The sequence below is a fragment of the Streptomyces sirii genome (assembly GCF_045690365.1).
Lineage (GTDB): Bacteria > Actinomycetota > Actinomycetes > Streptomycetales > Streptomycetaceae > Streptomyces > Streptomyces sirii.
In genome coordinates this window covers 3,244,694-3,360,036 of record NZ_CP147982.1, presented here as the reverse complement: position 1 = coordinate 3,360,036, position 115,343 = coordinate 3,244,694, and the positions used below count along the sequence as shown (strand labels likewise).

Sequence of the window (115,343 nt, the reverse complement as noted above, 5' to 3'; positions counted from 1 at the left end):
TGTGCTGGTCTTCAGCCACCACACCAGCAAGACCATGAACAACACCCGCCCCGACCCGGCCCGCCCGCACGAGAAGCGGTACGGCGGCGCGGAGCTGGTCGAGCTGCTGGCCGCCCATCCCTCGGTCGTCGGCTGGATCAACGGCCACAGCCACAAGAACGACATCACCGCGCACGGCACCTTCTGGGAGGTCTCCACCGCCTCGCACATCGACTTCCCGCAGCTGGCCCGGGTCATCGAGCTGGTGGACAACCACGACGGGACGCTGTCGCTGATCACCACGCTGGTGGAGTCGGCCGCCCCGCACCGCACGGACTTCACCGACCTCTCGCAGACCGGGCTGGCCGCCCTCTACCGCGAGCTGTCCTTCAACGCGCCCGAGGCCCGTACGGACCTGGTGGGCACGGCCCGGGACCGCAACGTCGAGCTGCTGCTCAAGCGGCGCTGACGGACGGGAACGGAGCCGGGAGCGGGAGCCGGCCTAGCGCGGCAGCGCCACCACATACGCGCTCGGCTCCCGTTCCGGCGCCGCCATCAGGGCGGTGCGGACCACCGCGGCCTGTTCCGCGGGGGCCTCGCGCAGGGTGCGCGGCAGGCAGCGGACGACGGTGATGCCCAGCCGCTCCAGATGCTCGCGCTTGTGGTCGAAGGCCGAGTGCAGCGGGTCCTCCTCGGGGCGCGGCGCACGGGTGTCGATCTCCAGGGCCACCCCGTGCTCCGGCCAGTAGGCGTCCACGCCGCCCAGGTGCGGTCCGCCCGGCAGCCGCAGATCGACGTTCCACAGCGGCTCGGGCAGGCCGTGCTCGCGCACCATGCCGTACAGCCGCTGCTCGGCCAGCGCCCGGCCCTCGGCGAGCAGGGCGTCGACCGCGTCCACCACGTGCGGCCTGGTCAGCAGCCGCGCCCGGCTCAGCTCCCGTACCACCGCGCTCGCCTCGCTGTGGCCGCCGCGCACCGCCTCGGTCAGCAGCCGGCGCACCGCCGCGGCGTCGTTGAGCCCGGCGACCGCGTCGGCCAGCGCGCGGGGCACCGGCGCCGTCGGCACGCCGGTGACCTGCTGCGGTACCGGCAGGTCCACGGCCCGTACGACCTGCGCGAAACCGGTCGAGCGCAGCCGCCGGGTGCGGGCGACCAGCACCTCGATGCGGTCCAGCACCAGCAGTGGGGGAGCCTCGGAGAAGCCGTGCAGGGCGAGCGCCGCCAGACCGGTGATCATCGCCTCGGGGGCGTCGCCGGACGCGGAGGGCTGACGGGGCACGGACGGCCCCCGGTGGGTGGCGTACAGCAGCACCGCCTGCAGCCGCTCCTCGCTGGTGGGCGGCCCCGGGTGGAGCAGGTAGACGCCCGGCAGGACCTGCTGCCAGCAGCCGCCGGGACGGCAGCGCTCGGTCAGCTCCGCCGCCGGGACGCCGTGCTCACGCAGCTGACGAGTGGTCAGCACCCGGCTGCGGAGCCCGGAGAGGTGCTGGAGGGGGAGGGGGGAGAGCGGGGTGTCGTGGTTCATGACCGCTCGATTCCCGCACCCGCTCCGCCCTCTAACCGCTGTTACACGCCCGTACCTCAAACCGGACAATCCTGGGCTAAAGTACGGGCGTTCGACTGCCGAAAAGGGCTGGTGGCAGCCAGGGTTACGGCCTGTGCCCGGCCGCCTCGTCACAAGCCTGTGCGCGCAGCGCCCGGGCGAGGTCGTCCCGCTCCTCCAGCACCAGCCGGCGCAGCGCGGGCGCCGCCTGGGCGTGCGCGTCCAGCCAGCCGTCCGCGGCGTCCAGGGTGGCGGGCTCGACCAGCCACGCCGGGAACAGCCCGCGCACCACGTCCATCGCGATCTCGATGGACCGCTCCCGCCACACCCGCTCGATCGCCGCGAAGTAGTGCGGGGCGTACGGCGTCAGCAACTCCCGCTGGCCGGGCTGTGCGAAGCCGGCGATGGTCGCCTCCACCAGGGCGTTGGACAGCGCGTCGGACTCCACCACGTCCGCCCACGCCTGCGCCTTGACCTCGGCCGAGGGGCGGGCCGCCAGGCAGCGCACCTGGTGGCGCTTGCCGGAGGCGGTGTCGTCCCGGGCCAGCTCCGCGGCGATCACGTCCTCGTCCGCGACGCCGTGCGCGGCCAGCGGCTCCAGGAACGACCAGCGCAGCTCCTGGTCCACCTCCAGGCCGTCGATCTTCGCGGTGCCGTCCAGCAGGCCCTTGAGCAGCTGGAGGTCGGCGGGGGTGGTGGCGACCGCGGCGAAGTGCCGGGCCCAGGTCAGCTGGTGGTCGCTGCCCGGGTCGGCCAGCCGCAGCTCGTGCAGCGCGCCCTCGGCCAGCTCGCGGGCGGCCGCCTCGCGGCGGTCCGGCGCGCAGTAGTGCTCCAGTGCCGTCTGGGCCTGCCCGTGCAGCGACTGCAGTACGCCGATGTCGGTCTCCTGGCCGGCGAACCGCCGCACCAGGCCGAGGTAGTCGCGGGCCGGCATCAGCCCGTCGCGGGTCAGGCCCCACAGCGCCGCCCAGCACAGCGCCCGCGCCATCGGGTCGGTCAGATCGCCGAGCCGGGCCCGCAGCGTGGCCAGCGACCCCTCGTCGAACCGGACCTTGCAGTACGTCAGGTCCTCGTCGTTGACCAGGATCAGCTCGGGCCGCTCGGAGCCGGCCAGCTCCGGCACGGCCGTGCGCGGCCCGTCGACGTCCACCTCGGCGCGGGCGTAGCGCACCAGAGCCGAGTCCGCGTCCTGGCGGCGGTAGAGGCCCACCGCGACCCGGTGCGGCCGCAGCTCCGGGTGCCGGGGCGCCGCCTCCTGCAGGATGCTCAGCTCGGTGATCCGGTCATGTGCGTCATAAGTGACCTGAGGGGTCAGTGAGTTGACGCCCGCGGTCTCCAGCCAGGACCGCGACCAGGCCGCCATGTCCCGGCCCGACGTCTCCTCCAGCACCGCCAGCAGATCCGTCAGCCGGGTGTTGCCGTACGCGTGGCGCTTGAAGTAGCGCCGGGCGCCCTCCAGGAACGCGTCCTGGCCCACGTACGCCACCAGCTGCTTGAGCACCGCGGCGCCCTTGGCGTAGGTGATGCCGTCGAAGTTGAGCTTGGCGTCCTCCAGGTCGCGGATGTCGGCGGTGACCGGGTGGGTGGAGGGTAGCTGGTCGGCGCGGTAGGCCCAGGACTTGCGGCGGTTGGCGAAGGTGATCCAGCCGTTGGCGAAGCGGGTCGCCTCCACCTGCGCGAACGCGCCCATGAAGTCCGCGTAGGACTCCTTGAGCCACAGGTCGTCCCACCACTGCATGGTGACCAGGTCGCCGAACCACATGTGCGCCATCTCGTGCAGGATGACGTTGGCCCGGCGCTCGTAGGACGCCTCGGTCACCTTCCCGCGGAAGACGAACTCCTCGCGGAAGGTGACACAGCCCGGGTTCTCCATCGCGCCGAGGTTGTACTCCGGGACGAACGCGGTGTCGTACTTCCCGAAGGGGTAGGGGAAGTCGAAGTGCTCGTGGAAGAAGTCCAGGCCCTGCTTGGTGACGGTGAAGACGTCGTCCGCGTCGAAGTGCTTGGCCAGCCCCTTGCGGCACAGCGCGCCCAGCGGGACGACCAGCTCGCTCCCGTCCTCGAAGGTGCGGCGGTAGCTGTCGGTGACGTAGTGGTACGGGCCGGCGACGACGGCCGTGATGTACGTGGAGATCGGCTGGGTCCGCGCGAACCGGTGCGTCCCGGCCTCGGCGTCGCCCTCCTGGGCGCCGTTGCTGAGCACCACCCACCCCTCGGGGGCGGTCACCTCGAAGGTGAACGGGGCCTTCAGGTCGGGCTGTTCGAAGTTGGCGAACACCCGGCGGGCGTCGGCCGGCTCGTACTGGGTGTAGAGGTAGACCTCGCCGTCCTCGGGGTCGACGAAGCGGTGCAGCCCCTCGCCGGTGCGGCTGTAGGCGCACTGCGCGTCGACGACGAGGGTGTTCTCGGCGGCCAGGTCGTCCAGCGCGATCCGGGTGCCGTCGAAGACCTTCGCGGGGTCCAGCTCGCGGCCGTTGAGGGTGACGGAGGTGACCGACGGCGCCAGCAGATCCGCGAAGGTCGACGCGCCCGGCTCGACGCAGCGGAAGCGGATGGCCGTACGGGACCGGAATGTGGCCGCGGCCTGCCCCTGCCCGACCGCTGAGCGGACGTCGAGCGCCACGTCGTAGGCGTCGACGCTCAGCAGTCGACCCCGCTCACGTGCCTCGTCCCGGGACAGATTCTCACCTGGCACGACGTGACTCCCTCGTCCTCGTCTCGAATATCGAACACGGGGAATCATGGCACGCCCGCCGACGGTTGAACCTGCCACCGGACAGCACGACCGAGAACCGACGCAGCACGGCTTGCCTGAGGAGACGAGACCCTTGTCCGAAACCGCGAAGACCCCGGCAGACTTCTGGTTCGACCCCTTGTGCCCCTGGGCCTGGCTGACCTCCCGCTGGATGCTGGAGGTGGAGAAGGTCCGCCCGGTCGAGGTGCGCTGGCATGTGATGAGCCTGGCCGTTCTCAACGAGGACAAACTCGACACACTTCCGGAGGAGTACCGCGAGAACATGCGCCCGGGCGGCAAGGCCTGGGGTCCGGTCCGGGTGGTCGTCGCCGCCCAGCAGCTGCACGGCGACGAGGCCGTCGGCCGGCTCTACACCGCGCTCGGCACCCGCTTCCACAACGAGGGCCTCGGGGTGAACCCCGAGAGCATCGCCGCCGCCCTCGAAGACGCCGGCCTGCCCGCCGACCTGATCGAGTACGCCGGCAAGGACACCTACGACACGCAGCTGCGCGCCTCCCACAAGGAGGGCATCGACCTGGTCGGCCAGGAGGTCGGCACCCCGGTCATCGCCGTCCCGGGCTCCGACGGTGAGCCGATCGCCTTCTTCGGCCCGGTCGTCACCCCCGCCCCCAAGGGCGAGCAGGCCGCCAAGCTGTGGGACGGCACGCTGATGGTGGCGTCGACACCCGGCTTCTACGAGATCAAGCGGACGCGGGCCCAGCCGCCGGTCTTCGACTGAGGCGACCGGCCCGCGCGCCGTGAGCGCATGGGCGAGGCCCCGCGAGTCAGGTCCTCGTGGGGCCTCGCCGTTACTCCGCCCGCCCGGCGAAAGGTGAGAAGACGATCACGAGGCGGGACGCATCCTCGGCGCGCTACGGCGCCAGCAGCAGGTTGTTGGCGCGCTCCTTGGCGGCCGTGTAGCGCTTGGCCACGTCCTGCCAGTTGACGACCTGCCACATGGCCTCGATGAAGTCCACCTTCTGGTTCTTGTACTGCAGGTAGAACGCGTGCTCCCAGGCGTCGAAGACCAGGATCGGCACCGAGCCCTGACCGACGTTGCCCTGGTGGTCGTAGATCTGCTCGACGATCAGCCGGCCGGTCACCGGCTCGTAGGCCAGTACACCCCAGCCGGAGCCCTGGGTGGTGGCCGAGGCCTTGGTCAGCTGGGCCTTGAACTTCGCGAACGAGCCGAAGGACTCGGCGAGCGCGTCGGCCAGCTCGCCCACGCCGTCCTTCTCCAGCGGCTCACCGCCGCCGTCGTCGGTCATGTTGTGCCAGTAGATGCTGTGCAGGATGTGGCCGGAGAGGTGGAACGCCAGGTTCTTCTCCAGGCCGTTGATGTTGCCCCACTGGTCCTTGTCGCGGGCCTCGGCGAGCTGTTCGAGGGTGTCGTTGGCGCCCTTCACATACGCCGCGTGGTGCTTGTCGTGGTGCAGCTCGATGATCTCGGGGCTGATGACCGGCGCCAGCGCCGCGTAGTCGTAGGGGAGTTCCGGAAGTGTGTAGGTCGCCATGCCGATCCCGCCTCCAAGCTGCGTACATGCAGTAGTAGCAGTGCAGTAGTTGCAATCAATGTGCAAGAGCACGCTATCAGCAGGAATGATCTCCGGCCGGTCGCGGGGAGATTCCTGGTCCCAAAGACGTAAGGCGGGGCGGGACCTCGGAAGGAGGTCCCGCCCCGCCTGCGGGGTACTGCGAGTGCGGGCTAGCGGCCGGCCGTCTCGGTGCCCTTGCTCAGGGCCTGCTGCCGCAGCAGTCCGATCACCGCCAGCACCGCCCCGAAGCCGCCGGTGAACAGCAGCTGGATGCGCTGGTTCTCATCGCGCAGCATCAGCAGCAGCACCGCGACGATGCCCGCCAGCGCCACCCACGTCAGCACCGGGAAGGCCCACATCTTCACCACGAGCTTCTCCGGCGCCTCGCGCTCCAACTGCCGCCGCATCCGCAGCTGGGCGACCGCGATGAAGCCCCACACCACCAGGACCGCCGCGCCGACCATGTTCAGCAGCCACTGGAAGACCGTGGTCGGCCACCAGAAGCTGAAGAGCACCGCGAGGAAGCCGAAGGCGGAGCACAGCAGCACGGTGCGGCGCGGGACGCCGCCGCTGACCTTGCCCAGGAAGGCCGGGCCCTGGCCGCGGGAGATCAGCGAGTACGCCATCCGCGAGGAGCCGTAGATGTTGGCGTTCACCGCGGAGAGCAGGGCGATCAGGATGACGACGTTCATGACCTGGCCGGCCGCGGGGATCTTGAGGTAGTCCAGGACCGCCACGTACGGGCCGCTCTTGGCGATCGAGGGGGCGCTCCAGGGGATGACCGTGACGATGATCGCCATCGAGCCGACGTAGAACAGGGCGATCCGCCACATCGCGGTGCGCACCGCGCTTGCGACACCGCGCACCGGGTCCTTGGACTCGGCGGCCGCGATGGTGACCGTCTCCAGGCCGCCGTAGGCGAACACCGACGCCAGCAGACCCACCATCAGGCCGTCGACGCCCTTGGGCAGGAAGCCGCCGTCACCGGTGAGGTGCGTGGCGCCCGGCGCCTGGGTGCCGGGGAGCACACCGCATATGGCGAGCACGCCCAGGATGAGGAAGGCGGCGATCGCGGCGACCTTCAGGGCGGCGAACCAGAACTCGAACTCGCCGAAGTTGGAGACCGCGGCCAGGTTCGTACCGGTGAAGATCACCATGAACAGCAGAACCCACATCCAGGGCTCGGTGCTCGGGAACCACTGGTGCATCACATCCGCGGCGCCCAGCGCCTCGGCGGCCACCGCCACACACAGCAGCGCGGTGAACATCCAGCCCACCGCGAATCCGGCCCAGGAGCCGATGGAGCGCTCGGCGTGCACGGAGAAGGAGCCGGAGGCCGGATTGGCCGCGGCCATCTCGCCGAGCATCCGCATGACCAGCATGACCAGGGCGCCGGAGACCGCATAGGCCAGCACGATCGAGGGGCCGGCCGCCGCGATGCCCTCGCGGGAGCCGACGAACAGGCCCGCGCCGATCACGCCGCCCAGGGCGATCATCGACAGATGGCGCTGCTTGAGGCCGTTGGACAGCGCGGAGCCACTATCGGGGCCGGCGCCCTCCAGCGCGCTGGACTGCGCGGGGGTGGCGGACGAGGGTGTCCGATTCATGTCGTACCTGTCCCAGTAGGTGAGAGCGGAGCAAGGCGAACCGCGGTCTCCCGAAGCCGCGACCGGTGCGACGGTGCCGCCGGGGCAACGGGTCGCGCAAGGCTGCCGACGGCGCAACTCCGGGATCCTCGGCAAAGCGGGCTCAGTCTGAGTGCCGGTGTCCGCTCAGGGCAACAGTCGTGCAGCGAATGTTCGGTATTCAGACGCGATCGTCACCGTGCGTGCCTGACAGGTTGTCGATTGCCACGCCCTGTGACGTCCGTCTCGGCGCGGCGCGGCCCGCCCCGGAGCGATTCAGCGCCGCGTGCGACGGCCCCTCAGCTCCCGTACGCCCGCCACCAGCAGCACCGCGGCGGTCGCTCCGGCCGACCACAGCAGCTGCGGACGGGCCGTGGCGTCGGTCAGCATCAGCACGATCACACCTGCTATCGCCAGCAGCGCCGCCCACGTCAGATACGGGAACGCCCACATCCGCAGGGTCAGCTTCTCGGGCGCCTCGCGTTCGATACGCGGACGCAGCCGCAGCTGGGAGACGGCGATCAGACCCCAGACGAACAGCAGCACCGCGCCGACCGCGTTGAGCATGTAGAGGAAGACCGAGTCCGGCCACTTCAGATTCAGCAGCACGGAGACGAACCCGAAGGCCACCGAGGCCAGCACGGCCCGGCGCGGCACGCCTCCCCCACTCTCGGCTTCGCTCGAGCGGGGGGACCCCCGTCCCGACACCTTCAGCAGCGCTCGCGGCGCCTCACCCCGCTCGGCCAGCGAGAACACCATCCGCGACGAGCCGTAGAGATTGGCGTTCAGCGCCGAGAGCAGCGCCACGAACACCACGATGTTCATGATCTGGCCGGCGCCCGGCACCCCGACGCTCTCCAGCACCGCGACGTACGGGCTCTGGCCGGGCCGCACCGACGACCACGGCAGCAGGGCGACGATGACCAGCATCGAGCCGACGTAGAAGAACAGGATCCGCCACACCGCGCTGCGCACCGCCCGGCCCACCGCCCGCGCCGGATCGTCCGACTCGGCCGCGGCGATGGTGACGACCTCCAGCCCGCCGAAGGCGAACACCACCGCCAGCACCCCGGAGACCACCCCGGCCCAGCCGTGGGGCAGGAACCCGCCGTGCCCGGTGAGGTTCGCCGTCCCGACCGGATCGCCCGAATAATGCGGCCCGGCCGGCAGCACCCCGAAGACCGCCAGCAGCCCCAGCACCAGGAACAGCACGATCGCGGTGACCTTGAGCGTCGCGAACCAGAACTCGAACTCGCCGAAGTTCTTCACCGCCGCCAGGTTGGCCACCGTGAAGACCACCATGAAGACCAGCACCCAGCCCCACTGCGGCACCGCCGGCACCCAGCCGTTGGCGATCTGCGCCGCGCCGGTGGCCTCCACGGCCAGCACCACCACCAGCAGGAACCAGTACAGCCAGCCGACGCTGAAACCGGCCCAGCGGCCCAGCGCCCGCTCCGCGTGCACGGAGAACGCGCCGGAGGCCGGCATCGCCGCCGACATCTCGCCGAGCATCCGCATGATCAGCATCGCCAGCGCACCCGCGATCAGGTACGACAGCACGATCCCCGGCCCGGCCACCGCGATCCCCGCGCCGGAGCCCACGAACAGGCCCGCGCCGATCACTCCGCCCAGGCCCAGCATCGTCAGATGGCGCTGCTTGAGCCCCGTGGACAGCGGCTCCCTCTCGCCGGCGCCCTCGACGAGCGGGGGCTGCCCGGCGGTGGTCGGTGTGTCGTGCATCGGCTCGTCACTCTCACAGGAGGAGGGGCGGGGGGGGCCGCCGGAGGTTTGGGGGAACTCCACAGGTCACCGCGGGGCGGGCCCCAGTCTCCCCGCACCTCGCGCGCTACCACAAAACCGGCGTCCTTCGGCGGCCGGCTTCGTGATGAGCATCACGTGACCTGCAAAGACGTCACGCGCCCCGGCAGGGCCGGGCATTGTGGCGGTTGTTCGGAACTCTCCAAGCGGGCCGGTACGGCTTTGTCACCGCCACACGATGATCGCCACCGGCCGCCTGGACTAACGTCATCGCGTCCCGTCCCGTCCCCTCACACCCTGCGGAGCCCCGATGAGCACTGCCGCCCTCGTTCGCCCCGGCACGGTCCTCGCCGACCTGCTGCCGGCCGCCACCGCCTCCCGCGCCCGCGTCCGCGACGTCGCGCTGGTGGTCGGCGGTGCCGCGCTCACCGGCGTCGCGGCGCAGATCGCCGTCCCGGTCCCCGGCTCCCCGGTCCCGGTCACCGGCCAGACCTTCGCCGCCCTCCTGGTCGGCGCCTCGCTCGGCGCGGGCCGCGGTCTGCTCTCGCTCGCGCTCTACGCCCTGGCGGGCATCGCGGGTCTGCCGTGGTTCGCCGGCGGTGCCTCCGGCGCCGGCGGCGCCACCTTCGGCTACATCGTCGGCATGCTGCTGGCCGCCGGCCTCGTGGGCGCGCTGGCCCGCCGCGGCGGCGACCGCGGCGTGCTGCGCACCGCCGCCACCATGGCCGCCGGCACCGCCGTGATCTACGCCGTGGGCGTCCCCTACCTCGCGCTGAGCACCGGAATGTCCCTCGGCCAGGCCGCCGCGGCCGGCCTGGTGCCGTTCCTGATCGGCGACGCCCTCAAGGCGGCGCTGGCGATGGGCGCGCTGCCGGCCGCCTGGAAGCTGGCGGGCCGCCGCGGCTGAGCGCCGCACACCGCACCGACGGGCCGGGCCCCGCACTCACCGAACGGTGACTGCGGGGCCCGGCCCGTCCGCGTCCGCCTACTTCCCGGCAGGCGTCCGCGTCCGCCTGCGCTCCAGCACCAGCCCGATCACCAGCACCGCCGCCGCCGCGACCACCGACAGCACCATCTGCTCCCGGCCGTCCGGGTCGTAGAACATGTAGCCGACGACGAAGACGATCAGCGCGATCGTGGCGTACGTCAGCCACGGGTACAGCCACATCCGCACCGTCAGCCGCTCCGGTGCCTCCCGCTCGATGATCCGGCGCATCCGCAGCTGCGAGAAGCAGATGACCAGCCACACGAAGAGCGCCACCGCGCCCGAGGAGTTCAGCAGGAACTGGAAGACCGTGTCCTTGGACGTGTAGCTGAAGATCGTCGCGATGAAGCCGAAGGCGACCGACGCCCAGATCGCGACCGCCGGCACCCCGCCCTTGTTGACCTTCTTGAACGACTTCGGCGCGTCACCGCGCTCACCGAGCGAGTACGCCATCCGGGAGGCCGTGTAGAGCCCGGAGTTCAGACAGGACAGCACCGCGGTGAGCACCACGATGTCCATCACCGTGCCCGCGTACGGAATGTCCAGCGACTTCAGCACCGCCACGTACGGGCTCTTGAGCACCGCCGGGTCGTTCCACGGCAGCAGCGTCACGATCACCGTGATCGAGCCGATGTAGAAGAGCGCGATCCGCCAGATGACGCTGTTGACGGCCTTGCGGACGGCCAGCACCGGGTTCGGCGACTCGCTGGCCGCCAGCGTGACGATCTCGCTGCCCATGAAGGAGAAGACCACCAGCAGCATGCCGGAGAGGATCGCGCCGGGACCGTTCGGCAGGAAGCCGCCGTGCCCGGTCAGATTCGACATGCCCACGGCGTGGTCGCCCGGCGGCAGCCCGAATATCGCCAGCGCGCCGACCACGATGAAGACGACGATCGCGACGACCTTGATCCCGGCGAACCAGAACTCGAACTCGCCGAACGAGCCCACCGAGATCAGATTGGTGCCGGTCAGCACGACCATCACGATCAGCGCCCAGGCCCATTGCGGGACGGCCGGGACCCAGCCGGTGAGGATCGCGGCGGCGGCGGTCGCCTCGACGGCCAGCACCACCGACCAGAAGAACCAGTACAGCCAGCCGATCGTGAAGCCGGCCCAGCGGCCCAGCGCCCGGTCCGCGTAGGCGGAGAACGACCCGGATGTGGGGGAGGCCGCGGCCATCTCGCCCAGCATCCGCATCACCAGCACGACCAGCAGCCCGGTCAGCGCGTACGACAGCAGGATGCCCGGGCCGGCGGCGGCGATGCCCGCGCCGGAGCCCACGAACAGCCCGGCGCCGATGACCCCGCCGATCGCGATCATCGACAGATGGCGGTTCTTGAGGCCTGCCTGCAGCCCGTCCTGCGACCCCCCGGCCGGTCCGCTGCCGGGTTCGCCGGCGGTGGGGACCTGTGTGGTGGTGGGGGTACGAGGGTGCGCGCCCATGTGCACCGTCCTTGTGTGGTTCACGGATTGGAACCACTGCATTAGATCTTCGCTAACCGTGGATTGGAAGGCCTGGCGCTGGATCGTTGCATGAAACACTGGAAGGTTGCGCGCAATGCATACGTACACAAGGTCCACTTGCGATTCCATCAGCGCCGCCGCATAAAGACCCGGCGACGCCTACCCGTCGAGTCCCGTGTCACACTCATGCCATGCGCGTGTATCTCGGCTCCGACCATGCAGGTTTTGACCTCAAGAACCACCTCGTGGAGTGGCTCAAGGCCCACGGCCACGAGCCCGTCGACTGCGGTCCCCACATCTACGACGCCCAGGACGACTACCCGCCGTTCTGCCTCCGCGCCGCGGAGAAGACCGCCGCCGACCCGGACAGCCTCGGCATCGTGATCGGCGGCTCCGGCAACGGCGAGCAGATCGCCGCCAACAAGGTCAAGGGCGTACGGGCCGCACTGGCCTGGAGCGAGGAGACCGCCAAGCTCGGCCGCGAGCACAACAACGCCAACGTCATCTCCGTCGGCGGCCGGATGCACACCGAGGAAGAGGCGACGAAGTTCGTCGAGGCCTTCCTGAGCACCCCCTACTCGGGCGAGGAGCGGCACACCCGCCGCATCGACATGCTCTCGGCCTACGAGACCACCGGTGAACTCCCCGCCATCCCGGCTCACCACCCGCAGGGCTGACCACCGCACACCGCCGTCGCCCGCCCACCCCGAGTGCCGGGGCGGGCGGGCACGCCCACTGGAGACCACGCATGCCCGAGGGCCACACCATCCACCGCCTGGCTGCGGACTACGCCGAGCGCTTCGTGGGGCGGACGGTCCGGGCGACCAGCCCGCAGGGCAGGTTCGCAGGTGGCGCGGCCCTCGTCGACAACCAGGTGCTGGAGCGCACCGAAGCCCACGGCAAGCACCTCTTCCTCGGCTTCGGCCCTCCCCCAAGGACCTCCGACAAGCTCCAGTCCAGGGGGGATCCCCATCGCTGGATCCACGTCCACCTCGGCCTGTTCGGCAAGCTCGGCTTCGGCGGCGCCCCCGCCCCGCCTCCCACCGACACCGTGCGCCTGCGCCTGGCGAACGCCACCGCACACGCGGACCTGCGCGGCCCCACGACCTGCGCGCTGATCACCGACGCCGAGAAGCAGGCGATACACGACCGGCTCGGCCCCGACCCGCTGCGCCCCGACGACGACGGCACCCGTGCCTGGCAGCGGATCTCCCGCAGCCGTACGACCGTCGCGGCGCTGCTGCTCGACCAGAAGATCATCGCGGGGGTCGGCAACGTCTACCGCGCCGAGGTCCTCTTCCGGCACGGTGTCGACCCCTACCTCCCGGGCCGCGACCTCAGCCGTACCGCATGGGACGCGATCTGGGCCGACCTGGTGTTCCTGATGGCCGAGGGCGTCCGCCACAACCGGATCGACACCGTGCGCCCCGAGCACCTGCCCGAGGCCATGGGCCGCCCGCCACGGGTCGACGACCACGGCGGCGAGGTCTACGTCTACCGCCGCGCGAACCAGCACTGCCACATCTGCGGCGCCGAGATCCGCACCGCCGACCTCGCCGCCCGCAACCTCTTCTGGTGCCCGGGGTGCCAGGCGGGTCGGGGTGGGGGCTGACGCCGCGGAACGCTCCAGGTCAATACGCCTAGAACCCGTACGGCAACCAGGGCGCCACATCCGACCCGAACGCCACCGAGGCCGCAGCCAGCGCACCCGGCCGCAGCTCGCGCACCCGCCCCGCCGCGGCCAGCGACGAGAGCGTGAACCCGCCCAGATAGGCGGAGCCCAGCTCCCGCACGGACAGCGCCAGATCGGCCGCGTCCGCCGTCCGCGCACAACTCGCGCCCTTCTCGTCGCCGGACAGCCGCCACCGCCCCTCGTTCCACGGGCAGAACGGGTCCGCGACCTCCAGCACCACGTCCACCGGCGTCCGGTACGTCCGCGCCGCCAGCGCCGCGCCCAGCTCCACCGGCCGGACGAACAGCGACTCGCGCAGCCCGATCCCGCAGCGCCGCTGGTCGGGCACCAGATGCAGCAGCGCGTCGTCCACCGGCCGGGTCGCCACCGACACCGACGACGACAGGTCGATCCCGAACAGATGGCGCCACAGCGCCGCGTACACCACCGGCTCCAGCGCCTCGACGTGCCGCACGAGCACCGTCCCGCACGGCCCCGCGTCGTCCCACTGCGGCTTGAGGGCATAGCGCGTATAGCCCCGCACCTCGCCGTCCACCTCGGCCAGCACGCACTGCAACTCCCCGGCCCCCGGCTGCTTGCCGGGCACGTCGAGCACGGTGACCTTCTCCCAGCCCGGCGGGCGGGTCAGCATTCCGGGGCGGGCCGGCACCAGCTCGGCGTAGACCCGCTCGCAGTCGGCCAGCGCGGTCACCGGGTCCACCAGCCGCAGCCGTACGCCGTCCACCCCGGGCAGCTCGGGCGCCGGCAGCCGTACCGTGTCGACCGTCAGCCGCATGTCCTGGGCCGACGCGCCGTAGCCGAAGCGCCCGTAGATCGCCGGCTCCGAGGCGGTCAGCACCGCCAGCGGCTCACCGCGCTCGCGGACGTCCGCCAGCTGCCGGCGCATCATCGAGCGCAGCACCCCGCGCCGGCGGTGCGTCGGCTGCACACTGACCATCGTGACCCCGGCCGCCGGCACCTCGGCCCCGCCCGGCACCGTGAGCCCGAACGAGATCGCCCCGGCCGTGCCGACGCACCGCCGCCCGTCCCAGACGCCGAGCGAGCGCTCGACCTCGGTCAGTTCGCGCCGCAGGGCGAGTTCCTCCGGGGACGGCCGCTCACCGAACGCCGCGCTCAGCGCGTCGGACCAGACGTCCCACTCGGCGTTCCGCAGTACCCGCAGATCCGTCGTCATGCACCATCACTAGCAGGACGCTCTCCGGTCGCGCGACCGCATTTCGAACGCTGTTTCCCCGCAATTGGCCGGGGGGACGTGCGGCGAATCGACGCGCCGCCGAACGGGTGGATAAGGTCCCAGAGCGATGACAAGCGGCCCGGGAACGGAAACCCTGACGGCCCGGGTGCACAAAGGCCTGCACCGGGCCCGCGTCGGCGTACGCAAAGCCGGGGTCGACTACTTCCGCGGTGAGGGCTCCGACCGGTTCGCTCTGGTCGCCCTGCTGATCGCCATCCCCGCCATCGCCACGGGCACGCTCTGGCACCCCGAATGGATCGCCCCGACCGCCCTGGTCCTGCCGGTGATCGCCGGCGGTCTGCTGCTGCGGCCGGCCAACCTCCTCGTCCTGTACGGCGCCTCCGCGGCCGCCCTGGTCGTCGAGTCCGCGCTGTTCGGTCCGTATGACGACGGACCGGACCGGATCACCCCGGGCACGGTGCTGGTCGTGGCCGCGGTCGGGTTCTTCGGACTGCTGATCGCGCAGTTCCGCAGCCGGGTCGGGGTGCCCTGGCGGCGCGGCGGCACCATGCTCTTCGACCTGCGCGAACGCATCCGGGTACAGAGCAAGCTCCCCCGGCTGCCCAAGGGCTGGCACCACGAAATGGCGCTGCGCCCGGCCGGCGGCCAGTCCTTCTCCGGGGACTTCGTCGTCGCCTCCCGCACCCACGGCGGCAGCATCCTCGAAGTGGTGCTCACCGATGTCTCCGGCAAGGGCATGGACGCCGCCTCCCGCGCGCTGCTGCTGTCCGGCGCCTTCGGCGGCCTGCTGGGCTCCCTCCCGCCGCACGGCTTCCTGCCCGCCGCCAACGGCTACCTGCTGGGCTCCCTCCCGCCGCACGGCTTCCTGCCCGCCGCCAACGGCTACCTGCTGCGCCAGGACTGGGACGAGGGCTTCGCGACCTCCATCCACCTCGTCCTCGACCTGGAATCCGGCGACTACGAACTCCTCTCCGCGGGCCATCTGCCGGCCCTCCAGCTCAGCGCGGGCAGCGGCCGCTGGGAGGAGAAGCCCGGCGAGGGGCCGCTGCTCGGCGTCTACGACGGCGCCCAGTTCGACCCGATCAAGGGGACGCTGCGGCCCGGCGACGTGCTGATGCTGTTCACCGACGGCCTGGTGGAGGCCGCCGACCGCGATATCGCCGAGGGCATCGACCGCCTGACCGGCGAGGCCGACCGCTACGTGGCCAGCGGCTTCGCGGGCGCCGCCTGGCATCTGATCGAGGCCGTCGCCAAGGACGTCAACGACGACCGGGCGCTGCTGCTGATCTGCCGGGACGCGTAGCCGAACGGCGCCTGCGGTCGGAGGGGCGGGCGAACCGGCCCGGGACCGAGCGGTCCATCCGGCCGACGGCGGAGGGACGGGACCGGTCGGGGGTGGGGTTTTCCCCCGTCTTTTTGTGCGGTCGTCCTCATGGTCGCGGCGGGGTCCGGATCCGTACGTTGAAGGAGCAGAGACCGGCTGTGACGGAAGGCCGGGCCGGACGAGACGGGGGGCGCGGGACATGGCGCTGCGCGGCGGGCGACAAGTGGCACGGGGTGCCGAGGCGGCGGGCGGGCACGCCGTCGAACTGCGGGGGGTGCGCCGTCAGTACGGCCGGGGATCCGGCGCCGTCCAGGCCCTGCGCGGCATCGATCTGTCGCTGCCGGACGGGTCCTTCACCGCCGTCATGGGGCCCTCGGGCTCCGGCAAGTCGACCCTCCTGCAGTGCGCGGCGGGCCTGGATCGCCCCACCGCCGGCTCCGTACGACTCGCGGGCACAGAGATCAGCCGTATGAGTGAGAACCGCCTCACGGCCTTGCGCCGCAGCCGCCTGGGCTTCGTCTTCCAGTCGTTCAATCTGCTGCCGGCCCTGACCGTCGAGCAGAACGTCCTGCTGCCCATGCGACTGGCCGGCCGGCGCCCGGACCGCAAGCGGGCGGCGGAGGTGCTGGCCGGCGTCGGGCTCGGCGAACATGCGCGCCGCCGCCCCGGCCAGCTCTCCGGAGGTCAGCAGCAGCGGGTCGCGATAGCCCGCGCCCTGGTCACGAACCCCGAGGTGATCTTCGCCGACGAGCCGACCGGCGCCCTGGACACCGGCACCGCCGCCGAGGTGCTCGCCCTGCTGCGGCACGCTGTCGACGCGCTCGGCACGACGGTGGTGATGGTCACCCACGACCCGGTCGCCGCGTCCTGGGCCGACGACGTCCTGATCCTCGCCTCGGGCACCCTCGCCGACCGGCTGCGGGGCGCCGCCCCCGAGGACATAGCCGCCCGCATGGCCGGCCTGACGGCCCGCGGCCGGCAACCGCAGCCCCGCCGGGGTGAGGTGCCGGCTCCGGCCCTGCCGCCGATCCCGGCCGTCCCGCCGGGCTCGGCGGCGGCCATGGCGGAAGCCCTCAGGCGCTGACGCCTTCCCGGGCCCGGGCCGTGTCCGCCGGGTCCTTGCGGAACGCCCAGGCCATCGTCGGCTCCATCGCGAAGCGGAAGACCTTGCGGACGGGGGGTGTGCACAGTGCCGTGATGATGGCTCCCGCGATCAGCGTGACCGCGATCTCGCCGGGCGGCGTGTGCAGCCAGGCGTAGTCGTCGAACCAGCCCCAGAAGCGCGAGCCCTTCGCCAGGAAGCCGTGCAGCAGATAGCCGTACAGCGTCCCGGCGCCCAGCACCGTGAACCACGTCCGGCGCGTCGGCACCCAGGAGAAGAAGCAGGCCGTGAGCACGATCGAGCAGCCGAAGAGAGCGGGTGTCATCACCGCGCCGATCCACCAGGTGGTGCCCAGCTCCTGCGCGCTGTCGCGGTGGTAGAGCCACGCGGAGGACATCCTGGGCGCCGCCCAGTAGGCCATCACCAGCGCCGCGGCGAAGATCGGCACGGACGCGATCCGCACCGCCCGCCGCTGCACCAGCTCGAAGTGCTCCGCCCGCAGCGACAGCCCCAGGACGAAGAAGGGGAGGAACTGCAGCACCCGCTGGAGGTCCAGATCATCACCGATGTCCGGCGACACGGACGCGAGTACGGCGATGGCCACCGCCAGCGGGATCGGCCAGCGCACGATCTTCCACAGCGGAGTGGTCAGCCGCCAGATGAACAGCGCCACCAGGAACCACGTCAAGAACCACGGATCGAGCAGGCTGATGGGGTGCCCGGGATCGTCGTCCGCCCAGCGCTTGAAGAAGGCGTAGGCGGTCTCGAAGAGGATGTAGGGCACGGCCACGCCGGTGACCAGGCGCTGCAGCCGGTCCTTGCGCATGTCGAAGCTGCGCGAGAAGTAGCCGGAGATGATGATGAAGGCCGGCATGTGGAAGGTGTAGACGGTCATGTAGAGCGCCTCGGCGGCCCGGCTGCCGTCGGTCAGCGGTTCCCACGCATGGCCCATCGCCACCAGCACGATGGCCAGGTACTTGGCGTTGTCGAAGAACGCGGTGCGGCCACCGCTCTTCGGCACGGACGTCGCTGTGTCCTCCGGCACACCGGGTTCCGGTGACGAGGGCTCCGTACGGTCCGTTCCCGACGCCTCGCGGGCAGCGGGCAGTTCGCGTCGAGGTGTCGGGGCAGCGGGAAACATTTGAGGCACGATAGCGGCGCTCGGCGAATGCGTAAAACCGCATCCGAGCCATTCCTTAATTGCACTGGGTGCCACGGCGGATAGCGCATGGATAAATCCAGCAATCTAAGGGGCGGAGTCTCCGATTTTTCGACCGATTTGCCGCACTTCATACTCCCAAAAGGGGTGATATCCCCTGCGAACGACGCAGAAGGAATGTCCACTTCTATGCTGCTATGTTCCCGTGGTGTCGGTCACTCACTCTCGCGCTCCATGCGACCGTGACGGACGCCACGAATAAGTGAATTAGCCGGTCCGGGCGCGAAGAAAACGATCAGAATGATGTGGGTGAATTACCGTCGGGGTCTCGTGCGGGCGAATTCCGGGAGTCCTCGACCGAGCCGCGTCCGGCGCCCGTCGGCCACGCCGCCGCCATCCATCGGACGCCCCCTCGCCGCCGCGCGGCCACCGATGGCAGGAACCGGGCAAAGCGTTGGCCGATGATTCGTCACCGGCCTGCAGTGGGCATGGAGTTGGTGGCACGATGGGTGCCGGGGGGTGTGCGCGGCATGCTCCCGGGCGGGTGAGGCGTTCCGACCAAGGGTGTGATCAGTTGTGGCTCTTTCGCTGTCAGTTGTGCTGCTGTTGGGGATCATCCTGATCGTGCTGATCAGAGGAAAGTCCATCAAGGCGGGTCCGGCGATCGTCGCCGTGCTCTTCGGCTTCTTCCTCGCCTCCACCGGCATGGCGCCGTCCATCAACCGGTTCTTCAACTCCCTGGCGGACACCATCAACCACATCACGTTCTAGCCCGGGCCACGTTCCCAGGTCCGGACCGATCCGGGCGCCCGCCGGCCCCTGAGCCGGCCGCCGCACGAGGCCCGGCCTGCGCATCGCGGCCAGTGCCGAGCCGTACGGGGCTATGCGTCGCCGGTCCGCGTCACCACTTCGCGTACGGCCTCCTCGGTGCGTCCGACGAGCGCCGAGCCGTCGTCCGCCGTGATGATCGGCCGCTGGATCAGCCGGGGATGCGCCGCCAGAGCCGCGATCCACCGCTCCCGCGCGGCGTCGCTGCGCTCCCAGTCCTTGAGCCCCAGCTCCTTCGCCTCGGCCTCCTGGGTCCGGGTGATGTCCCAGGGCTCCAGGCCCAGCCGCGCCAGCACCTCGCGCAGTTCGCCCGCGTCCGGCGGGTCCTCCAGGTACTTGCGCACGGTGTACTGAGCGCCCTCGTCGTCCAGGATCTGCGCGGCGGAACGGCACTTGGAACACGCGGGATTGAGCCAGATCTCCATGCCCGCCACTCTATTGATCCGCGCGCCGTGAGCGAAGGGGGGCGCACGCGGGCGGGGAAGCGGGACGGGGAGGCGCGGGCCGGGAAGTCCGCCGCGTGACACGGAAGACGAGCGCGGGGCCCCGAGCCCGGAGAGAGCCGAACGGGAAGAGCCGGTCTGCCGGAAAGCGGAAAACCCCGAACCGTCCGGCCCGGGGTCTTCCCATCAAGAGCGGGCGACGGGAATCGAACCCGCGTAGCTAGTTTGGAAGACTAGGGCTCTACCATTGAGCTACGCCCGCATGCGCCACCGGTCACAAGACCTCGGCACGCAGTGCATCCTAGCGGGTCGCGGCGGTGCGCCGCACACCCCTCCCCACGTGCCCCGCCCGCACGTACGCCGCCCCCACCGGTCACGGCGATAACTGGCAGCCGTTCTGTCCGCGGCCATGTACCCTACGTGTCGCACCGACGGGGTGTGGCGCAGCTTGGTAGCGCGTCCGCTTTGGGAGCGGAAGGTCGTCGGTTCGAATCCGGCCACCCCGACCAGCAGGTCAGCCCGGCAGCAGCAGCCGGGCACGGCCCCTCGGCCCACCGGGGCACCCGCGAGATCGGCGGGGCGTGCAAGATCACGTTGTGGGCGTCATCCTCCTAGCGGTTACTATGCAAGCTGCGTGCCCGTGTGTCTGTGTACCGGGCGTGATCGGCCGGGCCCGGGCAGCCGGTATCCGGTAGATCTCAAGCAGAACCCCAGAAGTCAGCCCCAAGGAGACCGAACCGTGAAGAGCGCCGTGGAGACCCTGAACCCGACTCGGGTTCGGCTCACTGTCGAGGTGCCCTTCGAGGAGCTCAAGCCCAGCCTCGACGCGGCGTACAAGAAGATCAACCAGCAGGTCACGGTGAAGGGCTTCCGCCAGGGCAAGATCCCGGCCCGCGTCATCGACCAGCGGTTCGGTCGTGGCGCCGTGCTGGAAGAGGCCGTCAACGACGCGCTCCCGAAGTTCTACACCGAGGCGGTCAACGAGGGTGAGCTGAACGTCCTCGGCCAGCCCGAGGTCGACATCACCGAGCTGAAGGACGGCGAGCTGCTGGCCTTCACCGCCGAGGTCGACATCCGCCCCGCCCTGGAGATCCCGGACTACTCCGGCATCGAGGTCGAGGTCGACGCCGTCGAGGTGTCGGACGAGGACGTCGACAAGTCCGTCGAGCAGCTGCGCGAGCGCTTCGCCTCGACCTCCCCGGTCGAGCGTGCCGCCCAGGACGGCGACGTGCTGACGGTCAACCTCGAGGCCAAGGTCGACGGCGAGGTCCTGGAGGACGGCGTCGCCGAGGGCGTCACGTACACCGTCGGCTCCGGTGAGCTGCTCGACGGCATCGACGACGCGGTCACGGGCGTGGAGGCCGGCGGCAGCGCCACCTTCACCTCCGAGCTCAAGGGCGGCTCCGCCCAGGGCAAGGAGGCCGAGGTCAAGGTCGAGGTCACCGAGGTCAAGTCCCGCGAACTGCCCGAGCTGGACGACGACTTCGCGCAGCTGGCCAGCGAGTTCGACACCCTTGAGGAGCTCAAGGCGGACAGCCGCAAGCGCCTCGAGCAGATGAAGAAGTACGACCAGGCCACCCAGGCCCAGGAGAAGGTGCTCGACGAGCTCCTGAAGCTGGTCGAGGTCCCGATGCCCGAGAAGCTTCTCGAGGACGAGATCAACACCCGCAAGCACAACCTGGTCAACCACCAGCTCGCCCAGATGGGCCTCGACCTCGCGAAGTACCTGGAGATCCAGGGCAAGACCGAGGAAGAGTTCGACGCCGAGACCAAGCAGCAGGCGGAGAAGGGCATCAAGACCCAGTTCATCCTCGACGAGCTGGTCAACAAGGAGAAGCTGAACGTCAGCCAGGAGGAGCTCACCGAGCACCTCATGCGCCGCGCGCAGTCCTCCGGCATGTCCCCCGACCAGTTCGCCCAGGCCGTCGTCGAGGGCGGCCAGGTGCCGATGCTCGTCGGCGAGGTCGCCCGCGGCAAGGCCCTCGCGGTCGTCGTCGAGGCCGCCACGGTCAAGGACACCAACGGCGAGGTCATCGACCTTGAGGACGAGGACGAGGCCGAGGTCGCCGAGACCGTCGTCGCCGAGGCCGAGGGCGCCGACGAGAAGTCCGAGGCCTGAGCCCCGGCCGCCTCGCGGCTTGGTTGAACGGCTGAAATGTACGGGCCCGAACACGCACGTCCGCGTGTTCGGGCCCGTACGTCATACCGGCCGGTCAGCCTGCGCTCACAGCGAACAGTTATCGATGCGGGATGGCGTTGTCCGACCTGCGCGTTAGGGTCCGTAGATACGAGGGCAGGGGAGTCTCCGAAACAGCGCCGGGGGCATACACGGCGCCGATCCCCGCGCCCCAGAAGACGACGCTGTGACGGCTCCGGCCGTCCGACAACGAGCAGGTGGACACGTGACGATCCCGATGCCTTCCGCCGCCGCTGAGCCGACCTTCGGTGGCCTCGGCGACCAGGTCTACAACCGGCTGCTCGGCGAGCGGATCATCTTCCTCGGCCAGCCGGTCGACGACGACATCGCCAACAAGATCACCGCGCAGCTGCTTCTCCTCGCCGCGGACCCGGAAAAGGACATCTTCCTCTACATCAACTCCCCGGGCGGCTCGATCTCGGCCGGCTTGGCGATCTACGACACCATGCAGTACATCAAGAACGACGTGGTGACGATCGCGATGGGCCTCGCCGCCTCCATGGGGCAGTTCCTGCTGAGCGCCGGCACCCCGGGCAAGCGCTTCGCGCTGCCGAACGCCGAGATCCTCATCCACCAGCCCTCCGCCGGTCTGGCCGGCTCCGCGTCGGACATCAAGATCCACGCCGAGCGGCTGCTGCACACCAAGAAGCGGATGGCGGAGCTGACGGCCTTCCACACCGGCCAGACCGTCGAGCGGATCACCCAGGACTCGGACCGCGACCGCTGGTTCTCCGCCGACGAGGCCAAGGAGTACGGCCTGATCGACGATGTGATGACCTCCGCCGCCGGGGTTCCGGGCGGGGGCGGCACCGGGGCCTGAGCCCCGAAGCACTCGCCCCAGCCACCCCAGCCCACTTGATCGCCACCAGGATGGTGAACACCACGATGAACAACTTCCCCGGCAGCGGCCTCCACCAGCGCCCGGAGGCCGAGTTCTCCGGCCCGCGCGCGGAGTCCCGCTATATCGTCCCGCGCTTCGTCGAGCGCACGTCGCAGGGCGTGCGCGAGTACGACCCGTACGCCAAGCTGTTCGAGGAGCGCGTGATCTTCCTCGGCGTGCAGATCGACGACGCCTCGGCCAACGACGTCATGGCGCAGCTGCTGTGCCTGGAGTCGATGGACCCCGACCGCGACATCTCGATCTACATCAACAGCCCCGGCGGCTCCTTCACGGCGCTCACGGCCATCTACGACACGATGCAGTTCGTGAAGCCGGACATCCAGACGGTCTGCATGGGCCAGGCGGCCTCCGCCGCGGCCGTGCTGCTCGCGGCCGGCACCCCCGGCAAGCGGATGGCGCTGCCGAACGCCCGGGTGCTGATCCACCAGCCCTACAGCGAGACCGGCCGCGGTCAGGTCTCCGACCTGGAGATCGCCGCCAACGAGATCCTGCGGATGCGCTCGCAGCTGGAGGACCTGCTCGCCAAGCACTCCTCCACGCCGATCGAGAAGATCCGTGATGACATCGAGCGTGACAAGATTCTGACCGCCGAGGAGTCCCTGGCGTACGGTCTGGTCGACCAGATCGTCTCGACGCGCAAGTCGTCGGTCTCGATCGGTTAGGGATCTGCTCGCGATCTTCGCGAAGTGAGCCGGAGTGTTGCCCCCTTGGACCGGTACGGGATCGAGTGAACCGAGTCGGTCCAAGGGGGGCCCGTACGGGGGGCCCGGCAAGGTACCGTCGATAGGCAAGCACCCGGGTCCGTGGAGCAATGCGGATCCCAGGCGAAGGGGAAGCACCTCGTGGCACGCATCGGTGACGGCGGCGACCTGCTCAAGTGCTCATTCTGTGGAAAGAGCCAGAAGCAGGTGAAGAAGCTCATCGCGGGACCTGGTGTGTACATCTGCGACGAGTGCATCGACCTCTGCAACGAAATCATCGAGGAGGAGCTCGCCGAGACCTCCGAGGTGCGGTGGGAGGAGCTCCCCAAGCCCCGGGAGATCTACGAGTTCCTGAACGGCTACGTCGTCGGTCAGGACCCCGCGAAGAAGGCGCTCTCGGTCGCCGTCTACAACCACTACAAGCGGGTGCAGGCGGGCGAGAACGGCCCCGGCCGCGGCGACGAGGGCATCGAGCTCGCCAAGTCCAACATCCTGCTGCTCGGCCCGACCGGCTCCGGCAAGACCCTGCTCGCGCAGACCCTCGCCCGGATGCTGAACGTCCCCTTCGCGTTCGCCGACGCCACGGCCCTGACGGAGGCCGGCTACGTCGGTGAGGACGTCGAGAACATCCTCCTCAAGCTGATCCAGGCCGCGGACTTCGACATCAAGAAGGCCGAGACCGGCATCATCTACATCGACGAGATCGACAAGGTCGCCCGCAAGAGCGAAAACCCGTCGATCACGCGCGACGTCTCCGGCGAGGGCGTCCAGCAGGCGCTGCTGAAGATCCTGGAGGGCACCACCGCCTCCGTGCCGCCCCAGGGCGGCCGTAAGCACCCCCACCAGGAATTCATCCAGATCGACACCACGAACGTCCTCTTCATCGTCGGCGGCGCCTTCGCCGGCCTGGAGAAGATCATCGAGTCCCGGTCCGGAGCCAAGGGCATCGGCTTCGGCGCCACGATCCGGTCCAAGCGGGAGATCGAGTCCAAGGACCAGCTCCAGGACGTCATGCCGGAGGACCTGGTGAAGTTCGGGATGATCCCGGAGTTCATCGGCCGCCTCCCCGTCCTGACCTCGGTGCACAACCTCGACCGCGAGGCCCTGCTCCAGATCCTCGTCGAGCCGCGCAACGCGCTCGTCAAGCAGTACAAGCGCCTCTTCGAACTCGACGGTGTCGAGCTCGACTTCGACCGCCCGGCGCTGGAGGCGATCGCCGACCAGGCGATCCTCCGCGGCACCGGCGCCCGCGGCCTGCGCGCCATCATGGAGGAGGTCCTCCAGGCGGTGATGTACGAGATCCCGTCCCGCAAGGACGTCGCCCGCGTCGTCATCACCGAGGACGTCGTTCACTCGAACGTGAACCCGACCCTGGTCCCGCGCACCCGCGGCGACTCGGGCGAGCCCCAGGAGAAGAGCGCGTAGCGCACGACACGCACGAAGAGAGCCGCCCGGCAGCATCAGCTGCCGGGCGGCTCTCTTGTCGTGGTGCCGACCTGCGGTTCAGCTCTTGGTGCCCAGTTCGCAGGCCTTGTCAGCGTGATCGGGCTTGACGCCTATGTTGGTCAGGGCGGCTGCGCAGTACACGACCTGGATACGGCGCGACATCCAGTCGCCGGTGCCCACAGTGCTGCACGCGCCCTTTGCCTTAGGCCCCACCCTGTACCCGGCCTCGGTCAGGAACGATGTGCACTGTTTGGTTGTGGCCTGAGCCGGTGCGGTCGGGGTTTTGGCCAAAGATCCGCCAGAAGGGCCGGTTCGCCTCCATGGGTGCACGGAGCGCACAAGAGCCGCCCCGCAGCTTCTCCCGCTGCCGGGCGGCTCTGTCGTCGGGGGCCGTTGGCCGCCGTTTGTGTCGCCGCCCCCACAACGGCGCACGAGGCGGGGCGGCTACTTCTCCTTACGGACCTCGTTGCGGATCTTGGCGGTCTTCTCCGACAGTTCCTCGGCGTTGGGCGCGGTGGCAGAGCCGCCCGTGGGCGACGGCGTCGGAACCATCGTGACCGTGCCGAGCGCGCTGTTGTCGCCCCAGATGCACAGGGAGATGTTCATCGACACGTTCACGCCGGACTGCGTCGCCGTGAGCTTCTGCTCCTTGCACTTCAGGACGGCGCCGTCGAAGTCGTCCGGGGAGTACGCGGTCGGCCCCGAGACCGTCTCGATCTTGACGTCCTTGTTCCCCATGCTCTTCTTCTGGCTCGCCTCCACCTTGGCGAACGCCTGGTCCACCGCCGATTCCGGGTCGGCGACCTTGCCGTAGACGCCGCTCACGGTGAGCTGCAGCTTGCTGGCGTTGGAGTACCGCCCGGAGACGCCCTTGCTCTCCGTGATCCCCATGGCCTTGGCTTCCTTGTCGTTCGAGAAGTCCTCGGCCGCTCCGGCGGGGGAGCCCGGCGCCCTGCTGAACTCGTTGTTCAGCAGCTTCTCCGGCATCGAGATCGTGTAAGGCTTCACATCCCCGCCCGAGCCGAAGACGAAGTACGCGCCCACGCCGATCGCGGCGACGACCGCGACCGCGCCGACGATCAGGCCGATCTTCTTGCCGTTGCCGCCGCCGGACTCCTCGGGGCCCTGGGGGATCACGCCGTAAGGGGTCTGCTGGCCGCCGTACGGGGCCTGCTGGCCGTAGCCGGGGGCGGGCTGCTGGGGGTAGCCGTAGCCCTGCTGCGGGGGCACCTGGCCGCCTTGCTGGGGGTAGCCGTAGCCCTGCTGCCCAGGCACCTGGCCGCCCTGCTGCGGGTAGCCGTATCCGGGCTGCGGGGCCGGCGGCTGCTGCGGCTGGCCGTACGGGCCGGGCTGCGGGGGCTGCTGCCCGTACGGACCGGGAGGCGGCTGGTTGTAGCTCATGGAGCGTTCCCCTCGTGACAACTGAAGCCAGTTGAGTTCTGCGTGTGAAGTCCTGCGATGTTTATGCGCTGCCGACATCCTGTACGACGCCGCTGACAAGCGTTGCCCCGGGGGCGAAACCGATTCGAAGCTGCTACATCCGCGCCCGTACACTGTCGGTCGTGACCGAGAACACTCAGCAGAGCAACCACAGCGCCCCCGAACTGCCGACTCAGTACACGCCGGCCGATGTAGAGGGGCCGCTGTACGAGCGCTGGGTAGAGCGGGGTTACTTCGAGGCGGACGAGAAGAGCGACAAGCCCCCGTACACCATCGTCATTCCGCCGCCGAACGTCACCGGCAGCCTCCACCTGGGGCACGCCTTCGAGCACACGCTCATCGACGCCCTCACGCGCCGCAAGCGGATGCAGGGGTACGAGACGCTCTGGCAGCCGGGCATGGACCACGCCGGTATCGCTACCCAGAACGTCGTCGAGCGGGAACTCGCCAAGGAGGGCGTGTCGCGGCACGACCTGGGGCGCGAGGCGTTCGTCGAGCGCGTCTGGCAGTGGAAGGGCGAGTCCGGTGGCCAGATCTCGGGCCAGATGCGGCGCCTGGGCGACGGCGTCGCCTGGTCGCGCGAGCGGTTCACGATGGACGAGGGTCTGTCCAAGGCCGTCCAGACGATCTTCAAGCGCCTCTATGAGGACGAGCTGATCTACCGCGCCGAGCGGATCATCAACTGGTGCCCGCGCTGTCTGACCGCCATCTCGGACATCGAGGTGGAGTACCAGGACGACGACGGCGAGCTGGTGTCGATCCGTTACGGCGAGGGCGACGCCTCGATCGTCGTCGCCACCACGCGGGCCGAGACGATGCTGGGCGACACCGCCGTCGCCGTCCACCCGGAGGACGAGCGGTACGCCCATCTCGTCGGTACCGAGATCGAGTTGCCGCTGACCGGCCGCCGGATCCCGGTCGTCGCCGACGAGCACGTCGACCCGGAGTTCGGCACGGGCGCGGTGAAGGTCACACCGGCGCACGACCCCAACGACTTCGAGATCGGCCAGCGGCACGGCCTGCCGAGCCTGGCCGTCATGGACGAGCACGCGGTCATCACCGCGCACGGCCCGTTCCAGGGCCTGGACCGCCTGGAGGCCCGCAGCACCATCGTCGGCGCTCTGCGCGCCGAGGGCCGGATCGTCACCGAGAAGCGTCCCTACACGCACTCCGTCGGGCACTGCTCGCGCTGCAAGACCACCATCGAGCCGCGGCTGTCGATGCAGTGGTGGGTCAAGGTCGGCCCGCTGGCCAAGGCCGCGGGCGACGCGGTGCGGGACGGCAAGGTCGCGATCCACCCCAAGGAGATGGAGTCGCGCTACTTCGGCTGGGTGGACAACCTCCACGACTGGTGCATCTCGCGTCAGCTGTGGTGGGGCCACCGGATCCCGGTCTGGTACGGGCCAAAGGGCGAGGTCGTCTGCGTCGGACCGGACGAGGAGCCGCCGAGCGGCGAGGGGTGGCACCAGGACACCGACGTCCTGGACACCTGGTTCTCGTCGGGCCTGTGGCCGTTCTCCACGCTGGGCTGGCCCGAGCAGACCCCGAGCGTCGAGAAGTTCTACCCGAACTCCGTGCTGGTCACCGGCTACGACATCCTGTTCTTCTGGGTCGCGCGGATGATGATGTTCGGGCTGTACGCGATGGACGGCACCCCGCCCTTCCACACCATCGCGCTGCACGGCATGGTCCGCGACCAGTTCGGCAAGAAGATGTCCAAGTCCTTCGGGAACGCGGTCAACCCCCTGGACTGGATGGACAAGTACGGGTCGGACGCCGTCCGGTTCACGCTCGCCCGCGGGGCCAACCCCGGTGTCGACGTGCCGATCGGCGAGGACTGGGTCCAGGGCTCCCGCAACTTCGCCAACAAGATCTGGAACGCCACGCGGTTCGCGCTGATGAACGGCGCGACGATCGAGGGCGAACTGCCGCCCGCCGAGCAGCTGTCGGCGACCGACCGGTGGATCCTGTCCCGGCTGAACGAGGTCATCGCCGAGGTCGACGCCTACTACGAGGACTACCAGTTCGCGAAGCTGTCGGACGCCCTCTTCCACTTCGCGTGGGACGAGGTCTTCGACTGGTACGTCGAGCTGTCCAAGACCACGTTCATGGCGGGCGGACCGGCCGCCGACGCCTCGCGCCGGGTCCTGGGCGAGGTCCTGGACGTCACGCTGCGCCTGCTGCACCCGATCGTCCCGTTCGTCACCGAGACCCTGTGGACGACGCTGACCGGCCGGGAGTCGGTCGTCATCGCCGAGTGGCCGGCGGACTCCGGCTTCCGGGACGCGGCGGCCGAGCGGGAGATCGGGCTGGTCCAGCAGGTCGTGACCGAGGTCCGGCGGTTCCGCTCCGACCAGGGCCTGCAGCCGGGCCAGAAGGTCCCCGCGCAGCTGGACCTGTCCGGTACGGAGCTGTCGGCGCACGAGGCCGCGATGCGCTCGCTGCTGCGGCTGCAGCCGGCCGGTGCGGACTTCAGCGCCACCGCCTCGCTGCCGGTCGCGGGCGCGACGGTCGCGCTGGACCTGTCCGGTGCGATCGACGTCGAGGCCGAGCGCAAGCGGCTGACGAAGGACCTGGCCGCCGCCGAGAAGGAGAAGGCGCAGGCCACCGGCAAGCTCGGTAACGAGGCGTTCCTCGCCAAGGCGCCGGAGAAGGTCGTGGACAAGATCCGCGGCCGGCTTCAGGCCGCGGAGGCGGACATCGTCCGCATCACCGCCCAGCTGGCGGCTCTGCCGAAGGCGTAGCGCCGGTCCCCAGGCTCGTCGCAGGCCCCTCGTCCCCATGGGCGGGGGGCCTGCGCCGTCCCCGCCCCCGGCGCCCGCGTTCGCGCACCGGCCACAGGAGTACATACGCCGTCGAGACGGCCACGAACGCCAGCCGGATCAGCCCGCGGGCGGAGTCGTCGGGCACGGCGAAGACGCTGCCGTAGAGGGTGAGCAGACCCAGCCAGCTCCACCAGGGGACCAGGCGGCGCTGGCCGATGACGTCCCAGAGCAGGGTGCCGAGCAGCACGGACGCGGTGTAGTACGTGTAGACGCTGGGGTCGAGGACGATGCGGGCGTTGGCGCCCAGCAGGACCACCGCCGCCCAGCGGCCGCGCCAGACCGCTGTCGCGCCCAGCGTCAGGCCCAGGGCGGCCTGGGCGGGGCGGTCCCAGCCGGGGGTCTCGGGGTCGCCGACCCCCAGCCAGCGCAGGGCGGACGCCGGATGGTTGGGGATGGCGAACTTCGCCGCGGCGAACGACTGCGGATCGCCGACGAAGAACGGCAGCCAGGCCAGCGCGACCAGCCCGGCGCACCACAGGCCGGCCCGCAGCCACTGGCGCCTGGGCAGGGCGAGCAGGAGCGGGAGGAAGGCCAGCGCGGTGGGCTTGGAGTCCATCGCCAGGGCCAGGAAGGCGCCGGTGAGGGCGGGGCTGCCGCGGGTGACGGCGCGTACCGCGAGGGCGGTGAAGAACAGCGCGAGGACGTCGTCGAGGTGCCCGAAGCGGACCGCGACCTCGATCCACATGGGGATGAAGGCCAGCCCGGCTATCAGTACGCGCTGCTGCAGCCGCTGGTGGTTGGTGCCGGTACCCAGGAAGTGGTGGGCGGCGCTGCGGCCCGCCAGCACCACGATCGCCAGGCCGAGCAGCGACATCAGGGCCGCGGCGAGGAACTGGCCGGTGGCCTCGGGGAAGGGGTTGAACAGGCCGGCGGTCAGGAAGCTGAGCGGGCCCATCTGGAGCTCGGGGTGGTGCGCGTAGAGGTTGAGCCCGCCGGTGCCGTCGCCCGCGGTGCCCTGGTAGATCAGTTCACCGCCGGTGCGCAGGTAGTGCCAGGAGAATCCGCCGTGCGGCTCGACGACGGCGAACCAGAGCACCGTCCAGGCGCCGAGCAGCACCAGATGCATCCGCTGACTGATTGCCGGCACTCGAATCTCAGCTCCCGCTTTCCCGCCCACTGCCTGCTGCTTGCCACCGGGGAGCGCGCCGAGCGGTGATCACCGGTGGCCGCGGCCCGCCGTCGAAGAGGGGGAAACGCAGCGGAAAGTTGTCCCGTCGGCTGATCCGGAACGGGTGCGGGCGGCTCTCATGGGGCTCTCATGGCCCTCTCATGAAGCCGGGGCACGGTGACCGAGCGGCCCGGGGCCGGGCCGCACCGCACGTCCAGCACGAGGAGCCGCGCCCCATGAACAAGCCACTGCGACGGGTCTCGGTGTTCTGCCTCGCCCTGATCCTCGCGCTGATGGGCTGGGCCACCTGGATACAGGGCGCGAAGGCCGTCGACTACAAGGAGGACCCGCACAATCCGCGGGTGGCGATCGGCAAGTACGCGGCGCCGCTGGGCAACATCCTCGTCGGCGGGGAACCGGTCACCGGCTCCGCCGCCACCTCCTCCACGCTGAAGTACAAGCGGACCTACAAGGACGGCTCGCTGTACGCCCCGGTCACCGGCTTCACCTCGCAGATCTTCGGCAGCAACCAGCTGGAGAGCCTCTACGGCGACCTCCTCGACGGCTCCGACAGCCGGCTGCAGAGCCCCACCGACGCGCTGACGCGCACACGGGCCAAGGGCGGCGACGTGGCCACCACCATCGACGCCGAGGTGCAGAAGGCCGGCTACCGGGCGCTGGGCGACAAGAAGGGCGCCGCCGTCGCCCTGGACCCGGCCACGGGGCGGATCCTGGGCATGGTCAGCACCCCGTCCTACGACCCGGGGAAGTTCGCCGGGTCCTCCGCCGCCGACCAGAAGGCCTGGCAGCGCATGTCCGCCGACACCGACGACCCCGAGGTCAACCGGGCGCTGCGACAGGCGCTGCCGCCCGGCTCCACCTTCAAGCTGGTGGTCGCCGCGGCCGCGCTGGAAAGCGGCCTGTACGACTCGGTGGACGTGCCCACCGACAGCCCCGACCCGTACACGCTCCCGCACACCCGCACCACGCTGAAGAACGAGAGCGCCTCGGCGCCCTGCAAGAACGCCACCATCCGCACCGCGCTGCAGTACTCCTGCAACACCGTCTTCGCGAAGATGGCCGTCGACCTGGGCAAGGACAAGGTGAAGGCGCAGGCCGAGAAGTTCGGCTTCGACGACGGCAAGGTGGACACCCCGGTGCGGGCCGGCAAGAGCAGCTACCCCTCGGACATGGACGAGGCGCAGACCGCGCTGTCCGGTATCGGCCAGTTCGACGACCAGGCGACCCCGCTGCAGATGGCGATGGTCGTCTCGGCCCTCGCCAACGGCGGCGAGCTGAGGACCCCGCAGCTGGTCGACGAGCTGACCGACGGCGGCGGCAACACCATCCAGCGCAACGGTCCGAAGACGTACGGCACGGCCACCTCGGCGCGGACGGCCGCACAACTGCGGTCGGCGATGCAGACGGTCGTGGACGAGGGCACCGGGTCGAACGCGAAGATCGGCGGACTGACCGTCGGCGGCAAGACCGGTACCGCCCAGCACGGCGTCGACAACAGCGGTACGCCCTACGCCTGGTTCGTCTCGTACGCCGAGGACGCGCGCGGGCACCAGGTCGCGGTCGCCGTGATGGTCGAGGACGGTCACGCCGCCCGCAACGAGGTCTCCGGCAACGGGCTGGCGGCCCCGATCGCCCGGGCGATGATGAAGGCGGCGCTGGCGTAGCGGGGCGCACGGGGGCGGCATTCGGGGCCCGGATGCGGCGCGGGGGCGCTCGCCCGGCAGCGCAGCGCACCACTGTCAGCGGTGCCTCGTAGACTTGTCGTCGTGAGCGAGCGCCCCCAGAACGACGACCCCGACCCGACCGACCCCTTCGACGAGCTGGTCGAAGCGGAGACGGACCGTGACCCCGACCTCGCGGTGATCGAGGCCGGCAGCCGGACCCTGCGCGCCCAGGCAGGACCGCCGCAGGGGGACCCGATTCCCGCCCGGCCGGCCGACCCCGAGGTCGACCGCGCGCTGCGCGCCGTGGAGGACGAGCTGGCCGGCCGCTGGGGCGAGACCAAGCTCGACCCGTCGGTGCAGCGCATCGTGGCGCTGCTGGACGTCCTCGGCTCCCCGCAGCGGGCCTACCCGTCCATCCACATCACGGGCACGAACGGCAAGACCAGCACCGCCCGCATGATCGAGGCCCTGCTGTCCGCCTTCGACCTGCGCACCGGCCGCTATACGAGCCCGCACGTCCAGTCCGTCACCGAGCGGATCAGCCTGGACGGCGCCCCGATCTCCGCCGAGCGCTTCATCGAGACCTACCGGGACATCGCCCCGTATGTGGAGATGGTCGACGCCCAGCAGGAGTACCGCCTGTCGTTCTTCGAGGTGCTGACGGCGATGGCGTTCGCCGCCTTCGCGGACACCCCGGTGGACGTGGCGGTCGTCGAGGTCGGCATGGGCGGCACCTGGGACGCGACGAACGTCATCGACGGCGACGTCGCCGTGGTCACCCCGATCGCGCTGGACCACACCGACCGGCTGGGCGAGACGCACGAGGCGATCGCCGGCGAGAAGTCCGGGATCATCAAGAAGGACGCCACGGTCGTGCTGGCCCAGCAGCCGGTGGACGCGGCGTCGGTGATGCTCAAGCGCGCGGTCGAGGTGGATGCCACGGTCGCCCGTGAGGGCATGGAGTTCGGGGTCATCTCCCGTGAGGTGGCGGTCGGCGGCCAGATGCTGACGCTGCGCGGCCTGGGCGGCGAGTACCCCGAGGTCTTCCTCCCGCTCTACGGCGCCCATCAGGCGCACAACGCCGCGGTGGCGCTCGCCGCGGTCGAGGCGTTCTTCGGCGTCGGCTCGGACCACGCCCGCACGCTCGACATCGACACCATCCGCTCCGCGTTCGCCGCGGTCTCCTCGCCCGGCCGGATGGAGGTCGTCCGCCGCAGCCCCACGGTGGTGCTGGACGCGGCACACAATCCGGCGGGCGGGCGGGCCGCGGCCGAGGCGGTCACCGAGGCGTTCGGGTTCAGCCGGCTGGTGGGCGTCGTCGGCACCAGCGACGGCAAGGACGTACGGGGCCTGCTGGAGGCGTTCGAGCCGATCTTCGCCGAGATCGTGGTGACGCGTAATTCCAGCCATCGTGCGATGGATCCGGATGAGCTGGCGGCGATCGCGGTCGAGGTCTTCGGCGCCGAGCGGGTCCAGGTCGAGCCGCGGCTCGACGACGCCCTGGAGGTGGCGATCACGCTCGCGGAGGAAGAGGGCGAGTTCTCCGGAGCGGGCGTGCTGGTGACCGGTTCGGTGATCACGGTCGGCGAGGCCCGACTGCTGCTGGGAAGGAGCTGACCATGCGCACGCTGTGTGCCGGCACCCTGATAGGAGAGTTCTTCGTGATCGGCTTCGCCGGCCTGGTCGCGATGCAGCTGACCGATCTGTCGACGGCCACGATCTGGACGGTCAGCGGGGTCGCGATGGGCTTGAGCATCCTGCTGTGCGGGATGCTGAGCCGCCCCGGCGGCGTCCAGCTCGGCTGGGTGCTGCAGATCGCCCTGATCGCCAGCGGCTTCGTCGTGCCGACGATGTTCTTCCTCGGCGCGGTCTTCGCGGCCCTGTGGTGGGCGTCGGTCCACTTCGGCCGCAAGATCGACGAGGCGAAGGCCCGTTGGGCCGCCCAGGCCGAGGCCTCGGGCGACTCGGCGGGGGAGCCGGTGGGCGGGGCGGTCTGACCAGGCCGGGCGGGTGCCCGTAGGGCCTCGTCGGGGGCCGGGGGCTGGGCCGCGAAGCGCCATGTCACCCATGTAGCCTCAGTGCACCCGCTGACCGTCGTTCACATCCAGGGAGTCCTTTCGTGAGCCAGCGCACCCTCGTCCTCCTCAAGCCCGACGCCGTCAAGCGCGGTCTGATCGGCGAGATCATCGGCCGGATCGAGAAGAAGGCCGGCTGGACGATCAGCGCGCTGGAGCTGCGCAGCCTGGACCGCGAGCTGCTGGAGCAGCACTACGCCGAGCACGTCGGCAAGCCGTTCTACGAGCCCCTCGTCGCGTTCATGTCCTCGGGACCGGTCGTCTCGCTGGTCGTCGAGGGCGAGCGGGTGATCGAAGGTGTACGGGCGCTGGCCGGTCCGACTGACCCGATTGCCGCGCCGAGTGGGTCCATTCGTGGGGACTTCGGAACGATCACCCGAGAGAATCTGATCCATGCGTCGGATTCCGAAGAGTCCGCCGAGCGCGAGATCAAGATTTTCTTCCCCGGGATTTCCTGACGCTTCATCAGCTGTAAACCCCCCGTGACCAGGGGCGACCGACAAAATCATCGGTCGCCCTTTGGTGTATGAAACTCGATCGGGGGAACGCATCACCCCGACACGACGTCACCATTAAGGGGGGCGGGTGCGTGTACGGCTGACAATGGCGGAACAGCCTCCCGACGTGTTCGAGTGGGCGCACTACGAACTACGATGGAGGCTTCCGCGCCTCACAGCGCATCACCTCCTGCCGACCTCCAGTAAGCATTCGCTCCAGTTGGGAAGGCCAGACGTATCCTCATGGGGAACAACATGTCGTTCATCGGCCGTGACATGGCTGTCGACCTCGGGACCGCCAACACGCTGGTGTACGTCAGGGGTCGTGGAATCGTCCTCAACGAGCCGTCGGTCGTGGCCATCAACACCAACACCGGCGGCATCCTCGCGGTGGGTGCCGAGGCCAAGAAGATGATCGGCCGCACGCCCGGCAACATCGTCGCCGTACGGCCCCTGAAGGACGGCGTGATCGCCGACTTCGAGATCACCGAGCGGATGCTCCGCTACTTCATCCTCAAGATCCACAAGCGCCGCTATCTGGCGCGGCCCCGGGTCGTGGTGTGCGTTCCCTCCGGTATCACGGGAGTTGAGCGCCGCGCGGTCATCGAGGCCTCGACCCAGGCCGGCGCCCGCCAGGTGCACATCATCGAGGAGCCGATGGCCGCCGCGATCGGCTCCGGCCTGCCGGTCCACGAGGCCACCGGCAACATGGTGGTGGACATCGGCGGCGGCACGACCGAGGTCGCGGTCATCTCGCTCGGCGGCATCGTCACCGCCCAGTCCATCCGGGTGGCCGGCGACGAGCTCGACAACGCGATCATCCAGCACATCAAGAAGGAGTACAGCCTTCTGCTGGGCGAGCGCACCGCCGAGAGCATCAAGATCACCATCGGTTCGGCCTACGACCTGGAACAGGACGAGCACACCGAGATCCGCGGCCGCGACCTGGTCTCCGGGCTGCCCAAGACCGTCGTGATCTCGGCCGCCGAGGTCCGCAAGGCCATCGAGGAGCCGGTCAACTCCATCGTCGACGCGGTCAAGACGACCCTCGACAAGTGCCCGCCGGAGCTGTCCGGCGACGTGATGGACCGGGGCATCGTGCTCACCGGAGGCGGTGCCCTGCTGCGCGGCCTCGATGAGCGGCTGCGCCGCGAGACCGGTATGCCCATCCACATCGCCGAGGACCCGCTCGACTCCGTCGCGCTCGGTTCCGGCAAGTGCGTCGAGGAGTTCGAGGCCCTCCAGCAGGTCCTCGACTCCCAGCCCCGTAGGTAGCAGAGCGCGCGGCCCGGCCGCGCGGCGGGCCCCATGCGGCGTCCGCGGCGGTCGGGCGGCACGGCGAGAGCAGCCGGTTCGCCCGGTGGAGCGCGGACACCCGCCGCCGGTGCGGAACGTCGATACGAATCGGTGCTGCGAATCGTTGATATACAGGCACAACATCTCGACAGACACGGTGCGCTGACGCTTCACCCGTCGCCACCGTCACAACAAGGCACAACGCTCAACTCCCGAACGAGACCGGCGGGGCCCGCAGCCGGCCGGTCCTACGAGGAAGGACACGGCCGCCGCACGTGAGGGACACACGAGAGAGCCGGCTGCTGCTGGTGCTGCTGGTCGCGATCGCGTTCGCGCTGATCACGGTCGATATCCGCGGCGGCGAACAGTCCCCGCTCGATGGCGCCCGGCAAGCCGCGGCCTCCGCCTTCGGCCCCGTCGAGAGCGGTGTGGCCCGCGTCGTCGATCCGGTCGGCAACGCCGTCGGCGCCGTACGGGACTCCGGCACCCGGCACAACCGGATCACCAAGCTGGAGCACGAGAACGAGGCGCTGAAGGCCAAGCTCGGCTCCTCCGACCGCAACCGCAGCCGCGCCGCCGAGCTCGACAAGATCCTCAAGACCGCGGGCACCGGCCAGTACGCCATCAAGGGCGCCCAGGTCATCGCCATCGGCTCGGCCCAGGGCTTCTCCTGGACCGTCACCATCGACGCCGGCAGTCGCGACGGCATCGCCCGCGATATGACCGTGCTCAACGGCGACGGCCTGGTCGGCCGGGTCACCACGGTCGGCGCCGAAACCTCCACGGTGCTGCTGGCCGCCGACCCCGACTTCACCGTCGGCACCCGCATGGAGAAGACCAACGAGATCGGCTTCGCCAACGGGCAGGGCGTCCGCTCGCTGCGCGTCCAGCTCCTCAACGGCAAGGCCACGGTCCGCAAGGGCGACCGGCTGGTCACCTTCGGCTCCAGCCGGGACAAGCCGTTCGTGCCCGGTGTTCCCGTGGGCCGGGTCGTCAAGGTCGAGCCGTCCAACGGCGATCTGACCCGCACCCTCCAGGTCCGGCCGTTCGTCTCCTTCTCCCAGCTCGACATCGTCGGCATCGTCGTCCAGCCGCCCCGCCAGGACCCGCGCGACACCGTTCTGCCGGCTCGGCCCGCGAAGCCCAAGCCGATCCCGACGGTCACCGTCACGGCCACCCCCTCCGCGAGCGCCTCTCCCAGGAGCTGAACCGATGCGCCTCAACCGGATCCTGCTCTCGGCCCCGCTGGTGGTCGTCGCCCTCGTCATCCAGGTCACCATCCTCGCCCGCCTCCAACTTCCGGGGGCCGTACCGGACCTGATGCTGCTCGTCGTCCTCGGGCTCGCGCTGGTCTACGGCCATGTCGGCGGCTCGCTCGTCGGCTTCTTCGCCGGACTGCTGGCCGATCTCGCCCCGCCCTCCGACCACGCCATCGGCCGCTACGCGCTGGTGCTCTGCATCATCGGCTATGTCGCGGGCCTGACCAGGCCGGACAACGGCCAGCACCGCTCGGCGACGCTGCCGCTGGTGGTCGTGATCGGCGCCGCCATCGGCTCGACGCTGATGTACGCCGCCGTCGGCTCGCTCGTCGGCGACACCGCCGCCCGGCACGTCGGCATCCTCGGGCTGCTGCTCAGCGCCACGCTCTACGACCTGCTGCTGGCCCCCTTCATCGTCCCGCTGGTGATGGCGCTGGCCCGCAGGACGGAGCCCGAACCGCTGGTCGGCGACGGCTCCGGCAGCCCGAACGGCACGGCGGGCGGCCGCGACTCCGGATACGGCTGGCTCACCACCGGCACCGGTCTCAAGGCCAGCCGCGGCGCCATGAAGTCCATCAAGTCCGTGCGCACGGGGGCACGCATCGGCAGCCAGCGCGGCGGACTGCTCGGCAAGTCGGCCCGCGACAAGGTGGGCCGCATCAAGGGGGTCAAGCGTCTGTGACGCCCTCCCGTCTCCCGACCACCACCCCTCATGGAGGCGCTTCGCGCCATGAGTAACCTTTCAGAGAGCCGGACCTCCCGTATCACGGTCCGGCTCGTCGCCCTCCAGATCCTGGTCTTCTCCCTGCTGCTGACCCTCGGCGGCCGGCTGTGGTACCTGCAGATCCGCAACGGCCAGGAGTACGCCGACGAGGCCCGCAGCAACCACGTCCAGCAGGTCGTCGATCCGGCCACCCGCGGCTCCATCCTCGACGCCCGCGGGGTGCCGCTGGCCGACAACCAGACCCGTCTGGTCGTCTCCGCCAGCCGTACCGACCTGCTGAAGATGAAGGACGACGGCAAGGCCGTGCTCGGCCGGCTCGCCAAGGTGCTCGGCATGACCGAGCAGGAGATCCGCAACAAGGTCCGGCTGTGCGACTCCAAGACCCCGCAGCCCTGCTGGAACGGCTCGCCGTACCAGCCGATCCCGATCACCGACGAGGCCACCACCCAGCAGGCCCTGCAGATCCGTGAGCGCTCCGAGGACTTCCCCGGCATCATCGCCGAGCCCACCGCGGTCCGCCGCTACGCCGCCCCCGGCGACGCCAACACCGCCCAGGTCCTCGGCTACCTCTCCCCGGTGACCGACGAGGAGATCAACAAGGCCAAGAACAGCAGCTCGCCGTTCCTGCGTTCGGACCAGATCGGCCGCTCCGGCCTGGAGCGGCAGTACGACGACTACCTGCGCGGCAAGGCCGCCGTCACCCGCTACGAGGTCGACAACCTCGGCCGGGTCATCGGCCAGGCCAAGAGCGACAAGGGCCAGGCCGGTTCGAGCGTCGTCACCAGCATCGACGCCCGCGTGCAGGCCATAGCGGAGAAGCAGCTGGACCAGGCCATGAAGGACGCCCGCCAGCAGGTGGACCGCAACACCGGCACCAACTACAAGGCCGACTCGGGCGCCGTGGTCGTGATGGAGGCGAAGACCGGCCGGGTGGTGGCGATGGCCTCCAACCCCAGCTACGACCCCAACGCCTGGGTCGGCGGGATCTCCGGCAAGGACTACGCCCGCCTGACCGGCAAGAAGTCCAACTACCCGCTGCTCAACCGCGCCATCCAGGGGCAGGCCGCCCCCGGCTCGATCTTCAAGGTCATCTCGACCGCGGCCTCGGTCAACGCGGGCTACGACTTCAACGGCCACTACCCCTGCACCAGCTCGTACAGCATCGGCGGCCAGGTCTTCAAGAACTTCGAGTCGCAGAGCCACGGCGACATCAGCCTCGGTCGGGCCCTGGAGGTCTCCTGCGACACCGTCTTCTACAAGCTCTCGCACGACGAGTGGAAGAAGGACGGCGGGGACAAGCCGAAGAAGGACGCCAAGAACTGGTTCTACAAGACCGCCCACCAGTTCGGCCTCGGCAAGGAGACCGGCATCGACCTCCCCAACGAGGTCACCGGCCGGGTCCCCGACCGCAAGTGGAAGCGCGACTTCTGGGCGGCCAACAAGGCCGGCTGGTGCGAGCAGGCCAAGGCCTGGCCGAAGAAGAAGGACTTCGGCACCAAGCTCGCCCGTGAGGGCTGCCTCGAAGGCATGAAACTGCACGCCTACGACTCGATCAACTACGCCATCGGACAGGGCGACACCCTGGTCACCCCGATCCAGATGGCGACCATCTACGCGGCGATCAGCAACGGCGGCACGCTCCACGACCCGACCGTCGGCAAGGCCGTCGTCAGCCCCGACGGCAAGCGCATCCAGCAGATCCGCCCCCGGTCGCACGGCACGCTGCCGGTGACCCGGAAGACGCTGGCGCAGATGGACGGCGCCCTCGCCGGCGTCGCCACCCGCGGTACCGCCGCCTGGCGGTTCGGCGGCTGGCCGCAGGACAAGATCCCGATGCACGCCAAGACCGGTACGGCCGAGGTCTACGGCAAGCAGACGACCTCGTGGTTCGCGACGTACACCAAGGACTACGCGATCGTGATGACGATCTCCCAGGGTGGTACGGGTTCCGGCGCCTCCGGTCCGGCCGTGCGCAACATCTACAACGCCCTGTACGGGGTCGACGAGAAGGGCGGTATCAACGCCAAGGCCGCCCTGCTGCCGAAGCCGCAGGGCTCGCTGCCCAAGATCGAGAGCGATGGCACGATCGAGGCCCCGCCGATCAAGCCGTACGTCCTGCCGTCGCCGTCACCCTCGGGGAGTCCACAGTGACGACCAGCCACACCTCCCGGGCGTTCTCCATCCGGCGCTACACCCCCGAACTCGGCACCTGGGGCAAGCTGACGGCGCGCGACTCGGTGCTGCGCAAGCTGGACTGGATACTGCTGCTGTCCTGTCTGGCGCTGTCGCTCATCGGCTCGATGCTGGTCTTCTCCGCCACCCGCAACCGCACCGAGCTCAACAAGGGCGACGAGTACTACTTCTTCCTGCACCATCTGCTCAACCTGGGCATCGGCCTGGCACTGGCCGCCGGCACGATCTGGCTGGGCCATCGCACCCTGCGCGGCGCGGTCCCGGTGCTGTACGCCCTGTCGGTCGTCCTGGCGCTGCTGGTGCTGACCCCGCTGGGCGCCACCATCAACGGCTCGCGTTCCTGGCTGGCGATCCCCGGCGGCTTCTCGCTCCAGCCCGCCGAGTTCGCCAAGATCACCATCTCGCTGGGCATGGCGATGATCCTGGCGTCCCGGGTCGACGCCGGCGACCGCCCGCACCCCGACCACCGGACCGTCGTCCAGGCCCTGCTGATGGCCGCCGTCCCCGTCGTCGTCATCATGCTGATGCCCGACCTCGGCTCTGTCATGGTGCTCGGCGCCGTCATCCTCGGCGTGCTGCTGGCCTCCGGTGCCTCCAACCGCTGGATCCTGGGGCTGGTGGGCACGGGCGTCGTCGGCTGTGTCGCCATCTGGCAGCTCGGTCTGCTCGACGCCTACCAGATCGCCCGGTTCGCCGCGTTCGCCAACCCGAGCCTGGACCCGGCCGGTGTCGGCTACAACACCAACCAGGCCCGGATCGCGATCGGCGGCGGCGGGCTGACCGGCTCCGGCCTCTTCCATGGCAGCCAGACCACCGGCCAGTTCGTCCCCGAGCAGCAGACGGACTTCATCTTCACCGTCGCCGGTGAGGAGTTGGGCTTCCTGGGCGCGGGCCTGATCATCCTGCTGCTGGGCATCGTCATGTGGCGCGCCTGCCGGATCGCCCGTGAGTCCACCGAGCTCTACGGCACGGTCGTGGCCGCCGGCATCATCGCGTGGTTCGCCTTCCAGTCCTTCGAGAACATCGGCATGACGCTCGGCATCATGCCCGTGACCGGGCTGCCGCTGCCCTTCGTCTCCTACGGCGGCACCTCGATGTTCGCGGTCTGGATCGCCATAGGGCTGCTGCAGTCGATCCGGGTCGGGCGGCCCCTGTCGGCATCCCGGTGACGCAGCGTCATCGCCGCCCGTAGAGCTCGAACCACAGGGAGGTGGACCGCGCCACCCCCGCATACGGGGTCGTGCCCCAGTCGTCGGCGAGGTGGCCGGTGAGCAGCAGACCGAGATCGGCCTGCGGCTCACCGGCCACCGCCGTGTACGGCGCGGCGGTCGGTGGCGCGAAGGCCTGCGCCGGAAGGCGGACCGGTGCCTCGTCGTGCACGCTGATCCGCAGCCCGTGCTCGGCCGTCAGCACCCGCAGCAGGATCTCCGCCGACCGGGGTGTGCGCAGGTGGGAGCTGGTGACCGCCTCCGAGGTGAGGAGTACGGCGGTGTCGAGCAGCGGCGCGAGCGGGGTGCCGCGCAGCACCGCCCGGACGAAGTCGCGGGCGAGCTTGGGGGCGGTGGGTCTGCTCGGCGCCGCCAGCAGGAACGGGCGGGCGCCCGCCGCGACGCGGATGGGTGTCCGGGCGGCGGCTGCGGTGTGGGGGTGCACGGGTGTCTCCCTCCCCGGAGGGCCGAGTGAGCGCCGATTGCCACGCTATGTGGAAACTTTGTGACACACCGTAAGACACTGCCCGCGGCGTGTGCCACCCGCATTTGCGGATCCTTGACATTCCGGCGGTGGGCCCCGGGCTCGGTGGGTGGTCCTCGATGGGGCCGGTGGCTAGATTCGATGCATGGCGGACACCGTGCGGGAGATCGAGCGGAAGTACGAGGCCGACGACGACATCCAGCTGCCCGACCTGACCGGCATCGACCCGGTCGCGAGCGTGGCGGAACAGGGCGCCGAGGCCCTGGACGCCCTCTACTACGACACCGCCGACCAGCGCCTCGCCGCGGCCGGCATCACCCTGCGGCGACGCACCGGCGGCCGGGACGCGGGCTGGCATCTGAAGCTGCCGGTCGCGCCCGGGGTGCGCGACGAGGTGCGGGCGACGCTGTCCGATGCACCGCCCGCGGAGCTGACCGCGCTCGTACGGTCACGGGTGCTGGACCGCGAACTGGTCCCGGTCGTACGGCTGCGGACCCGGCGCACGATCCTGGTGCTGCACGACGCCTCGGGCGCGCCGCTCGCCGAGGTGGCCCAGGACGAGGTGCGGGCGCACCGGGCGGACGAGGCCGCGGCGGCGGGCCACGAGCCCACCGAGGTGCGCTGGCGGGAGATCGAGGTGGAGCTGGCCGGGGACGGCGGCGAGGACACCGGGCTGCTGGACGAGATCGGCCGGGCGCTGGCCGCGGCGGGTGTGCGCCCCGCCTCGTCGGCGTCGAAGCTGGCCAGGGCGCTGGCCGAGACGGGGCAGCGGCCCGCCCGGCCCCGGAAGAACGGCGCCAAGGGCTCCGGCAAGGCCGCGGGCAAGGGCTCCGGCACGAAGCGCGAGAAGGCCGAGAAGGGTGAGCAGGCCAAGAAAGGCGGCACCGCCGGAGACGTCGTCCTGCGCTACGTCCGCGCGCAGGTGCGGGCGATCGTCGAACTCGATCCGGGGGTACGGCGCGACCTGCCCGATACGGTGCACCAGATGCGGGTCGCCACCCGCCGGCTGCGCAGCGCCTTCCGCTCGTACACCAAGGTCCTCGACCGCGCCGTCACACAGTCGATCGGCGTCGAACTCAAGTGGCTGGCCGCGGAGTTGGGCGTGGACCGGGATCGCGAGGTGCTGACCGAGCGGCTGCACGGCGCACTGGCCGAGGTGCCCCGCACGCTGCGGCTCGGCCCGGTCGCGGCCCGGCTGCGCATCTGGTCGCAGCGGCGCCGGGCCGGCTCCCGCAAGCAGCTGCTCGCCGTACTGGACGGTGACCGCTACCTCGCCCTCCTGAAGACCCTTGACGCCCTCCTGGAGGCGCCGCCCCTGCTCCGGGCCGGGGCCGACCCCGCGCCCGAAGTGGTGGCCCGGGCCGTGCTGAAGGACTACCGGCGGCTGTCGCGCCGTGTGGAGGCCGCGCTGGCCGCCCCCGCCGGGCAGGGGCGGGACGAGGCGCTGCACGGCGCCCGCAAGGCGGCGAAGCGAACCCGTTACGCCGCCGAGGCGGCCCGCCCGGCGCTCGGCCGCCCGGCGAAGAAGTTCGCCAAGCGCACCAAGCGCCTGCAGCAGCTCCTGGGCGACCACCAGGACAGCGTGGTGGCCCGCGGTGCGCTGCGCGAGCTGGCGACCCAGGCGCAGCGCGCCGGCGAGGGCGCCTTCACCTTCGGCCTGCTCTACGGCCGCGAGGAGGCCCTGGCCGCGGACCGGGAGCGGGAGCTGCCGGAGGTGTGGGCGAAGGTCTCGCGGCCCAAGCACCGGGCCGCGCTCCGGCCGTGACGCCGCCCTCACGGGGCGCGTACGGGGCGGTCTGACCTGCGGGAAGCGAGGCGTCAAGGGTTGGCCGCCGAGCACGTTAGGCTTGAGGGTCACCCCTGCCCGCTGATGAAAGATCACCACGATGCCTGTCGAGTCGGTCTTCCCGCGCCTGGAGGCCCTCCTCCCGCACGTGCAGAAGCCCATCCAGTACGTCGGCGGCGAGCTGAACTCCACCGTCAAGGACTGGGACTCCTGTGACGTCCGCTGGTCGCTCATGTACCCGGACGCGTACGAGGTCGGCCTGCCCAACCAGGGCGTCATGATCCTCTACGAGGTCCTCAACGAGCGGGAGGGCGTGCTGGCCGAGCGCACGTACAGCGTCTGGCCGGACCTCGAAGCGCTGATGCGCGAGCACGACGTCCCGCAGTTCACCGTCGACGCGCACCGCCCGGTGAGCGCCTTCGACGTGCTCGGCGTCTCCTTCTCCACCGAGCTGGGCTACACCAACCTGCTCACCGCGCTGGACCTGGCCGGCGTCCCCCTGGAGGCCAAGGACCGCACGGAGGACCACCCGCTGATCCTCGCCGGCGGCCACGCCGCCTTCAACCCCGAGCCGATCGCGGACTTCCTGGACTGCGCGGTGGTCGGCGACGGCGAGCAGGCCGTGCTGGAGATCACCGAGATCATCCGAGCCTGGAAGAAGGAGGGGCGTCCGGGCGGGCGCGACGAGCTCCTCTTCCGCCTCGCGAAGACCGGCAGCGTCTACGTCCCCAAGTTCTACGACGTCGAGTACCTCGCCGACGGCCGCATCTCCCGTGTCGTGCCGAACCGCTCCGGCGTCCCGTGGCGGGTGTCCAAGCACACCGTCATGGACCTGGACGAGTGGCCCTACCCCAAGCAGCCCCTCGTCCCCCTGGCCGAGACCGTCCACGAGCGGATGTCGGTCGAGATCTTCCGTGGCTGTACCCGCGGCTGCCGCTTCTGCCAGGCCGGCATGATCACGCGCCCCGTACGGGAGCGAAGCATCACCGGCATCGGCGAGATGGTGGACAAGGGCCTGAAGGCCACGGGATTCGAGGAGGTCGGCCTGCTGTCGCTGTCCTCCGCGGACCACACCGAGATCGGCGACCTCGCGAAGGGGCTCGCCGACCGGTACGAGGAAGACAAGATCGGTCTGTCGCTGCCGTCGACCCGCGTCGACGCCTTCAACATCGATCTCGCCAACGAGCTGACGCGCAACGGCCGTCGCTCGGGTCTGACCTTCGCGCCGGAGGGCGGCAGCGAGCGGATCCGCAAGGTCATCAACAAGATGGTCTCGGAAGAGGACCTCATCCGGACCGTCTCCACCGCCTACGGCAACGGCTGGCGGCAGGTGAAGCTGTACTTCATGTGCGGTCTGCCGACCGAGACCGACGAGGACGTGCTCCAGATCGGCGACATGGCGGTCAAGGTCATCGCCGAGGGGCGCAAGGTCTCGGGTCAGAACGACATCCGCTGCACGGTCTCCATCGGCGGCTTCGTCCCCAAGCCGCACACGCCGTTCCAGTGGGCGCCGCAGCTGTCGGCGGAGGAGACGGACGCCCGTCTCGAAAAGCTCCGCGACAAGATCCGCGGCGACAAGAAGTACGGCCGCTCCATCGGCTTCCGCTACCACGACGGCAAGCCCGGCATCGTCGAGGGCCTGCTCTCGCGCGGTGACCGCCGCGTCGGTGCGGTCATCCGCGCCGTCTACGAGGGCGGCGGCCGCTTCGACGGCTGGCGCGAGCACTTCTCCTACGACCGCTGGATGAAGGCCGCGGAGGAGACGCTGCCCGCGTTCGGCGTGGACGTCGCCTGGTACACGACCCGCGAGCGGACGTACGAGGAGGTCCTGCCCTGGGACCACCTGGACTCCGGTCTGGACAAGGACTGGCTCTGGGAGGACTGGCAGGACGCCCTGGACGAGACCGAGGTCGACGACTGCCGCTGGACCCCGTGCTTCGACTGCGGCGTCTGCCCCCAGATGGACACCTCCATCCAGATCGGCCCCACGGGCAAGAAGCTGCTGCCCCTGTCGGTCGTCAAGTAGCGCCGCGCGCAAGCGCCTCGGCCCGGCCCCGCACCCGCGGTGGCCGGGCCGTTGCGTGTTCACGGACAATGCAGGGTGGGAAACGGCACCGCAGGGAAGCGAACGAGGGGGAAGGCCGTATGGGGGCCATCGACGGGGGACGGCGTGGCGAGCTCGACGCCGTGTCGCTGGACAAGGACCGGCGCGCGCCGGACCGGTACGAGCCGGGGGAGGGGTGCCTGACCACGGTGGTCCGCATCCCGGTGCGGATCGTGATGCTGGTGCTCGTGGTGCCGGTGCGACTGGTGTGGGACGCCCTGGTCGTCTGCGCCAAGGCCGTCGACCGCGCACTGCTGCGCCCTTGCGGCCGCGGTCTGGCGTGGCTGTGGCGCACCCTCGTCGTCACCCCGCTGGCCTGGACGGGCCGCACCCTCATCGTCGCCCCGCTGGCCTGGCTGTGGCGGTGCGTGATCGCGCCCCTGGGGCAGGGGACCACGGCCGCGGTGGCATGGCTGGCGCGGTATCTGGTCGTCGTGCCGATCCAGGGGCTGTACACGTACGTGCTGGCGCCGGTGGGGCGGGGGATCGCGGCGGCGGTCGCGTGGCTGGTGCGGTATCTGCTCATGGTGCCGGCGCAGTGGCTGTACACGTACGTCCTCACGCCCGTCGGACAGGGAATCGCCTGGCTGGTGCGGGCGTTGGGCGCGGGTTCGGCCTGGTTGGGCAAGGCGTTGTTCGTCTGGCCGTGGGCGGCGTTGTGGCGGTATGTGGTGGCGCCGGTGGGGCGGGGGATCGCGGCGGCGGTGGCGTGGCTGGTGCGCTACCTGGTCGTGGTGCCGGCGCAGTGGCTGTACGCGTACGTCCTCACGCCCGTCGGGCACGGGATCGCCTGGCTGGTCCGGGGCGTCGGTACGGTCGTCGCCGCGCTCGTTCGATGGATCCTGGTGGTGCCCGCCGTCGCCCTTTGGCGGTATGTGCTGCAGCCGGTCGGTCGGGCGCTGGTGGCCGCGGTGACCGTGGTCTGCCGGGAGATCGGTGACGCGCTCGGGCACTGCTGGCGGGCCGCCGGGTTCGTCTCCCGCGCCGTCGGCCGGTTCCTCGGCCGCCTGCTGCGGTGGATCTTCGTCGAACCGTTCCGCTGGACGTACCGCACGGTGCTGACGCCGCTCGGGCACGGCATCCGCGACGGCGTCTGGCGCCCGGTCCGGCAGGCCCTGCGCGAGGCCGGGCGGGCCACCCGCCAGGCCCTGAGCGCCGCACGGGAGTCCGTGCGGCAGACCCGCAGGGAGATCGGGCGCGCCCTGTTCGGCGGGCCCGCGGAACCGCCGCGGGCCGAGGCCGTGCCGCCCCTCCGGGAACCAGGGGCTCCCGGGACACGTACTCTTGGTAGCAGTACGACCGCACTCACGAAGGACTGAGCGACACTGGGCAAGCGACAGCCCGAAGGCCCGCCGCCCGCACCGGCGGTGCAGCGCATCCGACTGCGCTACACCAAGCGCGGCCGCCTCCGGTTCACCAGCCACCGCGACTTCCAGCGCGCTTTCGAGCGGGCGCTGCGCCGCGCCGAGGTCCCGATGGCCTACTCGGCGGGCTTCACCCCGCACCCCAAGGTGTCGTACGCCAACGCCGCCCCCACCGGCACGGGCAGCGAGGCCGAGTATCTGGAGATCCAGCTCGCCGAGCGGCGCGATCCGCATCAGCTCCGCGAACTGCTCGACGAGTCGCTGCCGACCGGCCTCGACGTGATCGACTCGGTCGAGGCGCACACCAGCGGGCTGGCCGACCGGCTGCAGGCCTCGGTGTGGGAGATCCGGCTCGACGGGGTCGCGGCCGAGGAGGCCCGGCGCGCCGTCGAGACCTTCCTCGCCGCCGACGAGGTGTTGGTCGAGCGCCGCACGAAGAACGGCATGCGGACGTTCGACGCACGGGCCGCGGTGGCGCGGCTGGAAGCAGCCGGTAACGAGGGCGATAGGCCCGACGGCAATGCCTGTGCGATACTGCGGCTGGTTGTTCGGCATGTGACACCCGCCGTTCGACCCGACGACGTCCTGTCCGGCCTCCGAGCTACGGCCGACCTGGCGCCGCCGGTCCCCGCTGCGGTGACCAGGCTGGCGCAGGGGCTGCTCGATGAGGAGGCCGGCGCGGTGACTGACCCGCTAGCGCCCGACCGCGACGCTGCCACGGCCGCCCCTATCACGGGCGCCGCGCAGAGTGCCGCGAAGGCGCCGAGTGGGGCCTCCCCGGGAGCCGGGGAAGGTACTGCGTAGGACCGCCGTCGTCGCGTCGCCGATCAGCCAGGGAGCCACCCCGGTCCGGCAGACGCACTGACCAGGAGACTTTCGCCGGTCCCTGCCTACGGGGTCCGGCGAGCGAGACGACAGCTCCCGTGCGGCGCCCACGCCCCGGACTGCGGGACCGCGCTCATTACGCGGACCGCTACCGGAATCAGGCGCGGCGCCCGGGAGCGTGACGGGAGAACCGCCCGCATGCTCGAGCCCATTGAGCCCACCGAATCCACGCCGTCCCAGGACCGTGGTATCGAGGACAACCACTCACCCAGCGACACGCTGCCGCCGCGCCGCAGGCGCCGTGCGGCCTCCCGGCCGGCCGGTCCGCCGACGTCCGGCGGCGCCGCCGAGAGCGCGGTGCTGAGCACCGAGACCGCCGCCGCGTCCGCCGATCCGGCTCCCGCCGAGGAGCCCGCCGCGGCCGCGGTCACCACCGGGGACGCGGCCAAGCCGGCCCGTACGCGCCGCCGTGCGACCCGCAAGGCCACCTCCCCGGCCGGGGCCCCGCAGCCGGCCGCCGCCGAGGAGACCGAGACCCCGGCCCCCGTGGAGGAGCCCGCTGCCGCCGTCGAGGCGCCCGCCGAGGCCCCACAGACCGAGGACGCCGCACCGCGCCGCACGCGCCGCCGTGCCACCCGTAAGGTGACCGCGCCCGCCGGTGCGCCGCAGGCCGAGATCGCCGCGGAGCCGGTGGTGGCCGAGGCGTCCGTGCCGGCCGCTCCGGTTGCCGAGGAGGAGGCCCCGGCGGTTGCCGCCGAGGAGGCCAAGCCGGCCCGTACACGGCGCCGTGCCACCCGTAAGGTGACCGCGCCCGCCGGTGCGCCGCAGGCCGAGATCGCCGCGGAGCCGGTGGTGGCCGAGGCGTCCGTGCCGGCCGCTCCGGTTGCCGAGGAGGAGGCCCCGGCGGTTGCCGCCGAGGAGGCCAAGCCGGCCCGTACGCGCCGTCGCGCCACCCGTAAGGCGACCGCGCCCGCCGGCGCGCCCCAGGTGACCGAGGAAACCGAGGCCGAGGAGGCGCCGGTGGCCACCGCCGCCGAGCCCGCCGAGGCTCCCCGCCGCCGTACCCGCCGCCGCGCCGCCGAGCCGGTCGCCGAGGCGCCCCGTGCGGAGGAGGAGCCCATCCAGGAGGGGCCGGTGCGCGGCCGCCGCCGGGCGCAGCCGCCGACGGCTGTCTTCCAGGCGCCGGTCTTCGCCGAGCCGATGTTCCAGACCCCGGAGAGCGCGGCCGCCGCCCATGCCGCGGCCCTCCAGGAGGACGTCGTCACCGAGCAGGTGCCGGAGGAGCAGCCCACCGCCGGCGCGCGCCGGCGCCGCCGCCGTGGCGCCCCGGCCGAGCCCGAGCAGGTCGCCGTCGCCCCGGCCGAGGAGCCGGAGGCAGCGGAAGAGGCCGAGCCGGAGACCGAGCCGGGCGAGTTCGCCCACGACGAGGACGAGTCGGCCGAGCGTCCCTCGCGTCGCCGCCGCCGCGGTGGCCGTCGCCGCCGCCGTGGTGAGACCGCCGAGGGCGCCGAGGAGCAGCCCGCCGAGGCCGACGAAGCCGAGGCCGAGGAGGCCGAGGAGCGCGCCGAGCACCCGGAGGACGAGGCCGAGGAGCACGCGGCCGGCGGTTCCAGCAGCAGCCGTCGCCGTCGCCGTCGTCGCCGTCGCAGCGGTGACGCCGCCGAGGCCGAGGCCGGCCACGCCGACGACCCGGAGCGCACGGTCGTCAAGGTCCGCGAGCCCCGCAAGAAGGAGGAGGGCACCGGCGCCGACGAGGTGCAGTCGATCAAGGGGTCGACGCGCCTGGAGGCCAAGAAGCAGCGCCGCCGTGAGGGCCGCGAGCAGGGCCGCCGCCGGGTGCCGATCATCACCGAGGCGGAGTTCCTCGCCCGCCGCGAGGCCGTCGAGCGGGTGATGGTCGTCCGCCAGAGCGGCGAGCGCACCCAGATCGGCGTCCTTGAGGACGACGTGCTCGTGGAGCACTTCGTCAACAAGGAGCAGGCGACCTCGTACGTCGGCAACGTCTACCTCGGCAAGGTGCAGAACGTGCTGCCGTCGATGGAGGCTGCCTTCGTCGACATCGGCAAGGGCCGCAACGCCGTGCTCTACGCCGGCGAGGTCAACTTCGAGGCGCTGGGCATGGCCAACGGCCCGCGCCGGATCGAGACCGCGCTGAAGTCCGGCCAGTCGGTGCTGGTGCAGGTCACCAAGGACCCGATCGGCCACAAGGGCGCGCGGCTGACCAGCCAGGTCTCGCTGCCCGGCCGCTACCTGGTCTACGTGCCCGAGGGCTCGATGACCGGCATCAGCCGCAAGCTCCCGGACACCGAGCGGGCGCGTCTGAAGCAGATCCTCAAGAAGATCGTCCCCGAGGACGCGGGCGTCATCGTGCGCACGGCCGCGGAGGGCGCGAGCGAGGACGAGCTGGCGCGCGACGTCCAGCGGCTGCAGGCGCAGTGGGAGGAGATCCAGAAGAAGGCCAAGGCCTCCTCGACCAGCTCCCCCTCGCTGCTCTACGGCGAGCCGGACATGACCGTCCGGGTCGTCCGCGACATCTTCAACGAGGACTTCTCCAAGGTCATCGTCAGCGGTGACGACGCCTGGCAGACCATCCACGGCTATGTCTCGCACGTCGCCCCCGACCTCGTCGACCGGCTGCAGAAGTGGACCTCGGACGTCGACGTCTTCGCGACGTACCGCATCGACGAGCAGCTGATGAAGGCGCTCGACCGCAAGGTCTGGCTGCCCAGCGGCGGTTCGCTGGTGATCGACCGGACCGAGGCGATGGTCGTGGTCGACGTCAACACCGGCAAGTTCACCGGCCAGGGCGGCAACCTGGAGGAGACGGTCACCAGGAACAACCTGGAGGCGGCCGAGGAGATCGTGCGCCAGCTGCGGCTGCGCGACCTCGGCGGCATCATCGTGATCGACTTCATCGACATGGTGCTGGAGTCCAACCGGGACCTGGTGCTGCGGCGGCTGCTGGAGTGCCTGGGCCGGGACCGTACGAAGCACCAGGTGGCCGAGGTCACCTCGCTCGGCCTGGTCCAGATGACCCGCAAGCGGGTCGGCCAGGGCCTGCTGGAGTCCTTCTCCGAGTCGTGTGTGCACTGCAACGGCCGCGGCGTGATCGTCCACATGGACCAGCCGACGACGGCCGGCGGTGGCGGCAAGCGCAAGAAGAAGGGCAAGGCCGCGCAGGCCGAGCCGCATGTCCACGAGGTCGAGGCGGCCGAGCCGACGCCGGACGGCGGCGCCCCGGAGCTGGAGCCCGCCGCCGTGACGGAGGCCGAGCTGCAGCCCGCGGTGGCCGACACCGAGGAGTGGTTCAGCAGCCCGGCCGAGGCCGAGGCGGCCGCCGGACGCGGCCGTGGCCGCCGCCGGGTGAGCCGGAAGGTGTCCGCTCCGGCGGGCGCCCCCAAGGCCGCCGAGGAGGCCGCCGCGATCGTGCTGCCGGCCGAGCCGGTGGCGGAGCCGGAGCCGGAGAAGGCTGCGGAGCCGGTCGCCGAGGCGCCGGCCGCCGAGCCCGCGCCGGCCCGTCCGCGCCGTCGGGTGACCCGTAAGGTGACCGCCGCGGCGGGCTCGCCGGAGGTGTCCGACGACTCCGCGGCGACCGTCGTGATCACGGCGCCGGCCGCCGAGCCGGAGCCGGCCGTGGCAGCGGAGCCCGTCGAGGGCGCCGAGGCCGAGCCGGCGGCGGCGCCCGCGGCCAAGAAGACCGCGAAGAAGGCGGCGGCCAAGAAGACGGCCGCCAAGAAGACCGCGGCGAAGAAGACCACGGCCAAGAAGGCGGCGGCGAAGAAGACCACCACCGCCAAGAAGGCCACGGCCAAGAAGACCGCCACCAAGAAGGCGACGACGAAGAAGGCGGCGGCCAAGAAGACCGCGGCCGCCGAGCAGTCCTCCGTGGCGTAAGCGGAGGGCTGAGCAGCCGAACCGTGCCCCGGGCCGTCAGCGGCCCGGGGGCCGGTTTGACCCTCTGGTCAAGGCCCCGTAATCTTGACCGTCGGTGTCTGTGACACCAAACCCCTGAGCAAACACCTCTCGGTCCGCCGAGGGAGGCCGCTCGTCCACTCGGATTCCACGGGCCGTCCCGAGCCCGTGTGAGCGGCTGGCATCAGAGGATCCGTTCCTAGCGAAAGAGAGTTCCGCGTGTACGCGATCGTGCGCACCGGCGGACGCCAGCAGAAGGTTGCTGTTGGCGACGTCATCGAGGTTGACCGCATTTCCACCAGCAAGGTCGGCGACACCGTCGAGCTCTCCACGCTGCTGGTCGTCGACGGTGACTCGGTCACCAGCGACCCGTGGGTCCTGGCCGGCGTGAAGGTCCAGGGCGAGGTCGTGGACCACCACAAGGGCAACAAGATCCGGATCCAGAAGTACAAGAACAAGACCGGCTACAAGAAGCGGATCGGCCACCGCCAGCTCCACACGGCGCTGAAGATCACCGGCATCGACGCTCCGGCGAAGTAAGGGACTGAGGAGACATGGCACATAAGAAGGGCGCATCGTCCACTCGGAACGGTCGCGATTCCAATGCTCAGCGGCTCGGCGTGAAGCGCTTCGGCGGTCAGGCCGTCCTCGCCGGTGAGATCCTGGTCCGCCAGCGTGGCACCCACTTCCACCCGGGCGCGGGCGTCGGCCGCGGTGGCGACGACACGCTGTTCGCCCTGCAGTCCGGTGCGGTGCAGTTCGGCACCCACCGCGGCCGCAAGGTCGTGAACATCGTCCCGGTCGCCGAGTAATTCCGGCCCGGACGTAGCACAGCACCACACCAGGGGCGGACCGCCTTTCCCGCGTGAGCGGGAGGGCTGGTCCGCCCTTGGCGTGTTACGACAGAGATATCGCTAGAGATTCCGCAGTACCCCGACAATTCCGTTCTTCCTGGAGGCACCCACCATGACCACCTTCGTGGACCGCGTCGAGCTGCATGTCGCCGCGGGTAACGGAGGCCACGGCGTGGCCTCCGTGATGCGGGAGAAGTTCAAACCGCTGGGCGGCCCCGACGGCGGCAACGGCGGCCGCGGCGGCGATGTGATCCTGGTCGTCGACCAGGCCGTCACCACGCTCCTCGAATACCACCACCACCCGCATCGCAAGGCCACCAACGGTGCGCCGGGCGCAGGCGACAACCGTTCCGGCAAGAACGGCCAGGACCTGGTGCTGCCGGTCCCCGACGGCACCGTCGTCCTGGACCGCAACGGTGAGGTGCTGGCCGACCTCGTCGGCCAGGGCACCACCTTCATCGCCGGCCAGGGCGGCCGCGGCGGCCTCGGCAACGCCGCACTGGCCTCGGCCCGCCGCAAGGCCCCCGGCTTCGCGCTGCTCGGCGAGCCCGGCGAGGCCCGCGACATCGTGCTGGAGCTCAAGACCGTCGCCGATGTCGCGCTGGTCGGATACCCGAGCGCCGGCAAGTCGTCGCTGATCTCGGTGCTCTCCGCCGCCAAGCCGAAGATCGCGGACTACCCGTTCACGACCCTGGTGCCCAACCTCGGCGTCGTCACGGCCGGTTCCACCGTCTACACCATCGCGGACGTACCGGGTCTGATCCCCGGCGCCAGCCAGGGCAAGGGCCTGGGCCTGGAGTTCCTGCGGCACGTCGAGCGCTGCGAGGTGCTCGTCCACGTCCTGGACACCGCGACCCTGGAGTCCGACCGCGACCCGGTCTCCGACCTCGACACCATCGAGGAGGAGCTCACCCAGTACGGCGGTCTCGACAACCGTCCCCGGGTGGTCGTCCTCAACAAGATCGATGTGCCGGACGGCAAGGACCTCGCCGACCTGATCCGCCCCGACCTGGAGGAGCGCGGCTATCGCGTCTTCGAGGTCTCGGCGGTCGCCCATATGGGCCTCAAGGAGCTGTCGTACGCGCTGGCCGACATCGTCGCCAAGGCCCGTGCGGCCAAGCCCGTACAGGAAGCCACCCGTATCGTCATCCGGCCCAAGGCCGTGGACGACGCGGGCTTCACGGTCACGGCCGAGGGCGAGAACTTCTTCCGCGTACGGGGCGAGAAGCCCGAGCGCTGGATCCTCCAGACCGACTTCAACAACGACGAGGCCGTCGGTTACCTCGCCGACCGCCTGAACCGCCTGGGTGTGGAGGACGCGCTGCGCAAGGCGGGCGCCCATGCCGGCGACGGCATCGCCATCGGTGCCGAGGACAATGCCGTCGTGTTCGACTGGGAGCCGATGATGGCGGCCGGGGCGGAGATGCTGGGCCGCCGTGGCGAGGACCACCGTCTGGAGGCGCCCCGGCCGGCCACGCAGCGCCGCAGGGACCGGGACGCGCAGCGGGACGAGGCCGACGAGGAGTACGAGGGCTTCCGGCCCTTCTAGGCCCGAAGCCGGCTCGGCGCCGCGCTACCGAGCACCGGCCGAAGAGCAAGAGGCGGGCCCCGGGAGGAATCCTCCCGGGGCCCGCCTCTTGCTCTTCGGCCGGTGTCCGAGGCCGCAGGCGGCGCTCTGAGGCCTAGACGGCCGCGGCGGCGTCCGAGGCGCCACTGGCCTCGCGTTCGGCCGTCTCGGAGGCGTCCACGTCCTCCTGCGAGCGCTGCCCGGGGATCCCGGACAGCCGGCTCTCCATCCGGATGCGGCGTTCGTCGGCCTTCGCGCACAGATCCTGCGCGGCCTGGTTGAAGCGGACCGCGGACGGCGGGTCCGACGGGCCCAGCAGGTGCTCCTTGAGCTCGGCACGCTCCGCGGCGAGGGTGTCCAGCTCCGGGTTGCGGACCGCGGCGAGCAGGGCCTGCACCTCGTCCGCCTCGGGGGTGAGGATCGTGGCCGCCCGAACGGTCGGGAAGTTCGCCCGGAAGTCGGCCTCGCTCATGCCCGAGGTGTTGGCGACCGCGTACGGCTTCTCGCTGGTCAGGTAGTCGGAGACGACGCTGGAGACATCGCTGATCAGCACGTCCGCCTGGTTGAAGCAGTCGAAGATGCCGGGGCGGGCGGTGGTGATGATGCGGTGCTCCCACTCGGGGAAGGAGTTCCAGTACGCCTCCTCCCAGGCGGCGCGCGCGGCCTCCACGGCGGCCGCGCGGCCCTCCTCGGGGGTGCCCTGCAGCCGCATCCGCTCCAGCTCGTCCGCGCTCTTGCGGAACGCCGAGGTGGTGAGCGCGTTCAGCTCGTCGGTACGGCGGGCCAGCTCGGCGGCGGCCTCGGGGCCGGGCAGGGCGCCGCTGCGCCGGCCGTTGGCCTCCTCGATCATCGCCTGGATCCGGACGTCGGCGGCGCCCGCGCGCGGGTCCACCGAACCGGTCATCGGGTGCGGCTTGTACAGCAGCCGCACGTTGTCGTCGGCGAGCAGCTCGCGGACGATGTTCTCGCCGGCCAGGATCACCGAGGTGTTGCCCGGGTTGCCGTCCCAGCCCTCCCAGGTCGGGGCGTACAGCACGGTGGTCGGCCGGCCGGCCGGGGCACCGTCGTGTCGCTGGATCGGCCGGATCGGCGCCAGCTGCGGGCGGCCGACCTCGATGACGTCCTTGTCCTCGACGCCGATGTCGGCGAGCTGGTAGCGGTCGCGGGCCGCCGGGCCCGCCACCCACACCTCGTCGTACGCCTTCGCGTACGGGTTGCAGGAGGAGAGCTTGTCGCTCTCGCCGTGGTTGGTGAAGGCGTGCTTGATGGACGGGATGCGCAGGATCTGCGAGGTCTTGCCGGAGTTCGCGGGGTGCAGCAGCATCTTGAGCGTGGAGTGCTCCAGGCGCATCAGGTTGGCGACCTTGGGGATGCACACGATCGGGACGTCCGTGGCGTCGATCTTCTGCACCATGAAGCGCTCGCGGAGCACGATGATCGGGTTGCCGTCCAGGGCGGCCAGCGTGCTCAGCCACATGTTGGCCTGGTAGGCGGAGGAGGAACCGCCGGAGAAGTACATGCCGACCGTCGGCCGGTACTCGGCCAGCCAGTTGTCCAGCCACTCCAGCGCCTGCCGCTCACCGGCCACCCGCTTCTTGGGCAGCAGCCAGGTGCCCAGGTAGAGCGTGCCGCCGGCGGACAGCGCCAGGGAGACGGCCAGGCCGATGCCGCCCCAGTAGGCGTCCGTGGTGATGGCGGTGAGCATCATGCCGACCGTGGTGGGCACCGAGAAGCGCAGCAGCCGCCGGCCCGTCTGGCGGGAGAGGATCCGCGGCGGGGCGTCGCACAGCCGCAGCGCGCTCGCGTCGATGTTGCGGGTCACGAACGGCAGGCTGCGGGTCCTGCGGACCAGCACCGCGACGGCCTGGCACACGAAGTGGGTGCCGTAGAAGAGCAGCAGCGTGATGGTGAGCGGCGCCTGCTCCTCCAGGGGGTTGATGCCGTCGATGTGCAGCAGGCCGACCAGTATCAGCATGTCGCGCAACAACTGGCGCACCGTGACGTCGAACCGGATCCGGCCCAGTACGGCGAGCAGGCCGGGCTGCTTGTGCTGGAGGACCAGGTCCAGACCCAGGTTGATCACGGACGCGACGATGAACAGCGGGACGATGGGCAGCAGCGCACCGACCAGCTGGGCGATGAACGCGACCATCATCACGAAGAGGGCCGCGAGCTGTACGGCTCGGCGGGGAACGATTCCGGCGGAAGGCACGGGGGAGGGCTCCTGGCAGCAAGAAGGTCAGGGGGGAGGCCGAGGGGGGCGGCCGGGTCCCGCGCTGCGACGCCGCCGGAGCGGCGAAACGGGACCGATGGACACCCGACCGTATGACCTCGTTGGCCTTGGTGACAATCTGCTGTGGCTCTCATCACCGCGAAAGCGGACCAATCGAACGCAACCTCTTGGCCTCGGCGTCCGTCTTAGAAAAAACACTGTGGGGTGGGGCACACAGGGGGCCGTGCGGTCCCGTGTGCCCTCACCGGAGCCGCGGTGGAGTCCGGCCGGCCGTCTCGCGGGACGTCCGCCAGGCGATATCGGCACGCGCCCGCGGGCCCTACTGCCGTAGATTGCGCCCGTAGGGACGTCGCGCGGGCACCGTTCAGGAGTACCCGTACGGCGGCGGTATCAGCAAGCACAGGGGTACGCAGGGTGGCAGGCGCGAGCATGGACGAAGGGGCGGCCCGAAAGGCCACGGTCGAGGGGGGCGGTGGCCGGCGCGACGGCGTGGCGGACGCCCGCCGGATCGTGGTGAAGGTCGGCTCGTCGTCGCTGACCACGGCCGCCGGGGGACTGGACGCGGACCGCGTGGACGCGCTGGTGGACGTCCTGGCCAAGCATCAGGACAAGGAGATCGTGCTGGTCTCCTCCGGTGCCATCGCGGCCGGCCTGGCCCCCCTGGGTCTCGACCGGCGGCCCCGCGACCTGGCCCGCCAGCAGGCCGCCGCCAGCGTCGGCCAGGGCCTGCTGGTCGCCCGCTACACGGCGTCCTTCGCCCGCTACGGTCGCCGCGTCGGGCAGGTCCTGCTGACCTCGGACGACACCAGCCGCCGGGCCCACTACCGCAACGCCTACCGGACCCTGGACCAGCTGCTGGCCATGGGCGCCGTACCGATCGTCAACGAGAACGACACGGTCGCCACCGACGAGATCCGCTTCGGCGACAACGACCGGCTGGCCGCGCTGGTCGCCCACCTCGTCCGCGCCGACCTGCTGATCCTGCTCTCCGACGTGGACGGCCTCTACGACGGCGATCCGTCCACCCCCGGTACGTCACGGATAGCGGAGGTGCGCGGGCCCAAGGACCTGGAGGGCATCTCCATCGGCAGCGCGGGCAAGGCCGGCGTCGGCACGGGCGGGATGGTCACCAAGGTCGAGGCGGCCCGGATCGCGGCCGCGGCCGGCATCCCGGTGGTCCTGACCTCCGCCGTGCACGCCGCGGACGCGCTGGCCGGCGGCCAGACCGGCACCCACTTCCTGCGCACCGGCCGGCGCTCCGCCAACCGGCTGCTGTGGCTCGCGCACGCCTCCACACCGCGCGGAGCCCTCGTCCTCGACGACGGGGCGGTGCGGGCCGTCGTCGAGCGGCACTCCTCGCTGCTACCGGCCGGAATCGCGTCCGTGGAGGGCGAGTTCTCCGCCGGCGACCCGGTCGAGCTGCGCGACGGCGAGGGCCGGGCGGTGGCCCGCGGGCTCGTCAATTTCGACGCCAGGGAAATCCCCCGTTTGATGGGACGTTCGACCCGCGATCTCGCCCGTGAGCTGGGCGCCGCCTATGAGCGGGAGGTCGTGCACCGCGACGATCTGGTGCTGCTGCACCACTGACGACGCCCGGCCGGTCCGACGGCGGACGCGGGGGGAGGAACACCGCCCCTAAGCGGAGCGCGGACCGGCCTTTCCGCGGAGACCTTGGTGAAAAAGCCCCCGCGACGGCCCGCGGGCTGGTCAACTTTGTTGTGGGCGCCGCGGGGGACCGGCGCCCGCAGAGCGCAAGCGCACACGCCGAAGTACGACCGCACCAATCGGCTCCGCACCCCCGAGGGCGGAGCGATTCGCATCACAGGAGGCCGCCGGTGAGACGAGGGCGCCCGGGGGCACTGCCCCGAGGGACGGCGGAGCGGACGCTGACCAGCGTCGAAACCGGCGAGGTCGGCGACCGGTCGGTCGGCGACGAGCGGGCGGAGCGGAAGCGGACGGCGCGGCCCGCCCCGGAGGGCGAGCGCCGCGAGGCCTCCCGCCTGTGGCACATCACCCTCAGCGTCTCGGGCGCCGAGGCCCCGCTCAAGGAGGTCCGGCGGGGCCTGGAACAGCTCGCCCACGACCATCCCTTCCTGCTGACCAGCCGCTACGCCAACGATCACGCCGAGATCCGCTACTGGGAGGAGGCCCGTGATCTGCACGACGCCGCGGCGGTCGCACTGCGCCTGTGGGGCGAGCACCGTTCGACCGCCAAGCTGCCGCCGTGGGAGATCGTCGGCCTGGAGGTCATCGACCGCGAGACCTACCACCAGCGCATCGCCGAGGGCTACGGCCTGCCGCCCGCCTCACCGGTCGGCGTCCACCCCTTCTGACCACCGGGCGGGCCGTCCCGCGCTGTGAGATGCCCCCGGGCGGCGGCCCGGCCGCCCGCTAGGCTTTCGACCATGACCAGCAGCGCATCGCAGAGCTCCCCCGTCCTCGAGACCGCCCGCCGCGCGCGGGAGGCGGCCGCCGTCCTGGCGCCGCTGCCGCGTACGGCCCGCGATGCCGCCCTGCTCGCCGTCGCCGACGCCCTGGTGGAGCGGACCGACCAGATCGTCGCCGCCAACGCCCAGGACGTCGCCAAGGCCCGGGAGGCGGGCACCGCCGAGTCGATCGTGGACCGGCTCACCCTCACCCCGGAGCGGATCGCGGCCATCGCCGCCGACGTCCGCCAGGTCGTGGCGCTGCCCGACCCGGTGGGCGAGGTGGTGCGCGGCTCGACCCTGCCCAACGGTCTCGACCTGCGCCAGGTCCGGGTCCCGCTCGGAGTGATCGGGATCATCTACGAGGCGCGGCCCAATGTGACGGTCGACGCCGCGGCGCTGTGCCTGAAGTCCGGCAACGCCGTCCTGCTGCGCGGCTCGTCCTCCGCCTACGCCTCCAACAGCGCCCTGGTGGACGTGCTGCGCGACGCCGTGCAGAGCGCCGGGCTGCCCGCCGACGCGGTGCAACTGGTGCCGGGGGAGAGCCGCGATTCGGTGCGGGAGCTGATGCGCGCGCGCGGCCTGGTCGACGTGCTGATCCCGCGCGGTGGCGCCTCGCTGATCCGTACGGTCGTCGAGGAGTCCACCGTCCCGGTGATCGAGACCGGCACCGGCAACTGCCATGTCTACGTCGACGAGGCCGCCGACATCGACATGGCGATCGACATCCTGATCAACTCCAAGGCCCAGCGGCCCAGCGTCTGCAACGCCGCGGAGACGGTGCTGGTGCACGCCGGGATCGCCGAGAAGTTCCTGCCGCGAGCCCTGGAGGCGCTGACCAAGGCCGGCGTGATCGTGCACGGCGACGCCGCCTGGCAGCAGGCCGGCCCCGGGCTGGTCGCCCCCGCCACGGACGAGGACTGGGCGACGGAGTACCTCTCCTACGACATCGCGGCCGCCGTGGTGCCCGACCTGGACGCGGCGGTGGCGCACATCCGGCGCTGGACCTCCGGGCACACCGAGGCCATCGTCACCACCTCGCAGGCCGCCGCCCGGCGGTTCACCCAGTTGGTGGATTCCACCACCGTCGCGGTCAACGCCTCCACCCGCTTCACCGACGGCGGGCAGTTCGGCTTCGGCGCGGAGATCGGGATCTCGACCCAGAAGCTGCACGCCCGCGGCCCCATGGGTCTGCCGGAGCTGACGTCCACGAAGTACATCGTCACGGGCGACGGGCACACCCGTTAGGGCTGGTGCGTCGGGGTGGACCGGGGCGGAGCCGTCGTGAGTTGCGGTGTTCCGGTTGGTGGTTCTCCCTGCCGGATCCCTGCCCAAACCGACGGCCCGGGGGCTAACCTGGACGGGTGCCGGACGACGTGGGGGGCAAGCCGTTCCCGGACGGCGAAGAGCCCGACGAGCACCATCACGGGAGCCACGGAAGAGCGGATGAGGAATTCGCTTCCGTGGTCTTCGACGAGGAATTCGTCCGGTCCGCACAGATCCACGAGCCCTCTGCGGTCGAGCGCATGCTGGCCGCCGCGGAGGCGCGCGCGGAGGCCGAGGCGGCCCGTTCGGGAGCCGGCTTCGGCCCCGACGGCGACGATCCGGGCGAAGCCGCGGCCCGCGGCCGACGAAGCCGCCGCGGCCCGGGGACCGACGACTACGACGCGTACGGCGACGAGTACGAGGACGACGGCGCCTACGGCGAGTACCACCCCTACGGCCCCTACGGGGGGTCGCTGCGCCCCTACAGGGGCAGCGCCCGCTGGCACCGCCCGGTCGCCTGGGTGCTGGCCGTCGTGATGGGCATCGGACTCGTCGCACTGGCCTTCAGCGCCGTCTACCGGGGCGCCTCCGGACGGAACCAGAGCCCGGCTCCGACGCCCACGACCAGCGGGAGGGACCTCCCGGCCACCAGCGGCGCGGACAGCGTCCGTACGGCGCGGCCGGGCCTGCCGTCGCTGCCGACCGCCGGGTCGGTGCGCCCGTCGTTCTCCGCGGTGCCCAGGCCGCAGTGACGGCGAAGCACCCTGCCCGCGATATCGGTCCGCGAAACGGAATCTTCCGCTGAAGTTGCCCGGCGCCCCGGCGTTTACCTTCGCCCCGGCAGACCTACCCTTGTTGTATGACCGGGCCTGGTGACCCTCCCGAAGGGACGCCCAACGGCGCCTCGGGAGGCGGTGAGGACGAATATCGATCCGTCGTCTTCGACGAATCGTTCGTGCGGGCTGCCCGACTGCAGGAGTTCTCCGCGGACGAGCGGCTGGGTGAGCATCATTCACCGGCCGTGAAGACCCGGCATGCCTGGATGCGGCTGGGCGGCTCGCGGCAGGCCATCCTGCTGGTGCTGCTGATCGTGCTCGCCTTCGGCACCGCCGTCTACATGGGCATCCGGCATCCCTACAAGACCCCGGAGCAGTCCCGGGTGCAGCCGCTGCGCTCCTCCGTCGTGCCGCTCGCGCCGAGCGGGGAGGTACCGGGCGCGACACCCCAGGACCTCTTCGCGCACAGCCCCGCGGCCGACTACAAGATCGGCGCCGCGGGCGTGAACCTTCCCCCCGTCGCCCGCACCGAGCACTTCTCCGACGGCCAGATCATCTCGGCCCTGACCATCGCGAAGGACTACATCGTCCAGTCGTCGCTGGACCCGGCCACCCTCACCGGCGGCTCCGTGCGTCCGGTGCGGCTGCTGCTCGACACCGGGCAACTCGACCAGTTCGACCGGAGCCTGGCGCACCCCGACGACAACGGCCGCTACGCGGCGACCGGTTGGCTGGTCCGCTTCGACCCCGACCTCGCCCGGCTCGCCGACCGGGACATCCGGGTCAACGGCACGCTCTCCGCCTCGGAGTTGAGCCCGGACGCGCTCGTCGTCACCGCCGACTACACCTTCGTCTACGCCGTGCGGCCCGCCCCCGGCGCACCGCAGAAGCCGGCCGGAGCGCAGGCCGGCAAGGCCACCCCGGGCGCCGCCTCGCTGGTCACCGTACGGCGGGAGATGCACTTCCGGGTCGGGCGCGAGGACCTGGCCGACCACCGCCTGGAGCTGCTGCAGAGCAGTCTGCAGGCCGGGCCGCTGGCCTGCTCCTCGCAGCCGGCCGACGCGCTGCGCCCGCTGTTCGCGGGACAGCACGCCGGCCATGACCGGCCCGCGGGCACCGACCCCTATGCCAGGGACCGGGCCAACCCCTCGCTCTGCGGTGAGCTGGCGCCCTCCGCCCAGCCGAAGCCGAGCCATCCGATCCGCTAGCCGATCCGCCGGCAGGCCCGGTGGGCCGTTTGGCCTCCGGGCCGCCGGCTCGTGTGTCGGCGGTCCCTCAGGAGTCCTCCGAGCCGCCCGCACCACCGGAGCCGTTGGTACCGCCCGGGCCACCGGAGCCGTTGGCGCCGCCCGAGGTGCCGGGACGCTGGCCGCCGCGGAAGACCGTGTCCCGCAGCTTGCCGCCCAAATCGCCCGCACCGCCCGCGATATCGCGGACCAGGCCCATCAGCGGGTCCTTGCTGTTGCGCACCGAATCGGCGTAGTGCGCCGCGGAGTCCCGGAAGGAGTCGGAGACGGAGGTGTCCTTGTCCTCGTCCCGACGGGGGTAGTGGCCGTCCATGATCCGCTGGTAGTCGCGGCTGGCCGCCCACTTCTTGAGCTCGGCCGCCCGCACGGTCGTGAACGGGTGGCTGCGCGGCAGCAGGTTGAGGATCTTCAGCACGGAGTCGCGCAGATCGCCGCCGGACTCGTACTCGTCGGCCTGCTTGAGGAAGGCGTCCACGTTCATCTCGTGCAGATGATTGCCGCCCGCCAGCTTCATCAGGCCGCGCATCGAGGCCTGCAGATCCTGTCCGACCAGCAGGCCGGCGCGGTCCGCGGACAGCTCCGACTTGCGGAACCACTCGCGCAGCGCCGTCACGATCGCCATGATCGCGACGTTGCCCAGCGGGATCCAGGCGACCTTCATCGCCAGATTCGTCAGGAACAACAGGATCGTGCGGTAAACGGCGTGCCCGGACAGCGCGTGGCCGACCTCGTGGCCGATGACCGCCCGCATCTCCTCCTCGTCTAGCAGCTCGACAAGACCGGTGGTCACCACGATGATCGGCTCGTCGAGGCCGATGCACATGGCGTTGGGCTGCGGGTCCTGATTGACGTACATCGGCGGGACCTTCTCCAGGTCCAGGATGTAGCAGGCGTCGCGCAGCATGTCGTTGAGGTGCGTGAACTGCTGGTCGCCGACGCGGACCGAGTCCGACAGGAACAGCAGCCGGAGGCTGCGCTCCGGCAGCAGACCGCTGAGCGTCTTGAAGACGGTGTCGAACCCGCTCAGCTTGCGCAGCGCGACCAGCGCCGAACGGTCCGCCGGGTGCTCGTACGACCGGGAGGAGATTCCGGGGAATCGCCGCCGGTCCCGGCTCGGTACGTTCTCGCTGCCGCCTGGGCTCTCCGTCATTGGGGCCTCCCCCTGTTCGACTGCGTGTGTTTCAGACTAGAGGACGCCACCGACAACGGATTGGATGCTCGGGCGTACGCTGACGATCGCACCACTGACCGCACAGGCCCGGACAAACAACCCCACGGGCCGGTACCCGAGGGAGCGCATCGTCATGCCGCATCCGAGCGTGCTGCTCGCCGCCGCCCAGGAGACCGCCCACGACGTCGGCCCCGGGTGGATCCTGCGCACCGTGATCATCGCCGGCGTGATCGGCGCCGTTCTGCTCGCCTGGTTCCTGCTGCGCGGCTACGGCCAGGACTGACCCCACCGGTCCCCCGGGCCCCTTCGGAGGTGTCCGGGCGGAGTCGCCGTGAGCTCGCGGTGAGCCGCCGCTTACGATGTGGTGGAAGTCTCCGCCCGACCCCCAGCCCGGATTGGTCCTGCCGACGATGAGCCTGCACACCACCGCACAGTCCCTGGTCTCCCTCGCCGAAGGCGAGCACGCGGGTGGCGGTCACGCCAGCCTCAGCCCCTACGTGACCGGCGGCGGCGCCCTGTTTATCCTGCTTCTCCTGCTCTGGATCACCACCCGCTTCAACCGGGACCGCTAGAGTCGACGGCACCCGGCCCCCGGCATCGCGCGCCGCCCAGTAGGGTCTGCACGCATGGGAGAGCACACAGGGCCCGTGAAGCGGCGACTCGGAGTGATGGGCGGCACGTTCGACCCGATCCATCACGGACACCTGGTCGCCGCCAGCGAGGTGGCCAGCCAGTTCCACCTCGACGAGGTCATCTTCGTGCCCACGGGGCAGCCGTGGCAGAAGAGCCACAAGACGGTTTCCCCGGCCGAGGACCGCTATCTGATGACGGTCATCGCGACCGCCTCGAACCCGCAGTTCTCCGTCAGCCGTATCGACATCGACCGCGGCGGCAAGACGTACACGATAGACACGCTGCGTGATCTGCGAGCCGAGCACCGCGACGCGGATCTGTTCTTCATCACCGGCGCCGACGCGCTCAGCCAGATCCTCACCTGGCACGATGCCGCGGAGCTGGTCTCACTCGCCCACTTCATCGGGGTGACCAGGCCCGGCCACGTCCTCGCGGACCCCGGGCTGCCCGAGGGAGCGGTGTCCTTGGTCGAGGTGCCCGCGCTGGCCATCTCCTCGACCGACTGCCGGGCGCGCGTAGCCCAGGGGGATCCGGTCTGGTACCTGGTGCCGGACGGTGTGGTGCGCTACATCGACAAAAAACAGCTGTACCGCAACGACCGCTGACGGGGCTGACGGAAAGGGGCACCGGTGAGCGACCGACCAGATCCGTACGGGCCGCAGGACCCGTATGCCCATGACCCGTATGCCCGCGACCAGCAGGGGCAGCCGGGCTACACCTACGACGCCTACGGGCAGCCGGTCTACCGCGACGCCGCACAGCAGTCGTACGAGCAGGCCTACGACCCGTACGGGCAGCAGCAGCCCGCGCCGCCGGCCTACGAGGGCTATGACCCCTACGGTGCGCAACAGGGGCACCAGGGCCAGCAGCCCTACCAGGAGCAGACGGCCCAGCCGGAGTACGGCTACGACCCGTACGGCGGCCGGCAGGTGCAGGCGCAACCCGGCTACCCCCAGCAGTACGACCCGTACGGCCAGCCGCAGCAGCAGCAACAACAGCAACAGCAGCAGGAGTGGATCCCGCAGCAGACCCCGCCCTCGCCCTACGAGCAGCTCTCCCAGGACGAGCCGCCGCGGCCGCCGGCCCAGCGCCGCGCCCCGCAGGGCCGCGAGGAGCCGGCCGCGGCGGGCGGCTCCCGGGGCCCGTCCTCGGCCGACCCGGATTACCACACCGAGCAGTTCGACTTCATCGAGGAGCCGGACGAGGACTCCGAAGACGTCATCGACTGGCTGAAGTTCACCGAGAGCCGCACCGAACGGCGCGAGGAGGCCAAGCGGCGCGGACGCAGCCGACTCGTCGCGCTGTCCGTCGTGCTGGTCCTGCTGCTCGCCGGCGGCGCCGGCTATCTGTGGTGGGCGGGCAAGCTGCCGGGCCTGTCCGGGCCGGACACCGGCAAGGCGGCCGAGGCCGGCGGCCAGAAGCGCGACGTGCTCGTGGTGCATCTGCGGGACACCCAGTCCGGCAGGAGCTCCACGGCCCTGCTCGTCGACAACGAGACCACCCACAAGGGCACCACCGTCCTGCTGCCCAACACCCTCGTGGTCCCCAAGGACGACGGCAGCGCCACGACGCTCGGCAGGTCCGTCAAGGACGACGGCTCCGAGCCGACCAGGGACTCCCTCAACAGCCTCCTGGGCGCCGACCTGAAGGCCACCTGGCGGCTGGACACCCCGTACCTGGAGAACCTCGTCGAGACGGTCGGCGGGATCACCCTCGACACCAACGCCACCGTCCCCGGCGCCAAGAAGGGCGCCTCCCCGGTGGTCAAGCAGGGCAGCGGCCGGGACCTCAACGGCCAGGCGGCCGTCGCCTACGCCACCTACCAGGCGCCGGGCGAGACCCAGATCAAGCAGCTCCAGCGGTTCGGGCAGGTCATGCAGGCGACCCTGAAGAAGGTCTCCAGCGACGCCGACGGCGCCACCGCCACCGTCAAGGCGCTGCTGCAGGTGCTCGACCCGCCGCTCACCGAGGCCCAGCTGGGCAGTTCGCTGGCGCAGCGGGCGGAGCTGGCGAAGACCGGCGCGTACCGCACGACCCTGCTGCCCGTACAGGCGAACGGCACGCTCAGCCCGGCCACCGCGGCCAGTGTGGTCAAGGACGTGCTCGGCGGCACGGTCAAGAAGGCCGCCCCCGACGCGACCGCCCGGGTGGGGGTCCGCAACGCCACCGGCAACAAGGCCGCCGCCGGCAAGGCACAGGTCGCACTGCTCAACGGCGGCTACGGCTTCGTCGACGACGGCACCGACGGTGTGGCCCGGGCCGCCTCCCAGGTCACCTACGGCGACGCCGACCAGAAGGCGAAGGCCGCCGAGGTCGCCAAGACGCTGGGGCTGCCGGCGAGCGCGGTCAGGCAGGGCAAGGTCGCCTCGAACGTCGACATCGCCGTGGTGCTGGGGCAGGACTACAGGGGCTGACGAGCGGGACGCCCGGCCCCACAGTGGGGCCGGGCGTCCCCCGCCGAGGCCCTGACCAGCCAGAACGGCGAACCCGGCCGGCGGGTTCGAAAACTCTGACGGGGGTGTCGGTGGTCCGTGAGACCCTTGAGGGGTACCTGACCGCTGATCCGGTTGCCATGGGGACCGCGGCCCGCGCCGTGGCTCAGCCGAGCGCTCCGCTCCCTGCCCCCGCCGGAGACGCCGCCCTCGACCCGGAAAGCCCCTTGTGACCGCCACGGACCGTTCCATCGAGCTCATCAACGCCGCCGCCCAGGCCGCCGCCGACAAGCTCGCGCACGACATCATCGCCTACGACGTCAGTGACGTCCTCTCGATCACCGACGCCTTCCTGCTGGCCTCGGCGCCCAGCGACCGCCAGGTCAAGTCGATCGTCGACGAGATCGAGGAGCGCCTGAACAAGGAGCTCGGCGCCAAGCCGGTCCGCCGCGAAGGCGACCGCGAGGCCCGCTGGGTGCTGCTCGACTACGTCGACATCGTCGTGCACATCCAGCACAGCGAGGAGCGCGTGTTCTACGCGCTCGAGCGGCTGTGGAAGGACTGCCCCGAGATCGACCTGCCCGAGGAGGCCAAGGCCACCCGGGGCAAGGCCGCGGCGCACGCCGAGGCCACGGCCGGCCAGCAGGACGGAGAGCTGCTCTGAACGGCACGAAGAGGGCGCCCGGCCGCCGCATCGTCCTGTGGCGCCACGGCCAGACGGCCTGGAATCTGGAGCGCCGCTTCCAGGGCTCGACGGACATCGAGCTGACCGAGGCGGGCCGTGCCCAGGCGCGGCGCGCGGCCCGGCTGCTCGCCGCGCTCAGGCCGCACGCCATCGTCGCCTCCGACCTCCAGCGGGCCGCGGCCACGGCGAACGAGCTGGCCGCCCTGACCCGCCTTGAGGTGACGCATGACGCCGCCCTGCGGGAGACCTACGCGGGCGCCTGGCAGGGGCTGACGCACGACGAGATCCTCGCGCAGTACGGCGAGCAGTACACCGCCTGGAAGCGCGGTGAGCCGGTGCGGCGCGGCGGCGGCGAACTGGAGACCGAGGTCGCCGACCGGGCCGCCCCCGTCGTGCTCAACCACGCCGGGAAGCTGCCCGAGAACGGCACCCTGGTCGTCGTCAGCCACGGCGGCACGATCCGCACGACCATCGGGCGCCTGCTCGGCCTGGACGCCCACCACTGGGAGGGCCTGGGCGGTCTGTCGAACTGCTGCTGGTCCGTGCTGGGCGAGGGCGCGCGCGGCTGGCGCCTGTTGGAGCACAACGCCGGCACCCTGCCGGAACCGGTGCTCGGCGACGACGACTGAGCCCGGCGGAGCGGCCCCGGCCGACCGGATTTCACATCTGGGCAGGTCGCAGGCTAAAGTTCATCTTGTTCGCGGCGCCGCCGGGGGAATCCCGGAGGAGCGGAGCAAGACCCGGGGCTATAGCTCAGTTGGTAGAGCGCCTGCATGGCATGCAGGAGGTCAGGAGTTCAATTCTCCTTAGCTCCACAAGCCGGATGATCCCGTCTCCCTCAGGAGGCGGGATCTTCGCTTTGTACGGGCCGCCGTCCGCGCCGGCGTGACGTGAAGTCGGGCCTGACCCGGTCGGCGGTCCGTGGCAGAATCGGACGGCGCCGGCAGGGGAGGAGAGATCGCGATGCCCACGAGCATCCTCGAGGAGGTCAACGACCTGCTCGAAGTGGCCGAGGCGCAGGGCTATGACTGGCTGCCGGAATACGCGCTCCGCTTCACCTGCCCCGTCGACGGTCCGGCGTCCGTGTGCGGCGCGAGAGCCGGTTCCGCCCTGCAGTGCCCTTCGTGCGGCTCGTCCCATGTGGCGCAGGTGCTGGGTGACAACGGAGGCATTTCCTTCGTCTGCACGGCCTGCGGCCACAGTTGGAGCTGATGGATGGGCGCCCACAGCAGGAAATGTGACTGGTGCGGCAGCGGTACGCCGATCGTCCGCGACATGGAACCCGTCAACACCGACTACCAGTACTGGTGCGAGGAATGCGCCCGCGCCCTGGTCATAAAGGGCGATCCGATCGAGACCTACCGGGAGCTCGACGGGGAGCCGATCTACGGCCGGCTGCTGGACGAGCACTGCACGCTGAAGCGGTTCTATTCGTTCGCGACGGCCTGAGCGCGGCCGCGCGCCCGCCGACCGTGACCGGCCCCGGCCCCGGCCCAATTCCGCAGCACCGCGGGGCGGTTCGCCGGGGACGAGCGGCTCAGACGCCGTCGGCGGCCTCGGCCGGTCCGGCCCCGCCGCGGCGCCGCGTCCGCCCACCGGACCGCCACAGCCGCGCACCGGCCAGCGCCAGTACGGCCAGTCCGGCGATCGGATAGACACCGGAGAGCAGCATCTGGACGCCGTTCTGGTGCAGTTCCTGATGGTGGTTCCAGCGGTGTGGCACCCACCACAGGGCGAACGAGCCGAACAGCAGGCCCAGTGCGATCGCCGCCGTCCACCAGCGGCGGGCGGCGGCGCCCGTACGGTGCAGTGCCTCGGAGCCGCACAGGATCAGCACCGGTACGCACCACACCCAGTGGTGGGACCAGGAGATCGGACTGACCAGGAGGGCGGTCGCCGCGCAGGCCGCGGCCGCCCAGGCGCGCTCCCCGCGCAGCAGCGAGCCGGCCGCCAGTGCCAGGCCCAGGACCGCGGTCAGGCCCGCGAGAACGATCCAGGAGGCGCCGGGGTCGTGGGTGTGCAGCAGCCGGGCGAGGGCGCCGCGCAGCGACTGGTTCGCGGTGATCTCCACCTCACCGACCCGGTCGGCCGCGAAGACGATCTCGGTCCAGAAGCGGTGTGCGTCGCGCGGCAGCGCCAGGGCCGACAGGACGGCGGTGGCGAGGAACGTGGCGGTGGCCACGGCGGCCTGCCGCAGCCAGGGGTTCCAGGCGGCGCGCGCGCCCGCCCCGGAGCGGAGCAGCTGGGCGGCCCTTATGACGCCGGCCAGCGCGAGGGCCACCGCGAACAGCGCCGGCGTCAGCTTGATGCCGGCCGCGATACCGATGCCGACGCCCGCGAGCCGGTTGGTGTCCTTGCGGGTCAGGTCCCACAGGACTAGCGCGGCGAGCAGGAGGTTGATCTGCCCGTAGCGCAGCGTCGTCCACACCGGCTCGCACCACACCAGCAGCGCGGAGACGGCCAGGGTGGCGGCGGGCCGGGGGAGGTGCCGGGGCCGGCCGGCCAGCCGCAGCGAGAGGTGGACGACGGCGACGAGCAGCAGGAGGTTGCCGGCGGTGGCGAGGGTGCGCATCTCCGGGACGCCGAGGAGCGTGAGCGGGGTGAACAGCAGCGCCGCGAAGGGCGGGTAGGTGTTGGGCAGCCGCGCCGAGGTCGCCACCATGTCGTAGAGGGAGCCGCCGGCGCGGACGGTGTCCCCCTCGGCCCGGTAGACCATCAGGTCGATCATCGTCACATGCGCGAGGCGCTGCGCGATCCAGAAGGCGGCGAACGAGACCAGGCAGGCGAGGGCCGCCGCGAGGGTCGGGTGCCGGCGTATGACGCCCCTGTCGGTGGCCGGGCCGCCGGGGTCGGTGGACTGTTCCAGCTCCAGCGCGGTCACGGCGTACGGCTCCCCCAGGACGAATCGGGCACGTATAGCCGACAGTACCGCGCGTCCCGCCGAAGGGCCCCCGAGGGCGCTACGGCCCGAAGGGCCTCGTCCAGGGGCGCCGGGTGCCGGGTGGGCGATTTGGCAGAAGGCGGGGAGGTCCGTGTAATGTAGGCGATGCCGCAGCGGGGAACCGGGCGGAGACAAGACCTGGGGCTATAGCTCAGTTGGTAGAGCGCCTGCATGGCATGCAGGAGGTCAGGAGTTCAATTCTCCTTAGCTCCACAAATACAGAGCAGGTCGTCCATCGCGGACGGCCTGCTCTGTTGTGCGTATGGGGATCGTGGCGCCGGCCTCTTGGGCGGACGGTGCCGGGGCCCGCAAAAGCGGAGCCCGACGGGGCGTCGCTGATATCCGGTCACCATCCCGCCCTCTGGGCCCAGTTGAGCGCCTGCTCCATACCCTTCTCGTGACCGGTCCTTGTCGTTCCTTGGGCGCTTCTTGGTGATCGCATGCCCCTGACATGAACGGTTCACCGAAAGAGTGGCGAACCGCGTGAGCACCACATCCCGCGCATTCACCGCTCGTGAGGTGCCGCACCGCCGCACCGGCGCAGCCACCCCACGGCGCACCGCATCGGCACACAGGGGGTTACATGAGATCAACCCGCACCAGATCACCGCGTGCCCGCGCCCGTCTGGCCTGGGCGGCGACGCTGCCGCTGGTCGCCGGCGCGCTCGCGTTCGGCGCGCCCGCCGCCGACGCCGCGGGCCACGACGACGGCCGGCATGCGCTGCAGGGCACCAAGCCCCTGTGGGCCACCCGGCAGGCCGACCAGGGCGCCACCGCCGCCGCCACGGCCGTCCGCGCCCGCGTCTACCTGGCCGGCCGCGACGCCGAGGGCCTCGCGGACTACGCCAGGGCCGTGTCCGACCCGCACTCCGCCGCGTACGGGAAGTATCTGAGCCCGGCCCAGGTCCGCGCCCGCTACGGCGCGACGCACGACCAGATAGCCAAGGTGACCGACTGGCTGGAAGAGTCCGGCCTGAAGGTCACCGGCACCACCAACCGCTACCTCGCGGTCACGGGCGACGCGGCCGCCGCCGAGCGCGCCTTCGCCACCGACCTGCACAACTACCGCAAGGCCGGGCACACTTACCACGCGCCGTCCATCACGGCCTCCGCGCCCGCCTCGCTGGCCGGCGCGGTGCTGACCGTCACCGGCCTGGACAACGCGCCCAAGCTCGCCAAGCACCACTCCGGTGAACTGCCCCCGCCGGAGGGTGTCTTCCGCAACTCCGGGCCGTTCTCCTCGTACTACGGCTCGAAGACCGCCAAGAAGCTGCCGCCCGCCTACGGCAGCAGGGCGCCGTACGCGATCAAGGGCTACACCGGCCGGCAGCTGCGCGCCGCCTACGGGGCGAAGAAGTGGACCGGCAAGGGCGTCACCGTCGCGATCACCGACGCCTACGCCTCGCCGTCGATCACTCAGGACGCGGCCCGTTACGCCGCCCGCAACGGCGACCCCCGTTACCGCAGCGGCCAGATCTCCCAGGTGCTGCCCAAGGACTACACGCACATCGAGGAGTGCGGTGCGGCCGGCTGGTACGGCGAGGAGACCCTCGACGTCGAGGCCGTGCACGCGGTCGCCCCCGACTCCGACATCGTCTACGTCGGCGGCGCCTCCTGCATGGACGACGATCTGCTCGACTCGCTCGGCAAGATCGTCGACGGGCACCTCGCCGACATCGTCTCCAACTCCTGGGGCGACATCGAGGCGAACGAGACCCCGGACGTGGCCGCCGCCTACGATCAGATCTTCCAGCAGGGCGCCGTACAGGGCATCGGCTTCTACTTCTCCTCCGGTGACAACGGCGACGAGGTCGCCAACACCGGCACCAAGCAGGTCGACACCCCCGCGAACTCGGCATGGGTGACCGCCGTCGGCGGCACCTCTCTGGCCGTCGGCAAGCACGACGCCTACCAGTGGGAGACCGGCTGGGGCACCCAGAAGGCGGTCCTGTCCAAGGACGGCAGTAGTTGGGCCGGCTTCCCCGGCACCTTCAACGGAGGCGCCGGCGGCGGCACCAGCAAGACCGTCCCGCAGCCCTTCTACCAGCGCGGAGTCGTCCCGGACGGGCTCTCCGGCGGCCTTGAGGGCGCCATGCGCACCGTCCCGGACATCGCGGCGGTCGCCGACCCCAACACCGGGTTCCTGGTCGGCCAGACCCAGACCCTGCCGGACGGCTCGCTCGGCTACGACGAGTACCGCATCGGCGGCACCTCCCTGGCCGCGCCGGTGATCGCGGGCGTCCAGGCGCTGGCGCAGCAGGCCCGGCACGGCGTCGCCATCGGCTTCGCCAACCCCGCCATCTACCAGCGCTACGGCACCGCCGCCTACCACGACGTCACCGACCACCCGCTGGGCGCCGGACGGGACCTGGCAGTCGTCCGGGTGGACTACGTCAACGGCACCGACGACGCCAAGGGGACCACGACCTCGCTGCGCAGCCTGGGCAAGGACAGCTCCCTGCACGCGGGCGTCGGCTACGACGACGTCACCGGCGTGGGCACGCCGGGCGCCGGATATGTGAGCTCCTACCGCCCCTGACGGCCACCGGGGCACGGCACCGCCTCCCCGCACCGCCCGTGCCCCGGTGGAGCGGCGGCAGGAGCCAGGGGGAACGGGGGACGGGGCTCGTCTGGGGGTAATCCTCAGCGCGGGCCCCGTACGCCCTGCGGTACCCTGACGCCATGCGTGCCGTACGCCTTCTGCTTAGCGGGCCGCGCTGATCAGTACCGACGGATGACAGACCCCGTCGGAATCGGCGCGGCTTCCCCTCCTGTGCGAGGGGTCTTTTTGTTTCCGGCGGACGCCGGGGACGAGGCGCGTTTCCGCAGGCAGAGACGATCGATGGAGCTTTGAGGACGATGAGCGAGACGACCAACGCTGCCGAGGTGGCAGCGCCGCACCGCTATACGGCCGCCCTGGCCGCCGACATCGAGGCACGCTGGCAGGACTTCTGGGAGGCGGAGGGGACCTACGAGGCCCCCAACCCGAAGGGCGACCTGGCCGGGGACCCCACCGCGGTGGCCCGCCCCAAGAAGTTCATCATGGACATGTTTCCCTACCCGTCGGGCGCCGGCCTGCACGTAGGCCACCCCCTGGGCTTCATCGCCACCGACGTGTACGCCCGCTACCAGCGGATGACGGGCCACAACGTCCTGCACACCCTGGGCTTCGACGCCTTCGGCCTGCCCGCCGAGCAGTACGCCGTCCAGACCGGCACCCACCCGCGGGTCTCCACCGAGGCCAACATCGTGAACATGCGGCGCCAGCTGCGCCAGCTGGGCCTGGGCCACGATCCGCGCCGCTCGATCGAGACGATCGACCCGGCGTACTACAAGTGGACCCAGTGGATCTTCCTGCAGATCTTCAACTCCTGGTACGACCCGGAGGCGGACGCGGCCCGCCCGATCGACACCCTGGTCGCCCAGTTCGAGGCCGGCACCCGCCCGACCCCCGACGGCCGCCCCTGGGCCGAGCTGAGCCCCATCGAGCGCGCCAACGTCCTGGGCGAGTACCGCCTGGCGTACGCCTCGGACGCGCCGGTCAACTGGTGCCCCGGTCTGGGCACGGTGCTGGCCAACGAGGAGGTCACCGCCGACGGCCGCTCCGAGCGCGGCAACTACCCCGTCTTCAAGGCCAAGCTGCGCCAGTGGAACATGCGCATCACCGCCTACGCCGACCGGCTGCTGAAGGACCTGGACCAGCTGGACTGGCCGGAGGCCATCAAGCTGCAGCAGCGCAACTGGATCGGCCGCTCCGAGGGTGCCCGGGTCGACTTCCCGGTGGGCGACGAGAAGATCACCGTCTTCACCACCCGGCAGGACACCCTGTTCGGCGCAACGTACATGGTGCTGGCCCCCGAGCACCCGCTGATCGCGGGCGCCGACAACGGCACCGGCTCGATCGTCCCGGACGCCTGGCCCGAGGGCACCCACGACGTGTGGACCGGCGGCCACGCCACCCCGGCCGAGGCCGTCGCCGCGTACCGCAAGCAGGCCGCGTCCAAGTCGGACGTCGAGCGGCAGGCCGAGGCCAAGGACAAGACCGGCGTCTTCACCGGCGTCTACGCCACCAACCCGGTCAGCGGCGAGCAGGTCCCGGTCTTCATCGCCGACTACGTCCTGATGGGCTACGGCACCGGCGCGATCATGGCCGTCCCCGCGCACGACACCCGCGACTTCGCCTTCGCCCGCGCCTTCGAGCTGCCGATGCGCTGTGTCGTCGAGCCGTCGGACGGCCGCGACACCGACCCGTCCACCTGGGACGACGCCTTCGCCTCGTACGACGCGAAGATCGTCAACTCGTCCGGCGGCACGATCTCGCTGGACGGCCTGGGCGTCACCGAGGCCAAGGCGAAGATCACCGAGTGGCTGGCCGCCCAGGGCATCGGTGAGGGCACCGTCAACTTCCGGCTGCGCGACTGGCTGTTCAGCCGGCAGCGCTACTGGGGCGAGCCGTTCCCGATCGTCTACGACGAGGACGGCGTGGCGCACGCGCTGCCCGAGTCGATGCTGCCGCTGGAGCTGCCCGAGGTCGAGGACTACTCGCCCCGCACCTTCGACGCCGACGACGCCGACACCCAGCCGGAGACCCCGCTGTCCCGCAACGAGGACTGGGTCAACGTCGAGCTGGACCTGGGCGACGGCGTCAAGCGCTACCGCCGCGAGACCAACACCATGCCCAACTGGGCGGGTTCGTGCTGGTACGAGATGCGCTACCTGGACCCGAGCAACCCCGACAAGCTGGTCGACCCGGATGTCGAGCAGTACTGGATGGGACCGCGCGAGGGTCAGCCGCACGGCGGCGTCGACCTGTACGTGGGCGGCGCCGAGCACGCCGTGCTGCACCTGCTGTACGCCCGCTTCTGGTCCAAGGTCCTGTTCGACCTGGGGCACGTCTCGTCCGCCGAGCCGTTCCACAAGCTGTACAACCAGGGCATGATCCAGGCCTACGTCTACCGGGACGCGCGCGGTATCGCCGTCCCCGCGGCGGAGGTCGAGGAGCACGAGGGCGGCGTCTTCTACTACGAGGGCGGCAAGGTCTCCCGGCTGCTGGGCAAGATGGGCAAGTCCCTGAAGAACGCCGTCACCCCGGACGAGATCTGCGCCGAGTACGGCGCGGACACCCTGCGCCTGTACGAGATGGCGATGGGCCCGCTGGACGTCTCGCGCCCGTGGGACACCCGCGCGGTCGTCGGCCAGTACCGCCTGCTGCAGCGCCTGTGGCGCAACGTGGTGGACGAGGCCAGTGGCGAGGTGACCGTCGTCGACACCGAGCCCGACGAGGCCGCCCTGCGCGCTCTGCACAAGGCCATCGACGGCGTCACCCAGGACATGGCAAACCTGCGCTTCAACACCGCCATCGCCAAGGTGACCGAGCTGAACAACCACCTGACCAAGACGGGCGGCCCGATCCCCCGCACGGTCGCGGAGCAGCTGGTCCTGCTGATCGCCCCGCTGGCCCCGCACATCGCCGAGGAGCTGTGGCGCAAGCTGGGCCACACCGGGACCGTCGTGCACGCGGACTTCCCGGTCGCCGACCCGGCGTACGTCGTGGACGAGACCGTGACCTGCGTCGTCCAGATCAAGGGCAAGGTCAAGGCCCGTCTGGAGGTCGCTCCCTCGATCTCCGAGGCGGACCTGGAGGCGACGGCGCTGGCCGAGCCGGCGGTGGTCGCGGCGCTGAACGGCGCGGGAATCCGGAAGGTGATCGTCCGGGCGCCCAAGCTGGTGAACATCGTCCCTGCGTAGTCGCCGGTCGCCGCGGGTGCCCGGCCGGAGCGGTTCCGGGCACCTGGGGCGGCAGCGCCGGGTCCGGTGCAGGCTCCGGGCGGGGACATAGGTGGTTTCCCCTACGGGCAGGTTGGGGGTTCGTCAGGAACCCGCAACCTGCCCCAGCCGTTTACGGTGGAGATACAGGGCGCGGGTGAGGACCGGCGCCGCCGACCATGCCTGGGGAGAGCCCATGGAAGCCGCTGCCGCCATCCTCGGACTGCTCTTCTTGCTGTTCGTGCTGGCCGGGGTGTGGGTGACCGTGAAGGCGGTGAAGGCGGCCAAGCGCGGAGTGGACCGCACGGTCGCCCAGGCCCGCAGGAGCGTCGAGGACACCGCCCTCCGGGCCCGTCAGCTCGCCCAGCCCGGCGTCGTCGGCGAGCTGGCGCAGCTGCGGATCTCCCTGCGTACGTCCATGCGCGCCACCCAGGACGTGCTCTACGGCGGCGCCCCGGAAGACGCCTCCCTCAGTGAGGCGATCGGCCTCTTCGAGCGGCTGAGCGCCCATGGCCATGAGCTGGACGCCGAGCTCAAGCGCCTGGAGCGGGAGCCCGACCGGGCCACCATTGCCGCCCGCCTCCCGGAGCTGCGGGAGCGCACGGAGCGGATCACGCACTCCGCGGAGTCGCTGCGCTGGGCGGCCCGCGACCGCGCCCGCAAGTTCGCCGACGACGACCTCTCCGCGCTGAGCGACCAGATCGACGTGGAGTCGGGCGCGCTGCGGCACTGGACCCAGGACGAGCCGACCACTGATCCGCTGCGGGAGCCGGTGCAGGAGCGACGAGGACAGCAGCACGGTCCCGGCGCCCCGGGCCGGCCGGGGGCGGACGGTCCCGCACGCCCGGCGGCGCACACCGCAGGCGACTCGTCGGGCGCCGGCACCCGGCCGGGCTCGGCCTCGGACACGACCGACGCCGATTACTCCTGGGGCCCGTCCCCCGAGACCCCGCAGGCGATCACCGCCCGTGACCCGCGCACCCAGCAGACCTACCCCTGGCAGAAGGCCCCGCGAACGGAGGGCACGACGACGTGAACGCGTAGGGGCGAGGGGGCGGGGGTGGGTGGGGGCGGGGCCCCGGGGAAGGCGCTGACGAAAGCCAGGGCCGGCAACCGCCCAGAGCAGGGCGATCGCAACGGCTGACGCCGACGGCGATGACAAGCGCCGAGGGCGATGACAGAGTCGCCCCGTGGGCACTTGGCAGAGCCTTGGTGAAACCTGGAAGATCTTCGGGAGGGGCCCGCACTGTGCGGCGTCCGCATCCCCGGATAATCTCCCAGTCATGTCCCGCCATGTCGCGATCGTCACCGATTCCACGGCCTACTTGCCGCGGACGGCTGTCGAGCGCCACCGCATCACGGCCGTTCCGCTGACCGTCGTCCTGGGGGACCAGGCCTTGGAAGAGGGCACCGAGATCTCCGCGAGATCCCTCGCCCAGGCGCTCCAGAAGCGCCGCCCCGTGACGACCTCCCGCCCCAGCCCCGCCGTGTTCGCGGAAACGTACCGGAAAGTGGCGGCGGCCGGCGCGAGCGCCATCGTCTCCCTGCACCTCTCCTCGGAGTTCTCCGGCACCTACGACGCGGCGGTCATGGCGGCCCAGGACGCACCGGTACCCGTACACGTCGTGGACACCGGAATGGTCGCGATGGCTCTCGGGTTCTGTGCCCTCGCCGCGGCGGAGACCGCGGAGGCGGGCGGTGACGTGGAAGAAGCCGTCGCCGCCGCGGAGAAGCGCGCAGCGGGCACCTCCGCCTACTTCTACGTCGACACCCTGGACTATCTGCGCCGCGGCGGCCGCATCGGTGCCGCCCAGGCCCTGCTCGGCTCCGCACTCGCCGTCAAGCCGCTGCTTCAACTGGCCGACGGGCGGATCGAGCTGCTGGAGAAGGTCCGTACGGCCTCCAAGGCCATCGCACGGCTTGAGGAGATCGCGGCGGAGCGCGCGGGCGAGGGCCAGGTCGACATCGCGGTGCACCATCTCGCCGCGGCGGAGCGTGCGGACGCCCTGGCCCTAAGACTCCGGGAGCGGGTACCGGGCCTGAACGAGCTGCATGTGAGCGAGGTCGGTGCGGTGATCGGCGCGCACACGGGGCCGGGGCTGCTGGGGGCCGTGGTCTCGCCGCGCTGAGAGAGGCTGCCGGGTGCCTTGTGGGTGACGCCGTTATCCACAACTCGGGTGCTGTCCACCGAATCTGAGGTGCCTCGGCGAGATCTGCGCGAGGTGCTTAGCGTCGGTCGGTATGAACTCGTTTCGATCCGCTCAGACGGCTTCCTCGGTCTCGTCCGCCTTCCAGGCTCCTCCCTCCTCCCCGGCTCCTCGCTCCTCCCAGGCAGCTCCTTCCTTTTCCTCGTCAGGCCCTTCCTCCTCCCTGGCAGCCTCATCGGAGGCCGCGGAGTCGTACGGCCCCTCGGGACCATCCGTGGCGACGGGGTCGCGGGAGTGGGAGCGGGAGCGCGTTCGGGCCCGTGTCGCGGCGGTCTTCGGCGAGGCGGGTGCGGCTGTGCCGGCCGGACCGCCACCGCCCGGGCACGATCCACCAGTCCGGCGCCGCCGGGAGCGGGCCTGGCTCGCGTTGCGTGAACGACTGCCCCTGTGGGTGCAGTTACGGTGCGGCACCGACCCGAAGGCGCTCGCCGCGTTGGTTCTGGTGCTCGCGGTCGCGGTGGGCCTCGCCGTCCAGCATTTCTGGGCAGGGCGCCCGGAGCCGGTACGCGCCCCGGCGGTCGAGGGGGCGCCGGGCGTGCCCGGCCCGGGGGCCGGCACGCGATCGTCCTCCCTACCGCCACCGTCGTCCGCATCGTCGTCCGCCGCGATGGCGAGTGGCCCGCCGGGCGGTGGGGGCCGGCAGTTGGTCGTCGACGTCACCGGTAAGGTCCGGCATCCCGGAATCCACCGGATGCCGCCGGGGTCCCGGGTGATCGACGCGTTGTCGGCGGCGGGCGGTGTGCTGCACGGGGCGAACACCCGTGGGCTGAACCGGGCGCGGCTGCTGACCGATGGCGAACAGATCGTCGTCGGTGTGCCCGGTGCCGGTGCGGGAGCCGGGGCCGGCGGTGGTGGCCCTGGAGCGGCGGGGGCCGGTGGGGCACCGGGTGCTGGAACCGGGCTCAGTGGGCCGAGCGGGCCGGTGAGCCTCAGTGCGGCGACCGAGCAGCAGCTCGACGCCCTGCCAGGGGTGGGTCCCGTCCTGGCCCGCCACATCATCGAGTTCCGCACCCAGCACGGCGGGTTCACCTCGGTGGAGCAGCTCCGCCAGGTGACCGGTATCGGAGAGCGCCGCTTCGCCGACCTCCGCCCGCTGGTGGAGCCATGACCGGCCCGCGGCCCCCGGTGCACGCCATGGCGTCCTCCGTGCGCGGCGCCTCCGACCCTCATCAGGACGGCCCGGCCGATCTGCGCCTGGTCGCGCCCGCACTGGCGGCTTGGGCTGCTGCGGCGATCGCCCTGGGCGTGCCCGGTGGTTCGGTGGTCGTGGCCTGCGGTGCGGCCGTGGTTCTCGCGGCCGTCGCGTTACGGGTGGCCGTGGTCCGGCGCCGGACGGAGCGTAGGCCCGGGACCGGTGGCCTGCCGGAGGCCGCGGCCGGGGAGCTTGGGATGCCGGATCCAGAGGCTCCAGTCCCCGAAGCATCAGCCCCCGTTGCGCCAGATCCTGAGGCGCCAAGGGACGGCCCGGGACGGGGCGAACCGCCGTGTGACGGGGCACGGCCCGACACCGGCCCGTGCGGAACGCAGCCGCCCCACCCCCATCCGCCCCGACCCCGCCCGCCCCGGATGTGGTCCGCGGGTGCCTTTGTGGCGCTGGCCGCGGTGCTGCTGTGTGCCGCTGCGGGTGCGGCGTCCGCGGCGCTGCATGCAGCGGATGTCCGGCGTGGGCCGCTGCCTGCCCTGGCGGGGAAGTACGCCCAGGTCACCGCGGAGCTGGAGGTGACCGGTGATCCGCGGCTGACCAGGCCCAGGGTGCGCGGATCCCAACGGACGCCCCCGGCACTGGTGTTCACGGCCGATGCTGTCCGCGTCACCGCGCCGAGCGGAGAGGTCACGGCCGTCCGCACACCGACCCTTGTGGTCGTGCAGCCCGGCCGCGGCGACAACGAGGACGGCCGGCGCGACGGGGCGGAGCACCCGAGGGGAGCCGCCGTGTGGAACCCCGTCGACGCCCACGCGCACGCCTCCGCAGGCGCGGGCGCGGACGGGCCGGAAGGGGCGCAGCGCACCCGGCCGCGCCATGGGCTCTCCCCGGAATGGCGCGGGTTGCTGCCGTCGACCCGTATCCGGGTCATGGCCCGTGCCGTACCGCCGCTGTCGTCGAACGACCGCCTGGCCGCCGTCCTGCGGGTCGCCGCGAACGCGCCGCCGGTCGAAGTCCAGGCTCCCAGCGGCCTTCAGCGGATGGCGGGAAGCCTGCGTGCGGGGCTCCGGGACGCCACCGACGGTCTGCGTCCCGATGCCCGCGCGCTGTTGCCCGGTCTTGTCGTGGGCGACACCTCGCGCGTGCCGCCGGACCTGGACGACGCCTTCCGCGCGACCGACCTGACACACCTGCTGGCCGTCTCCGGCAGCAATCTGACGATCGTGCTCGCTCTGCTGATCGGTCCGCCGCATCTGGCCACGCGTGCCGAGCGACGTGGGCTGGCGCCGCTCCTCGGGCTGTCGCTCCGTGGGACGGCCGTCATCGGCGGGGCCCTCGCGCTCGCCTTCGTCGTCGTGTGCCGCCCGGACCCGAGCGTGCTGCGCGCCGCCGCCTGCGGCCTGATCACGCTGCTGGCGATCGGCACCGGCCGCCGCCGCTCGCTGCTGCCCGCACTCGCCGCCGCGGTGCTGCTGCTGGTCCTCTACGATCCCTGGCTCGCCCGAAGTTACGGCTTCCTGCTCTCCGTCCTGGCCACCGGCGCGCTCCTGCTGCTCGCGCCACGCTGGAGCGCGGCTCTGCAGCGGCGCCGGGTACCGCCCCGGCTGGCCGAGGTGATCGCCGCGGCGGCCGCCGCCCAGGCCGTCTGCGCCCCCGTCGTCGCCGTGCTCGCGGCCCGTGTCGGCCTGGTCGCCGTGCCCTGCAATCTGCTGGCCGAGCTGGCCGTGGCCCCCGCCACGGTCCTCGGCTTCGCCGCCCTCGCCGCCGCCCCGGTCGCGCCGCCGGTCGCCCAGGCACTGGCCTGGTGCGCGGGCTGGCCGGCCCAGTGGATCGCCGGCGTGGCCCGCACGGGGGCGGCGCTGCCGGGAGCCGAGTTCGGCTGGTCCGGCGGCTGGGTGGGCGGACTGGCGCTGGCGGCCGTCATCGCGGTTCTGGTGGCGGTAGGCCGCCGGACGCTGCGCCGTCCCTGGCTGTGTGCGCTGTGCGCGCTGGCCGTGATCCTGGCGGTCTGCCGCCCCGCCCCGTTGACCCGCGTCATCACGGGCTGGCCGCCACCCGGGTGGCGTGCCGTGGTGTGCGACGTGGGGCAGGGCGACGGGCTGGTGCTGGCAGCGGGGGAGGGCACGGCACTGGTGGTGGACACCGGTCCCGAGCCGGGCGCCATCGACCGTTGCCTCACCGACCTGGGCATCCGCCGCATCCCGCTCCTCATCCTCACCCACTTCCACGCCGATCACGTGGACGGGCTCCCCGGCGCGCTCCGCGGCCGCTCGGTCGGCGCCATCGAGACCACGACGCTTCAACAGCCGCCTGGACAGGCCCGGTTCGTACGCGGTACGGCCGCGGCCGCCGGCATCCCGGTCGTCCCCGCCGCACCGGGGGAGCGGCGTCACCTGGGCCCCCTCACCTGGGAAGTCCTCTGGCCTCCCGCTCCGCCGGGGGTACCGGGGCCCAGCGGCCCCCTTGCCGCCGGCAGCCGGGACAGCGCTGACAGCCCCAACGACTCCAGCGTCACCCTCCTCGTCCGCACGGCGGGGATGACCCTCCTCCTGCTCGGCGATCTCGAACCGCCCGCTCAGCAGGCGCTGCTGGCGGCCCACCCCGAGCTGGGCGCCGTCGATGTCCTGAAGGTGGCGCACCACGGCTCCGCCTATCAGGACCCGCCGCTGATACACCGGCTGGCGCCGCGCCTGGCGCTGATTTCCTGCGGGGCCGGCAATCCGTATGGGCATCCGGCGTCCCGGACCATCGCGGCCCTGCGCGCCCAGGGCGCCAGGGTGCTGCGCACGGACACCGACGGTGCGATCGCGGTCCTGGGCGGTCGGGCCGGGCTCTCGGCGACGGTCGCCGGCCGCGGTCCTCCCGCCGGCCGTCCTCTCACGGCCGGCATACGGCGACCGGCAGGCTCTGCCGGTCGGCGCAGGGCACGTGCTTGTACATCCGCATGATGTTCTTCGCCGTGTCGGAGTCCATGAAGGCCAGGAACTTCGCGGTCAGTGAGCCGTCTTCGGGCCGCCCGTAGGTGTAGAGGTACTCCACCGTCCAGAAGGGGTAATCGCGTTGCCGTCCCCACTCGATGTCCGGTTCGTTCCCGTTCAGCCGCACGCTGACCACGTGCCGCCGCTGCGCCGCCGCATAGACCTCCGCGTAACCGATGGCCCCCGGCACCCGGTCGACCGCGTCCAGCAGGCTCTTGGTGCTGTTCACCTCGCAACGCGTCAGGCGCGCGCGTTCGTCGCGGTCCTTGTCGCCGCAGTCGTAGGACGACACCACGCCCGGCTCCGAGCTGTGCAGAACGGACGTCTCGAAGGCCCGGCGGGTGCCCGACCCGGCGTCCCGGCTGACGAGGCGGATCGGCAGGTCGTGCCCGTTCAGCTGCTTCCAGTTGGTGTAGGTCCCGTCGTATATCTTCCGGATCTGGTCGGAGGTGAGACCGTCGACGCCGGCCTTGTCGTTGGCCACGAGGCTGAGCACGATGACGCCCACCGGGTTACCTTCCAGCCGTCGGTAGAGGGACGGCGCCGGCACATCCGACACGGCGATGAAACCGGGACCCTCGGCGGACGCGGGACCGGCCTCCCGGTTGAGGTTGCCCAGGCCGGACAGGCTGCCGCTCTCCAGGACCGTGACCTCGGCGTCCGCACACCGGGCCCGGTACTGGCGGGCGATCTCCCGCATCGGCGGGGCGAACGCGGTGGACCCGTCGACGGTCAGCCGCCCGGCGGCACACTCGCCGGGCACCGGCGTCACCCGGCCGCTGAGCAGCAGCCCGCCGAGCAGCCCCAGCAGGACGATGAAGGTGCCACCCAGTGCGAGGCTGAGCTTGCGCGGCCCCCAGCGCTGGGCGTTGCGCCGGATCCGTCCGCCACTGATGAACCCGCCGACGGTCACAGTCCCGGCCGCGCCGCCGGCACGGCCGCCCTCGGGGCTCTGGTCCGTATCGGAGCCAGTGAGGAGCACCAGCACCTTGAAGTGGTTCCGCTTGTTCAGCGGCACCTTGGGGAGGAACAGCCGGCCGCCGTCGTGCCGCAGCCCACCGCCGTTGCGGGTCAGCATGCGCACCAGGTCCGTCGGGTTGGCGTCCGGCACCTCGGCGCCGATGACGGTGCGTCCGGCGAACTCGACGGTCAGCGGCTCCTGATAGTCCTGCCGGACGATGTCCTTGCCGCCGTCGTTCTCGAACCGCAGCAGCGCCAGCGTCGCGTCGCTGATCTCCTGATCCTGCCGCAGCAGCCTCAACTGCACGAGACTGTGCGCGTCTTGGGGGTTCATGCCGATCGCGGTGTCCATCTGGACCCGATAGCCGATCCGCTTCCGGCCCGGCAGAAACCGCTCCACGGCCCACACCACGGCCGTCGCCACGAGCCCGGCCGCGGTGAGGATCGTCTCGGTGTCCGGCAGAGCCACGGCAACCTCGCACGGATGATCGGACGACGGGACGTCAAAACTTTAAGGACCCCCACCGCACCCCGAGCCCCCTTCGGCAGCCCGTCACCAGAGGTTCATCCGTTGTCCTTTCGTCTCTGTGAAGGAGCCTTTTCGGAAGAGCGCCCTCCGCGCCCGGCCCCTGTTCGCCGTCCAGGCTCACCAGGCGATTCCGTAGGGACCGCGTGCCGAATAAAACGGGGAGGTCGGCGGAAACGGGATATGTAGACTCCAGATTATGAGGATGAGTGAAGGCGTCGAGTGGGGCCTGCACTGCTGTGTGACGCTGGCCTGGTTGGAGGGGGAAGGGCCGGTCTCGACGGCTCGGCTGGCGGCCTCGTTCGCGTTGCCGGCGGCTTACTTGAACAAGCGGCTGCAGGCCTTGGTGCGGGCCGGGATCCTGACGTCCACGCCTGGGGCCCGGGGCGGCTTCCAGTTGGCGCGGGCGCCGGAGCGGATCACGCTGATGGACGTGGTCGCGGCGATCGAGGGCACCGAAGACGCCTTCCGCTGTCAGGAGATCCGCCGGCAGGGGGCCGGTGCCGAGCACCCCGTCCGGGAGTTCGGCCGGCCGTGCGGAATCTCCACGGCGATGCGCAAGGCCGAACTGGCCTGGCGGCGTGAGCTGGCGGCGCAGACCATCGCCGATGTCGCTGCGGGGACCCCCGCTTCCGCGGTGGAGCAGACCCGCCGCTGGTTCGCTACGGAGAGGACGCACACCTGATGGACACCACTGCCGTCGACGCCTACCTGGACCGCATCGGGGCCGCAAGACCCGCGGCCCCCGACGCCGACGCGCTGCGCGCGCTGCACCTCGGTCATCTGCGCGCCGTCCCCTTCGAGAACCTCTCCATCCACCTCGGCGAGGAGATCGTGCTCGCGGAGAAGCCGTTGCTGGACAAGATCGTCGGCGCCCGGCGCGGAGGCTTCTGCTACGAACTCAACGGCGCCTTCGCGATGCTGCTGCGAGCCCTCGGCTACGAGGTCGAACTGCTCGCGGGCCGCGTCTTCGGTCCCGACGGGCCCGGAATCCCGTACGACCATCTCGCACTGCGCGTCCGAACACCCAGCGGGCCGTGGCTCGCGGATGTCGGCTTCGGCCGGAACAGCCACCTCCCGCTCCGCTGGGACAGCCGCGCCGAACAGAGCGACCCCGCCGGGGAGTTCCGGATCGAGGAGACCGCTGAGGGGGACCTCGATGTACTGCGGGATGGCACGCCCCAGTACCGGCTTGAGCGGCGCCCGCGTGCGTATGCGGAGTTCGAGGTCGGCTGCTGGTGGCACCAGACCTCGCCGAAGTCGCACTTCACGCAGTCCCTGGTGTGCTCACGGCTGACCGAGACCGGTCGGGTGACGCTCTCCGGCCGCACGCTCGTGATCACCGGCGCGGACGGCGCGCGGGAGGAGCGCCAGGTGGAGGAGGGCGAGGTCCTCGCCGCCTATCGGGAGCACTTCGGGATCGTTCTGGAGCGGGAGCCCGTGGTGGCGAAGGGGCGGGTGCCTGGGGCGGGCGCCCAGCCGTAGGCGGGGACATAGGCAGGGACATAGGCAAGGACGTGAGCAGGGGCGTATGCAAGGACGTGCGTGAGGGCGTGGGGCCGGGGGGCATCGAGGCCGTGGGGGCCGAGCCCGCCCGCCGGTGTTACTCGGCCTCCAGCCAGCCCTCGTACTCCGCCGCGAGGCCTTCCAGCCGAGCCGGGTCGTGGACGGCGTCGGGGTCTTCGACCACCACCAGCCACTGGGCGTCCTCGGCGTCGTCCTCACCGGCCAGCGCGTCCCGTACGAGCTGCGGTTCTTCGGTGACGCCGAAGCGTTCGGTCAGGGCCTCGGCCACCTCCTCCGCGGCGTCGCGGTCGGGCAGGACGATGACATGGCGTGCGGGGCGGGCGTTGTCGTTCACCCGGCCATTGTCCGTGAGGAGGACGGTGGCTCCGGTGGCCGGGGCGGCGGTGGGCCGGGGAGCCGCACGGGCGGCGTTGTCAGTGGGGCGTGGGATGCTGGATCGCGATGGCCAGGAAGACAGCTCACGATGACCCCCTCGCTCCCGTCACGATCGCGGTGGGCCAGGAAGACCTGCTGCTGGACCGTGCCGTGCAGCAGGTGGTGGCGGCCGCTCGGGCGGCCGACGCGGACACCGACGTACGCGACCTCACCCCCGATCAGCTGCAGCCCGGCACCCTCGCCGAGCTGACCAGCCCCTCGCTCTTCGCGGAGCGCAAGGTCGTGGTGGTGCGGGCCGCCCAGGATTTGTCCGCGGACACCATCAAGGACGTCAAGGCGTATCTCGGCTCGCCCGCCGAGGAGATCACGCTCGTTCTGCTCCATGCCGGCGGCGCCAAGGGCAAGGGCCTGCTGGACGCCGCTCGTAAGGCCGGGGCGCGCGAGGTGGCCTGCCCCAAGATGACCAAGCCGGCCGACCGGCTGGCGTTCGTACGGAGCGAGTTCCGCACGGCCGGGCGATCGGCGACTCCGGAGGCCTGTCAGTCGCTGGTCGATGCGATCGGCAGCGATCTGCGGGAACTGGCGTCGGCCTGTTCGCAGCTGGCGGCCGATGTCGAGGGCACGATCGACGAGGCCGTCGTCGGGCGGTACTACACGGGCCGGGCCGAGGCCTCGAGCTTCACCGTCGCGGACCGCGCCGTCGAGGGGCGGGCGGCGGAGGCGCTGGAGGCGCTGCGCTGGTCGCTCGCGACCGGCGTCGCCCCCGTCATGATCACCAGCGCGCTCGCCCAGGGCGTCCGGGCCATCGGCAAGCTGGCCTCCGCCCCGCGCGGCGCGCGCCCCGGTGACCTCGCCCGTGACCTGGGCATGCCGCCGTGGAAGATCGACCGGGTGCGGCAGCAGATGCGCGGCTGGTCGGCGGACGGCGTGGCCACGGCGCTGCGGGCGGTGGCGGCGGCCGACGCGGGAGTCAAGGGCGGCGGGGACGACCCGGCGTACGCCCTGGAGAAGGCCATCGTGGCGGTTGCCCGGGCGGCGCGGTCGCGGTGAGGCCCGGTCGTGGTGCGGTCGCCGTGATGCGCAGGGGGCGGTGACGTACGAGGTCTCGTGGCGTACGTACCGGGGGCGTCGCGTGACGTACGGGGGCTGCGGCCTACGCGATCTGTGTTCGCGGCCGTATCCGTACCTGTGCCCGTGTCCGTGCCCGTGCCCGTGAGGCCTACCGTGACCCCGAGTTCTGCAGTCGCTTGAGGGTCTCCGTCGCGCTGGTCTTCAGCATGGTCGCGACCTCGGAGGAGGTGGGCGGCTTGGTGGAGCTGCTGCTCGATGCGTAGCTCGACCACGTCGACTGATAGGTCATCCAGCCGTCCCGGACGCCGAGGATGACATAGGAGCTGTTGCTACTGCTGCCCTCGTCGTTCCGGGTCACCAGATACGCCTCGTCGCCGAGGCCCGCGACGGACTCGACCTTGTAGCCGACCGAGGTGTCCTGCTTCTCGTACGAGCGGTAGCCGTCGGCGAACTCCGGCGTCGGGTCGGTCTTCTTGTGCAGGGTGGCGGTGTTGTAGAGCCAGGTCGAGGAGTAGTCGGAGCTGCCGGCGTTCTCCCGCTGCAGCGAAACGTTGCACCACATGGTGTCCAGCGACTTCTGCTGCGCGCCGCTGTGCTGCGGGTTGGCGTCCTTGGAGGTCGAGCCGGTGCTCTTCTTGGTCTCGTAGTCGGCGTTCTCGAACGGGGTCATCGAGGTGGCCGCGCACAGATCGCCGGTGTAGCCGTAGCCCGCGAGGTCGGGACTGGGCTCGGAGGAGAAGCCGCCGGTGGCGAACAGCAGCGACGCCCATATCGCGGAGGCGGCGACCACACCGCCGACCGCCCAGAGCCAACCGGAGGCGCCGCGGCCGGACCCACCCGAAGCGCCGGGTGCCCCTGTGGGGGCGGCGGGTACGCCGGGTGCCGGATAGCCGTAGCCGACGCCGGGGGGCTGCGCCGGCGGGGCCTGCTGGGTGTAGGGGTTCTGCTGGGGAGGCACCGGGTTCTGCGGCGCCGGCACCTGGCCGTAGGGGTTGGGCTGCGGCTGGGCGTAGGGATTGTTCGGATCCCCCGAGATGGACATGGCCGCAGCGTAGCGGACCCCACTGACAGCTGAACCGAATATACGACCGCATCTACGTCCATCGCCGGGGCGGTCGAAGCGCCCGAGAAAGGGCAGGTGCGAGCGAGGAAGGAGAGGCGCGAAGGGCGCGGGCACGGCGTGCGAAGGGCAGCCGCTGAGGCAAGTGCGAATGAGGCAAGTGCGAAGGGTGCGGGCAAACGAAAGGCCCCGCCCACCCCGGGGAAGGGGAGTGGCGGGGCCTTCGCGTCAAGCGACTGCGGCTTCGTCGGCGGTGGAGGCCGCCGGGTGAGCCGGGTGCGCCGCACCCGCGTGGCGAACGCAGGCCGTGTGCGGCGCGGTGGTGCACCGACCAGGGAGCGGAGAGAGGGGCCGCTGGGTCCCTGTCGGCAGGGATGCTGCAGGCAGTTGATGCTGCGGGTGGAGGAAGATCAGGGCCTCGGACGGGCCGGCGACCTTCTTCCGGGCGAAGGTCAGGCCTTGAGGGCCGCGACCTTCTTCGCCAGCGCCGACTTCTTGTTGGCGGCGGCGTTCTTGTGGATGACACCCTTGCTGACAGCCTTGTCGAGCTTCTTGGCAGCCTCGGCCTGGGCGGTGGTGGCCTTCTGCAGGTCACCGGCCTCGATGGCCTCACGGGTGCGACGGATCGAGGTCTTCAGAGCGGACTTGACAGCCTTGTTGCGCTGACGAGCCTTCTCGTTGGTCTTGATCCGCTTCATCTGGGACTTGATGTTCGCCACGAAAGAGCCTTTTCAGGTTCGTTGGAGTTTCGAGTTGCGCCACGCACGAGAGAGGGCACGAAGCGCAGTGGACCAGGCTACCAGCAGGGCCTATGGCCTCCCAAACCGGGCCCGCGGTGGTCGGGAACCCTTGCAGGGAGCGGCCGAGGCCCCCGGCCGTAGCGACCGAAGCGACCGAAGCCACGCTCCGTAACGGCCCCCGTGGCGGCCGAGGCGCCCGCCCGAGGCGCGGCCCGCCCTTCGCGCGAGGCCGCCGTGGCCCCCTGCGCGCGAGCCCCCGTAATGCCCCCGCGACCGCCCGGTACGACCGCCACCCCGCCCAAACCCGACCGACCCCGCCGCTCATGGGACCATGGGGGAGACGTCATATACCCGAGTCCCGCCTACCCGCGTTCACTGAATGGACCCTGCGTGCCCGCGACCCCTACGAACGTGCCGGAGCCGAGCCGTACCGACCCGGCTCTCATCCGTAACTTCTGCATCATCGCGCACATCGACCACGGCAAGTCGACTCTCGCCGACCGGATGCTCCAGATCACCGGCGTCGTCGACCAGCGGCAGATGCGCGCGCAGTACCTCGACCGCATGGACATCGAGCGCGAGCGCGGCATCACGATCAAGTCCCAGGCGGTCCGACTGCCCTGGGCCCGCAGCGACGAGGAAGGTGGCCCGACCCACATCCTCAACATGATCGACACCCCTGGTCACGTCGACTTCACCTACGAGGTCTCCCGCTCGCTGGCCGCGTGCGAGGCCTGCATCCTCCTGGTGGACGCCGCCCAGGGCATCGAGGCCCAGACCCTCGCCAACCTCTACCTGGCGATGGAGAACGACCTCACGATCATCCCGGTCCTCAACAAGATCGACCTGCCGGCCGCCCAGCCCGAGAAGTTCGCCCTGGAGCTGGCGAACCTCGTGGGCTGCGAGCCGTCCGACGTGCTGCGGGTCTCCGCCAAGACCGGCGTGGGCGTGCCCGAGCTGCTGGACAAGGTCGTCCGCGAGGTCCCGGCCCCGGTCGGCACCAAGGACGCCCCGGCCCGCGCGATGATCTTCGACTCGGTCTACGACTCCTACCGCGGCGTCGTGACGTATGTGAAGGTCGTCGACGGCACGCTCAACAAGCGCGAGCGCATCAAGATGATGTCGACCGGCGCGGCTCACGAGCTGCTGGAGATCGGTACGAACTCCCCGGAGATGACGGCCGCCGACGGCCTCTCCGTCGGCGAGGTCGGCTATCTGATCACCGGCGTGAAGGACGTCCGCCAGTCCAAGGTCGGCGACACCATCACCCAGCTCACCAAGGGCGCCACGGAGCCGCTGGGCGGCTACAAGGACCCCAAGCCCATGGTCTTCTCGGGCCTGTACCCGCTCGACGGCTCGGACTACCCGGAGCTGCGCGAGGCCCTGGACAAGCTCCAGCTCAACGACGCCGCGCTGGTCTACGAGCCGGAGACCTCGGCTGCCCTGGGCTTCGGTTTCCGCGTCGGCTTCCTGGGCCTGCTGCACCTGGAGGTCGTCCGCGAGCGCCTGGAGCGCGAGTTCGGTCTCGACCTGATCGCCACCGCGCCCAACGTGGTCTACCGCGTGGACATGGAGGACGGCGCCGAGCACGAGGTCACCAACCCGAGCGAGTTCCCGACGGGCAAGATCGACAAGGTGCACGAGCCGGTCGTCCGGGCCACGATCCTGGCGCCCAGCGAGTTCATCGGCGCGATCATGGAGCTGTGCCAGACCCGCCGCGGCAACCTGCTCGGCATGGACTACCTCTCCGAGGACCGCGTCGAGATCCGCTACACCCTCCCGCTCGCCGAGGTCGTCTTCGACTTCTTCGACCAGCTCAAGTCCAAGACCCGTGGCTATGCGTCGCTGGACTACGAGCCCACCGGTGAACAGGCCGCCGACCTGGTGAAGGTCGACATCCTGCTGCACGGCGACAAGGTCGACGCGTTCTCCGCGATCTGCCACAAGGACAAGGCGTACGCCTACGGTGTGCGGCTGGTCGCCAAGCTGCGCGAGCTGATCCCGCGGCAGAGCTTCGAGGTGCCGATCCAGGCCGCCATCGGCAGCCGGGTCATCGCCCGTGAGACGGTCCGCGCCATCCGCAAGGACGTCCTCGCCAAGTGCTACGGCGGTGACATCTCCCGTAAGCGGAAGCTGCTGGAGAAGCAGAAGGAAGGCAAGAAGCGGATGAAGATGGTCGGCAGCGTGGAGGTCCCGCAGGAGGCCTTCATCGCGGTGCTGTCCTCGGACGACAGCGGCGAGAAGAAGAAGTAGCAGCCGAAGCAAGCGGCAAGAGCGCGGACAGGGCGTCGGCCCCCGAAGGGGGTCGGCGCCCTGTCCGCGTCTCCTGGGCGCCCTGCCGGCCTCCTCTTCCGCCGGGGCTCCGCCGGGGCTCCGCCCCTACCCCTGGGCAGGCTCCGGGCTGTATGCGGACCTCCGGGGCGCGTGCGGGTGTCTGAACGCAGACCGGGCTTCTGAACGCGTACCGGGGCGTGCGCGCGCGCACCGGGCGACGGGGCGCGCATCGGGATGAATGCGGAGCGCGCCGTTCCGTCGTGCCGTGACCGCTGCCGCCTGCTGTGGTCTCGTGTGCGGTGACCGGCCCGGCCCCCAAATCGGACGACGAGCGTGCTACGTACACCTATCGCACTGGTCACATCGTGAACGAGTCGGTCTCAGGCCCTTACGCGGCGGCGCGACGCGCTCTACTCTGATCACGCTCAAGGTTACTCGCGAGTCACCAGCAACGAAGCGGGCCCCGGAGGACGCCGTGACGGACACCTACACGCTGATCGAAAACCGGCCGCCTTCGGTGGCGAACCTCTTCCTGGATCGGGTTGCGGCCACGCCCGATATCGAGGCCTATCGCTATCCGGTCCCGTCCGCCTCGGGCCAGGGGCCGGACGACTGGAAGGCGGTCAGCTGGGCCGAGGCCGCCGACCGGGTCTACGCCGTGGCCGCCGGGCTGATCGCACTGGGCGTACGGCCCGAGGAGCGGGTGGCGCTGGCCGCCAACACCCGCGTCGAATGGATCCTCGCCGACCTCGGCGTGCTCTGCTCGGGCGCCGCGACCACCACGGTCTACCCGAGCACCAACACCGAGGAGACCGGCTACATCCTCGCCGACTCCGGCAGCCGGGTGCTGATCGCGGAGGACGCCGGCCAGCTCGCCAAGGCGCGGGAGCGGCGCGCGGAGCTGCCCGACCTGGCGCATGTCGTCGTCATCGACGACGCGGGCGCCGAGCCCGCGGCCGACGACCCCGAGGGCTGGGTGCTCAGCCTCGCCGAGCTGGAGAAGCGCGGCGCCGCCTATCTGGAGAAGCACCCGGAGTGCGTCAAGGAGCGGGTCGCCGCGCTGCGCGCCGACCAGCTGGCGACGCTGATCTACACCTCCGGCACCACCGGCCGCCCCAAGGGCGTACGGCTGCCGCACGACTGCTGGTCGTACATGGCCCGCGCGATCCAGTCGACCGGGCTGGTCACCGAGGAGGACGTGCAGTACCTCTGGCTGCCGCTGGCGCATGTCTTCGGCAAGGTGCTGACCGCCGGGCAGATCGCGCTCGGGCATGTGATCGCCGTGGACGGGCGGGTCGACAAGATCATCGAGAATCTGCCGGTGGTGCAGCCGACGTACATGGCGGCCGTACCGCGGATCTTCGAGAAGGTCTACAACGGTGTCGCGGCCAAGGCCCGGGAGGGTGGCGGCGCCAAGTACAAGATCTTCCAGTGGGCCGCCGGGGTGGCCCGCGAGTACGCCAAGACCTCGCAGGACAACCTCCAGCGCACCGGCAACGCCTCGGTGCCCTTCGCGCTCGGCGCCAAGCACAAAATCGCCGACGCCCTGGTCTTCGCCAAGCTGCGCGACGCCTTCGGCGGGCGGCTGCGCGCCGCGGTCTCCGGCTCCGCCGCGCTCTCTCCGGAGATCGGCTACTTCTTCGCCGGCGCCGGCATCCACATCCTGGAGGGCTACGGCCTGACGGAGTCCAGCGCCGCCAGCTTCGTCAACCCCGGCGAGGCCTACCGCACCGGCACGGTCGGCAAGCCGCTGCCCGGCACCGAGGTCCGGATCGCCGAGGACGGCGAGATCCTGCTGCGCGGCCCCGGCATCATGCAGGGCTACCACGGCCTGCCGGACAAGACCACCGAGGTCCTGGAGGAGGACGGCTGGTTCCACACCGGCGACATCGGCGAGTTGTCGGCCGACGGCTATCTGCGGATCACCGACCGCAAGAAGGACCTCATCAAGACCTCGGGCGGCAAGTACATCGCACCGGCCGAGGTGGAGGGCCAGTTCAAGGCGGTCTGCCCGTTCGTCTCCAACGTGCTGGTGCACGGCGCCAACCGGAACTTCTGCACCGCGCTGATCGCCCTCGACGAGCCGACGATCATGGGCTGGGCCAAGGAGCACGGCCTGGCGGGTAAGTCGTACGCCGAGGTCGTCGCCACCGACCAGGTCCGCGAGCTGGTCGACGGCTACGTCGAGCGGGTCAACGAAGGGCTCCAGCGCTGGCAGCAGATCCGCAAGTTCCGGCTGCTGCCGCGCGACCTGGACATCGAGCACGGCGAGGTGACCCCCAGCCTCAAGGTCAAGCGGCCGGTGGTGGAGCGGACGTTCAAGGACCTGCTGGAGGAGATGTACGCGGGGGCGCGGGAGGCGTAGGGGCGGGCTCCGGGGCGGTGTGGGGGAGGCCGCCCCCATGCCGTCTCCCGTGCCGTTTCCCGTGCTGTCCCCTGCCCCTTCCCGTAGGGGACGGGGGGCTGCTGCTGAAGTCGTCCGCACACGTCCCCCCGGGCGCACTTGGCGCGTCGGCCAACTCCCCCGGCGCGTCAGCCGAATTGACCGCTGTGACCACCCACTTCCGTGACTCAGTGCTTATGGGTGCGCTCGTTCTGTCACTCTGTCGTTGGCGCATCCGGCGCTGTAGCGGAGCTGCTCGGGAGTTGCTCAATGCGGACGACCACTTCGTCTCCACGGGACGACGACGTCACGGCGACGCGCACGACGACGGAAGGAGCCGACGCCCAACCCGCGGCCGGACCCGCCGCCCGCTCCCTGCGGGCCGGCCTGCCGGGGGATCCGCAGGCCGCTGCCGCCGCCCGGCAGTTCGTCCGGGCCGCCTTCGTCGACTGGGCCGCCCAGCGGCTGCCCGGCGCGGAGGGGCTCACCGATCGGCTCGCGGACGAAGCGGTGCTGCTGGTCAGCGAGTTGGTGACGAACGCGGTGGTGCACGCGGGCACCACCGTCGAGCTGTGTTGCCGGCTGGCGGCGGCGGGCGAGCGGAACGACGAGGCCGACCCGGCCCCCGTGCCCGGCGTCGTCATCGAGGTCTCCGACCGCCATCCGGCACAGCCGATCCGCGCCCGCGCGCGGCGCAGCGCGTCCGGCAGCCCCGAATGCGAGGGCACCCCGTCCGACGGCCCCCTGGCCGACAGCGCCACCGCCGACGGCGACAGCTCCGAAAGCGGCGGCCACGGACTGCAGTTGATCAGCGCGGTCGCCGAATCCTGGGGCATCACCTACCGCCGGGCGATGAAGACCGTGTGGTTCCGCCTGCCGGTGGACGCGCCGGACGCCGGCGCACGGCCCGAGCCGGAGATCGCCTACGCCGATCAGCTGCTGCAGCGCGAACTGCGGGCCGCCGAACTCCTCGCCCCCGCACCGCGCCGGGCCACCCGCCGCGAGCTGGACGCCGACCGGGTCGAGACCGGCGCCCTGTCGTTCCTCGCCGAGGCCTCCGACCTGCTCTCCGGCCAGCTCGACGCCGATCAGGTCGCCGCGCTCGCCGCCCAGCTGATCGTGCCGCGGCTCGCCGACTGGTGTGCCGTCTGGCTCTACGACGGCGACGGCGGCGCGCCCGGCCGAGGCATCGCGGCGAGCGTCGAGGAGCAGCGGCTCGCCCGCGTCTGGCACAGCAGCGAGAGCCGGATCGATTCGCTGCGTACGGCACTGGAGAAACAGCCGCCGGAAGTGCCCGGCACCGCCGCGCCGGGCCGCGCGCCCACCGCGGTCCCCTGGCCCTGGCCGGACGAACCGGGTGCGGAGCCGGGCGGCGCGGCGCTGGCCTGCCCCCTGGTCGCCGGCGGCCGCCGGTTCGGCACGCTGCTGCTGGGCCGGGGCGGGTTGCCGCGCATCCCCGACGAGGTCGTCGTCCTGATCGAGGACCTGGGGCGGCGGGTGGCGCGTGCGGTGGCCACGGCACGCGCGTACAGCCGCCAGGAGCGCATCAGCCAGGTGCTGCAGCGCCGGCTGCTGCCCCGGGGCCGGGCGGAGGTGCCCGGAGTGGAGTCGGCGGTGGTCTACGAGCCGCGCGAGGGTGCCTGGGCGGGCGGCGACTTCTGGGACCTCTTCGACGCCGGGGACGGCCGCTGGTGCTTCGCGCTCGGCGATGTCTGCGGCAGCGGGCCCGAGGCGGCCGCGGTGACCGGGCTGGCCCGGCCGGTGCTGCGGCTGCTGGCCCGCGACGGGTTCGGTGTGGCGGAGGTGCTCGACCGACTCAACAAGACCATGGCCCGAGAGGCGGCGGACTCGGTCGCGGCGGTGGCGGCGGCGGTGGCGGCGGCCGGCGCAGGAGCGGAGGCGCCGGTGGAGATCCGCGAGGAGGGCGAACAGGCCCGCTTCCTGTCCCTGCTCTACGGCGAGATCGTCCCGTACCCCGGCGGCGCGGGAGGCGCCCGCTGCACCCTTGCCAGCGCCGGCCACCCGCTGCCGCTGGTGCTGGGCGCGGACGGCGCGGTCCGGGTGGTCGCGGCACCGCAGATGCTGCTCGGGGTGGTCGAGGACGCCGCGTACGTCAGCGAATCGTTTGACCTCTGCCCCGGTGAGACGCTGCTGTGCGTCACCGACGGGGTCACCGAGCGCCGCTCCGGGCGCCGGCTCTTCGACGACGAGGACGGCCTGGCCACGGCCCTCGCCGCCGGCACCGGCCTCGGCGCCACCGCCCTGGCCGACCACATCCGCAACACGGTCCACGCCTTCGACCCGACCCCGCCCGACGACGACCTGGCCCTCCTGGTCCTCCAGGCGGCGGGCGGTCCGCCGTAGGGCGGGCGGTCGGTCACTTCTGGGGCGCGTGGGGCGGGCGGCGTTCCGTAGGCGGCGGCGCTTCCCGTAAGGCTGGTGGGAACAGATCCCGTAGGGGATGCGCGGGCCCCCTGCGGGGCCACAACGGGGTGGGCGGGGAGGGTATTCCCGTCAGGCGGGCCGGGCCCACCGGGCGTTTCCGTCAGCCGCTCCCCAGGCACCCCGGGCTCCCCAGGCACCCCGGGCTCCCCAGGCACCCTGGGCTCCCCGGGCACCCCAGGAACCCCAGGAACCCCAGGCATTCTCCAGCCGTTCCGGCGGGAGGACCGTGCTCCGTGCCGCATGACGGACAATGGTTTCCATGCCTTCCGCACTGCCTGATGGTGAGCCGATGCCCGAGCACGGGGCGCTGCCCCGTCATGCCCTGGCGGGGGCGGCCGGGCGGCCCCTCGGCTTCTATCTGCACGTGCCGTACTGCGCGACCCGCTGCGGCTACTGCGACTTCAACACCTACACCGCGAGCGAGCTGCGCGGCTCCGGCGGCGCCCTGGCCTCCCGCGACAACTACGCCGACACCGTCGTGGCGGAGATCCGCCAGGCCCGCAAGGTGCTGGGCGACGACCCGCGCCCGGTCGAGACGGTCTTCGTGGGCGGCGGCACCCCCACCCTCCTGCCCGCCGCCGACCTCGCCCGCATGCTGGCGGCCATCCGCGACGAATTCGGCCTGGCGCCGGACGCCGAGATCACCACCGAGGCCAACCCCGAGTCCGTCGATCCCCGCTACCTGGCCGAGCTGCGCGCGGGCGGCTTCAACCGCGTCTCCTTCGGCATGCAGAGCGCCCGGCAGCACGTACTGAAGATCCTCGACCGTACGCACACCCCCGGCCGCCCCGAGGCCTGCGTCGCCGAGGCCCGTGCGGCCGGCTTCGAGCACGTCAACCTCGATCTGATCTACGGCACCCCCGGTGAGACCGACGACGACTGGCGGGCGTCCCTCGACGCCGCCCTGGGCGCCGGTCCCGACCACATCTCCGCCTACGCCCTGATCGTCGAGGAGGGCACCCAGCTGGCCCGCCGGATCCGCCGCGGCGAGGTCCCGATGACCGACGACGACGTCCACGCCGACCGCTACCTGATGGCCGAGGAGCGGCTCTCCGCCGCCGGTTTCACCTGGTACGAGGTCTCCAACTGGGCCACCACCGAGGCCGCCCGCTGCCGCCACAACGAGCTGTACTGGACCGGTGCCGACTGGTGGGGCGCCGGCCCCGGCGCCCACAGCCACATCGGCGGCGTCCGCTGGTGGAACGTCAAGCATCCGGGCGCCTACGCCCAGGCCCTGGCCGAGGGCCGCTCCCCGGGCGCGGGGCGCGAGGTGCTGGCCGACGAGGACCGCCGCGTCGAACGCATCCTGCTGGAGCTGCGGCTGTCGGACGGCTGCCCGCTCGACATCCTCGCCCCGGCGGGAGCGCGCGCGGCGGCGCGGGCGCTGGCCGACGGGCTGCTGGAGCCGGCGCCGTACGAGGCGGGGCGGGCCGTGCTGACCCTCCGGGGGCGGCTGCTGGCCGACGCCGTCGTGCGGGCCCTGGTGGACTGATCACCCGGCCGGGTGATCCCCACCTCGTCGCCCGGCCCCGCCTGTCCCCGCCGCGTCACCCGTGACCGCCGTCGCCCGGCCCCGCCGCGTCATCCGTCCCCGCCGACCGTGACGAAATCGATCAACTCCTCGACCCGCCCGAGGAGTTGCGGCTCCAGGTCCTTGTAGGACCGCACGCAGGACAGAATCCGCTGCCACGCCGCCCCCGTGTTCTCCGGCCAGCCCAGCGCCCGGCACACCCCCGTCTTCCAGTCCTGGCCGTGCGGGACGGCGGGCCATGCCGCGATCCCCACCGACGACGGCTTCACGGCCTCCCACACGTCGATGTACGGGTGGCCCACGACCAGGGCGTGCTCGCCGGTGACCTCGGCGGCGATGCGGGACTCCTTGGAGCCGGGCACCAGGTGGTCCACCAGCACCCCCAGCCGGGCGTCAGGTCCGGGGGAGAAGCCGCGGACGATCGCCGGGAGGTCGTCGATGCCCTCCAGGTACTCCACGACGACGCCCTCGATGCGCAGATCGTCGCCCCAGACCCGCTCGACCAGCTCGGCGTCGTGCCGGCCCTCCACATAGATGCGCCCGGCGCGTGCGACCCGGGCGCGGGCGCCGGGGACGGCGAGTGATCCCGAGGCCGTACGGGCGGGGCCGTCGGGCGATGGGCGGTGCTGCGGGCGCACGAGGGTGACGACCTTGCCCTCCAGGAGGAAGCCGCGCGGGGTCATGGGGAAGACGCGGTGCTTGCCGAAGCGGTCCTCCAGGGTGACCGTGGGCCCCTCGGCGGTCTTCTCGCAGCGGATCACGGCGCCGCAGAAGCCCGTGGTGACCTCCTCGACGACCAGATCGGGGTCGGCCGGCACCTCGGGCGCGGGGCGCCGCGTCTTCCAGGGCGGGGTCAGGTCGGGGCTGTAGCGCTTGCTCTGCATGGGCCTGTTCTATACGAGATCACGGCGACGGGACCCGAAGACGGCGGGCCCCAAGGCAGCGGGCCCCGATCGCGGCGGAGACCGGCCCTCAGGAGGGCGGGACGCCGAAGAGGGCCGTCAGGGCGTCGCGCTGGGCGCGGACGAAGGCGGCGTCGACCACGGCGCCATGGCCGGGGACGTACCGCGCGTCCTCGCCTCCGAGGGCCAGCAGGCGGTCCAGGGCCGCGGGCCACTGCTGGGGCAGCGCGTCCGGGCCGGCCTGCGGTTCGCCGGACTCCTCGACCAGGTCGCCGCAGAAGACGATCTCGGGTGCACCGTGCCGGCCGGGCACCAGGACCGCCAGGTCGTGGGCGGTGTGGCCGGGACCCACGTTGGCCAGCAGCACCTGCCGGTCGCCGAGATCGACGGTCAGCTGGCCGTGCACGTGGTGGTGCGGGGCGACCAGCAGATCGGCGGCCTCCGCCGCGGCGTCCCGCTCGACGCCGTGGCGCATCGCGTCGTGCCGCAGCTCGTCCTTGCCGCGCCGGAGCAGCTCGCCCAGGCCGGCCGCGCCGAACACCTCGACGCCCGCGAACGCGGCGGTGCCCAGCACATGATCGAAATGCGGGTGGGTGAGCGCGACATGCGTCACTTCCCGGCCCAGTACGCCGCGGATCGCCCGACGCAGGTCCGCGCCGTCCCGGATGCTCGCACCGGTGTCCACGATCATGACGCCGGCCGACCCGGTGATCACGCCGATCGTCTCGTCCCAGCCCGGCATCCGGCGCCTGGCGACACCGTCACCGAGCTGTTCCCACCCGGCCTCTTCCCAAGCAGTGCCCATACCGAGACGCTAGCTCCATCGCGATAGCGTTGCCCGGCGGATCGGCCGAAGACGGTCATCCGGCGGACGCCGCGGGAGGTCACCCTTGCCGTGGCCGTGCTACCCGGCCGTACACTGGCTCCGGGTCTGGCACTCGGCCCGTGTGAGTGCCAGGAGTAACGAAACGGCGGACGGCCGGACTGGAGGTGCGCGGGAATGCTCAGCGAACGCAGGCTCGAAGTGCTGCGCGCCATCGTCCAGGACTATGTCGGGACGGAGGAGCCGGTCGGCTCCAAGGCGCTCACCGAGCGGCATCAGCTGGGGGTCTCCCCGGCCACCGTCCGCAACGACATGGCAGCCCTGGAGGACGAGGGCTTCATCGCCCAGCCGCACACGAGCGCGGGGCGGATCCCGACCGACAAGGGCTACCGCCTCTTCGTCGACAAGCTGGCCGGCGTCAAGCCGCTGTCCAGCCCGGAGCGGCGGGCGATCCAGAACTTCCTGGACGGCGCCGTCGACCTCGACGACGTGGTGGGCCGCACGGTGCGGCTGCTGGCGCAGCTGACCCGGCAGGTCGCGGTGGTGCAGTACCCGTCCCTGACGCGGTCCACGGTCCGGCACGTCGAGCTGCTGGCGCTGGCCCCGGCCCGGTTGATGCTCGTACTGATCACCGACACCGGACGGGTCGAGCAGCGGCTGATCGACTGCCAGACGCCGTTCGCCGAGACCTCGCTGGCGGACCTGCGGGCGCGGCTCAACAGCCGGGTCGTGGGGCGCCGGTTCGCGGATGTGCCGCCGTTGGTGCAGGATCTTCCGGAGTCCTTCGAACAGGACGACCGCAGCACGGTCTCGACAGTGCTGTCGGTGTTGCTGGAGACTTTGGTGGAGGAGACCGAAGAGCGGCTGATGATCGGCGGCACCGCCAATCTCACGCGCTTCGGTCACGATTTCCCCCTGACCATCCGTCCGGTGCTGGAGGCCCTTGAGGAGCATGTGGTGCTGCTCAAGTTGCTCGGCGAGGCCAAGGACTCGGGCATGACCGTACGTATCGGGCATGAGAATGCCCACGAAGGCCTGACGTCCACATCGGTCGTCGCGGTCGGTTACGGTTCGGGCGACGAGGCAGTCGCCAAACTCGGCGTGGTCGGACCGACCCGCATGGACTACCCCGGAACGATGGGAGCGGTACGCGCAGTGGCACGTTACGTCGGACAGATCCTGGCGGAGTCGTAAGTGGCCACGGATTACTACGCGGTCCTGGGCGTACGGCGCGATGCCTCGCAGGACGAGATCAAGAAGGCCTTCCGGAGGCTGGCGCGCGAGCTGCACCCGGACGTGAACCCGGATCCCAAGACCCAGGAGCGGTTCAAGGAGATCAACGCCGCTTACGAGGTCCTGTCGGATCCGCAGAAGAAGCAGGTCTACGACCTCGGCGGAGACCCGCTGTCGCAGTCTGGCGGTGGCGGCGCGGGCGGCTTCGGCGCGGGCTTCGGCAACTTCTCCGACATCATGGACGCCTTCTTCGGCACGGCCTCGCAGCGCGGACCGCGCTCGCGCACCCGCCGCGGCCAGGACGCCATGATCCGGCTCGACATCGAGCTGAACGAGGCCGCCTTCGGCACGACCAAGGACATCCAGGTCGACACCGCCGTGGTCTGCACGACGTGCACCGGTGAGGGCGCGGCGCCGGGGACCTCGGCGCAGACCTGTGACATGTGCCGCGGCCGCGGTGAGGTCTCGCAGGTCACCCGGTCCTTCCTCGGCCAGGTCATGACGTCGCGGCCGTGCCCGCAGTGCCAGGGCTTCGGCACGGTCGTGCCGACGCCGTGCCCCGAGTGCGCGGGCGACGGGCGGATCCGTTCCCGTCGCACGCTGACGGTCAAGATCCCGGCCGGTGTCGACAACGGCACCCGGATCCAGCTCGCGGGCGAGGGCGAGGTCGGCCCCGGCGGCGGCCCCGCCGGCGACCTCTACGTCGAGATCCACGAGCTGCCGCACCAGGTCTTCCAGCGGCGCGGGGACGATCTGCACTGCACGGTCACCATCCCGATGACGGCGGCGTCGCTGGGCACGAAGTGCCCGCTGGAGACGCTGGACGGGATGGAGGAGATCGATGTGCGGCCCGGCACCCAGTCCGGGCAGTCGATTCCGCTGCACCAGCGCGGGGTGACGCATCTGCGGGGCAACGGCCGCGGCGATCTCATCGTCCATGTCGAGGTGCAGACCCCGACCAAGCTCGATCCCGAGCAGGAGGAGCTGCTGCGGCGGCTCGCCAAGCTGCGCGGCGAGGAGCGCCCCACGGGCCAGTTTCAGCCGGGGCAGCAGGGGTTGTTCTCCCGACTGAAGGACGCGTTCAACGGGCGGTAGGCCACGGCGGTTCCGGGGTCCGGGGCTACGGGAGTGAGTGGCTCCGGACCATGGCCGATCCGGCGCGCCCCAGGCGTGTACCCGCGCCGAGCCCCTGGTGCGGGGGCTCGGCGTTTCCCGTGACACGATGTGCTCATGTCCACCGCACTGACCGATCTCTGCCGCTATCCGATCGTGCAGGCGCCGATGGCGGGAGGCGGCTCCGGTCCCGAGCTGGCCGCCGCCGTCTGCGGCGCCGGCGGTCTCGGCTTCCTCGCCGCCGGTTACAAGACCGCCGACGGCATGTACCAGGAGATCAAACAGCTGCGGTCGCTGACCGACCGGCCCTTCGGCGTCAATCTCTTCATGCCGCAGCCCTCGCTGGCCGACACCGCCGCCGTCGAGGTCTACCGCGAGCAGCTCGCGGGCGAGGCCGCCTGGTACGAGACCGAGCTCGGCGAGACCGACGGGCCCAGCGACGACGGCTACGAGGCCAAGCTCGCGATACTGCGGGAGGACCCGGTGCCGCTGGTGTCCTTCACCTTCGGCTGCCCCTCGCGCGCCGTCCTCGACGCCTTCGCCAAGGTCGGTACGTACACCGTCGTGACGGCCACCACGGCGGCCGAGGCGCAGGCCGCGCAGTGGTCGGGCGCGGACGCGGTGTGTGTGCAGGGCGTGGAGGCCGGCGGCCATCAGGGCACCCACCGGGACGATCCGCACGCGGACGGGACCGGTGCGGGGCTGGGGCTGCTGGCGCTGCTCGGCCAGGTCCGCGAGGCCGTGCAGATCCCGGTGATCGCCGCGGGCGGGCTGATGCGCGGGGCGCAGATCGCCGCCGTACTGGCCGCAGGGGCGACGATGGCGCAGCTGGGGACGGCCTTCCTCGCCACCCCCGAGTCCGGCGCCAACCCGCTGCACAAGCAGGCGCTGACCAACCCCCTGTTCACGCATACGGAGTTGACCCGGGCGTTCTCCGGGCGCCCGGCCCGCGGACTGGTGAACCGCTTCCTGCGCGAACACGGCCCGTACGCCCCGGCCGCCTACCCCGCCGTCCACTACCTCACCTCCACCGTCCGCAAGGCCGCGGCCAAGGCGGGCGACGCGCAGGCCATGAACCTGTGGGCGGGGCAGGGGCACCGGCTGGCCAGGGAACTGCCCGCGGCGCAGCTCGTCGAGGTCCTGGCGGCCGAAACCGACGCGGCACGGGCCGCTCTGGCCCGCCCCGGCAACAGCGGCGCGTCATGACCGCGCCGGTCTTCCTCGTCGACTCGCTCGCGCAGGCACGGGCCGGCGGCACGCTGACCCTGGACGGCCCCGAGGGCCGGCACGCGGTGTCGGTACGGCGGCTGCGGGCCGGCGAGGAGGTCGTACTGACGGACGGTCATGGGACCGGCGCCTACGGCACGGTCGCCTCGGTCGAGGGCAAGGACACGCTCGTCGTCGCCGTCGCGGAGCTGCGCACCGACGATCCGCCGGACCCGGTCATCACCGTCGTCCAGGCGCTCCCCAAGGGCGACCGCGGCGAGCTGGCCGTCGAGACGATGACCGAGACCGGTGTGGACGCCATCGTGCCCTGGCCGGCGGCGCGTTGCGTCACCCAGTGGAAGGGCGAGCGGGCCGCCAAGTCGCTGGGCAAATGGCGCGCCACGGCCCGTGAGGCGGGCAAACAGTCCCGGCGGCTGACCTTCCCGGAGGTCGCCGACCCGCTGACGACGAAGCAGGTCGCCGCCCTGCTGGCCGACGCCGACTTCGCGGCCGTCCTCCACGAGGAGGGCAGCACTCCGCTGGCCACCGCCGAACTCCCCGCCACCGGCCGTATCGTGCTCGTCGTCGGCCCCGAGGGGGGCGTCTCCCCGGAGGAGCTCGCCGTCTTCGCCGAGGCCGGTGCCAAGCCGTACCGCCTGGGTACGACCGTCCTGCGCACCTCCACCGCGGGCACGGCGGCCACGGCCCTGCTGCTGGGCCGCACGGGCCGCTGGAGCTAGGGAACCCCCGGGGTCGCTGCCGAAGGAACCGTCGCACGGCGCACCGACAACGCGGCGGTGCGCCGACCGGCCCCAAAAGCCCGTCGACGCACCGCCGTTCGGTCAACGGCCGGCCGGCCGGTACGGGCCGGCCTCCGCGTCAGCCCAGCAGTTCGGCGTTCAGCGTGATGTTCTTGACGCCCGCCAGCGCCTGGCTCACCGGGCAGTTCTTCTTGGCCGCCTCGGCCGCCGCCTGGAAGTCCGCCTCGGACAGGCCGGGGACGCTGGCCTTGACGGTCAGGACGATGCCGGTGATGCCCTCACCGGGCTGGAAGGTGACATCGGCCTTGGTGTCCAGGGACGCCACGGTGTAGCCCTGGCCCGCCAGGCCGTGCGAGAAGGCCATCGAGTAGCAGGAGGAGTGGGCCGCGGCGATCAGCTCCTCGGGGCTGGTCACGCCGTTCGGCTGCTCCGCGCGGGCGGGCCAGTTCACGTCGTACGTACCGATGTTGGAGGACGCCAGGGCGACGGTGCCCTTCCCCTCCAGGAGGTTGCCTTCCCAGTGGGTCTGGGCGGTGCGCGTGGTTGCCATGGTGCATAACTCCCGGTTGTGGGCGAAAGTGATCACCGCTCAGCTTAGTGATCCCCGGGGGTCGCGTGGCGCCAACGGGTGGGGCGCGCCCGTTCCGCCGCCCCGCCGGCCGCCCGGTAGCATCCCAAGCCGTGCGTACCGTGCGCATGACGGATGACCCGGGAGGAGCCACCGGTGGCGGGAGAACCGCAGGCCGACTGCCTGTTCTGCAAGATCGTGGCGGGGGAGGTGCCGGCGACCATCGTCCGGGAGACCGAGACCACCGTCGCGTTCCGCGACATCAACCCCCAGGCTCCGACGCACGTCCTGGTGATCCCCAAGGTGCACTACCCGGACGCCGCCGCCCTGGCCGCCGCCGAACCGCAGGTGATCGCCGACATACTGCGCGAGTCCCGCGAGGTCGCCGCCGAGGACAAGGTCGAGGACCGGGGCTACCGGGTCGTCTTCAACACCGGCGCCGGCGCCGGCCAGACCGTCTTCCACGCACATCTGCACGTCCTGGGAGGCCGCGGCCTCCAGTGGCCCCCCGGATAGCCGACCGTGTCCGTACGCGAACTGGTCGTCCTCGGTACCGCGAGTCAGGTCCCCACGCGGCACCGCAACCACAACGGCTACCTCCTGCGCTGGGACGGCCAGGGGCTGCTCTTCGACCCCGGTGAGGGCACCCAGCGCCAGATGCTGCGCGCCGGGGTCGCCGCCCACGACCTCAACCGGATCTGCGTCACCCACTTCCACGGCGACCACTCGCTCGGCCTGGCCGGGGTGATCCAGCGGATCAATCTGGACCGGGTGCCGCACCCGATCACCGCCCACTACCCGGCCAGCGGGGAGCGCTTCTTCGACCGGCTGCGCTATGCCACCGCGTACCGGGAGACGGTCCGGCTGGTCCAGCGGCCGGTCGTCGAGGACGGTGAGCTGGACCGCTCGAAGTCGTATCTGCTGGAGGCGCGCAAGCTCTCGCACCCCGTGGAGTCCTTCGGCTACCGCCTGGTGGAGCCGGACTCCCGCCGGATGCTGCCGGAGCGGCTGGCGGAGCACGGCATCACCGGTCCGGACGTCGGGCGCCTGCAGCGGCTGGGCGAGCTGAACGGCGTCACCGTCGAGCAGGTCAGCGAACTCCGTCCCGGCCAGCGGTTCGCGTTCGTGATGGACACCCGGCTGTGCCCCGGCGTCCATGCGCTCGCGGAGGGCGTGGACATGCTCGTCATCGAGTCGACGTTCCTGGACGAGGACGTCCAACTGGCCGTGGACCACGGTCATCTGACCGCCGGGCAGGCCGCCGAGGTGGCCGCTCGGGCGGGCGTACGGCATCTGGTCCTGACGCACTTCTCGCAGCGGTACGACGACCCCGCGGAGTTCGAGCGACAGGCCCGGGCGGCCGGCTATACGGGCGAACTGACCATCGCCAGGGACCTGATGCGGGTGCCGCTGCCCAAGCGGCGCTGAGCGCCCGGTGGCCGCCCCGTGAGGCGGGCCACCGGGCGCCCCGCCTCACAGCAGGCGGCGCAGCGCCTCAGGGCAGGTAGTACATCGGGTTCGGCAGCTTGAACGTGCGGTCGCCGGCGCCGCCGCTCAGGTCGCTGTACTGGTCCCCGAAGTTGGCGACGATGTTGTAGCCGAGGGACTCGATGTGCTTGCGGGTGCCGGACTTGTACTCGATGGTGGTGCAGCCGGCGCCGCAGGGCAGGTAGGGCGGCGGGTTCTCCTTGTTCTTCAGGTAGACGTGCTTGCGGTCCAGCGTCACGTCGTAGCCGACGTTCTTGAGGTTGCGCACGCTCCAGTCGCGCTGCGACTCCTTGCGGCCGGTGATGAAGAAGACCTCGGCGCCCTTGTCGTGGGCCCACTTCACCAGCCGGTTCATGCCGAAGACCGGGTCCATGTCGGTGGTCTCCAGGTACTTGTCCTGGCTCTCCGGGGTGTAGTGGAAGCCGACCTGGAGCTCGTAGTTGTACGTGAGCAGGGTGGTGTCGTCCATGTCGAGGACGATGGCGGGCTTGGCGTGCCCGTCGCCCTTGGCATGCTTGGCCAGGGCCTTGGTCAGGTAGGCGCGGGCCTTGGCCTCGATGCCGCGGACCTGGCGGGCGTAGTTGCTCTTGGGGGAGGCGTAGTGCTCGCCGTCGGCCGTCACCGTGTCGCCGTAGTACGCCTTGATCTTGTCCTGGACCTGCGTGAGGTTCGGGATCTCCTTGTCGGTGCGCGGCACGGAGTGTTCGGCGGTGGCCTGGCCGATGCCGAAGACCGCGGTGCCGGTGACGAGGGCGGCGACCGTCGCGGCGCCGAGGCGGGCGCGACGGGAGAGGGCGGGGCGGAAGCGATCGGGACGGCGCATGCGCGACTCCTTCAGGGGGGTGAGTGGTCACCGGTAGGTCTAACAGAGCCTTAAATGCCTATCTACGCGCGAAGATTCAATGATTGGTAAAGGCTCGGTCGGGTGGGGGTGCGCCCAACGGGGCGCGCGGCCGGGGGTATTGACGGCCGGGATGCCGAATCCCTAGCCTCCGACTTCATCCATGGATGCCATTTATGTATGAGAACGGCGCGGACGTTGGTCGCGACGTCCCGGCCCGTAGGAGCCCCGGATGACCGACGCCGACGACGCCCTCGCCATCGCCGAGGTCCGCCTCACCCCGATCCTGGTGGCCGATCCGCCGCTGCTGAACACCCAGGGCGTGCACCAGCCCTACACTCCCCGGCTGATCATCGAGCTGACCACGGAAGGCGGCGCGACCGGCCTCGGTGAGACCTACGGCGACACCAAGTACCTCGATCTGGCACAGCCGTTGGCGACCGCGCTGATCGGACGATCGGTCACGGACCTGAACGGCCTGCCGGCACTCGCCGCCGAGGTGTGCGGGGACTCTTCCCCAAGCTCTCAACTGCGTTCGAGCAGGGGAGACCCCAACGCCGCGACCGGCGCCGACGCGGTCGACGCCGGCGGGCTGCGCGGCGTCCAGACCGCCGGCAAGCTGCGGCTCTCGGTCCTCTCCGGCTTCGAGGTCGCCTGCCTCGACGCCTGGGGCAGGGCCGCCGGCCTGCCCGTCCACGCCCTGCTCGGGGGCAAGGTCCGCGATCGCGTCGAGTACGGCGCCTACCTCTTCTACCGGTGGGCACAGCACCCGGGCGGCCGCGGGGAGCGCGACGACTGGGGCGCGGCGCTCGACCCGGTCGGCGTCGTCGCGCAGGCCCGACGGTTCGCCGACACCTACGGCTTCACGTCCTTCAAGCTCAAGGGCGGGGTCTTCCCGCCCGCCCGGGAGGTGGCGGCGATCCGGGCGCTGGCGGCCGCGTTCCCGGGGCGGCCGCTGCGGCTCGACCCCAACGGCGCCTGGAGCGTGGCGACGTCGCTGCGGGTCGCGGACGCACTGCGCGACGTCCTGGAGTACCTGGAGGACCCCGCGAGCGGCACGGACCGTATGGCGCAGGTGGCGGCCGGACTGCGCGGGGCGGGCCCGGACGGGGGCCGGCGGCGGGCGGGACTCCCGCTGGCCACGAACATGTGCGTGACGACCTTCGACGAGATCGCCGAGGCCTTCACCCGCGACGCCGTCCAGATCGTGCTCTGCGACCACCACTACTGGGGCGGGCTGCGCCGCACCCGCGAACTCGCCGCCGTCTGCCGCGCCTTCGGCGTCGGTCTGTCCATGCACTCCAACACCCATCTCGGCATCAGCCTCGCCGCGATGACCCAGGTCGCGGCGACCGTGCCGGACCTCGTCCACGCCTGCGACACCCACTACCCCTGGCAGACCGAGGACGTCCTCACCGAGCGGCTCGCCTTCCGCGACGGCCGGGTGGACGTCGGCGACGCCCCCGGCCTCGGCGTCGCCCTCGACCGCGACCGGCTCGCCGCGCTGCACCGCCGCTGGCTCGCCGACGACGGCGGGCTGCGCGACCGCGACGACGCCGCCGCCATGCGGCGCGCCGACCCCGGCTGGACCGCCCCCGCCGTCCCGCGCTGGTGACCTCGTGGCGCGCGCCCCGGGCCGGAGATCACGGACCCGGCCGTGGTCCTGCGCACGGTAGCCCCGCACGCGTACGGTGAGGCACGGCTCAGTGGCAGTGTGCGCCACAGTGGTCCCGTATGTGATCTTTGAAAGGGGCTGTTCCGATGGCACAGGAAGTGCGCGGCGTGATCGCGCCGGGGAAGAACGAACCGGTCCGGCTGGAGACGATCCTGGTGCCGGATCCGGGGCCCGGCGAGGCCGTGGTGAAGGTCCAGGCGTGCGGGGTGTGCCACACCGATCTGCACTACAAGCAGGGCGGCATCAACGACGAGTTCCCGTTTCTGCTCGGGCACGAGGCCGCCGGTGTGGTGGAGTCGGTCGGCCCGGGGGTCACCGACGTCGCGCCGGGCGACTTCGTCGTCCTCAACTGGCGCGCGGTGTGCGGAGCGTGCCGGGCCTGTCTGCGCGGCCGCCCCCAGTACTGCTTCGACACCCACAACGCCCGGCAGAAGATGACGCTGAAGGACGGGACCGAGCTGAGCCCCGCCCTCGGGATCGGGGCCTTCGCCGACAAGACGCTGGTCGCCGCCGGGCAGTGCACCAAGGTCGACCCGGAGGTCTCGCCCGCGGTGGCCGGCCTGCTGGGCTGCGGGGTGATGGCGGGCATCGGCGCCGCCATCAACACCGGTGGGGTCGGGCGCGGCGACTCGGTCGCGGTCATCGGCTGCGGCGGCGTGGGCGACGCGGCCGTGGTCGGCGCGCGGCTGGCCGGAGCGGCCCGGATCATCGCGGTCGACATCGACGACCGCAAGCTGGCGACCGCGCGCACCATGGGCGCCACACACACCGTCAACTCCCGCACCACCAACCCCGTCGAGGCGATCCGCGAGCTGACCGGTGGCTTCGGCGCGGACGTCGTCATCGAAGCGGTCGGCCGGCCGGAGACCTACCGGCAGGCGTTCTACGCCCGTGACCTGGCCGGGACCGTCGTCCTGGTGGGCGTCCCCACCCCGGAGATGACCCTGGAGCTGCCCCTGCTGGACGTCTTCGGCCGCGGTGGCGCCCTGAAGTCCTCCTGGTACGGCGACTGCCTGCCCTCCCGCGACTTCCCGATGCTGATCGACCTGCACCAGCAGGGCCGGATCGACCTCTCCGCCTTCGTCACCGAGACCATCGGCATCGACGAGGTCGAGCGGGCCTTCGAGCGGATGCACGCCGGCGACGTGCTGCGTTCGGTGGTGACGCTCTGATGGCGGCCCGCGTCGACCACCTGGTCACCTCCGGAACCTTCTCGCTCGACGGCGGCACCTGGGACGTCGACAACAACGTCTGGATCGTCGGCGACGACGACGAGGCGATCGTCATCGACGCCGCCCATGACGCCGAGGCCATCCTGGCGGCGCTCGGCGGCCGGACGCTGCGCGCGATCATCTGCACCCACGCGCACAACGACCACATCGACGCCGCCCCCGCGCTGGCGAACCGCACCGGCGCCCGGATCCATCTGCACCCCGCCGACCTGCCGCTGTGGCAGCAGACCCACCCGGACACCGTGCCGGACACGGAGCTGGCGGACGGCCAGGTCCTGACCATCGCCGGTACGGACCTGCACGTGCTGCACACCCCGGGCCACGCACCCGGCGCGGTCTGCCTCTACGCGCCCGACCTGCGGACGGTCTTCACCGGCGACACCCTCTTCCAGGGCGGTCCCGGTGCCACCGGCCGGTCCTTCTCGGACTTCCCGACGATCGTCGACTCGATCCGCGACCGGCTGCTGACCCTGCCACCGCAGACGGCGGTACGCACCGGGCACGGCGATCCGACGACGATCGGCGCCGAGGCCCCGCACCTGGACGAGTGGATCAAGCGCGGGCACTGAAGCGCCCGCGCCCGGGCTCGCGTCCGGGCCCGGCCCGGAACCCGGTGCCCCGGCTACGTCCGTCAGGCGCCCTGGGACAGTCCCGAATCGGTGGCCGCCCGCCGCAGAATGCGGGCGGCCACCGCCGGGGAGTCCACCAGCGGATGCAGCGCCAGCGCCCGCAGCGCCGCGCCGGCGTCCTTGCCCACCGCGGCCTGCACCGTCGCCCGCTCCACCGCCTTGACCTGAAGCATCAGCCCCAACTGGTCCTCGCGCAGCGGCGCGCAGGGCAGCGGGCGGGCGCCGCGGGCGGTCACCTCGCACACCGTCTCCACGATCGCGTCGGGCGCCAGCTGCGGCACCGTCGTCCCGTTGCGGACGTTGAGGATCAGCCGGGTCCCGCTGTCGCCCACGATGGCGTGCATCAGGGCCAGCGCCACCCGGTCGTAGCCACCGCCCTCCAGGTCGTGGCTGTCGCGCTGCCAGCCGCCACTGGCCTCCCGGCTGTGCGCCATATACGTCTCCTCGCGCTCCAGCCGCGTCCGCTCCCACAGCGCGTACACCGCCTCCGGCCCGCCCGCCGCGGCGGCCCGCTCGAAGAAGCCGCCCTGCTGCTGGTCGAGGAACTCGCCGCGGGTCTCGGGGGTGTCCCGCACCGAGGCGAGGGTCTCGCGGCGGAAGTAGTAGTAGTGCAGGTACTCGTTGGGGAGCGCGCCCAGGGTGCGCAGCCAGTCCGGGCCGAAGAGCCGGCCCTCCTCGAAGGAGCCCAGCGCCGCGTCGTCGGTGAGCAGCCCCGGCAGCAGCTCCTTGCCCTGAAGCGTCAACGACCGCAGCCAGCCGAGGTGGTTGAGCCCCACGTAGTCGTAGCCGACGTCGCCGTGCTCGAAGGCCGCCGGGTCCGCGCCGGCCGCCCGCGCCGCCCGGCGCACCAGCCCCACGGGTGAATCGCAGATCCCGATGACGCGGTCGCCCAGCACCTGCGACATCGCCTCGGTGACCATGCCCGCGGGGTTGGTGAAGTTGATGACCCAGGCGTCCGGGGCGAGCGCCGCGACCCGTTCGGCGATGTGCAGCGCCACCGGGATCGTCCGCAGGCCGTACAGGACGCCGCCCGCGCCGACCGTCTCCTGGCCGAGCACCCCCTCGGACAGCGGGATCCGCTCGTCGCGGATCCGGCCGGCGGTCCCGCCCACCCGTATCGCGGAGAAGACGAAGTCGGCGCCGGCCAGCGCGTCGTCCAGCCCCGTCGCGACCCGTACGGGTACCGGCGCCCGGTGCCCCCGCGCCAGCCGCGTCAACACCTCGGCGATCACCGCCACCCGGCGGGCGTCGGTGTCGTACAGCACCACTTCGGAGACGGATCCCGTCGCGTCGTCCAGCAGCGCGCGGTAGACCAGCGGCACCCGGAAACCGCCGCCGCCGAGAATCGTGAGCCTCATGAGGCGGAACGTACCGCAGCATCAGGCACACTGGCGGCACGTGCTGATAGGAGAAGGGGCGTGCACGGTGAGCAGCCGACGCGATGTCCATCCGCCCGCGGGCCCGGCCGAAGTGCCACCGGCCCTCGATCCGCTGGCCGAGGTGCGCGCCGAGGGCGATCCGCACACCGACGTCTACCTCACCGGCACGGTCTTCTTGGACATCATCTTCACCGGCCTGGACTCCGCACCGGTGCGCGGCACCGAGTCCTGGGCCCGCGGGATGGGCTCCAGCCCCGGCGGCGTCGCCAACATGGCCACCGCGCTGGCCCGGCTGGGGCTGCGCACGTCCCTCGCCGCGGCCTTCGGCGACGACAAGTACGGCGAGTACTGCTGGGAGGCGCTCGAACAGGGCGAGGGCATCGACCTGGCGCTGTCGCGCACGGTCCCCGGCTGGCACTCCCCGGTCACCGTCTCCATGGCGTACGAGGGCGAGCGCACGATGGTCTCGCACGGCCACGAGGCCCCGCCGCCGGACTTCGCCTTCGACGGCAAGCACGCGCCGGGCTGCCCGCCGCCCTCCCGCGCCTGCGTCGCCTCGCTCGTACCGGGCCGCCGGGAGGGCTGGCTGGGCTGCGCGGCGGGCCGCGGCAGCCGCATCTTCGCGGACGTGGGCTGGGACGACAGCGGCCGCTGGGACCCGGCCGACCTCACCGACCTCGAACACTGCGAGGCGTTCCTGCCCAACGCGGAGGAGGCGATGCGCTACACCCGCACGGACTGCCCGCGCGCGGCCGCCCGCAAGCTCGCCGACCTGGTCCCGCTCGCGGTCGTCACGCTGGGGTCGAAGGGGGCGTACGCGGTGGACGGGCGGACCGGCGAGAGCGCCGAGGTGCCCGCCATCGCCGTGGAGGCGCTGGATCCCACCGGCGCCGGCGACGTCTTCGTCGCGGGCTTCGTCACCGGCACGCTCGCCGACTGGCCGCTCGTCGACCGGCTGGCCTTCGCGGGGCTGAGCGCCGCGCTGTCGGTGCAGGAGTTCGGCGGTTCGCTCTCCGCGCCGGGCTGGGCGGAGATCGCGGCCTGGTGGCGGCAGGTGCGGGCCTACGAGACCGGCGGCAAGGGTGCGGCGGGCGCGCTGCGCCGGCAGTACGCCTTCCTCGACGAGGTGCTGCCCGCGGCCTACCGGCCCGCTCCGCTGGCCCGGGCCGTCCCCACGATCGGCTTCCGCCGCCCGGCCTGAGCTGCGCCGACGGCGGCCGGCACGCTCCGCCGGCTCGGGCGGGGGAAAAGCCCTCGGGCTTGTCAGTGCCCCGTCGTACTCTTGTAGCGCAAGGAGTCAGTGCAGGCAGGCACCTCTGAGGGCTCCTCCGATGAGCAAAGGATGGGGGTTGAGCAGGCCTCGAGCCGCCCTATGACCCAGACACCCACGCAACCGCAGGCGTCCGCCCATTTCACCGTCCCGGCCAAGCACCCGATGGTCACGGTCCTGGGATCCGGAGACTCGCTACTGCGCGTGATCGAGAAGTCCTTCCCGGCGACCGACATCCACGTCCGGGGCAACGAAGTCAGCGCGGTCGGCGACGCCCGGGAAGTCGCTCTCATCCAGCGCCTTTTCGACGAGATGATGCTGGTGCTCCGCACCGGACAACCGATGACGGAGGACGCGGTGGAACGCTCGATCGCCATGCTGCGCGCGGCGGAGGACGGCGAGGGCGCGGTGAGCGAGACGCCCGCCGAGGTGCTCACCCAGAACATCCTCTCCAACCGCGGGCGCACGATCCGGCCCAAGACCCTCAACCAGAAGCGCTATGTCGACGCCATCGACAAGCACACCGTCGTCTTCGGCATCGGCCCGGCCGGCACCGGCAAGACGTATCTGGCCATGGCCAAGGCCGTCCAGGCGCTCCAGGCCAAGCAGGTCAACCGCATCATCCTGACCCGCCCCGCGGTCGAGGCCGGCGAGCGGTTGGGCTTCCTGCCCGGCACCCTCTACGAGAAGATCGACCCGTATCTGCGGCCGCTCTACGACGCGCTGCACGACATGCTCGACCCCGACTCCATCCCCCGCCTGATGGCCGCGGGCACGATCGAGGTCGCGCCGCTGGCGTATATGCGCGGCCGGACGCTCAACGACGCGTTCATCATCCTCGACGAGGCGCAGAACACGAACCCCGAGCAGATGAAGATGTTCCTCACCCGCCTCGGATTCGACTCCAAGATCGTCATCACCGGCGATGTCACCCAGGTCGACCTTCCGGGCGGCACGAAGAGCGGTCTGCGCCAGGTCCGGGAGATCCTGGACGGCGTCGAAGACGTGCACTTCTCCCTGCTCACCAGCAAGGATGTGGTCCGGCACAAGCTGGTCGGCCGTATCGTCGACGCCTACGAGAAGTACGACAGCCGCAACGGCCAGTGAGCCGGACGCACCGAGCGAACGAGAAGTGAGAAGCAACGCCCTCATGTCCATCGACGTCAACAACGAGTCCGGCACGGACATCGACGAGCAGGCCATCCTGGACGTCGCCCGCTACGCCGTCGCCCGGATGCGCATCCACCCGCTCTCCGAGCTGTCCGTCATCGTGGTGGACGCCGAGGCCATGGAGCAGCTCCACATCCAGTGGATGGACCTGCCGGGCCCGACCGATGTCATGTCCTTCCCGATGGACGAGCTGCGTCCGCCGGCCAAGGACGACGAGGAGCCCCCGCAGGGGCTCCTCGGTGACATCGTGCTGTGCCCGGAGGTCGCCAAGAAGCAGGGGGAGGAGGCGCCGACCGGGCACAGCATGGACGAGGAGCTCCAGCTGCTGACCGTCCACGGCGTACTCCACCTCCTCGGCTACGACCACGAGGAGCCGGACGAGAAGGCCGAGATGTTCGGCCTGCAGGCGGCGATCGTCGATGGCTGGCGTGCCGAGCGGGGCCTGACCGGCCCCTCTCCCGCCCCCACCGTCACCTGACGGTGCCCGCGATGACCACCCAACTGATCGCGGTCGCGGTCCTGCTCGTCGTGATCGCCTGGCTCGCCGCCTGCGCGGAGGCCGGCCTGGCCCGTACCACCAGCTTCCGCGCCGAGGAGGCGGTCCGCTCCGGGCGCCGCGGCAGCGCCAAGCTCGCCCAGGTGGCCGCCGATCCCACCCGCTACCTCAATGTGGCGCTGCTGGTGCGGGTCGGCTGCGAGATGGCCGCCGGCGTCCTGGTCACCTACGCCTGCCTGCGCTCCTTCGAGGAGACCTGGCAGGCGCTGACCGTCGCCATCGGTGTGATGGTGCTGGTCTCCTACGTCGCCGTCGGCGTCTCGCCGCGGACGATCGGCCGCCAGCATCCGCTGAACACCGCCACGGCCGCCGCGTACGTCCTGCTGCCGCTGGCCCGCATCATGGGCCCCATCCCGCAGCTGCTGATCCTCATCGGCAACGCCCTGACCCCCGGCAAGGGCTTCCGCAAGGGCCCGTTCGCCTCCGAGGCGGAGCTGCGCTCCCTGGTCGACCTCGCCGAGAAGGAGTCGCTGATCGAGGACGAGGAGCGCCGGATGGTGCACTCCGTCTTCCAGCTGGGCGACACCCTCGTCCGCGAGGTGATGGTGCCGCGTACGGACCTGGTCGCCGTCGAGCGCTTCAAGACCATCCGCCAGGCGCTGACCCTCGCCCTGCGCTCGGGCTTCTCCCGGATCCCGGTGACCGGCGAGAACGAGGACGACATCGTCGGCGTGGTCTACCTCAAGGACCTCGCCCGGAAGGTCCACATCAGCCGCGACGCCGAGACCGAGCTGGTCTCCACGGCCATGCGGCCCGCCGTCTTCGTCCCCGACACCAAGAACGCCGGTGATCTGCTGCGGGAAATGCAGCAGGACCGCAATCATGTCGCGGTGGTCATCGACGAATACGGCGGCACCGCCGGAATCGTGACCATCGAGGACATCCTCGAGGAGATCGTCGGCGAGATCACCGATGAATACGACCGCGAATTGCCGCCGGTCGAGGATCTCGGTGACGGCCGCTATCGCGTCACCGCCCGCCTGGACATCGGCGACCTCGGTGAGCTCTACGGCCTGCCGGAGCTGGACGACGAGGACGTGGAGACCGTCGGCGGTCTGCTCGCCAAGCTCCTCGGCCGGGTCCCGATCGCCGGCGCCACCGCCGAGGTGGACCTCTCCGGCGCCGACGCCGATGCGGGGCTGACCGCGCTCCGACTGACCGCCGAGTCGCCGGCCGGCCGCCGCAACAAGATCATCACGGTGGTCTGCGAGCCGGTCCGCGCCAAGGTCGCGGGCGAGGCCGGGGAACTCTCCGGGTAATCCCCGGAGAATTCGGGAGAGTTCTCCGCCGTCGATGTGCAGAAATTTGCACACGTCGCTTGGGTGCAGAAAATTGCACATGGGCACTTATCTCCAGTGCACCAGAAATGTTCTGTAAGTCATCTCCGAGGGGGCTGGATTCTTCCCCGCGTGCCATGGAAGGATCTTCGGGCGGCCGCAGGAATGCGGCCGCCGTGCGTGAGAGAAATCGTCAGCGAAATCTTGCAGCGCAGGTTGCCCCGGCTACGGGGGTACCGGGGCAACCACCTTCTTCCCCCTCAGCCGCGGCGCGCCGTCCGCGCGGTCCGCAGTCCGGCCGCCACCAACAGGGCGACCACGGCGACCAGCGCCGCATCCAGGCCCAGCCCCAGCTCGATCCCGCCGAGGGTGGCGTCCGCGAAGCCGCCGCCCCCGTCCCGCAGCGCGGCGATACGGGCCGAGGCGACCGCGCTCAGCAGCGGAATGCCGACGGTCAGGCCCAACTGCTGGGAACTGGTGACCAGACCGGTCGCCAGACCCTGCTCGGTGTCCGGGACGCCGGAGGTGGCGGTCACGCCGTAGGAGACGATCGCCCACAGGTGACCGAGGCTGGCGAAGGTCACCCCGATCAGGGCCAGCCACAT

At 71.4% G+C, this 115,343-nt stretch carries 94 protein-coding genes and 4 tRNA genes (2 of these 98 running past the window's edge); 72 read left to right on the top strand and 26 right to left on the bottom strand.

What is annotated here, in order from left to right; all coding sequences use genetic code 11:
- On the top strand, positions 1 to 448 hold the 3' end of the coding sequence (locus WAB15_RS15160) for a TIGR03767 family metallophosphoesterase (protein WP_407286574.1). It extends 1,298 nt beyond the left edge of the window; the window shows 448 of its 1,746 coding nt (coding positions 1,299-1,746); its start codon lies off the left edge, out of view; it ends in the stop codon at positions 446 to 448.
- Between the two features lie 33 nt (positions 449 to 481).
- Here WAB15_RS15160 and WAB15_RS15155 read toward each other — a convergent pair whose 3' ends face one another.
- Positions 482 to 1,504, bottom strand: a complete 1,023-nt coding sequence (locus tag WAB15_RS15155) for a hypothetical protein (protein ID WP_407286573.1) — start codon at positions 1,502 to 1,504, stop codon at positions 482 to 484.
- 124 nt (positions 1,505 to 1,628) lie between these two features.
- A complete protein-coding gene (gene pepN, locus WAB15_RS15150) occupies positions 1,629 to 4,217 on the bottom strand; it encodes an aminopeptidase N (protein WP_407286572.1) in 2,589 nt (862 codons plus the stop codon).
- A 133-nt stretch (positions 4,218 to 4,350) separates the two neighbouring features.
- On the opposite strand from pepN, the gene WAB15_RS15145 reads away from it, so the two are divergent.
- Positions 4,351 to 4,995, top strand: a complete 645-nt coding sequence (locus tag WAB15_RS15145; protein ID WP_407286571.1) for a DsbA family protein — start codon at positions 4,351 to 4,353, stop codon at positions 4,993 to 4,995.
- 133 nt (positions 4,996 to 5,128) lie between these two features.
- Here WAB15_RS15145 and WAB15_RS15140 read toward each other — a convergent pair whose 3' ends face one another.
- The 3 genes from WAB15_RS15140 to WAB15_RS15130 all read right to left on the bottom strand — a co-directional run bounded on the left by WAB15_RS15140 (position 5,129) and on the right by WAB15_RS15130 (position 9,156).
- A complete protein-coding gene (locus tag WAB15_RS15140; protein ID WP_407286570.1) occupies positions 5,129 to 5,770 on the bottom strand; it encodes a superoxide dismutase in 642 nt (213 codons plus the stop codon).
- 191 nt (positions 5,771 to 5,961) lie between these two features.
- Positions 5,962 to 7,398: an amino acid permease gene (locus tag WAB15_RS15135; protein WP_399150836.1), complete on the bottom strand. Its 1,437-nt coding sequence runs from the start codon at positions 7,396 to 7,398 to the stop codon at positions 5,962 to 5,964.
- A 294-nt stretch (positions 7,399 to 7,692) separates the two neighbouring features.
- A complete protein-coding gene (locus tag WAB15_RS15130) occupies positions 7,693 to 9,156 on the bottom strand; it encodes an amino acid permease (RefSeq protein ID WP_407286569.1) in 1,464 nt (487 codons plus the stop codon).
- Between the two features lie 328 nt (positions 9,157 to 9,484).
- Here WAB15_RS15130 and WAB15_RS15125 point away from each other — a divergent pair, with 328 nt between their 5' ends.
- On the top strand, positions 9,485 to 10,081 hold the full coding sequence (locus WAB15_RS15125) for a biotin transporter BioY (RefSeq protein WP_407286568.1): 597 nt from the start codon (positions 9,485 to 9,487) through the stop codon (positions 10,079 to 10,081).
- A 78-nt stretch (positions 10,082 to 10,159) separates the two neighbouring features.
- On the opposite strand, the gene WAB15_RS15120 is transcribed toward WAB15_RS15125, so the two are convergent.
- A complete protein-coding gene (locus WAB15_RS15120; RefSeq protein ID WP_407286567.1) occupies positions 10,160 to 11,602 on the bottom strand; it encodes an amino acid permease in 1,443 nt (480 codons plus the stop codon).
- A gap of 212 nt (positions 11,603 to 11,814) precedes the next feature.
- Between WAB15_RS15120 and WAB15_RS15115 the strand changes: the two genes are divergently transcribed.
- Positions 11,815 to 12,300, top strand: coding sequence for a ribose-5-phosphate isomerase (locus tag WAB15_RS15115; RefSeq protein ID WP_399150832.1), 486 nt, complete (start codon positions 11,815 to 11,817; stop codon positions 12,298 to 12,300).
- A gap of 71 nt (positions 12,301 to 12,371) precedes the next feature.
- Positions 12,372 to 13,235, top strand: a complete 864-nt coding sequence (locus tag WAB15_RS15110; protein ID WP_407286566.1) for an Fpg/Nei family DNA glycosylase — start codon at positions 12,372 to 12,374, stop codon at positions 13,233 to 13,235.
- 28 nt (positions 13,236 to 13,263) lie between these two features.
- Here the strand turns inward: WAB15_RS15110 and WAB15_RS15105 are convergent, their stop codons facing one another.
- Positions 13,264 to 14,490 carry a GNAT family N-acetyltransferase gene (locus WAB15_RS15105; protein ID WP_407286565.1) on the bottom strand — a complete coding sequence of 409 codons (1,227 nt, stop codon included), beginning with the start codon at positions 14,488 to 14,490 and terminating at the stop codon, positions 13,264 to 13,266.
- 127 nt (positions 14,491 to 14,617) lie between these two features.
- Here WAB15_RS15105 and WAB15_RS15100 point away from each other — a divergent pair, with 127 nt between their 5' ends.
- On the top strand, positions 14,618 to 15,814 hold the full coding sequence (locus WAB15_RS15100) for a PP2C family protein-serine/threonine phosphatase (protein ID WP_407286564.1): 1,197 nt from the start codon (positions 14,618 to 14,620) through the stop codon (positions 15,812 to 15,814).
- 220 nt (positions 15,815 to 16,034) lie between these two features.
- Positions 16,035 to 16,919 (top strand): ABC transporter ATP-binding protein, encoded by an 885-nt coding sequence (locus tag WAB15_RS15095; RefSeq protein WP_407286563.1) that lies wholly within the window; start codon positions 16,035 to 16,037, stop codon positions 16,917 to 16,919.
- Here WAB15_RS15095 and WAB15_RS15090 read toward each other — a convergent pair.
- Positions 16,909 to 18,078 (bottom strand): acyltransferase family protein, encoded by a 1,170-nt coding sequence (locus WAB15_RS15090; protein ID WP_407286562.1) that lies wholly within the window; start codon positions 18,076 to 18,078, stop codon positions 16,909 to 16,911. The two genes, WAB15_RS15095 and WAB15_RS15090, sit on opposite strands and share 11 nt — an antisense overlap.
- Before the next feature lie 594 nt (positions 18,079 to 18,672).
- Between WAB15_RS15090 and WAB15_RS15085 the strand changes: the two genes are divergently transcribed.
- Positions 18,673 to 18,867: a hypothetical protein gene (locus WAB15_RS15085; RefSeq protein WP_384440576.1), complete on the top strand. Its 195-nt coding sequence runs from the start codon at positions 18,673 to 18,675 to the stop codon at positions 18,865 to 18,867.
- A gap of 110 nt (positions 18,868 to 18,977) precedes the next feature.
- Here the strand turns inward: WAB15_RS15085 and WAB15_RS15080 are convergent, their stop codons facing one another.
- Together WAB15_RS15080 and WAB15_RS15075 are read right to left on the bottom strand one after the other, a co-directional pair.
- A complete protein-coding gene (locus WAB15_RS15080; protein WP_407286561.1) occupies positions 18,978 to 19,349 on the bottom strand; it encodes an arsenate reductase family protein in 372 nt (123 codons plus the stop codon).
- 209 nt (positions 19,350 to 19,558) lie between these two features.
- Positions 19,559 to 19,629, bottom strand: a tRNA-Gly gene (locus WAB15_RS15075).
- Positions 19,630 to 19,799: 170 nt separating this feature from the next.
- On the opposite strand from WAB15_RS15075, the gene WAB15_RS15070 reads away from it, so the two are divergent.
- The 5 genes from WAB15_RS15070 (at position 19,800) to clpX (ending at position 24,591) form a co-directional block, all read left to right on the top strand.
- A tRNA-Pro gene (locus WAB15_RS15070) sits at positions 19,800 to 19,876 on the top strand.
- 230 nt (positions 19,877 to 20,106) lie between these two features.
- Positions 20,107 to 21,486: a trigger factor gene (tig, locus tag WAB15_RS15065; RefSeq protein ID WP_399150825.1), complete on the top strand. Its 1,380-nt coding sequence runs from the start codon at positions 20,107 to 20,109 to the stop codon at positions 21,484 to 21,486.
- A 295-nt stretch (positions 21,487 to 21,781) separates the two neighbouring features.
- Positions 21,782 to 22,384, top strand: coding sequence for an ATP-dependent Clp protease proteolytic subunit (locus tag WAB15_RS15060; protein WP_174857796.1), 603 nt, complete (start codon positions 21,782 to 21,784; stop codon positions 22,382 to 22,384).
- A 65-nt stretch (positions 22,385 to 22,449) separates the two neighbouring features.
- Positions 22,450 to 23,127, top strand: a complete 678-nt coding sequence (locus tag WAB15_RS15055) for an ATP-dependent Clp protease proteolytic subunit (protein ID WP_399150839.1) — start codon at positions 22,450 to 22,452, stop codon at positions 23,125 to 23,127.
- 180 nt (positions 23,128 to 23,307) lie between these two features.
- Complete coding sequence (gene clpX, locus WAB15_RS15050) at positions 23,308 to 24,591, top strand: ATP-dependent Clp protease ATP-binding subunit ClpX (RefSeq protein ID WP_310716441.1); 1,284 nt, start codon at positions 23,308 to 23,310, stop codon at positions 24,589 to 24,591.
- Between the two features lie 465 nt (positions 24,592 to 25,056).
- On the opposite strand, the gene WAB15_RS15045 is transcribed toward clpX, so the two are convergent.
- Entirely contained in the window at positions 25,057 to 26,013 is a 957-nt protein-coding gene (locus WAB15_RS15045) for a hypothetical protein (RefSeq protein ID WP_399150824.1), read from the bottom strand.
- A gap of 161 nt (positions 26,014 to 26,174) precedes the next feature.
- Between WAB15_RS15045 and WAB15_RS15040 the strand changes: the two genes are divergently transcribed.
- Positions 26,175 to 28,796, top strand: coding sequence for a valine--tRNA ligase (locus tag WAB15_RS15040; RefSeq protein ID WP_407286560.1), 2,622 nt, complete (start codon positions 26,175 to 26,177; stop codon positions 28,794 to 28,796).
- Here the strand turns inward: WAB15_RS15040 and WAB15_RS15035 are convergent.
- Complete coding sequence (locus tag WAB15_RS15035; RefSeq protein ID WP_407289227.1) at positions 28,762 to 29,943, bottom strand: hypothetical protein; 1,182 nt, start codon at positions 29,941 to 29,943, stop codon at positions 28,762 to 28,764. The genes WAB15_RS15040 and WAB15_RS15035 overlap by 35 nt on opposite strands.
- A gap of 278 nt (positions 29,944 to 30,221) precedes the next feature.
- Here WAB15_RS15035 and WAB15_RS15030 point away from each other — a divergent pair, with 278 nt between their 5' ends.
- The 9 genes from WAB15_RS15030 to rodA all read left to right on the top strand — a co-directional run bounded on the left by WAB15_RS15030 (position 30,222) and on the right by rodA (position 40,883).
- A complete protein-coding gene (locus tag WAB15_RS15030; RefSeq protein ID WP_407286559.1) occupies positions 30,222 to 31,670 on the top strand; it encodes a peptidoglycan D,D-transpeptidase FtsI family protein in 1,449 nt (482 codons plus the stop codon).
- A 102-nt stretch (positions 31,671 to 31,772) separates the two neighbouring features.
- Positions 31,773 to 33,287 (top strand): bifunctional folylpolyglutamate synthase/dihydrofolate synthase, encoded by a 1,515-nt coding sequence (locus WAB15_RS15025; protein ID WP_399150821.1) that lies wholly within the window; start codon positions 31,773 to 31,775, stop codon positions 33,285 to 33,287.
- A gap of 2 nt (positions 33,288 to 33,289) precedes the next feature.
- Complete coding sequence (locus WAB15_RS15020; protein ID WP_399150820.1) at positions 33,290 to 33,667, top strand: DUF4233 domain-containing protein; 378 nt, start codon at positions 33,290 to 33,292, stop codon at positions 33,665 to 33,667.
- Between the two features lie 122 nt (positions 33,668 to 33,789).
- On the top strand, positions 33,790 to 34,203 hold the full coding sequence (gene ndk, locus WAB15_RS15015) for a nucleoside-diphosphate kinase (RefSeq protein WP_384440547.1): 414 nt from the start codon (positions 33,790 to 33,792) through the stop codon (positions 34,201 to 34,203).
- Positions 34,204 to 34,497: 294 nt separating this feature from the next.
- The gene (locus WAB15_RS15010) at positions 34,498 to 35,517 is read left to right on the top strand and encodes a rod shape-determining protein (protein WP_003985182.1); all 1,020 of its coding nucleotides are present in this window, start codon (positions 34,498 to 34,500) and stop codon (positions 35,515 to 35,517) included.
- Between the two features lie 296 nt (positions 35,518 to 35,813).
- Positions 35,814 to 36,746 (top strand): rod shape-determining protein MreC, encoded by a 933-nt coding sequence (mreC, locus tag WAB15_RS15005; protein ID WP_399150819.1) that lies wholly within the window; start codon positions 35,814 to 35,816, stop codon positions 36,744 to 36,746.
- 4 nt (positions 36,747 to 36,750) lie between these two features.
- Positions 36,751 to 37,479 (top strand): rod shape-determining protein MreD, encoded by a 729-nt coding sequence (gene mreD, locus WAB15_RS15000; RefSeq protein WP_393486881.1) that lies wholly within the window; start codon positions 36,751 to 36,753, stop codon positions 37,477 to 37,479.
- Between the two features lie 48 nt (positions 37,480 to 37,527).
- Positions 37,528 to 39,672, top strand: coding sequence for a penicillin-binding protein 2 (gene mrdA, locus WAB15_RS14995; protein WP_407286558.1), 2,145 nt, complete (start codon positions 37,528 to 37,530; stop codon positions 39,670 to 39,672).
- A gap of 29 nt (positions 39,673 to 39,701) precedes the next feature.
- Entirely contained in the window at positions 39,702 to 40,883 is a 1,182-nt protein-coding gene (rodA, locus tag WAB15_RS14990; protein WP_407289226.1) for a rod shape-determining protein RodA, read from the top strand.
- Between the two features lie 7 nt (positions 40,884 to 40,890).
- Here the strand turns inward: rodA and WAB15_RS14985 are convergent, their stop codons facing one another.
- Positions 40,891 to 41,367 carry an ATP-binding protein gene (locus WAB15_RS14985; RefSeq protein WP_399150817.1) on the bottom strand — a complete coding sequence of 159 codons (477 nt, stop codon included), beginning with the start codon at positions 41,365 to 41,367 and terminating at the stop codon, positions 40,891 to 40,893.
- Between the two features lie 184 nt (positions 41,368 to 41,551).
- Here WAB15_RS14985 and WAB15_RS14980 point away from each other — a divergent pair, with 184 nt between their 5' ends.
- From WAB15_RS14980 to obgE, 8 genes are all read left to right on the top strand, one after another.
- Positions 41,552 to 43,171, top strand: a complete 1,620-nt coding sequence (locus WAB15_RS14980) for a CHAD domain-containing protein (protein WP_407286557.1) — start codon at positions 41,552 to 41,554, stop codon at positions 43,169 to 43,171.
- Positions 43,172 to 43,292: 121 nt separating this feature from the next.
- Positions 43,293 to 45,218, top strand: a complete 1,926-nt coding sequence (locus tag WAB15_RS14975; protein ID WP_399150815.1) for a TIGR03960 family B12-binding radical SAM protein — start codon at positions 43,293 to 43,295, stop codon at positions 45,216 to 45,218.
- A gap of 119 nt (positions 45,219 to 45,337) precedes the next feature.
- Complete coding sequence (locus WAB15_RS14970; protein WP_407286556.1) at positions 45,338 to 46,615, top strand: hypothetical protein; 1,278 nt, start codon at positions 45,338 to 45,340, stop codon at positions 46,613 to 46,615.
- Positions 46,616 to 46,663: 48 nt separating this feature from the next.
- A complete protein-coding gene (locus WAB15_RS14965; protein ID WP_407286555.1) occupies positions 46,664 to 47,464 on the top strand; it encodes a TIGR03936 family radical SAM-associated protein in 801 nt (266 codons plus the stop codon).
- 219 nt (positions 47,465 to 47,683) lie between these two features.
- Positions 47,684 to 51,379: a ribonuclease E/G gene (locus WAB15_RS14960; protein ID WP_407286554.1), complete on the top strand. Its 3,696-nt coding sequence runs from the start codon at positions 47,684 to 47,686 to the stop codon at positions 51,377 to 51,379.
- A 237-nt stretch (positions 51,380 to 51,616) separates the two neighbouring features.
- Positions 51,617 to 51,937: a 50S ribosomal protein L21 gene (rplU, locus tag WAB15_RS14955; RefSeq protein WP_384440515.1), complete on the top strand. Its 321-nt coding sequence runs from the start codon at positions 51,617 to 51,619 to the stop codon at positions 51,935 to 51,937.
- Positions 51,938 to 51,951: 14 nt separating this feature from the next.
- Positions 51,952 to 52,209: a 50S ribosomal protein L27 gene (gene rpmA, locus WAB15_RS14950; RefSeq protein WP_384440512.1), complete on the top strand. Its 258-nt coding sequence runs from the start codon at positions 51,952 to 51,954 to the stop codon at positions 52,207 to 52,209.
- A gap of 154 nt (positions 52,210 to 52,363) precedes the next feature.
- Positions 52,364 to 53,800 (top strand): GTPase ObgE, encoded by a 1,437-nt coding sequence (gene obgE / locus WAB15_RS14945; RefSeq protein ID WP_399150811.1) that lies wholly within the window; start codon positions 52,364 to 52,366, stop codon positions 53,798 to 53,800.
- A gap of 133 nt (positions 53,801 to 53,933) precedes the next feature.
- Here obgE and WAB15_RS14940 read toward each other — a convergent pair whose 3' ends face one another.
- Positions 53,934 to 56,030, bottom strand: coding sequence for a hypothetical protein (locus tag WAB15_RS14940; protein WP_399147726.1), 2,097 nt, complete (start codon positions 56,028 to 56,030; stop codon positions 53,934 to 53,936).
- Positions 56,031 to 56,480: 450 nt separating this feature from the next.
- Between WAB15_RS14940 and proB the strand changes: the two genes are divergently transcribed.
- From proB to WAB15_RS14915, 5 genes are all read left to right on the top strand, one after another.
- A complete protein-coding gene (gene proB / locus WAB15_RS14935; protein WP_399147727.1) occupies positions 56,481 to 57,638 on the top strand; it encodes a glutamate 5-kinase in 1,158 nt (385 codons plus the stop codon).
- A gap of 248 nt (positions 57,639 to 57,886) precedes the next feature.
- The gene (locus WAB15_RS14930) at positions 57,887 to 58,384 is read left to right on the top strand and encodes a hypothetical protein (RefSeq protein WP_407286553.1); all 498 of its coding nucleotides are present in this window, start codon (positions 57,887 to 57,889) and stop codon (positions 58,382 to 58,384) included.
- Between the two features lie 72 nt (positions 58,385 to 58,456).
- Positions 58,457 to 59,725, top strand: coding sequence for a glutamate-5-semialdehyde dehydrogenase (locus WAB15_RS14925; protein WP_399147729.1), 1,269 nt, complete (start codon positions 58,457 to 58,459; stop codon positions 59,723 to 59,725).
- A gap of 116 nt (positions 59,726 to 59,841) precedes the next feature.
- On the top strand, positions 59,842 to 60,495 hold the full coding sequence (locus WAB15_RS14920; RefSeq protein ID WP_407286552.1) for a hypothetical protein: 654 nt from the start codon (positions 59,842 to 59,844) through the stop codon (positions 60,493 to 60,495).
- A 107-nt stretch (positions 60,496 to 60,602) separates the two neighbouring features.
- Complete coding sequence (locus tag WAB15_RS14915) at positions 60,603 to 61,727, top strand: hypothetical protein (RefSeq protein WP_407286551.1); 1,125 nt, start codon at positions 60,603 to 60,605, stop codon at positions 61,725 to 61,727.
- A 67-nt stretch (positions 61,728 to 61,794) separates the two neighbouring features.
- Here WAB15_RS14915 and WAB15_RS14910 read toward each other — a convergent pair whose 3' ends face one another.
- Positions 61,795 to 62,916 (bottom strand): M48 family metallopeptidase, encoded by a 1,122-nt coding sequence (locus WAB15_RS14910; RefSeq protein WP_399147732.1) that lies wholly within the window; start codon positions 62,914 to 62,916, stop codon positions 61,795 to 61,797.
- Between the two features lie 154 nt (positions 62,917 to 63,070).
- Here WAB15_RS14910 and WAB15_RS14905 point away from each other — a divergent pair, with 154 nt between their 5' ends.
- From WAB15_RS14905 to WAB15_RS14865, 9 genes are all read left to right on the top strand, one after another.
- On the top strand, positions 63,071 to 63,220 hold the full coding sequence (locus WAB15_RS14905) for a hypothetical protein (RefSeq protein WP_393486909.1): 150 nt from the start codon (positions 63,071 to 63,073) through the stop codon (positions 63,218 to 63,220).
- A 127-nt stretch (positions 63,221 to 63,347) separates the two neighbouring features.
- Positions 63,348 to 63,509, top strand: coding sequence for a hypothetical protein (locus WAB15_RS14900; RefSeq protein WP_399147733.1), 162 nt, complete (start codon positions 63,348 to 63,350; stop codon positions 63,507 to 63,509).
- Positions 63,510 to 63,563: 54 nt separating this feature from the next.
- On the top strand, positions 63,564 to 64,175 hold the full coding sequence (gene nadD / locus WAB15_RS14895) for a nicotinate-nucleotide adenylyltransferase (protein ID WP_051006918.1): 612 nt from the start codon (positions 63,564 to 63,566) through the stop codon (positions 64,173 to 64,175).
- Positions 64,176 to 64,199: 24 nt separating this feature from the next.
- On the top strand, positions 64,200 to 65,984 hold the full coding sequence (locus tag WAB15_RS14890) for a LytR C-terminal domain-containing protein (protein WP_407286550.1): 1,785 nt from the start codon (positions 64,200 to 64,202) through the stop codon (positions 65,982 to 65,984).
- Between the two features lie 247 nt (positions 65,985 to 66,231).
- Positions 66,232 to 66,666, top strand: coding sequence for a ribosome silencing factor (gene rsfS, locus WAB15_RS14885; RefSeq protein ID WP_399147735.1), 435 nt, complete (start codon positions 66,232 to 66,234; stop codon positions 66,664 to 66,666).
- Positions 66,663 to 67,316, top strand: coding sequence for a histidine phosphatase family protein (locus WAB15_RS14880; protein WP_407289225.1), 654 nt, complete (start codon positions 66,663 to 66,665; stop codon positions 67,314 to 67,316). The genes rsfS and WAB15_RS14880 overlap by 4 nt, the downstream gene beginning before the upstream one ends.
- 113 nt (positions 67,317 to 67,429) lie before the next feature.
- A tRNA-Ala gene (locus WAB15_RS14875) sits at positions 67,430 to 67,502 on the top strand.
- Positions 67,503 to 67,650: 148 nt separating this feature from the next.
- Positions 67,651 to 67,899 carry a hypothetical protein gene (locus WAB15_RS14870; protein ID WP_407289370.1) on the top strand — a complete coding sequence of 83 codons (249 nt, stop codon included), beginning with the start codon at positions 67,651 to 67,653 and terminating at the stop codon, positions 67,897 to 67,899.
- A 3-nt stretch (positions 67,900 to 67,902) separates the two neighbouring features.
- The gene (locus tag WAB15_RS14865) at positions 67,903 to 68,136 is read left to right on the top strand and encodes a hypothetical protein (protein ID WP_030413843.1); all 234 of its coding nucleotides are present in this window, start codon (positions 67,903 to 67,905) and stop codon (positions 68,134 to 68,136) included.
- Between the two features lie 88 nt (positions 68,137 to 68,224).
- Here the strand turns inward: WAB15_RS14865 and WAB15_RS14860 are convergent, their stop codons facing one another.
- Complete coding sequence (locus WAB15_RS14860) at positions 68,225 to 69,568, bottom strand: glycosyltransferase 87 family protein (protein WP_407286549.1); 1,344 nt, start codon at positions 69,566 to 69,568, stop codon at positions 68,225 to 68,227.
- A 200-nt stretch (positions 69,569 to 69,768) separates the two neighbouring features.
- Between WAB15_RS14860 and WAB15_RS14855 the strand changes: the two genes are divergently transcribed.
- The 7 genes from WAB15_RS14855 (at position 69,769) to WAB15_RS14825 (ending at position 81,693) form a co-directional block, all read left to right on the top strand.
- A tRNA-Ala gene (locus tag WAB15_RS14855) sits at positions 69,769 to 69,841 on the top strand.
- 370 nt (positions 69,842 to 70,211) lie between these two features.
- Positions 70,212 to 72,167: a protease pro-enzyme activation domain-containing protein gene (locus WAB15_RS14850; RefSeq protein ID WP_407286548.1), complete on the top strand. Its 1,956-nt coding sequence runs from the start codon at positions 70,212 to 70,214 to the stop codon at positions 72,165 to 72,167.
- A 320-nt stretch (positions 72,168 to 72,487) separates the two neighbouring features.
- Positions 72,488 to 75,376 carry a leucine--tRNA ligase gene (locus WAB15_RS14845; protein WP_407286547.1) on the top strand — a complete coding sequence of 963 codons (2,889 nt, stop codon included), beginning with the start codon at positions 72,488 to 72,490 and terminating at the stop codon, positions 75,374 to 75,376.
- A gap of 214 nt (positions 75,377 to 75,590) precedes the next feature.
- Entirely contained in the window at positions 75,591 to 76,430 is an 840-nt protein-coding gene (locus tag WAB15_RS14840; RefSeq protein WP_407286546.1) for a hypothetical protein, read from the top strand.
- A 247-nt stretch (positions 76,431 to 76,677) separates the two neighbouring features.
- The gene (locus WAB15_RS14835; protein ID WP_407286545.1) at positions 76,678 to 77,523 is read left to right on the top strand and encodes a DegV family protein; all 846 of its coding nucleotides are present in this window, start codon (positions 76,678 to 76,680) and stop codon (positions 77,521 to 77,523) included.
- A 292-nt stretch (positions 77,524 to 77,815) separates the two neighbouring features.
- Positions 77,816 to 78,709: a helix-hairpin-helix domain-containing protein gene (locus WAB15_RS14830; RefSeq protein ID WP_407286544.1), complete on the top strand. Its 894-nt coding sequence runs from the start codon at positions 77,816 to 77,818 to the stop codon at positions 78,707 to 78,709.
- A 458-nt stretch (positions 78,710 to 79,167) separates the two neighbouring features.
- On the top strand, positions 79,168 to 81,693 hold the full coding sequence (locus tag WAB15_RS14825) for a ComEC/Rec2 family competence protein (RefSeq protein ID WP_407286543.1): 2,526 nt from the start codon (positions 79,168 to 79,170) through the stop codon (positions 81,691 to 81,693).
- On the opposite strand, the gene WAB15_RS14820 is transcribed toward WAB15_RS14825, so the two are convergent.
- Entirely contained in the window at positions 81,623 to 83,152 is a 1,530-nt protein-coding gene (locus WAB15_RS14820) for a PstS family phosphate ABC transporter substrate-binding protein (protein ID WP_407286542.1), read from the bottom strand. The genes WAB15_RS14825 and WAB15_RS14820 overlap by 71 nt on opposite strands.
- A 256-nt stretch (positions 83,153 to 83,408) precedes the next feature.
- On the opposite strand from WAB15_RS14820, the gene WAB15_RS14815 reads away from it, so the two are divergent.
- Positions 83,409 to 83,894, top strand: coding sequence for an RrF2 family transcriptional regulator (locus WAB15_RS14815; protein ID WP_399147747.1), 486 nt, complete (start codon positions 83,409 to 83,411; stop codon positions 83,892 to 83,894).
- A complete protein-coding gene (locus WAB15_RS14810; protein ID WP_399147748.1) occupies positions 83,894 to 84,694 on the top strand; it encodes an arylamine N-acetyltransferase in 801 nt (266 codons plus the stop codon). The genes WAB15_RS14815 and WAB15_RS14810 overlap by 1 nt, the downstream gene beginning before the upstream one ends.
- Before the next feature lie 118 nt (positions 84,695 to 84,812).
- Here the strand turns inward: WAB15_RS14810 and WAB15_RS14805 are convergent, their stop codons facing one another.
- Entirely contained in the window at positions 84,813 to 85,070 is a 258-nt protein-coding gene (locus tag WAB15_RS14805) for a hypothetical protein (protein ID WP_399147749.1), read from the bottom strand.
- A 107-nt stretch (positions 85,071 to 85,177) separates the two neighbouring features.
- On the opposite strand from WAB15_RS14805, the gene holA reads away from it, so the two are divergent.
- A complete protein-coding gene (holA, locus tag WAB15_RS14800) occupies positions 85,178 to 86,161 on the top strand; it encodes a DNA polymerase III subunit delta (RefSeq protein WP_384426848.1) in 984 nt (327 codons plus the stop codon).
- Between the two features lie 169 nt (positions 86,162 to 86,330).
- Here holA and WAB15_RS14795 read toward each other — a convergent pair whose 3' ends face one another.
- Both WAB15_RS14795 and rpsT read right to left on the bottom strand, forming a co-directional pair.
- Positions 86,331 to 87,224 carry a hypothetical protein gene (locus tag WAB15_RS14795; protein WP_399147751.1) on the bottom strand — a complete coding sequence of 298 codons (894 nt, stop codon included), beginning with the start codon at positions 87,222 to 87,224 and terminating at the stop codon, positions 86,331 to 86,333.
- Positions 87,225 to 87,694: 470 nt separating this feature from the next.
- Complete coding sequence (rpsT, locus tag WAB15_RS14790) at positions 87,695 to 87,961, bottom strand: 30S ribosomal protein S20 (RefSeq protein ID WP_393486936.1); 267 nt, start codon at positions 87,959 to 87,961, stop codon at positions 87,695 to 87,697.
- A 411-nt stretch (positions 87,962 to 88,372) separates the two neighbouring features.
- Between rpsT and lepA the strand changes: the two genes are divergently transcribed.
- The 4 genes from lepA (at position 88,373) to hemW (ending at position 96,576) form a co-directional block, all read left to right on the top strand.
- Positions 88,373 to 90,235 (top strand): translation elongation factor 4, encoded by a 1,863-nt coding sequence (gene lepA, locus WAB15_RS14785; RefSeq protein ID WP_407286541.1) that lies wholly within the window; start codon positions 88,373 to 88,375, stop codon positions 90,233 to 90,235.
- Positions 90,236 to 90,731: 496 nt separating this feature from the next.
- Positions 90,732 to 92,621, top strand: a complete 1,890-nt coding sequence (locus WAB15_RS14780; protein ID WP_399147753.1) for an AMP-dependent synthetase/ligase — start codon at positions 90,732 to 90,734, stop codon at positions 92,619 to 92,621.
- Between the two features lie 288 nt (positions 92,622 to 92,909).
- The gene (locus tag WAB15_RS14775; protein ID WP_407286540.1) at positions 92,910 to 95,003 is read left to right on the top strand and encodes a SpoIIE family protein phosphatase; all 2,094 of its coding nucleotides are present in this window, start codon (positions 92,910 to 92,912) and stop codon (positions 95,001 to 95,003) included.
- 340 nt (positions 95,004 to 95,343) lie between these two features.
- The gene (gene hemW, locus WAB15_RS14770; RefSeq protein WP_407286539.1) at positions 95,344 to 96,576 is read left to right on the top strand and encodes a radical SAM family heme chaperone HemW; all 1,233 of its coding nucleotides are present in this window, start codon (positions 95,344 to 95,346) and stop codon (positions 96,574 to 96,576) included.
- 89 nt (positions 96,577 to 96,665) lie between these two features.
- Here hemW and WAB15_RS14765 read toward each other — a convergent pair whose 3' ends face one another.
- Both WAB15_RS14765 and WAB15_RS14760 read right to left on the bottom strand, forming a co-directional pair.
- On the bottom strand, positions 96,666 to 97,499 hold the full coding sequence (locus WAB15_RS14765) for a DUF3097 domain-containing protein (protein ID WP_407286538.1): 834 nt from the start codon (positions 97,497 to 97,499) through the stop codon (positions 96,666 to 96,668).
- Between the two features lie 88 nt (positions 97,500 to 97,587).
- Entirely contained in the window at positions 97,588 to 98,322 is a 735-nt protein-coding gene (locus WAB15_RS14760; RefSeq protein WP_399147757.1) for an MBL fold metallo-hydrolase, read from the bottom strand.
- 195 nt (positions 98,323 to 98,517) lie between these two features.
- On the opposite strand from WAB15_RS14760, the gene hrcA reads away from it, so the two are divergent.
- The 4 genes from hrcA (at position 98,518) to WAB15_RS14740 (ending at position 102,632) form a co-directional block, all read left to right on the top strand.
- The gene (hrcA, locus tag WAB15_RS14755; protein ID WP_393486946.1) at positions 98,518 to 99,534 is read left to right on the top strand and encodes a heat-inducible transcriptional repressor HrcA; all 1,017 of its coding nucleotides are present in this window, start codon (positions 98,518 to 98,520) and stop codon (positions 99,532 to 99,534) included.
- Positions 99,535 to 100,668, top strand: coding sequence for a molecular chaperone DnaJ (gene dnaJ / locus WAB15_RS14750; RefSeq protein WP_407286537.1), 1,134 nt, complete (start codon positions 99,535 to 99,537; stop codon positions 100,666 to 100,668).
- A 135-nt stretch (positions 100,669 to 100,803) separates the two neighbouring features.
- On the top strand, positions 100,804 to 101,892 hold the full coding sequence (locus WAB15_RS14745; protein ID WP_399147759.1) for a nitronate monooxygenase: 1,089 nt from the start codon (positions 100,804 to 100,806) through the stop codon (positions 101,890 to 101,892).
- Positions 101,889 to 102,632 carry a 16S rRNA (uracil(1498)-N(3))-methyltransferase gene (locus tag WAB15_RS14740; protein ID WP_384489519.1) on the top strand — a complete coding sequence of 248 codons (744 nt, stop codon included), beginning with the start codon at positions 101,889 to 101,891 and terminating at the stop codon, positions 102,630 to 102,632. Before WAB15_RS14745 ends, WAB15_RS14740 begins: the two co-directional genes overlap by 4 nt.
- Positions 102,633 to 102,771: 139 nt before the next feature.
- Here WAB15_RS14740 and WAB15_RS14735 read toward each other — a convergent pair whose 3' ends face one another.
- Positions 102,772 to 103,203 (bottom strand): OsmC family protein, encoded by a 432-nt coding sequence (locus tag WAB15_RS14735; RefSeq protein WP_399147760.1) that lies wholly within the window; start codon positions 103,201 to 103,203, stop codon positions 102,772 to 102,774.
- 174 nt (positions 103,204 to 103,377) lie between these two features.
- On the opposite strand from WAB15_RS14735, the gene WAB15_RS14730 reads away from it, so the two are divergent.
- Together WAB15_RS14730 and WAB15_RS14725 are read left to right on the top strand one after the other, a co-directional pair.
- The gene (locus tag WAB15_RS14730; protein WP_363153684.1) at positions 103,378 to 103,737 is read left to right on the top strand and encodes a histidine triad nucleotide-binding protein; all 360 of its coding nucleotides are present in this window, start codon (positions 103,378 to 103,380) and stop codon (positions 103,735 to 103,737) included.
- Between the two features lie 6 nt (positions 103,738 to 103,743).
- Entirely contained in the window at positions 103,744 to 104,649 is a 906-nt protein-coding gene (locus tag WAB15_RS14725) for a ribonuclease Z (RefSeq protein ID WP_399147761.1), read from the top strand.
- Between the two features lie 67 nt (positions 104,650 to 104,716).
- Here the strand turns inward: WAB15_RS14725 and WAB15_RS14720 are convergent, their stop codons facing one another.
- Positions 104,717 to 105,532 (bottom strand): HAD family acid phosphatase, encoded by an 816-nt coding sequence (locus tag WAB15_RS14720; protein WP_407286536.1) that lies wholly within the window; start codon positions 105,530 to 105,532, stop codon positions 104,717 to 104,719.
- Between the two features lie 250 nt (positions 105,533 to 105,782).
- Between WAB15_RS14720 and WAB15_RS14715 the strand changes: the two genes are divergently transcribed.
- The 3 genes from WAB15_RS14715 (at position 105,783) to WAB15_RS14705 (ending at position 109,026) form a co-directional block, all read left to right on the top strand.
- Positions 105,783 to 107,165: an enolase C-terminal domain-like protein gene (locus tag WAB15_RS14715; RefSeq protein WP_407286535.1), complete on the top strand. Its 1,383-nt coding sequence runs from the start codon at positions 105,783 to 105,785 to the stop codon at positions 107,163 to 107,165.
- A 146-nt stretch (positions 107,166 to 107,311) separates the two neighbouring features.
- Positions 107,312 to 108,397 carry an S-(hydroxymethyl)mycothiol dehydrogenase gene (locus tag WAB15_RS14710; protein ID WP_407286534.1) on the top strand — a complete coding sequence of 362 codons (1,086 nt, stop codon included), beginning with the start codon at positions 107,312 to 107,314 and terminating at the stop codon, positions 108,395 to 108,397.
- The gene (locus WAB15_RS14705) at positions 108,397 to 109,026 is read left to right on the top strand and encodes an MBL fold metallo-hydrolase (protein WP_399147765.1); all 630 of its coding nucleotides are present in this window, start codon (positions 108,397 to 108,399) and stop codon (positions 109,024 to 109,026) included. The genes WAB15_RS14710 and WAB15_RS14705 overlap by 1 nt, the downstream gene beginning before the upstream one ends.
- Before the next feature lie 62 nt (positions 109,027 to 109,088).
- Here the strand turns inward: WAB15_RS14705 and WAB15_RS14700 are convergent, their stop codons facing one another.
- Positions 109,089 to 110,444, bottom strand: a complete 1,356-nt coding sequence (locus WAB15_RS14700; protein WP_399147766.1) for a 6-phospho-beta-glucosidase — start codon at positions 110,442 to 110,444, stop codon at positions 109,089 to 109,091.
- 67 nt (positions 110,445 to 110,511) lie between these two features.
- On the opposite strand from WAB15_RS14700, the gene WAB15_RS14695 reads away from it, so the two are divergent.
- The 4 genes from WAB15_RS14695 to WAB15_RS14680 all read left to right on the top strand — a co-directional run bounded on the left by WAB15_RS14695 (position 110,512) and on the right by WAB15_RS14680 (position 114,720).
- Positions 110,512 to 111,666: a carbohydrate kinase family protein gene (locus WAB15_RS14695; protein ID WP_407286533.1), complete on the top strand. Its 1,155-nt coding sequence runs from the start codon at positions 110,512 to 110,514 to the stop codon at positions 111,664 to 111,666.
- 171 nt (positions 111,667 to 111,837) lie between these two features.
- Positions 111,838 to 112,842, top strand: coding sequence for a PhoH family protein (locus WAB15_RS14690; RefSeq protein ID WP_399147768.1), 1,005 nt, complete (start codon positions 111,838 to 111,840; stop codon positions 112,840 to 112,842).
- Between the two features lie 43 nt (positions 112,843 to 112,885).
- On the top strand, positions 112,886 to 113,383 hold the full coding sequence (gene ybeY, locus WAB15_RS14685) for an rRNA maturation RNase YbeY (protein WP_399147769.1): 498 nt from the start codon (positions 112,886 to 112,888) through the stop codon (positions 113,381 to 113,383).
- A gap of 11 nt (positions 113,384 to 113,394) precedes the next feature.
- Positions 113,395 to 114,720, top strand: a complete 1,326-nt coding sequence (locus tag WAB15_RS14680) for a hemolysin family protein (RefSeq protein ID WP_399147770.1) — start codon at positions 113,395 to 113,397, stop codon at positions 114,718 to 114,720.
- 278 nt (positions 114,721 to 114,998) lie between these two features.
- On the opposite strand, the gene WAB15_RS14675 is transcribed toward WAB15_RS14680, so the two are convergent.
- Positions 114,999 to 115,343, bottom strand: partial view of an MFS transporter gene (locus tag WAB15_RS14675; RefSeq protein ID WP_407286532.1) — the 3' end only. It continues 1,158 nt past the right edge of the window; the window shows 345 of its 1,503 coding nt (coding positions 1,159-1,503); the start codon falls outside the window, past its right edge; it ends in the stop codon at positions 114,999 to 115,001.

What these genes read in the sequence shown, in the direction of transcription:
- WAB15_RS15155 (WP_407286573.1), bottom strand. Translation starts at nt 1,504, where the DNA reads ATGAACCACGACACCCCGCTCTCCCCCCTCCCCCTCCAGCACCTCTCC.
- WAB15_RS15140 (WP_407286570.1), bottom strand. Translation starts at nt 5,770, where the DNA reads ATGGCGACCTACACACTTCCGGAACTCCCCTACGACTACGCGGCGCTG.
- WAB15_RS15135 (WP_399150836.1), bottom strand. Translation starts at nt 7,398, where the DNA reads ATGAATCGGACACCCTCGTCCGCCACCCCCGCGCAGTCCAGCGCGCTG.
- WAB15_RS15130 (WP_407286569.1), bottom strand. Translation starts at nt 9,156, where the DNA reads ATGCACGACACACCGACCACCGCCGGGCAGCCCCCGCTCGTCGAGGGC.
- WAB15_RS15125 (WP_407286568.1), top strand. Translation starts at nt 9,485, where the DNA reads ATGAGCACTGCCGCCCTCGTTCGCCCCGGCACGGTCCTCGCCGACCTG.
- WAB15_RS15120 (WP_407286567.1), bottom strand. Translation starts at nt 11,602, where the DNA reads ATGGGCGCGCACCCTCGTACCCCCACCACCACACAGGTCCCCACCGCC.
- WAB15_RS15115 (WP_399150832.1), top strand. Translation starts at nt 11,815, where the DNA reads ATGCGCGTGTATCTCGGCTCCGACCATGCAGGTTTTGACCTCAAGAAC.
- WAB15_RS15110 (WP_407286566.1), top strand. Translation starts at nt 12,372, where the DNA reads ATGCCCGAGGGCCACACCATCCACCGCCTGGCTGCGGACTACGCCGAG.
- WAB15_RS15105 (WP_407286565.1), bottom strand. Translation starts at nt 14,490, where the DNA reads ATGACGACGGATCTGCGGGTACTGCGGAACGCCGAGTGGGACGTCTGG.
- WAB15_RS15100 (WP_407286564.1), top strand. Translation starts at nt 14,618, where the DNA reads ATGACAAGCGGCCCGGGAACGGAAACCCTGACGGCCCGGGTGCACAAA.
- WAB15_RS15095 (WP_407286563.1), top strand. Translation starts at nt 16,035, where the DNA reads ATGGCGCTGCGCGGCGGGCGACAAGTGGCACGGGGTGCCGAGGCGGCG.
- WAB15_RS15090 (WP_407286562.1), bottom strand. Translation starts at nt 18,078, where the DNA reads ATGTTTCCCGCTGCCCCGACACCTCGACGCGAACTGCCCGCTGCCCGC.
- WAB15_RS15080 (WP_407286561.1), bottom strand. Translation starts at nt 19,349, where the DNA reads ATGGAGATCTGGCTCAATCCCGCGTGTTCCAAGTGCCGTTCCGCCGCG.
- WAB15_RS15060 (WP_174857796.1), top strand. Translation starts at nt 21,782, where the DNA reads ATGCCTTCCGCCGCCGCTGAGCCGACCTTCGGTGGCCTCGGCGACCAG.
- WAB15_RS15055 (WP_399150839.1), top strand. Translation starts at nt 22,450, where the DNA reads ATGAACAACTTCCCCGGCAGCGGCCTCCACCAGCGCCCGGAGGCCGAG.
- WAB15_RS15045 (WP_399150824.1), bottom strand. Translation starts at nt 26,013, where the DNA reads ATGAGCTACAACCAGCCGCCTCCCGGTCCGTACGGGCAGCAGCCCCCG.
- WAB15_RS15035 (WP_407289227.1), bottom strand. Translation starts at nt 29,943, where the DNA reads ATGCATCTGGTGCTGCTCGGCGCCTGGACGGTGCTCTGGTTCGCCGTC.
- WAB15_RS15030 (WP_407286559.1), top strand. Translation starts at nt 30,222, where the DNA reads ATGAACAAGCCACTGCGACGGGTCTCGGTGTTCTGCCTCGCCCTGATC.
- WAB15_RS15020 (WP_399150820.1), top strand. Translation starts at nt 33,290, where the DNA reads ATGCGCACGCTGTGTGCCGGCACCCTGATAGGAGAGTTCTTCGTGATC.
- WAB15_RS15010 (WP_003985182.1), top strand. Translation starts at nt 34,498, where the DNA reads ATGTCGTTCATCGGCCGTGACATGGCTGTCGACCTCGGGACCGCCAAC.
- mreD (WP_393486881.1), top strand. Translation starts at nt 36,751, where the DNA reads ATGCGCCTCAACCGGATCCTGCTCTCGGCCCCGCTGGTGGTCGTCGCC.
- mrdA (WP_407286558.1), top strand. Translation starts at nt 37,528, where the DNA reads ATGAGTAACCTTTCAGAGAGCCGGACCTCCCGTATCACGGTCCGGCTC.
- WAB15_RS14980 (WP_407286557.1), top strand. Translation starts at nt 41,552, where the DNA reads ATGGCGGACACCGTGCGGGAGATCGAGCGGAAGTACGAGGCCGACGAC.
- WAB15_RS14975 (WP_399150815.1), top strand. Translation starts at nt 43,293, where the DNA reads ATGCCTGTCGAGTCGGTCTTCCCGCGCCTGGAGGCCCTCCTCCCGCAC.
- WAB15_RS14970 (WP_407286556.1), top strand. Translation starts at nt 45,338, where the DNA reads ATGGGGGCCATCGACGGGGGACGGCGTGGCGAGCTCGACGCCGTGTCG.
- WAB15_RS14960 (WP_407286554.1), top strand. Translation starts at nt 47,684, where the DNA reads ATGCTCGAGCCCATTGAGCCCACCGAATCCACGCCGTCCCAGGACCGT.
- rpmA (WP_384440512.1), top strand. Translation starts at nt 51,952, where the DNA reads ATGGCACATAAGAAGGGCGCATCGTCCACTCGGAACGGTCGCGATTCC.
- obgE (WP_399150811.1), top strand. Translation starts at nt 52,364, where the DNA reads ATGACCACCTTCGTGGACCGCGTCGAGCTGCATGTCGCCGCGGGTAAC.
- proB (WP_399147727.1), top strand. Translation starts at nt 56,481, where the DNA reads ATGGACGAAGGGGCGGCCCGAAAGGCCACGGTCGAGGGGGGCGGTGGC.
- WAB15_RS14925 (WP_399147729.1), top strand. Translation starts at nt 58,457, where the DNA reads ATGACCAGCAGCGCATCGCAGAGCTCCCCCGTCCTCGAGACCGCCCGC.
- WAB15_RS14915 (WP_407286551.1), top strand. Translation starts at nt 60,603, where the DNA reads ATGACCGGGCCTGGTGACCCTCCCGAAGGGACGCCCAACGGCGCCTCG.
- WAB15_RS14910 (WP_399147732.1), bottom strand. Translation starts at nt 62,916, where the DNA reads ATGACGGAGAGCCCAGGCGGCAGCGAGAACGTACCGAGCCGGGACCGG.
- WAB15_RS14905 (WP_393486909.1), top strand. Translation starts at nt 63,071, where the DNA reads ATGCCGCATCCGAGCGTGCTGCTCGCCGCCGCCCAGGAGACCGCCCAC.
- WAB15_RS14900 (WP_399147733.1), top strand. Translation starts at nt 63,348, where the DNA reads ATGAGCCTGCACACCACCGCACAGTCCCTGGTCTCCCTCGCCGAAGGC.
- nadD (WP_051006918.1), top strand. Translation starts at nt 63,564, where the DNA reads ATGGGAGAGCACACAGGGCCCGTGAAGCGGCGACTCGGAGTGATGGGC.
- WAB15_RS14870 (WP_407289370.1), top strand. Translation starts at nt 67,651, where the DNA reads ATGCCCACGAGCATCCTCGAGGAGGTCAACGACCTGCTCGAAGTGGCC.
- WAB15_RS14865 (WP_030413843.1), top strand. Translation starts at nt 67,903, where the DNA reads ATGGGCGCCCACAGCAGGAAATGTGACTGGTGCGGCAGCGGTACGCCG.
- WAB15_RS14850 (WP_407286548.1), top strand. Translation starts at nt 70,212, where the DNA reads ATGAGATCAACCCGCACCAGATCACCGCGTGCCCGCGCCCGTCTGGCC.
- WAB15_RS14845 (WP_407286547.1), top strand. Translation starts at nt 72,488, where the DNA reads ATGAGCGAGACGACCAACGCTGCCGAGGTGGCAGCGCCGCACCGCTAT.
- WAB15_RS14840 (WP_407286546.1), top strand. Translation starts at nt 75,591, where the DNA reads ATGGAAGCCGCTGCCGCCATCCTCGGACTGCTCTTCTTGCTGTTCGTG.
- WAB15_RS14835 (WP_407286545.1), top strand. Translation starts at nt 76,678, where the DNA reads ATGTCCCGCCATGTCGCGATCGTCACCGATTCCACGGCCTACTTGCCG.
- WAB15_RS14825 (WP_407286543.1), top strand. Translation starts at nt 79,168, where the DNA reads ATGTGGTCCGCGGGTGCCTTTGTGGCGCTGGCCGCGGTGCTGCTGTGT.
- WAB15_RS14815 (WP_399147747.1), top strand. Translation starts at nt 83,409, where the DNA reads ATGAGGATGAGTGAAGGCGTCGAGTGGGGCCTGCACTGCTGTGTGACG.
- WAB15_RS14810 (WP_399147748.1), top strand. Translation starts at nt 83,894, where the DNA reads ATGGACACCACTGCCGTCGACGCCTACCTGGACCGCATCGGGGCCGCA.
- holA (WP_384426848.1), top strand. Translation starts at nt 85,178, where the DNA reads ATGGCCAGGAAGACAGCTCACGATGACCCCCTCGCTCCCGTCACGATC.
- WAB15_RS14795 (WP_399147751.1), bottom strand. Translation starts at nt 87,224, where the DNA reads ATGTCCATCTCGGGGGATCCGAACAATCCCTACGCCCAGCCGCAGCCC.
- WAB15_RS14775 (WP_407286540.1), top strand. Translation starts at nt 92,910, where the DNA reads ATGCGGACGACCACTTCGTCTCCACGGGACGACGACGTCACGGCGACG.
- hemW (WP_407286539.1), top strand. Translation starts at nt 95,344, where the DNA reads ATGCCTTCCGCACTGCCTGATGGTGAGCCGATGCCCGAGCACGGGGCG.
- WAB15_RS14765 (WP_407286538.1), bottom strand. Translation starts at nt 97,499, where the DNA reads ATGCAGAGCAAGCGCTACAGCCCCGACCTGACCCCGCCCTGGAAGACG.
- WAB15_RS14760 (WP_399147757.1), bottom strand. Translation starts at nt 98,322, where the DNA reads ATGGGCACTGCTTGGGAAGAGGCCGGGTGGGAACAGCTCGGTGACGGT.
- hrcA (WP_393486946.1), top strand. Translation starts at nt 98,518, where the DNA reads ATGCTCAGCGAACGCAGGCTCGAAGTGCTGCGCGCCATCGTCCAGGAC.
- WAB15_RS14745 (WP_399147759.1), top strand. Translation starts at nt 100,804, where the DNA reads ATGTCCACCGCACTGACCGATCTCTGCCGCTATCCGATCGTGCAGGCG.
- WAB15_RS14740 (WP_384489519.1), top strand. Translation starts at nt 101,889, where the DNA reads ATGACCGCGCCGGTCTTCCTCGTCGACTCGCTCGCGCAGGCACGGGCC.
- WAB15_RS14735 (WP_399147760.1), bottom strand. Translation starts at nt 103,203, where the DNA reads ATGGCAACCACGCGCACCGCCCAGACCCACTGGGAAGGCAACCTCCTG.
- WAB15_RS14720 (WP_407286536.1), bottom strand. Translation starts at nt 105,532, where the DNA reads ATGCGCCGTCCCGATCGCTTCCGCCCCGCCCTCTCCCGTCGCGCCCGC.
- WAB15_RS14715 (WP_407286535.1), top strand. Translation starts at nt 105,783, where the DNA reads ATGACCGACGCCGACGACGCCCTCGCCATCGCCGAGGTCCGCCTCACC.
- WAB15_RS14710 (WP_407286534.1), top strand. Translation starts at nt 107,312, where the DNA reads ATGGCACAGGAAGTGCGCGGCGTGATCGCGCCGGGGAAGAACGAACCG.
- WAB15_RS14705 (WP_399147765.1), top strand. Translation starts at nt 108,397, where the DNA reads ATGGCGGCCCGCGTCGACCACCTGGTCACCTCCGGAACCTTCTCGCTC.
- WAB15_RS14700 (WP_399147766.1), bottom strand. Translation starts at nt 110,444, where the DNA reads ATGAGGCTCACGATTCTCGGCGGCGGCGGTTTCCGGGTGCCGCTGGTC.
- WAB15_RS14690 (WP_399147768.1), top strand. Translation starts at nt 111,838, where the DNA reads ATGACCCAGACACCCACGCAACCGCAGGCGTCCGCCCATTTCACCGTC.
- ybeY (WP_399147769.1), top strand. Translation starts at nt 112,886, where the DNA reads ATGTCCATCGACGTCAACAACGAGTCCGGCACGGACATCGACGAGCAG.
- WAB15_RS14680 (WP_399147770.1), top strand. Translation starts at nt 113,395, where the DNA reads ATGACCACCCAACTGATCGCGGTCGCGGTCCTGCTCGTCGTGATCGCC.